Origin of the sequence: Lewinella sp. W8, from assembly GCF_004375085.3 — a bacterium.
GTDB lineage: Bacteria > Bacteroidota > Bacteroidia > Chitinophagales > Saprospiraceae > Neolewinella.
Genome location: NZ_SNAQ03000010.1, coordinates 115,343 through 222,792, shown reverse-complemented (window position 1 = coordinate 222,792; position 107,450 = coordinate 115,343). Strand labels below are relative to the sequence as shown.

At 55.9% G+C, this 107,450-nt stretch carries 72 protein-coding genes and 1 pseudogene (1 of these 73 cut by a window edge); 32 read left to right on the top strand and 41 right to left on the bottom strand.

Features of this window, described 5'->3' with window-relative positions:
• Positions 1 to 3,985, bottom strand: a pseudogene (locus E1J53_RS13110) (hypothetical protein); the annotation flags it as partial.
• A gap of 370 nt (positions 3,986 to 4,355) precedes the next feature.
• On the opposite strand from E1J53_RS13110, the gene E1J53_RS13105 reads away from it, so the two are divergent.
• Positions 4,356 to 5,000, top strand: a complete 645-nt coding sequence (locus E1J53_RS13105) for a hypothetical protein (protein WP_134270728.1) — start codon at positions 4,356 to 4,358, stop codon at positions 4,998 to 5,000.
• A 44-nt stretch (positions 5,001 to 5,044) separates the two neighbouring features.
• On the top strand, positions 5,045 to 5,344 hold the full coding sequence (locus E1J53_RS13100; RefSeq protein ID WP_173021473.1) for a putative quinol monooxygenase: 300 nt from the start codon (positions 5,045 to 5,047) through the stop codon (positions 5,342 to 5,344).
• A gap of 262 nt (positions 5,345 to 5,606) precedes the next feature.
• Here E1J53_RS13100 and E1J53_RS13095 read toward each other — a convergent pair whose 3' ends face one another.
• Positions 5,607 to 6,857, bottom strand: coding sequence for an O-antigen ligase (locus tag E1J53_RS13095; RefSeq protein WP_134270730.1), 1,251 nt, complete (start codon positions 6,855 to 6,857; stop codon positions 5,607 to 5,609).
• 178 nt (positions 6,858 to 7,035) lie between these two features.
• Between E1J53_RS13095 and pheS the strand changes: the two genes are divergently transcribed.
• A complete protein-coding gene (pheS, locus tag E1J53_RS13090; protein WP_134270731.1) occupies positions 7,036 to 8,094 on the top strand; it encodes a phenylalanine--tRNA ligase subunit alpha in 1,059 nt (352 codons plus the stop codon).
• A 28-nt stretch (positions 8,095 to 8,122) separates the two neighbouring features.
• On the opposite strand, the gene E1J53_RS13085 is transcribed toward pheS, so the two are convergent.
• Positions 8,123 to 8,503, bottom strand: a complete 381-nt coding sequence (locus E1J53_RS13085) for a VOC family protein (RefSeq protein ID WP_134270732.1) — start codon at positions 8,501 to 8,503, stop codon at positions 8,123 to 8,125.
• Positions 8,504 to 8,638: 135 nt separating this feature from the next.
• Between E1J53_RS13085 and E1J53_RS13080 the strand changes: the two genes are divergently transcribed.
• Complete coding sequence (locus tag E1J53_RS13080) at positions 8,639 to 9,589, top strand: magnesium transporter CorA family protein (RefSeq protein WP_134270733.1); 951 nt, start codon at positions 8,639 to 8,641, stop codon at positions 9,587 to 9,589.
• A 99-nt stretch (positions 9,590 to 9,688) separates the two neighbouring features.
• Here the strand turns inward: E1J53_RS13080 and E1J53_RS13075 are convergent, their stop codons facing one another.
• From E1J53_RS13075 to E1J53_RS13065, 3 genes are read right to left on the bottom strand one after another with little or no spacing between them, the layout of a single operon-like run.
• Positions 9,689 to 16,834, bottom strand: coding sequence for a gliding motility-associated C-terminal domain-containing protein (locus tag E1J53_RS13075; RefSeq protein WP_134270734.1), 7,146 nt, complete (start codon positions 16,832 to 16,834; stop codon positions 9,689 to 9,691).
• 31 nt (positions 16,835 to 16,865) lie between these two features.
• Positions 16,866 to 19,622: a hypothetical protein gene (locus E1J53_RS13070; RefSeq protein WP_134270735.1), complete on the bottom strand. Its 2,757-nt coding sequence runs from the start codon at positions 19,620 to 19,622 to the stop codon at positions 16,866 to 16,868.
• 23 nt (positions 19,623 to 19,645) lie between these two features.
• Complete coding sequence (locus E1J53_RS13065; RefSeq protein WP_173021472.1) at positions 19,646 to 20,707, bottom strand: PorP/SprF family type IX secretion system membrane protein; 1,062 nt, start codon at positions 20,705 to 20,707, stop codon at positions 19,646 to 19,648.
• Between the two features lie 501 nt (positions 20,708 to 21,208).
• Between E1J53_RS13065 and E1J53_RS24690 the strand changes: the two genes are divergently transcribed.
• Both E1J53_RS24690 and E1J53_RS24465 read left to right on the top strand, forming a co-directional pair.
• Positions 21,209 to 22,210: a hypothetical protein gene (locus E1J53_RS24690; protein WP_134270737.1), complete on the top strand. Its 1,002-nt coding sequence runs from the start codon at positions 21,209 to 21,211 to the stop codon at positions 22,208 to 22,210.
• A 65-nt stretch (positions 22,211 to 22,275) separates the two neighbouring features.
• On the top strand, positions 22,276 to 22,398 hold the full coding sequence (locus E1J53_RS24465; RefSeq protein WP_256366201.1) for a hypothetical protein: 123 nt from the start codon (positions 22,276 to 22,278) through the stop codon (positions 22,396 to 22,398).
• Here E1J53_RS24465 and E1J53_RS13055 read toward each other — a convergent pair.
• Together E1J53_RS13055 and E1J53_RS13050 are read right to left on the bottom strand one after the other, a co-directional pair.
• Positions 22,395 to 24,335: a sensor histidine kinase gene (locus E1J53_RS13055; protein WP_134270738.1), complete on the bottom strand. Its 1,941-nt coding sequence runs from the start codon at positions 24,333 to 24,335 to the stop codon at positions 22,395 to 22,397. The two genes, E1J53_RS24465 and E1J53_RS13055, sit on opposite strands and share 4 nt — an antisense overlap.
• A gap of 330 nt (positions 24,336 to 24,665) precedes the next feature.
• Positions 24,666 to 25,430 (bottom strand): LytTR family DNA-binding domain-containing protein, encoded by a 765-nt coding sequence (locus E1J53_RS13050; RefSeq protein WP_134270739.1) that lies wholly within the window; start codon positions 25,428 to 25,430, stop codon positions 24,666 to 24,668.
• Positions 25,431 to 25,663: 233 nt separating this feature from the next.
• Between E1J53_RS13050 and E1J53_RS13045 the strand changes: the two genes are divergently transcribed.
• Positions 25,664 to 26,497: an ion transporter gene (locus E1J53_RS13045; protein ID WP_134270740.1), complete on the top strand. Its 834-nt coding sequence runs from the start codon at positions 25,664 to 25,666 to the stop codon at positions 26,495 to 26,497.
• Between the two features lie 141 nt (positions 26,498 to 26,638).
• Here the strand turns inward: E1J53_RS13045 and scpA are convergent, their stop codons facing one another.
• The gene (gene scpA, locus E1J53_RS13040) at positions 26,639 to 28,696 is read right to left on the bottom strand and encodes a methylmalonyl-CoA mutase (protein WP_134270741.1); all 2,058 of its coding nucleotides are present in this window, start codon (positions 28,694 to 28,696) and stop codon (positions 26,639 to 26,641) included.
• Between the two features lie 153 nt (positions 28,697 to 28,849).
• Here scpA and E1J53_RS13035 point away from each other — a divergent pair, with 153 nt between their 5' ends.
• Positions 28,850 to 29,758 (top strand): YihY/virulence factor BrkB family protein, encoded by a 909-nt coding sequence (locus E1J53_RS13035; protein ID WP_134270742.1) that lies wholly within the window; start codon positions 28,850 to 28,852, stop codon positions 29,756 to 29,758.
• Here E1J53_RS13035 and E1J53_RS13030 read toward each other — a convergent pair.
• Together E1J53_RS13030 and E1J53_RS13025 are read right to left on the bottom strand one after the other, a co-directional pair.
• A complete protein-coding gene (locus E1J53_RS13030; RefSeq protein WP_368671753.1) occupies positions 29,755 to 31,461 on the bottom strand; it encodes a pseudouridine synthase in 1,707 nt (568 codons plus the stop codon). The genes E1J53_RS13035 and E1J53_RS13030 overlap by 4 nt on opposite strands.
• A 76-nt stretch (positions 31,462 to 31,537) precedes the next feature.
• Positions 31,538 to 32,374 (bottom strand): glutamate--tRNA ligase family protein, encoded by an 837-nt coding sequence (locus E1J53_RS13025; RefSeq protein ID WP_134270743.1) that lies wholly within the window; start codon positions 32,372 to 32,374, stop codon positions 31,538 to 31,540.
• A 174-nt stretch (positions 32,375 to 32,548) separates the two neighbouring features.
• Here E1J53_RS13025 and E1J53_RS13020 point away from each other — a divergent pair, with 174 nt between their 5' ends.
• Positions 32,549 to 33,361: a C1 family peptidase gene (locus E1J53_RS13020; protein WP_173021471.1), complete on the top strand. Its 813-nt coding sequence runs from the start codon at positions 32,549 to 32,551 to the stop codon at positions 33,359 to 33,361.
• A gap of 8 nt (positions 33,362 to 33,369) precedes the next feature.
• On the opposite strand, the gene E1J53_RS13015 is transcribed toward E1J53_RS13020, so the two are convergent.
• The 5 genes from E1J53_RS13015 to E1J53_RS12995 all read right to left on the bottom strand — a co-directional run bounded on the left by E1J53_RS13015 (position 33,370) and on the right by E1J53_RS12995 (position 39,357).
• Positions 33,370 to 33,771 (bottom strand): hypothetical protein, encoded by a 402-nt coding sequence (locus E1J53_RS13015; RefSeq protein WP_134270745.1) that lies wholly within the window; start codon positions 33,769 to 33,771, stop codon positions 33,370 to 33,372.
• A complete protein-coding gene (gene queG, locus E1J53_RS13010; protein WP_134270746.1) occupies positions 33,764 to 34,696 on the bottom strand; it encodes a tRNA epoxyqueuosine(34) reductase QueG in 933 nt (310 codons plus the stop codon). The genes E1J53_RS13015 and queG overlap by 8 nt, the downstream gene beginning before the upstream one ends.
• A gap of 106 nt (positions 34,697 to 34,802) precedes the next feature.
• Positions 34,803 to 36,029 carry an SUMF1/EgtB/PvdO family nonheme iron enzyme gene (locus tag E1J53_RS13005; protein ID WP_134270747.1) on the bottom strand — a complete coding sequence of 409 codons (1,227 nt, stop codon included), beginning with the start codon at positions 36,027 to 36,029 and terminating at the stop codon, positions 34,803 to 34,805.
• A gap of 189 nt (positions 36,030 to 36,218) precedes the next feature.
• A complete protein-coding gene (locus E1J53_RS13000) occupies positions 36,219 to 37,193 on the bottom strand; it encodes a PorP/SprF family type IX secretion system membrane protein (RefSeq protein WP_134270748.1) in 975 nt (324 codons plus the stop codon).
• A gap of 4 nt (positions 37,194 to 37,197) precedes the next feature.
• A complete protein-coding gene (locus E1J53_RS12995) occupies positions 37,198 to 39,357 on the bottom strand; it encodes a thioredoxin domain-containing protein (RefSeq protein WP_134270749.1) in 2,160 nt (719 codons plus the stop codon).
• Between the two features lie 281 nt (positions 39,358 to 39,638).
• On the opposite strand from E1J53_RS12995, the gene E1J53_RS12990 reads away from it, so the two are divergent.
• Positions 39,639 to 40,877, top strand: coding sequence for an ABC transporter permease (locus E1J53_RS12990; protein WP_134270750.1), 1,239 nt, complete (start codon positions 39,639 to 39,641; stop codon positions 40,875 to 40,877).
• A gap of 52 nt (positions 40,878 to 40,929) precedes the next feature.
• Here the strand turns inward: E1J53_RS12990 and E1J53_RS12985 are convergent, their stop codons facing one another.
• Together E1J53_RS12985 and E1J53_RS12980 are read right to left on the bottom strand one after the other, a co-directional pair.
• Positions 40,930 to 47,790 (bottom strand): gliding motility-associated C-terminal domain-containing protein, encoded by a 6,861-nt coding sequence (locus E1J53_RS12985; protein ID WP_154640193.1) that lies wholly within the window; start codon positions 47,788 to 47,790, stop codon positions 40,930 to 40,932.
• A gap of 230 nt (positions 47,791 to 48,020) precedes the next feature.
• Entirely contained in the window at positions 48,021 to 49,436 is a 1,416-nt protein-coding gene (locus E1J53_RS12980; RefSeq protein ID WP_134270752.1) for an exonuclease domain-containing protein, read from the bottom strand.
• A 40-nt stretch (positions 49,437 to 49,476) separates the two neighbouring features.
• On the opposite strand from E1J53_RS12980, the gene E1J53_RS12975 reads away from it, so the two are divergent.
• Together E1J53_RS12975 and E1J53_RS12970 are read left to right on the top strand one after the other, a co-directional pair.
• Positions 49,477 to 50,742, top strand: a complete 1,266-nt coding sequence (locus E1J53_RS12975; RefSeq protein ID WP_134270753.1) for an exo-beta-N-acetylmuramidase NamZ domain-containing protein — start codon at positions 49,477 to 49,479, stop codon at positions 50,740 to 50,742.
• A 217-nt stretch (positions 50,743 to 50,959) separates the two neighbouring features.
• Positions 50,960 to 51,724 (top strand): sterol desaturase family protein, encoded by a 765-nt coding sequence (locus tag E1J53_RS12970; protein ID WP_134270754.1) that lies wholly within the window; start codon positions 50,960 to 50,962, stop codon positions 51,722 to 51,724.
• Positions 51,725 to 53,506: 1,782 nt separating this feature from the next.
• On the opposite strand, the gene E1J53_RS12965 is transcribed toward E1J53_RS12970, so the two are convergent.
• Both E1J53_RS12965 and E1J53_RS12960 read right to left on the bottom strand, forming a co-directional pair.
• Positions 53,507 to 54,136, bottom strand: coding sequence for a transposase (locus tag E1J53_RS12965; protein WP_134270755.1), 630 nt, complete (start codon positions 54,134 to 54,136; stop codon positions 53,507 to 53,509).
• 483 nt (positions 54,137 to 54,619) lie between these two features.
• The gene (locus E1J53_RS12960; protein WP_134270756.1) at positions 54,620 to 55,942 is read right to left on the bottom strand and encodes an FtsX-like permease family protein; all 1,323 of its coding nucleotides are present in this window, start codon (positions 55,940 to 55,942) and stop codon (positions 54,620 to 54,622) included.
• 173 nt (positions 55,943 to 56,115) lie between these two features.
• Between E1J53_RS12960 and tyrS the strand changes: the two genes are divergently transcribed.
• Complete coding sequence (tyrS, locus tag E1J53_RS12955; RefSeq protein ID WP_134270757.1) at positions 56,116 to 57,450, top strand: tyrosine--tRNA ligase; 1,335 nt, start codon at positions 56,116 to 56,118, stop codon at positions 57,448 to 57,450.
• 73 nt (positions 57,451 to 57,523) lie between these two features.
• Here tyrS and E1J53_RS12950 read toward each other — a convergent pair whose 3' ends face one another.
• Positions 57,524 to 58,630: a hypothetical protein gene (locus E1J53_RS12950; protein WP_134270758.1), complete on the bottom strand. Its 1,107-nt coding sequence runs from the start codon at positions 58,628 to 58,630 to the stop codon at positions 57,524 to 57,526.
• 233 nt (positions 58,631 to 58,863) lie between these two features.
• Between E1J53_RS12950 and E1J53_RS12945 the strand changes: the two genes are divergently transcribed.
• Complete coding sequence (locus E1J53_RS12945) at positions 58,864 to 60,858, top strand: FG-GAP-like repeat-containing protein (protein ID WP_134270759.1); 1,995 nt, start codon at positions 58,864 to 58,866, stop codon at positions 60,856 to 60,858.
• Between the two features lie 165 nt (positions 60,859 to 61,023).
• Here E1J53_RS12945 and E1J53_RS12940 read toward each other — a convergent pair whose 3' ends face one another.
• Positions 61,024 to 62,421, bottom strand: coding sequence for an MFS transporter (locus E1J53_RS12940; protein ID WP_253931643.1), 1,398 nt, complete (start codon positions 62,419 to 62,421; stop codon positions 61,024 to 61,026).
• Positions 62,422 to 62,595: 174 nt separating this feature from the next.
• On the opposite strand from E1J53_RS12940, the gene E1J53_RS12935 reads away from it, so the two are divergent.
• A complete protein-coding gene (locus tag E1J53_RS12935; RefSeq protein ID WP_253931640.1) occupies positions 62,596 to 63,165 on the top strand; it encodes an SIS domain-containing protein in 570 nt (189 codons plus the stop codon).
• A 159-nt stretch (positions 63,166 to 63,324) separates the two neighbouring features.
• Here the strand turns inward: E1J53_RS12935 and E1J53_RS12930 are convergent, their stop codons facing one another.
• Positions 63,325 to 64,182, bottom strand: a complete 858-nt coding sequence (locus E1J53_RS12930; protein WP_216650042.1) for a DUF4846 domain-containing protein — start codon at positions 64,180 to 64,182, stop codon at positions 63,325 to 63,327.
• Positions 64,183 to 64,710: 528 nt separating this feature from the next.
• Here E1J53_RS12930 and E1J53_RS12925 point away from each other — a divergent pair.
• Positions 64,711 to 65,577: an RNA polymerase sigma factor RpoD/SigA gene (locus E1J53_RS12925; RefSeq protein WP_134270760.1), complete on the top strand. Its 867-nt coding sequence runs from the start codon at positions 64,711 to 64,713 to the stop codon at positions 65,575 to 65,577.
• Positions 65,578 to 65,591: 14 nt separating this feature from the next.
• On the opposite strand, the gene E1J53_RS12920 is transcribed toward E1J53_RS12925, so the two are convergent.
• From E1J53_RS12920 to E1J53_RS12895, 6 genes are all read right to left on the bottom strand, one after another.
• On the bottom strand, positions 65,592 to 65,780 hold the full coding sequence (locus E1J53_RS12920; protein WP_134270761.1) for a hypothetical protein: 189 nt from the start codon (positions 65,778 to 65,780) through the stop codon (positions 65,592 to 65,594).
• 81 nt (positions 65,781 to 65,861) lie between these two features.
• Complete coding sequence (locus E1J53_RS12915) at positions 65,862 to 66,317, bottom strand: gliding motility lipoprotein GldH (RefSeq protein WP_173021470.1); 456 nt, start codon at positions 66,315 to 66,317, stop codon at positions 65,862 to 65,864.
• A gap of 102 nt (positions 66,318 to 66,419) precedes the next feature.
• A complete protein-coding gene (dnaJ, locus tag E1J53_RS12910; RefSeq protein ID WP_134270763.1) occupies positions 66,420 to 67,580 on the bottom strand; it encodes a molecular chaperone DnaJ in 1,161 nt (386 codons plus the stop codon).
• A gap of 50 nt (positions 67,581 to 67,630) precedes the next feature.
• Complete coding sequence (locus E1J53_RS12905; RefSeq protein WP_134270764.1) at positions 67,631 to 68,212, bottom strand: nucleotide exchange factor GrpE; 582 nt, start codon at positions 68,210 to 68,212, stop codon at positions 67,631 to 67,633.
• 299 nt (positions 68,213 to 68,511) lie between these two features.
• On the bottom strand, positions 68,512 to 69,321 hold the full coding sequence (locus tag E1J53_RS12900; RefSeq protein ID WP_134270765.1) for an ABC transporter ATP-binding protein: 810 nt from the start codon (positions 69,319 to 69,321) through the stop codon (positions 68,512 to 68,514).
• A 3-nt stretch (positions 69,322 to 69,324) separates the two neighbouring features.
• The gene (locus tag E1J53_RS12895) at positions 69,325 to 70,461 is read right to left on the bottom strand and encodes an ABC transporter permease (RefSeq protein WP_134270766.1); all 1,137 of its coding nucleotides are present in this window, start codon (positions 70,459 to 70,461) and stop codon (positions 69,325 to 69,327) included.
• Between the two features lie 85 nt (positions 70,462 to 70,546).
• Between E1J53_RS12895 and E1J53_RS12890 the strand changes: the two genes are divergently transcribed.
• Complete coding sequence (locus tag E1J53_RS12890; RefSeq protein ID WP_134270767.1) at positions 70,547 to 71,380, top strand: O-methyltransferase; 834 nt, start codon at positions 70,547 to 70,549, stop codon at positions 71,378 to 71,380.
• A gap of 2 nt (positions 71,381 to 71,382) precedes the next feature.
• Here E1J53_RS12890 and E1J53_RS24685 read toward each other — a convergent pair whose 3' ends face one another.
• Together E1J53_RS24685 and E1J53_RS12880 are read right to left on the bottom strand one after the other, a co-directional pair.
• Complete coding sequence (locus E1J53_RS24685) at positions 71,383 to 72,102, bottom strand: SprT family zinc-dependent metalloprotease (RefSeq protein ID WP_134270768.1); 720 nt, start codon at positions 72,100 to 72,102, stop codon at positions 71,383 to 71,385.
• Positions 72,095 to 75,163 carry a type I restriction endonuclease subunit R gene (locus E1J53_RS12880; RefSeq protein WP_134270769.1) on the bottom strand — a complete coding sequence of 1,023 codons (3,069 nt, stop codon included), beginning with the start codon at positions 75,161 to 75,163 and terminating at the stop codon, positions 72,095 to 72,097. Before E1J53_RS12880 ends, E1J53_RS24685 begins: the two co-directional genes overlap by 8 nt.
• A gap of 216 nt (positions 75,164 to 75,379) precedes the next feature.
• Here E1J53_RS12880 and E1J53_RS12875 point away from each other — a divergent pair, with 216 nt between their 5' ends.
• Entirely contained in the window at positions 75,380 to 76,426 is a 1,047-nt protein-coding gene (locus E1J53_RS12875; RefSeq protein ID WP_134270770.1) for an ImmA/IrrE family metallo-endopeptidase, read from the top strand.
• A 12-nt stretch (positions 76,427 to 76,438) separates the two neighbouring features.
• Complete coding sequence (locus tag E1J53_RS12870; RefSeq protein WP_134270771.1) at positions 76,439 to 76,939, top strand: hypothetical protein; 501 nt, start codon at positions 76,439 to 76,441, stop codon at positions 76,937 to 76,939.
• Between the two features lie 7 nt (positions 76,940 to 76,946).
• Here E1J53_RS12870 and E1J53_RS12865 read toward each other — a convergent pair whose 3' ends face one another.
• The 5 genes from E1J53_RS12865 to E1J53_RS24680 all read right to left on the bottom strand — a co-directional run bounded on the left by E1J53_RS12865 (position 76,947) and on the right by E1J53_RS24680 (position 85,408).
• On the bottom strand, positions 76,947 to 78,182 hold the full coding sequence (locus E1J53_RS12865) for a hypothetical protein (RefSeq protein ID WP_134270772.1): 1,236 nt from the start codon (positions 78,180 to 78,182) through the stop codon (positions 76,947 to 76,949).
• A complete protein-coding gene (locus E1J53_RS12860; protein WP_134270773.1) occupies positions 78,179 to 80,677 on the bottom strand; it encodes an McrB family protein in 2,499 nt (832 codons plus the stop codon). Before E1J53_RS12860 ends, E1J53_RS12865 begins: the two co-directional genes overlap by 4 nt.
• Positions 80,678 to 80,705: 28 nt before the next feature.
• On the bottom strand, positions 80,706 to 81,884 hold the full coding sequence (locus E1J53_RS23975) for a restriction endonuclease subunit S (protein WP_134270774.1): 1,179 nt from the start codon (positions 81,882 to 81,884) through the stop codon (positions 80,706 to 80,708).
• A gap of 29 nt (positions 81,885 to 81,913) precedes the next feature.
• The gene (locus E1J53_RS12850; RefSeq protein ID WP_134270775.1) at positions 81,914 to 84,460 is read right to left on the bottom strand and encodes a class I SAM-dependent DNA methyltransferase; all 2,547 of its coding nucleotides are present in this window, start codon (positions 84,458 to 84,460) and stop codon (positions 81,914 to 81,916) included.
• Positions 84,461 to 84,691: 231 nt separating this feature from the next.
• Positions 84,692 to 85,408 (bottom strand): NUDIX domain-containing protein, encoded by a 717-nt coding sequence (locus E1J53_RS24680; protein WP_134270776.1) that lies wholly within the window; start codon positions 85,406 to 85,408, stop codon positions 84,692 to 84,694.
• A gap of 184 nt (positions 85,409 to 85,592) precedes the next feature.
• Here E1J53_RS24680 and E1J53_RS12840 point away from each other — a divergent pair, with 184 nt between their 5' ends.
• Together E1J53_RS12840 and E1J53_RS12835 are read left to right on the top strand one after the other, a co-directional pair.
• Entirely contained in the window at positions 85,593 to 86,324 is a 732-nt protein-coding gene (locus E1J53_RS12840) for a hypothetical protein (protein WP_134270777.1), read from the top strand.
• Between the two features lie 330 nt (positions 86,325 to 86,654).
• Positions 86,655 to 89,840 (top strand): hypothetical protein, encoded by a 3,186-nt coding sequence (locus E1J53_RS12835; protein ID WP_134270778.1) that lies wholly within the window; start codon positions 86,655 to 86,657, stop codon positions 89,838 to 89,840.
• A gap of 87 nt (positions 89,841 to 89,927) precedes the next feature.
• Here the strand turns inward: E1J53_RS12835 and E1J53_RS12830 are convergent, their stop codons facing one another.
• Entirely contained in the window at positions 89,928 to 90,338 is a 411-nt protein-coding gene (locus E1J53_RS12830; protein ID WP_134270779.1) for an HPP family protein, read from the bottom strand.
• A gap of 107 nt (positions 90,339 to 90,445) precedes the next feature.
• Between E1J53_RS12830 and E1J53_RS12825 the strand changes: the two genes are divergently transcribed.
• Positions 90,446 to 90,949, top strand: coding sequence for a DUF4112 domain-containing protein (locus tag E1J53_RS12825; RefSeq protein WP_134270780.1), 504 nt, complete (start codon positions 90,446 to 90,448; stop codon positions 90,947 to 90,949).
• 320 nt (positions 90,950 to 91,269) lie between these two features.
• Here E1J53_RS12825 and E1J53_RS12820 read toward each other — a convergent pair whose 3' ends face one another.
• Positions 91,270 to 91,803 carry a helix-turn-helix domain-containing protein gene (locus E1J53_RS12820; protein ID WP_134270781.1) on the bottom strand — a complete coding sequence of 178 codons (534 nt, stop codon included), beginning with the start codon at positions 91,801 to 91,803 and terminating at the stop codon, positions 91,270 to 91,272.
• Between the two features lie 213 nt (positions 91,804 to 92,016).
• Between E1J53_RS12820 and E1J53_RS12815 the strand changes: the two genes are divergently transcribed.
• The 7 genes from E1J53_RS12815 to E1J53_RS12785 all read left to right on the top strand — a co-directional run bounded on the left by E1J53_RS12815 (position 92,017) and on the right by E1J53_RS12785 (position 102,099).
• The gene (locus E1J53_RS12815) at positions 92,017 to 92,553 is read left to right on the top strand and encodes an RNA polymerase sigma factor (protein ID WP_134270782.1); all 537 of its coding nucleotides are present in this window, start codon (positions 92,017 to 92,019) and stop codon (positions 92,551 to 92,553) included.
• Between the two features lie 373 nt (positions 92,554 to 92,926).
• Positions 92,927 to 94,816: a Fe-S protein assembly chaperone HscA gene (hscA, locus tag E1J53_RS12810; protein ID WP_134270783.1), complete on the top strand. Its 1,890-nt coding sequence runs from the start codon at positions 92,927 to 92,929 to the stop codon at positions 94,814 to 94,816.
• A 41-nt stretch (positions 94,817 to 94,857) separates the two neighbouring features.
• Positions 94,858 to 95,913, top strand: a complete 1,056-nt coding sequence (locus tag E1J53_RS12805; protein ID WP_134270784.1) for an SMP-30/gluconolactonase/LRE family protein — start codon at positions 94,858 to 94,860, stop codon at positions 95,911 to 95,913.
• 182 nt (positions 95,914 to 96,095) lie between these two features.
• On the top strand, positions 96,096 to 97,334 hold the full coding sequence (locus tag E1J53_RS12800; protein WP_134270785.1) for a serine hydrolase: 1,239 nt from the start codon (positions 96,096 to 96,098) through the stop codon (positions 97,332 to 97,334).
• A 97-nt stretch (positions 97,335 to 97,431) separates the two neighbouring features.
• Positions 97,432 to 97,863 (top strand): DUF983 domain-containing protein, encoded by a 432-nt coding sequence (locus E1J53_RS12795; RefSeq protein ID WP_134270786.1) that lies wholly within the window; start codon positions 97,432 to 97,434, stop codon positions 97,861 to 97,863.
• Between the two features lie 120 nt (positions 97,864 to 97,983).
• On the top strand, positions 97,984 to 101,475 hold the full coding sequence (locus E1J53_RS12790; RefSeq protein WP_134270787.1) for a reprolysin-like metallopeptidase: 3,492 nt from the start codon (positions 97,984 to 97,986) through the stop codon (positions 101,473 to 101,475).
• Between the two features lie 207 nt (positions 101,476 to 101,682).
• Positions 101,683 to 102,099 carry a translation initiation factor gene (locus E1J53_RS12785; protein ID WP_134270788.1) on the top strand — a complete coding sequence of 139 codons (417 nt, stop codon included), beginning with the start codon at positions 101,683 to 101,685 and terminating at the stop codon, positions 102,097 to 102,099.
• A gap of 71 nt (positions 102,100 to 102,170) precedes the next feature.
• Here E1J53_RS12785 and E1J53_RS12780 read toward each other — a convergent pair whose 3' ends face one another.
• Positions 102,171 to 103,832 carry a glutamine--tRNA ligase/YqeY domain fusion protein gene (locus E1J53_RS12780; protein WP_134270789.1) on the bottom strand — a complete coding sequence of 554 codons (1,662 nt, stop codon included), beginning with the start codon at positions 103,830 to 103,832 and terminating at the stop codon, positions 102,171 to 102,173.
• 136 nt (positions 103,833 to 103,968) lie between these two features.
• Between E1J53_RS12780 and E1J53_RS12775 the strand changes: the two genes are divergently transcribed.
• Positions 103,969 to 104,553: a Maf family nucleotide pyrophosphatase gene (locus E1J53_RS12775; RefSeq protein ID WP_134270790.1), complete on the top strand. Its 585-nt coding sequence runs from the start codon at positions 103,969 to 103,971 to the stop codon at positions 104,551 to 104,553.
• 80 nt (positions 104,554 to 104,633) lie between these two features.
• Here the strand turns inward: E1J53_RS12775 and E1J53_RS12770 are convergent, their stop codons facing one another.
• On the bottom strand, positions 104,634 to 105,494 hold the full coding sequence (locus E1J53_RS12770) for a universal stress protein (protein ID WP_134270791.1): 861 nt from the start codon (positions 105,492 to 105,494) through the stop codon (positions 104,634 to 104,636).
• A 166-nt stretch (positions 105,495 to 105,660) separates the two neighbouring features.
• On the opposite strand from E1J53_RS12770, the gene E1J53_RS12765 reads away from it, so the two are divergent.
• On the top strand, positions 105,661 to 106,539 hold the full coding sequence (locus E1J53_RS12765; RefSeq protein ID WP_134270792.1) for a universal stress protein: 879 nt from the start codon (positions 105,661 to 105,663) through the stop codon (positions 106,537 to 106,539).
• 123 nt (positions 106,540 to 106,662) lie between these two features.
• On the top strand, positions 106,663 to 107,415 hold the full coding sequence (locus tag E1J53_RS12760; RefSeq protein ID WP_134270793.1) for a hypothetical protein: 753 nt from the start codon (positions 106,663 to 106,665) through the stop codon (positions 107,413 to 107,415).
• Positions 107,416 to 107,430: 15 nt separating this feature from the next.
• Here the strand turns inward: E1J53_RS12760 and E1J53_RS12755 are convergent, their stop codons facing one another.
• Positions 107,431 to 107,450: the 3' portion of a response regulator gene (locus E1J53_RS12755; RefSeq protein WP_134270794.1), read on the bottom strand. The gene runs 1,027 nt beyond the window's last position; the window shows 20 of its 1,047 coding nt (coding positions 1,028–1,047); its start codon lies off the right edge, out of view — the gene reads right to left on this strand; it ends in the stop codon at positions 107,431 to 107,433.

Genomic DNA, 107,450 nt, shown 5'->3' with positions numbered 1-107,450 from the left:
ACCAGTTGATGATGTCGTAAGTAACTTCCAGCTTGAAGCACTCCTCGGAAGCAGTACCCGTCGTGCGGAAGGTGTCAACGCTGGGGTTGATCGTGATCAGGTCACAGGCACGCTCGTCGATGCCGATGCCGTCGTAGTCAGGAACTACGGCACAGTCAGCTTCCTCGTCCGTGGGGAAGGTCAGCGTGTAGTCGTGGATGCCGTAGACCGTGATGCGCTGCGTACAAGCAGCAGCGTTGGTCAGGCCCTGGCCGTCAGTAGCCGTGAATACACGGGTGAACTGGCCAACACCACAGCTGTTCACGTCACCGCTGATCGTCTGGGTGATCGTTACTTCACAGTTGTCGAGGCCGGTAGCCGCACCGAAGGCAGCGTCCAGCTCCTCGTCGGTAGCTTCGCTGATGTCAGCGGGAAGCTCAGCATTGTAGGCAATGCAGCTGATGTTGACCGGAGCCGGAGCAAAACAGATAGGACGTGCCTTGTCTTCCACCAGTACTTCGAGCCAGCAGTAGTTGACGTTACCACGCTCGTCCGTGACGCGCAGACCAACCAGGACGTTGCCCAGGTCAGCACAGGTCAGCAGCAGTTCGTCGGTGTAAACAGCGCCGGGAAGCAGTTCGTAGGTGCCGTTAGCCAGCTGGCGTACCCGGCCGATGTGGAGCGTTACGTCGCCACAGTCGTCGTAAGAACCGTTGTCGATCATTTCGGGGGTCAGAACAGCAACACCAGTGCTGGCACCACCGGTAGAAGAACCGGAAGTCAGGCTGATGTTCAGGCCGTCTTCACAGATGGCTACGGGAGCCGTACGGTCGATGACCGTGAAGGGTACGTCGGTGAAGTCAGAGTTACCGCAGTCGTCCGTGTAGGTGTAACGCAGGGTGTGCGTACCAGCGGGGATCGGACCGGCAATCTCAGCGTCGCCGTCGTTCAGGTCCAGGAAGAAGGTGCCGATGGGGGCGCCGTTCAGGTCCTGGAAGGGGTAGATGTCAGCTTTCAGCTCGATGCCGGCGCTACAGTTGTCCGTCAGTACGATGCTCGGATCGTCCAGGCGGATGTAGGCCGCACAGATGTCACCAGCGTTGGTGCTGAACTCGAGCGGACCTTCGTCGATGGTACCGTCGAAGTCGCGGTCTTGCGTGGGAGCAGTGAAGTCAGGAGCGGTGGTGTCACCAACCTTAACTACCTGCGTGTACGTCAGGGGAGCCTGGGGCTCACACCAGTCGATGACGGTGTAAGTACGTACGAACTTGTAAGTGTTGGGGCAGGTCTGAATCCGGGGGCCGTCCTCGTAGGTCAGGGCCAGGTTACAAACCGCACCTTCAAGTACCAGGGGAATGGTACGATCACCGAACTGCAGGAAGGGCAGGTCTTCAGCGCGGGGAACGGGGTTACCGTTGGCCCCCAGCGTCAGGGTCTCGTCACACTCGTACTCGGCTACGTCCAGTTCGTCAGCGAAGGGCTGTACGTTTTCCAGACCGGGGCGCAGGAAGTCGATGTCGAAAGAAGTAACGGCAGGACCGTTTTCTTCGCCAGAAGCGCTTTCACAGTCGCTGATTTCGGTAGCGGTGAAGGTACGCGTGATGGTGATGTCATCACAGGCGGGGTCTTCGCCGAAGGTAGCTACGTCGTTCACACAAACCTGGAGGCGAGGAGCACAGCCGTCGGTGAATTCCGGAACAACAGCGGTACCAGCACCGGGATCGAAGGCGATCAGGTCCAGACGGTCGCGCAGAGCGGTAGCCATGGTGCCGGGAACGGTGCGGAAGACACCGTCGGTGCCACGCGCTACTTCCCAACAGCGGCTGATGTTAACGTCGAGCATGGTGAGCATGATCTCCTCGAAGTCGGTGCAGGGAAGCACGGCATCTTCGGGAGTCTCTACTACTGCGGGAGGCGTCTTGTCTTCAGCGTTAACGGTACCCCAACAGTTGGAGAATTCGAACTCGCCAAGGTCGGCCATGTCAGCTTCGAACTTGAAGTTGGAGATTTCCAGCTGGCTGGTCAGGTTTCCAGCAAATGGCTGGAAGCCGTCGTCAACTACGCTGAATACGATGGAGTAGCCAGCCATTACGGGCTCAGCGGCAGAACCGCTTGCGGGCTGGTCGGTATCGAGGATTTCAACCTGACCACCTTCAAAGTCGATCAGGATGATGGCATCATCAAAGCCAGCATCAACACCGTTGTAGTCGTAATCGAAGCTTACCACACCGTTGGCGCTGAACATGTAAGAAGCCGTTACGCCGAAGGAAGCACCTCCGAAGAACACATCGTTAGAGGTGCTCAGGGTCAGGGTCTCGTCGGTAAAGTCAGCGTCAGCGTTCTGGTCAGCGTTGTTCTCGGTCGTTTCAACGTCCCAGTCTTCTTCGTTGAAGCCTTCGAAGCTGAGGTTTTCCGTAATCACTTCGATGGTGTAGGTGTACTCACCACAGCCGTCGATGATGGGACCGTTAGAAGGATCTTCATCCTGAACTACTACGCGCAGGGCGTCGAGGTCGAGACAGCCAAATTCGCCAGAAAGCACCATTTCGGGGAGAAGGAGCGCTTCACAGTTTTCGTTGAGCGTCAGGTTGATGGACGTCAGACAGGCCAGGTTCGGACGAGGAACGTTGCTGTCGTCTACGGTTACCGTGATTTCACAGGTCTGGAGATCACCGTTGTCGTCGTCATCATCGTCATCATCGTCGTCGCCAACTACCGTGCCAACAACGCTAACTTCTCCGATGTCAGCACAACCGAAGCTGGTCTGAGACAGTACGAGTTCCGTACCCTCACAGAGTTCAGAGTCACCGATGATGTCGTCTACGGTCAGGGTACCGTTGCCCTCAGCGTCGAGGACTACGGTAGCTTCCGTTTCACAAGCCAGGGTTGCCAGACAAGCTTCGGCCTCACCAGATACACAGACCATGAAGCCCATGATGGAGATTTCACCAACGTCAAGGCCAGTACGGTCACCGGCCCACAGGGTCCAGGTTCCGCTCAGACCATCACCCTGAGGGAAGAAGCCAGCAAAATCGGCCACGGCAGCACCGCCACCGGGAACGCCGACACCGTCGCCGTTGGGGAAGAATTCACATTCACCGTCGTCTTCACATACGTTGATGAGGGAAGAGGCGGTATTTACGCCCATGTTTTCAGCGTCAAAAGCAGCACCGTCGAAGAATTCAATCGGGAAGGTTTCCACGAGGTTTTCGCTGCTACCAACGCCCGTAGCGTCAAATCCAGCAGCACCGGGGCCACTCATCAGGGGCAGGAGGGTACCGTCGGGAGACTGTACGTAAAGCGTCAGGTCACCAACCCAGGTGTGGTTGATGGCAACGGTTACTACGATATCGTCGATGGTCGCACCGGCGGGAACGCTAACGTCAGCGGTAACGCTGGCCAGGTCCGCAGCCTGAGGATCAGTGGGTTCGAAGGCGTTATCGGGGATAGCAACGGGATCCATGTTCATGGAGCCACCACAGGCCTCAAACGGGAAGGTTTCACCCATTTCACAGGGCTCCGCGTCATCAGCGTAGGTAAGGGTAAGGTCGAAGGGACCATTGCCGCCACCAAAACCGTGCACGTGGATGTAGAAGAGATCACCACAAACAGCGTCGACGGTAACGGAAGGATCGTTACCACCGCAAACGCCGAAGTCGTCGTCTTCACCAATCTCACAGACCAGGTTGTCACCACAGGAGCCGGTGTAAACGCTGATCTTGGAGTCAAAAATGGCTCCACAAAGATCGAGGGTCAGTAAACCGGTCTGGTCAGCGGTGTGCGTGTACCAAACACCGGGAGAAGTGGAAGCCGTGCCACAGAAGGGAGTAGCATCCGTGTTAGCACCTTCCGTGGTGCCGCTGGTAACGCCTGCACCGATCGCGATCGCGTTGGCGCATTCGTCGTTCGCCGGTTGGGCGAAGAGCATAGTCGAGCCGAGGGCCAGACACAGCAAAGTTAGGAATAGGGAACGGCCTGGTGCCGTCCGGAGTAGAGGTCGTCTCATGTAATCTAATTTTTCTGAGATCATCAAAGATGCCGAAGCATGTTTCTAAACTGATCTGCGGCAGCAGATCGGTCGAGAATCAGCTATACGCAGAACGGATCGTAGGGGGCGTCCCACGATAGTCCACGACGAAGGTAACAAAATTCCTATTTAATGTTAAAAAAAATACGAAGGCTTTTTAGGAAAAAATTCCCGGGGGTGGAGCAAGCCCGAATGGTTGGTTAGCACCCCGGCAGATCGCGAGGATTCCATTTCATTGCACCTGCGCTCCGCGCCCAATCCCGTTGTAGCTGCCGCAAGGAGGAGCGTAAGGCGCCGCAAAACCGACACTGCGGCACAACCCCCCGCTCCCCCGGCTTGTCTTTAGTACATGAACATCATCCCCCTTCAATTACGACGTCTGTTCATATTAGGCTTCCTGTTCGGCTACCTTGCTCCGGCGAACGCCCAGACCCCGATGCTGGCCCTACCGCTGGAAAAGCGTTGGGAACGCCAGGCCGACTGGGTGGAGCTGCAGGATCTTGACGGTCGCTTCCGACTGGAGACTCCGGCCTCCATGCAAACCAAAGTGGACACGCTTGACACCGGACTCGGACAGCAAGTCTTTCATACCTTCTTCCTAAAGGTACCGGATCCCGCCACGGCGGACAACGTCATATACGCACTGAGTTACGTCGATTATCCCCCGGGGGCTTTACACCACGACAGTACCGAACTGGTGCAGGAGTTATTGATGGCCTCCGAGGAAGAAGCCGCTGCGGCGGTCGGTGGCGAGGTGATCTATGCGGCCGATAAAGACATTAACGGATATCCCGGCCGACAGTGGCGCATCGACTACAACGGCGGCAAGGCCAGCGCCCGGACCCTGGCGGGGGTGGCCGGTAGCCGCTATTACGAAATGAAGGTCTTCAGTCTGGAGTCATCGGGCCCCAATAAAAGTGCCGATAAGTTTTTCGATAGCCTCCGCCTTTACCGTCCGCCGGGTGAAGCCGTGACGGCCGAACCCGAGAAATGAACCTTTTGGCCCATGACCTATTATACGGCCATAACTACATAAGGATGTCAAAACAACTCTATCTCGTCGCTAAATTCGACCTTGACGACGCCGACAACTTCGCCCCCATCTTCGCCAAACACGCCAAAGACAGTCGGGCCAAAGTTGGTTGTCTGTTCTTTTACCTGATCCGCGACCGCGAAGACCCCAGCAAATTTGCCACCATGGAATGCTGGGAAGACTACTCCTACTTCGAACGGCACGTGGCCGACGATGAGCATGAAGCCTTCTTCAAACAAATCAAGCCCCTTTTCCGGAAGCCGCCCGAGGTGATGGAAGCGGATTTGTTGATGGGGATGGAGTAGTATTGTAGTACGTTAGTTCTTTAGTATGGTAGCAGGTAGATGGAAATGAGAAACTCAATAAATTTTTACCTGCTAATGCTATGAGCGGTTGTCCGACAAATTCTTTATTTCTGACGCAGTCAACATAAAGTTTGTCGGACGAATCGCGGCATTACCAGTAGAAACTATTGTAGTAAGACTTAGCGGGTAGGAAGAAGTACGGTAGTTCTTTAGTATGGTAGGGGGTAGGAAGGAGCGGGTAGCAGATAGTTGGTAGAGCGACTTATTCGGGGGCGGAGAGATTGAGTGATGGATGATCTGGCCGGGTGAGGAGAAGTAGGAGGCAGAACATACTGACGCCGGCCGAGGTCTCCAGGGTGTTCTCGACCATACAACTAAGGAAAAGGACGGTGAAGGTGGCCAGGTAAATGGGGTCGCGCCACCGCTGGTTGCCGAACCCAAGCAGGAGGAAGCACCCGAGGGTGATGAGTCCCCCCACCGTACCGCTGCCCGCCAGGGCACTGACGAACTGGTTGTGGGGGCGCTTGCCCTTTACTCCGGGGAGTATTTCGGCGTAACGCGCGTCGGTCTCGGCCAGCAGGTTTCCCGGGCCGATACCCACCACGGGATGGTCTCGCCAAATGTCCAGGCCGATGCGAATGCTGGTGAGCCGACCGGTATCGCTGTACTCGCCGGTGTCTTCGGCGGGGTTTCGGTGGAGCAGCTCGTAGCGGACATAGTTCATTTTGGTGCGAAAGCTGGGGACCGCCAGGTAGGCCAACACTGGTAGTAGGCAAAGTCCGGCAAGACCAAAAACCATCCACTGCCAACGGCCCCGCTCCAGGGCCAGACCGGCGATGAGCACCGCGATCGCCCCGTAGGCGCCGGCCAGCCCGGACCGAACGGCCAAAAAATGCTGGCCGATGAAAAGGAAGGCCGCGAGGAATAACCAGGCTCTCCCCCACCCCAGGGTTCGTTGCCGGAAGTTGGCCACCGCCAGGAGGGTCGTGGCGGCCACCATTAAACTGAAGCGAATGTGGTTGCGAGGGACGGGCATGGCCTGTCCCCGACGAATCATATCGTTGATCTCCGAGAAGTTGAACAAGTAGTTGCCGAGTACCAACAGCATCAGCAGCGCAAAGAACAGGACCGCACCCGCCCGGATCCAACCGAATTCCTTTTTGCCAAAATCGGGTAGCCCGGCCCAAACGAAGGGCAGCGACAGTAAGGGCACCTTCACCCGGATGCGCTCTGCGTAATAGCTCCAGTCTTCGGTTTGCCAGATGCCCAGCAGTAAGAGGACGTACAATCCGGCCATGCCCCAGAAAAAGCTGCTGGAGAACGTAGCTCTGGCGTTTTTCAGCCAGCGGGGATTGAGTCCCTTCAGGGGGTCCAGTAACCCGAGAACCACCAGGGAAATCAGCGCAATGGAGAGCACGGGGGGAGAAATGACCAGTCCGAAGATGGCCCCCGCCCACATCAGGAGGGTCAAATAATATCGGGCGATCTCAACTTTTTGACGGGTTAGCCACATAATGAGGGGACACCTTTGGTGGGCGATGCGTTGCTCCGAAGGTAAGGTAGTCTGTTAGTTCTTTAGTCTATTGGTTATTTAGTCTGTTGGATTTTAGTCTGTTGGTATTTTGGTTGTGGTCGACACTTTCAAACAGGAAAGCTTCCAAAGACCAACAGACCAATTATCTTTGCGCGCTATGGCACAAGAGGTATTCGACCGCGTGGCGGCACTACTTGAGGAAATTGAAGGCGCTACTGCTGAAACCGCAGAGCAGGTGGAGGCCTTCCGCATCCGTTATCTGGGAAGCAAGAACGTACTCAAGCCCCTCATGGGAGAGATGCGCAACATCCCCAACGAGCAGAAGCCGGAGTTTGGTCAGCTGGTCAATAAGACCAAGCAAGCCGCCCAGGCGAAGTTTGACGCCCTGCAGGAGTCCATGGCGGCCAGTGCGGGCGCGGACGCAGGTGCCAGGTTCGACCTGACGGCGCCGGGCGAGCCCCTACCCCTCGGAAGCCGCCATCCGATTGCCCTGACGATGCGCCGCATCATCGCCATTTTTGAGCGCATCGGTTTCACCGTGGCCGAAGGCCCCGAAGTAGAGGACGACTGGCATAACTTCTCCGCCATGAATACCCCCGAGGACCACCCGGCCCGGGACATGCAGGACACGTATTACGTCGCCGATGGCCTCCCCGCGGGCGCCAACAATACGGCCATGCTGCTGCGCACGCACACCAGTTCCGTGCAGGCCCGCACCATGGAACATAGCCAGCCTCCGATCCGGATTATTGCTCCGGGAAGAGTGTACCGCAACGAAACCATCAGTGCGCGGAGCCACGCGCAGTTCCACCAGGTAGAAGGATTGTACGTTGCGGAGAAGGTGAGCTTCGCCGACATGAAAGCGACCCTACTCCATTTTGCGCGGGAAATGTACGGGGACAAGACCAAAATCCGTCTCCGGCCCAGTTACTTCCCCTTCACCGAGCCAAGTGCCGAGATGGACATCTGGTGGGGCCTGGAAACCGAGCACGACTACCGCATCACCAAGGGTACCGGATGGCTAGAAATTCTTGGTTGCGGGATGGTGGACCCCAAGGTCCTGGAAAACTGTGGCATCGATCCGGAACGCTACACCGGTTACGCCTTCGGCATGGGTATCGAGCGGCAGGCCATGCTCCTGTACAACATCACGGACATCCGACTGATGTTTGAAAATGACGTTCGCTTCCTGAAGCAGTTTAAGAGCGTACTGTAGTAGTGCGGTAGTTTGGTGCCGGACGCAATTACTGTGGAGACATTAAACCGATGCGATTGCCTTCCGTATCCCGAAAAATGGCCATATAGCCGCGCTCATCACCGATGGCGCGTTTGGGGATGAGTACCTCTCCGCCCGCTTCCGATACCCGGTCCAGGTATTTTGCCAGATCCGCTCCCCCGTCGAAGTACACTACGGGGCCTTGTTCTCCGGGAAAGTAGAATTGTTCGTGGTAGCAAATGGCGCAGGCGTAAGCCTCCTCCGGGAATACCCCCATCTTAAGTGCCCCGAGGTCGTGAACACGAAGCTCTACGGTAAAAACGAATTCATAAAATTGCCGGGCACGGTTAAAGTCAGCGACCGGAATCTCGGTCCAAACCGTTCCGGGAGCGGAAGTAGAACTTTTCATAGCGAGGATACTGTTCCCCCGAAAGATAAACGCATTTCCCAAGAAATACGCCAGCAAGAGAACTAGGCGGGAAAACGGTACCTTCTCTCAGGTATCCGTTCTATCTTTGCCAGCGCTTCACCAAACCACTCCGCCATGATCAGCTACTACGCCTCCCGCAATGGCCGCTTGGACAAGGTGGACGAATTAGAAGACCGCTGCTGGATTCACCTCTGCCCTCCCTTCGCCGCCGATGAACTCGCCGAAGTAGCGCAGGATTTCGAACTTCCGCTGGACTTCCTGACCGACCCCCTGGATACCGACGAACGGTCCCGTTACGAAAGAGAAGAAAGTGCCCGACTGATCGTCGTTAACACTCCCGTGCTCTCCCGTACGGACGGTGACAATGAAGGCATTTACATCACCGTCCCCATCGGTATTATCCTGACTCCGGACCACCTGATCACCGTGACTTCTTCCGAGAATCATCCGGTGCTGCGACTGTTCATCGAAAACAAAATCCGCAACCTCAATCCCTCCGACCGCAGCTACTTCGTACTCCGCATTTTTGAGCATACCGTGTACCGCTTCCTGACCTGCCTGAAGCGACTCAACGTAAAGCGTAACCTGATCGAACAGGAGCTCTACGACAGTAGCCGAAACCGGGAACTCAAGCAGTTGCTCAGCATCGAAAAATCCCTGGTGTATTTCATCAACGCCCTCAACGGTAACGAGCTGCTGAAGATGAAAATGAAGCGGACGGACTTCCTCGGCATTCGCCACGACGAAGACAAGGCCGACCTCTTTGAAGACATCATCATTGACAACGGCCAGGCCCTGGAAATGGCCAATATTTACACCAACATCCTGAACGGGACCATGGACGCCTACGGGTCCATCATTTCCAACAACCTGAACATCACCATCCAACGCCTCACGCTGATCACCATCGTCCTGACGGTGCCCATGGTCATCGCGTCATTTTACGGCATGAACGTCGCCATGCCTTTCCAGGAGGGCAGCTTCACCTACCTGGTCATCATTGCACTTTCCGTGGTACTCAGCCTCATGGTGATTTATTACTTCCGCCAAAAGCGGCTCTTTTAGACAAGGAAAAAAAGAGGCGAGGCCGCAGGTGCAAGGCTGTTTACCAATTAGCCCTGCACCTGCGATCTCGCCCCAATGATCCGCTCGTCGTGGCGGCGTCTATCGCATCAGCGTAACGTTACCCTGCTGGATCAATTCTTCTCCGAAGGGACAACGTACCCGTAACCAGTATCCGTAGACGTCAGGCTCCAGATCATCCCCGGCGGCGGTACCGTCCCAGCCGTCGAAGATGTCATCACTCTTGTACACTTCCTGCCCCCACCGGTTGTAGATGATGAAGGTGAATTCCGTGATTTCTTCGGCGAATTTAGAGCGTACCCGCAGCACATCGTTGCGGTTATCTCCGTTCGGCGTGAAGGCATTGGGGATGAAAATCCGGTCCGTATCACAAATGGGATCCTCTACGATCAGCAGCACCTCCACGATTTCCGTACAACCGTTGCTGGTCACTTCCACTTCGTAAATCCACTCTCCGGCCTCGTCCGGGGTAGCCGTCACGACCCTACCCGTATCGGGCTCCACCGTGCCCGTGGGCGGGAACCAAACGTAGGTGCAATTCTCGCAACCCTCAATGGACAGTTCGGAGCTTTGCCCCGTAAAGATTTCCGGCGGATTGGCCACGCCCGTAAGCGTAAAGAGATTGGTCACGTTGATGGTCACCTGAAGCGTCTCCGAACACCCCGTTACCGGATCGGTAACGGTCACGGTTACTACCGTAGAGTCGTCTCCGGTGAAGGTCGGATTCGCGGGATCGGAATCATCGATGATACCGGCCGGTTCGTAGGTATACTGGAGCGTGGCAATCGGACTATTTTCCGTGAAGATACTCGTAGGCTCACCCGCACAGGCTGCCACCACCTCATCGGGGAAGCCAGCCGTCAATTCGGATACCCGAACCGTGACGGGGATGCTTTGCTCACAATTCGTGTTGGGGTCCACCCCGCGTACGTACACCACGTAGGTTTCTCCGGGCACACCTCCCTCAATGGTGAAATCGGGACCGGATGCGATGGAATCCGTGAGGGCTTCATCACTGTACCAGGTGTAGATTACCGCCTCGTTTACGGAGGAAGCCGTAACGTCCACGGAGCCGGGAGCACAGAGCGTAGTATCCGCCGGCGAAGCCATCAGGCTGATTTCCGGCGTCACCATCACTTCAATGACCTGCTCCAGGCTACAGCCCGTTACGGGATCGGTAATCACCACGGTAAGGGTCACGTCTTCCGTAAATACCCCCATGGGGTTTGCCGGATCACTTAGGTCCAGTCCGTCCGCCGGCGACCATTCGTACACGTAGCCCTCTACCCGTGGTCCGCCCTCAATGGTTACCAGGTCACCGAAACAAGCCTGGTAGGGTGAGGTGTACTGGTTGGGCATGAACGGAATGGTGGCCACGGTCAGGGTCAGGGTAGTATCGCACCCAAACTGATTCGTCACCAGCACGGAAAGCTCCGTGGATCCTTCCTCGGGCGTAGTGATGGAAACCGTCGGTCCGTCGAGCGGACCGTTAATAATGTCGTTCTCAGCCCACTGGTAGGTCAGTTCATCCCGCGGATCGAGGTTAACCACCCCAACGAGGGTATCGCTGGACTCACAGAGGCTAAGGTCCATTCCCTCAACCGTGAGCTCGGCGTTTACCTGCTGATTGATGATGATTACCGTGTCCATCTCAGTACAACCGAACTCATTTTCGGCGGTGATGATCACCGTATCCTGAAGCTCGGGATCTACGGTCAGCGAACTGCCCATCCCCAATACGTTACCGGAGGGGTCCGTAAAGGTGACGGTGATCCCGTCTTCCACCCGTAGTTCGGCGGTCAGGTCAACGGGTTCCCCGCAGGTCGTCAGGCTATCGCCGGTGATGGGTCCGTCGGGGCCATTTACCACCAGGCCGATGGGTTCCAGGGTGGTGACCGTAACGTTTACGGTCGTATCACAGCCGAATTGATTGGTGACCAGTACGGAAAGCACCTCCGAGCCGGGTTCGGTGGTCGTAATGTCCACGGAAGGTCCGTTAAGTGGGCCGGTAATGATGGGATTATCCGTCCAGACGTACGTCAGCGTATCTCCGGCGTTCAGGTTATTAATGGTCACCGAAGTATCCCCGGGTTCACAGAGAATGATCTCGTCGCCCTCGATGTCGATGTCGACGGATATCGGGTTATTTTCCACCACGATGGTGTCCGACAATCCACAATCCAGTTCGCCTCCGGCGATGATGACGATGGTGTCCCTTCCGGAAGGATTAAGGGTAAGGGTGTTCCCCATTCCCAGTACGTTGCCGTCCAAATCCGTGTAGGTGATGTCAACGGCCCCTCCCGCCATGATGTCGACGGTAACTTCGGCCGGTTCTCCGCAGAAGGAAAGGGTCGGCAGTTCGAGACCTCCATCCGGTAGCGGGCCGTTCGGACCCGTAATTTCCAGGACAATCCCTTCCAGGGTAATTACTTCTACCTGAATGGTCGTATCGCAGCCAAACTGATTGGTTACGAGCACCGAAAGGGTTTCGGTACCGGGGGCCGTAGTGGTAATATTTACGGTGGCTTCATTCAGCGCACCGGTGATGATGGCGTTGGGTTCCCATACGTAGGTGAGTACGTCATCGGAAATCAGGTTCGTAATCGTGACGGAAGTATCCCCCGGTTCACAGAGAATGACCCGTCCGCCTTCGGCGTCAATTTCCACCGAAACGGCTTCATTGTTAATGACGATGGTATCGCGGGTGCCACAACCCAATTCTCCGTTGGCAACCACGATGATGGTATCACTACCCATCGGGTTCAGGGTGATGGAGGATCCCGTGCCCAGAACGTTTCCGTTCAGGTCAGTGTAGAACACGTCTACGTTACTTCCCGAAACGATCTCCACCGACAACTCGGCGGGTTCTCCGCAGAACGCCAGGGTGGGCAGTTCCAGACCACCATCCGTCAGGACGCCATTAGGACCACTGATTTCCAGCACAATTTCCTCCAGCGTGATGACCTCTACCTGAATGGTCGTATCACAGCCAAATTGATTGGCTACCAATACGGACAGAGTTTCTACTCCGGCAGTAGTAGTCGTGATGTTTACGGTTGCCGCGTCCAGGGCGCCAGTAATGATGGGGTTGGCCGTCCAGGCGTAGGTGAGTACGTCGTCGGGGTTGAGGTTGCTAACCGTTATCGAGGTATCGCCGGGCTCACACAGAATGATTTGCCCGCCTTCGGCATCTACCTCAACCGAAATGGATTGATTGTCAATGACGATGGTATCGCGGGTACCACAACCCAGTTCTCCGTCGGCAACTACGATGATGGTGTCACTCCCCATTGGGTTCAGGGTGATGGAGGACCCCGTGCCCAAAACGTTTCCGTTCAGATCAAGGTAAGAAACGTCGACGTTGCTGCCCGAAATGATCTCCACCGATAACTCGGCGGGTTCTCCGCAGAACGCAAGGGTGGGCAGTTCCAGGCCGCCGTCCGTCAGGACGCCATTGGGGCCACTGATTTCCAGCACAATTTCCTCCAGCGTAATCACTTCCACCTGAATGGTGGTATCGCAACCAAACTGATTGGTGACCAGCACCGATAAGGTCTCCACTCCGGCGGTGGTCGTGGTAACGTTCACGGTCGCCTGATTCAGGACACTGGTGATGATGGGGTTGGCCGTCCAGGCGTAGGTCAGTACGTCATCGGCGTTCAGGTTGTTGATGGTCACGGAGGTATCTCCGGGCTCACAAAGAATGATTTGCCCGCCTTCGGCGTCCACCTCCACCATCACTGCCTGGTTGAGCAAGACCACCGTGTCTCGTTCAAAACAACCAAACATATTGGTAGCGGTGACCACAATGGTATCATTGATGGCCGGGTTAACCGTCAGTGTGGTCCCGGTACCAAGAATGTTGCCTCCGAGATCGGTGAAGGTTACCTGGACGTCGTCCGTAGTAGAAATGTCCACCGAGATATCGTCGGCTACGCCACAGAAGGTCAGGGTGGGCAGGTCAATGATGCCGCCGCCCACCAGTGGTCCGTTGGGGCCATTGATTTCCAGACCGATGTCGTCTGGTTGGATGACCGTCACCGTATCGACGGTAACACAGCTGAGTTCAGCGGTAGGATCGGTGATGGTGACGAGGTAGGTGCCGGGTACTGCGGTGGTGGGGTTCACCTCATCCGCATTAAAATCCGGTGAGGGAGCCCAGTTGTACGTCAGGGCCGGATCTCCGTCGGGGTTCAGGGCCGCTGAGTCCCCGGGACAAATAATAATTTCTTCGCTCAGATTGCCCAGGGCCAGATTGACCGTGAAGGTCGTATCCTTGGTGGAGGAACAATCATCCACCGTGGTCACCGTAAGGCTAGCGGTCACCATGCCGGAGGTGGGCACGGTTACGCTCGGGTTTTCGTCGGTACTGGTGGAAGGAGTGGCTCCGGTAAAGGACCAGGAGTAGCTAAGGGGGTCCCCCGAATTATTCGTGGAATTGTCGACAAATTCAATCGTCGCACCGGTTTCCAAACAGTCTCCCAGGCTGAAGCTGAAGTCCGCTTCGACCACGGTTTCCACCGTAGTGACCTGCTGGAAGAAGCTCTCAATACAATCCTGATCGTAGATCAGGTCCAGGGTAACGGTGTACGTTCCGGGGACATCGTAAGTATGGGAGGGGTTTTCATCCGTGCTGGTTGTACCATCACCAAAATTGTAAATGAACCCAAAGTCGGCGGTACTGGTGTTGGTGAAGGTTACCAGGCTACCGTTACAATCGACCTCCGAAGTGAAGGACAAGCTGGCGTTGTCATCGATGACAATCAAGCGGCTCGTCTCGGTAGTCGCACAGCCATACTGGTTGGTTGCCGTAACGGAAACCTCGTAGTCGCCCGCGGGACCATTGAAAACCGGGTTGGCGGAGTTTACCGTTTCCGGCACAAAGAGATTGGCGGGGCTCCAGGAGTAGCTGAGGGTGTCGTTAGCGTCCAGATTGGTGACGCTCAGGGTGACGCCATCGGACAAACAGGACAGGACGGTGTCCGGCACCGAAATTTCGGTGGGGCCTCCTTCCAGGTTGAAGGTAACCGTGTCCATACATCCCTGCTGGTCGGTAGCGATCAGTACGTAGTTCGTAGAGCCGCTTACCGGCAGGGTATAATTTAAGCCCGTTCCAACGACCACGTTTCCGGGGCCAAACAGGGTTACTTCCGCCTCCACGTCCGTAAGCACTTCGATGGTGGTAGTAGGATCACAAATTCCTCCGCCACCGATCACCGTCAGGCCAATGTCTTCGGAAACCTGAATGGTGATTTCCTCCTCAATGGTACAGGACTGGCCAAATTCGTTGGTGCGGGTGACCATTACCGTATAGGTAGTAGTGGTGGAAGGGAAGAACGTTGGTTGATTGGAGGTAACGTCATCAATTCCTTCGCTCGGACTCCACAAGTATTCGTATTCCGGGTTACCGGGCGACACCATGGAGGTACTTTCTCCGAAGCAGATGGACAGGGATTCCGGAAACTGATCCGATTCCACTTCGATAACCGCCAGGTCCGTACAGGTGGTGCTGGAGCACCCATTTTCATCCATGATGGTCACGCAATACGTTCCGGTTGCCGTAGCGTCAACTTCCTGGGTAGTCAGACCATCTACTCCGGGTCCGAACCAGGAATAGGAAACCGCGCCCATGACGGTAGCATCCTCGGCGCGGAACTGCGCCGTATCTCCCTGACAGATGATGTCCGGTCCAAGAATCACGGCACTTACCACCGGTACCCGGGCGGTGAAGCTGGATTGGGTATTAGCGAACCACCAGGTATTAAGGGTGTTTTTGTCGCCATATCCCCCCGTTTGCTCATCGTCAAAATTATCGCACTGGTCGCTGTTGAGGGTAAAGTTATTCCAGGTACGGCAGCCGTCTAAACAAGAACAGCCCGTGCGCTGGTCTTTGGGCGCTCCGGTACCGGATTCACCGGGAATGTTTCGATCATCCCAGTAGAGGAATTCTGAACTCTGGGTTTGGGAGCAAACTGGTCGTACCGTCTCCACACAGAATCCATTCTTCATAAATTCTACGTCGTAGGCAGACCAGTGCTGCACTCCCTGAGCATAGGTGATGATCACGTCTACGGTATCCGAAAACGTTACTTCCGAGCTGTCTCCCCGTAATCCGTCCCAGGGGATACACGTTGCCATAATGGAATCCGTGAACTCGTACACGAGGCTCACGTCGATGGTATCGTCAAGAATACCATTACCGTTAAAGTCCAGTAAAACTTCTACCTGACCGGGACGAGTAACGGAGACTTCCAGACAGTAGGGGGCAGAGCCGTCGCAGACAAAGGTTTCGGCAGCGGCAACTTCACCACAAATGCCATCGGGGAATAATTCGATATCCGGCAGGGATAAGAATACACGGTGTTCCGCAGAGTTAAGGATGGCGTTTTCTCCGGGTACGGACATCCGATCCTGGCCAAGGTCTCCCGTCGTGCCCGGCCCTTTGGTATTAAAGGCGACGTTAAAGGAAAGCCCCTGCATACCCGCACCGTTGAAGTCGATCCGGGAGACAAATCCATCCTCCGTGTAACTGTAAAGTTGTCCGTTAAAGGGACGGTCCCAAACGCAATCCGGCGGGTTGGTGCCCAAGATTTCCGGAGTTCTGAACGCCCAGTTCTTTGACCAAACGCGGCCGATGACCGGCAAACCATCGCGGGTAACGGTGATATCCCAGAAGGGGATATTCACCTTGCGGTTGCCGTCATTGGCGAACTCATCGAATTCGATGTAATAGTCACCAACTTCCCCCGGTTCAAAGACATAAATGGACCGGCCGAACTGCGTGGCCGTGGTATCGTATACCCCAAAAGCTGCTTCCCCATAAGAATTGACGTTGGCGTTATCGTTACCGATTACAAAGGGGCCGTGAACGATGGGGTCCACACCACTTTCGGTTGCCCGCCGAACTCTGAAACGATACTGGGAGAAACTGAATCGGGTGAAGGGTGTTCCGTTGTCCTGGTATTCAGGAGCCAGTCCAAAATAAACCTTTTCGTCCGCCCGACCAATGGAGACATACAGTCGACCGGTCTCCGGCCCATCATAGTCTGCAAAAGAACCGAAGTCCGGACGACCGGTCTCCAGCATTACGGGGGCATCGGCGGCAGTTGGTGCTACCTGCAAAATTCCTTCCGCGGGGAGCATATTGGTGAGCCCGAGCAGCACCATGAGGGTTAGTAACCATCCACCGTTAAGGCTGTTGAAGCGATATATCAGAAAATTCTTCACGAGTATGATACTTTAAAACGCGGGTGAACGATTATTTTTTCTTTGGAGAAATCCCCTTACTCAGTTCCACCCGGCGCTGGAGCGAAGCGAAGTAGCTGTAGATGGACTCCCGTGGTCGGTCAAGTCTTTCGTACACTGCATCCAGATTAGCCTCGCTTTCACCGAGGGCAGCTTCAGTAAAGGTCAGCTGCTTCCCGATGTAGGGGGCGAGAGCGCCATTTTTATAACTGGCAAAAAAGTTCTTGAGGGACATGTTTCTTCTTGCGCTCAATCGGCGGTTATATTCCGTAGGAGCACGCGGGCTGGCAAAACCCTGTAGTTGAACCGTAAAGCTGTTGCCCGTTTCCATGTAGAGTATCAGGGCATCCGCAAAACGGGTAAGCTGTTTCCACCCGGCACGCACTTCCTGGTCAAAGAGTTGCTGAATGTCTCCGCGCACGACGAAGGCTTCTTCGTTGCTGAGTCCTTCAGAGGCGGCCTTTTTGAAGATTTCCTCCATTATCTCATAGGGCAGATAGGTTTCATCGTAGGTCAAATCCGTTTGCGTGGTATAGTTATCCGGATTGGGATGGTCGTTATCGAAGTAAACATCAAAAGGGAGGAAACTCTCGATATCATTGGTATACAGAGGTACTTCGTAGACGAGCTTTCCGCCGCCTTCGATGAGGTCCTCCTGGGAGAACCGCAGGGTATCCACCCGGGGGAAATAGCCCTGACGCGTAGTCGAAAGGACAAAGGGTTGATCCAGATTTACGGTGTAGTAAAAATCATTTCCGTCCGGATTGGTTTTTTCGCCCACCAGCGTACCATCGGCCTTGACCAGACGAAGGGTAGCATTATTGAGTGGCTCGTCCGTCCGACCATCGACTACGTAAACCTCCAGAAGTTGTCCGAGATACAGGTCCCGACGAATGGAGGTACCCTCTGCGGGGTCGTAGTTCCGCAGATCCACTTCGCTGGAAGCTTTACCGAATCCGGGCTTGTCGGCTTCGACCAGGTACTTCTTGCCAACCAGTAGAGGAAAGTGGCTGTCGTTGCCTTCTTCGTTAGTGAATTCCTCGATCAGGATTCGGGTTCCGTCTTCCCCTACCTCATACAGGCGCACCGTGGCACCGGGGAGATCACTTCCGTCAACGTTATTGAAGGTAAAAACATCCAGGTTGACCTTGGGACTGAGGTAAAGTTTGCGTTCAATGAAGGCTTTATCGGCAAATTCTGGGTCCGCAAGATCAAATTCATCCAAATCCTCGGTATAGCCCTCCTTGGTTGCCTTCAACTGATACTTGGCCTCCGGGTCCACCAGGAAATTAAACTCATTGCCTTCCAGATTGGTGATGGTCTCCACTAATTCTGGCCCGTTGGGCCCTACCTTATACAGCTCGACGGTGGCCCCGATTAGGTTCTCGTCGGTCAGTTCGTTAAAGGTCAGCGCCTGTAGGGAGATTCGGGGGTCCGGGGTAAAGGAGTAGATGTCGTAGCAACATACGTCCTGCTCGTTCTGATCGTAAAAGATCACGTCTGGTCCCGGACGACGACTGGAGACATAAGCAATATCCGCGGGATCATTGAAGCGCGTGTAGTGTCCTTCGTCCGCCGCGGAATTTACGGGTGCCCCGAGGTTAACCGGGCGCCGGAAGCTTCCGTCCACCCAGTAGGACTTGTAGATATCCAGCCCACCAAAAGTGAACCTACCATCCGTACTGAAAAACAGGGTCTGCCGCGGAGAATACCAAAAGGGGGTGGCATCATTCCCCTCAGTATTAAGGTATTCAATGTTTTCTGGTTCTCCGACAGATCCGTCGGCTGAAATGCTTGAACGGTACAGGTCCAGGCCTCCCTTTCCTCCCGGTCGATCCGAGGCAAAAAAGAGATATTCCTGGCCATTATCTGCGTTGAGGCCCACGGAAGGTGTAGTAGTATTAAACCCTTCAACGTTGAGATCCAGCATCTTTGGGTTCACCCAATCGCCACCATCCGTAACCTCGGCGGTGTAAATGTCGCAACGCGTTTCGTCGTAGCCCTTGAAGTCACAGACGCAGTAAAACACCTTGTCCTGTTCGCGATTAAAGGTTACGTGAGCAACGTTTTTGCCGGGGATATTGATGGTAGAGGGAAGCGCCTGGGCGGTCGTTTCGCCGGTTCTCTTCATGATCCGGCTAAGATCTCTTTTGGGCCGGATGGTGTCATTTTTGTACACGAATCGGTTGGAGCTGAAAAATCTCGTACCACTTGGGCCATGCACATACCCCAGATCCATATAACTGGTATTCACTCCTTCGGGGAGGTGATTCATCACGATGTCCTCCGTCCGGGACATGGCATCGATGGCCCAGTCGGCGTCGTTTATCTGGGCGAGGGCGGCCGAGCGGTAGGCTTCCGGGGCATTAGGCTGCTGGTCCAGGAACTGCTGAAAATAGGCGGCCGCTAAATCGTACTTGCCCTGGCGGAAAGTCGCCTGTCCAAGGAAATATTGGGTGAGGGCATACTTACCAATGCCCTCTTCATTGGCCAGAAGGAGCAGAAATTTTTCAGCCTCGGTATAGGCGCTGGCGCGGTAGGCGCTGATCCCGGTTTTATAGTAAGCTTCCGCCACCCGTTCGCCGTAGTCCCGGTCCGCATCTTCCAGGAACTGTAAGGCTGCTTCGTAATTTCGGTAGGCATTATAGTGATTATCCTGGGCGGCCTGAGCATCACCGGCTTTCATGAATCCTTCAAATCCCTGTTGTTGCGCGGCCAAAGGAGACAAAATTCCAACCAGGAAGAAAAAGATGAGGACTTTCTGTTGCATAGTATCAGGTAGTTCCGGGATTATTATATGAGGGGGCAAATCTTAAATTCGGGAAGTGGCTTCACCTTACGGATAATGTACTGTACAGAAAGCTCCATACCCCCCCGGTTTTCCGTTGCGATATCAAATTCACTGGTGTTGAAGTCATAGTTAAGGCCCACCTTCCAGTTGTTGTAGGAAATCTCAAAGGTTGGCCAGTAGGCATCCTGGTTGGAATCTCTTCGTAAACCCATGCCGGCCATCAGACTCACCTGCTTGGCCACTGAGTTCTTGATCCAGACCCGTCCACCGAGGGTCCCGACGAACTCATCGTAAAAGGCTCCCTGGTTTTGGTAGGTAATGGCTCCCACCACGTCTACCCGGGGAAGGACCTGTAAGACGCCAATGGCGTAGGGACTCAACCTTCTTTCGAGGGGCACAGACTCCAGGTCAAAGAAGGCCTGATCGGGCGCGAAAATATGATGCAGCGCGACCCCCAGATCCAGGCGGGTCCGGCGGTCATTTTTGTAAACGATGTCGCTGGTTTGCTTGGCCTGTAACCGCAAATTTATTCCCACACTGAAGTCCGGGAAGAGATTACTGTCGTTGCCCAAATCTTCAAGATTCGACCGGGTAGGATCAAAAATACCGGCGTCGGGGTCGAACTGGGCGTCGAAGCGCAGGTTGTCATCGGCAAAAGACCGCTGAATCAAGGCAGCTTTTGCCCCCACCGAAACCGCGATCTGCGAGGAGAGAATCCTGGTGTAGGAACCGTTAAGATCCAGGTTGGCCCAGGTAAACCGGCTGTCGCCCGCCCGGTCGTAATTAAAGGCTCCCCCCGCAGAGAAGAAGCCATTGTCCTTCGTGACGTTAAGGAACTTCCGGTCGTACGCTAAAGTTACCGTCTTATAGTCTACGGGGACGTCCGCCCACTGAGACTTGTAGTTGCCCATCATCCTGACGTCACCACCAAAGATCCCGGTAAGTGCGGGGTTCAGGTGAAGGGGATTATTGTAGAATTGGGAGTAGTGAAAATCCTGACCACTTAACCCAGACAGCATAAAAGTGGTCACACATGCCACGAGGGCAAGCCGGGGAAAAAGCATATTCAATAGTTGACGAGGGATATTGAGAAAGTGCATGCTGGGATTCCTGGGAGGGTTTGTGATTTCAGATAAATATTAATCTACCTGCCGCACGTGGCCGCAGGTTTTACTTCAGTGAAAGACCGCTCTAATCCCAATTCATATAATCGAACTCGCCGCTAATCTACAACGGTTTAAAGAATTTTCCATACTACCGCTTCTTTTATTTTTCCTACCGTTTTCTAAGCAGAAAAGCTTTTTAATAGATGAAAGGTGCTGAACCGAGGACAAAAACCTATTTTAGTGCCGCAACCCGATAAGGTTGTACCGTTTGACAATTTTCGGATAAGCATCTACACCTCCTATTTTATTTTTTGACGTAGGCTTTTTGACAAGGTCACGTTGCGTTTCGGGGCTCCCTTCGGGGTTCACCGTACGATCTGTGTATTTCCATTTTGCTTTCACTTGACGGCAGTCGATAACCGGCTGACTCTACTGTGCTATTGCTTAATGGATTGAAACGTGAAAAATACTCTTCTGCTAATTTTGGTTTGCCTTTCCTCAGCCCTCGCGGCTGGCCGGATTTACGTGTCCCCGATGGGAGGCAACAACGCTGTTGGTGACAGCTGGGCAACCGCTACCGCTCTCCACACCGCCCTGTCAAATGCGCAGGCCGGAGACGAAATTTTTGTCCTGCAGGGTACCTACCTGACCTCCGCCACCAATGACCGGAACGAAAGCTTCACGGTGCCAGCAGGGGTACATCTCTACGGTGGCTTCCAGGGGCATGAATACAGCATGGATGATCGCGACCCGGCCATTCGCAGTGTTCTCTCCGGAGACCTTGGTCAGCCCGGACAGCCTGCCGATAACGCCTATACGGTAGTACGCCTTAACTCCAGAGGGGATTACGGCAGCACCCTGGACGGATTTGTCGTTAGTGGTGGTACTGCCCGGAATTTCCTGGAAGGCTTTTCGGCCAACAGTGCCGGTGGCGGACTCTACATCGCCTCCGACGGAACGAGTGCCAGCACCCACATGATCTACAATTGCACCTTTCAAAATAATCTTGCCCACAACGGCGGCGCCATCTACGTGGACGGTGGGCGACCCTCCTTCGTGTCCTGCATCTTTACGGAAAACAAGGCCGACTTTAACGGTGGTGCAGTATACAACCAGGGAGTGGAAGGAGACGCCAGCCCGATCTTCCGCAACTGCCACTTCGAAGACAACACCAGCAATTCCGGAGCTGGCATGACCAACAACGGCGCCAACGGAAGTGCCCGCCCACTGATCATTTCCTGCGCCTTCGTCAATAATTTCTCCACACTCAACGGCGCGGCCATCTATAACCTGGACAATGATAACGGCGAATGTGAGCCCGTGCTAGAGGGATGCTCCTTCGTCGGTAACCTGTCCGTCATCGGTAACGACGTTTCTGATCTGGGTATCAGTGTGTCTATTTCAAGACAAGCCAAAGAAAATGGTGGAGGCAACCTTTCTCCCACCAAGCGCAGAAAGTAATCTCAAGATTCATAAAGTCGATCAAATCGAGAGGACTGCCAATCCAGGTAGTCCTTTCTTATTTTATGCTCCTCCGTTCTGCCATTCTCTGCTCCTTCGGCAAGCAGCTGGCACCCGCACTGCGTGCCCAAATGGAATTTAACCCGAAGCAAATCCTCACCGTTGAGCACGGAAAAAGTCTCCCCTAATTTCTACGCGGTAATACGTCCGTGACCGGAATTCTGATGGTCACTCTGGTGCCTAATGGCGTTCCCTCCTCATCCTTGAGGTCATCCACAATGACGAGATCCTCCTCTTCGGAAGACAGCATGGCCAACCGGCTTTGGGTAATTTCAGTTCCCCGTGACTGGTGATAAGGGCGGGTGATGTCTTCGGCCTGCATCACCTTCACCCGTTCGCGGCCGATGCCATCATCCGTAATGATGCCCAGGATGCTTTCATCGTCGTCTTTGATGGTAAGGAACTGAACGTAAATATGCCCCCGGTCCCTGGTCCGCAAACCGTGCTCGATGGCATTTTCCACGTAGGGTTGGAGAATCATCGTAGGCACCCCAATGATGTCTTCCTCCAGTTCGGGGTCAACGTCGATCTTGAAGGTCAATTTACCCTCAAAACGCAGGTGGCAATTAATGTCCAGGTAATCCCGGAGAAACTGGATTTCATCTTCCAGCGTAATGTATTCCCTGTTGGTATACTCCAGGCTCCGGCGCATCAGCATCGCAAACTTCGCCAGGTACTTCGAGGCCGTGCTGGCGTCATTCGTGGAAATGAAGGACTGAATACTGTTGAGAGCGTTGTAGAGAAAATGAGGGTTCATCTGGGCCCGCAGCGCCCGCAACTGCAGTTGACTGGCCTTCAGTTTGAGTCGCTCCGTCTCCTTTTCCCGGGCTTCGGCATCGAACTGCGCCTCAAATTGCGCCTGCCGTTCGGCGTCCAGTAAAATTTGATAGATTTCCAGACAAGCATCATAGTTCAGGCGGTGAAAGTAGGCCGATTCATAGTCGCCAATCGTAGCGAAACATTCCGCCAGGAACTGATAGATATCAACCGTCAGGCCGATGAGATTCGGGTTGTTTTTATCTCGCTCGAGGTCGATGGGCCCCAGCGTATCCATCAATTGATTGATCGCCGCGGGAATGTCGTCGTCTTTGAAGTGAAGTTGTGCCCGCAGAAAGTCAATGTTGGCCAATTCAAAACGGTCCGGGGATTCCTCACTCCGGAAGATTTTCTCGGCGTGCAGAAAAAAACGGTTGACCGTCTCGGACGGCTCCCCCATATTGAGGTAACACACCCCCAGGTTGGCGTTGGCGGCCGCGAGGGCCACCTGGCTACCGTTGGCACTACTGTCAATGATGGATTGGAAGTAGCCCGCGGCTTTTTCGTAGTCCTGAATTCCCACCAGCACATTGCCGAGATTCAGCTGATGCCAGGGCAACCTGGCCCCCAGCCCCTTTTCTTCGCAGCGGTTAATCGCCCGGCGGAAGGCCGTAACGGCCTTCTCCTGATCGGTCTTCGCCCAGACGGTTCCCAGCCCACTATGGACAAGGGTATAGAAATAATGATCCTTCAGGTTGAGGTCGAAGGTGCCACCGGATAACAGCTGATCGGCTTCCAGGAATTTCTTGGTTGCCTTCGCGTAACTGAAAAAATGCAGGTACAGAAATCCGTGGCGGCACAGGGCTCTTGCCTTTAGCTGATCCGAAGGGTAGGATTCCATGAGGCGTTCACAGCGATCAAAGTAGTCACCCGCGCGCTCCATCTGATGGAGATTAACCAGGGTGCCCACGCAGTCCAGATACACTTCGATTTTATCGGAAATATCGCCATGGGAGGCCACGACCTCCAGCGCTTGCTCCAGTGCTTCGAGGGCAAGCTCGAACTGATATTCCTGGCTTTCCAGGCTGGCCAGGTGAAGGTAGTAGCGGAGTTGAAAGTCCTGGTGGGTGACCTGGGGAAGCAGACTATGCTGTTCGCGAAGCAACCGTCGGGCCCTCGCCGGTTGGGTATAGACGTATTGGTTGAGTAACTGATCGATGATGTCCGCCCGCTGCTCAACATCATTAGTGCGGACGAGTACTTCTTCCAGAGAGGCTACCTCTGCGGGAGAAGAATATGGGTAAGACATGAATTCGGTGCGCTAGGCGCGGGAATCAAACGAACATTTAGGGTACGAAAGGCAAATAATAAGCAAAGTCTACTGAGGCATAATGCCCCCACAAACACGACGCAGCCAACTGCTGCGACGCTTACCACCAGTTACCTGGTCCATGCTCTTACGATCCAAAATTTTGTCCTTTTGGTCTCGCTTTAGTTCTTCGATGGTTTTCTTCCCGTTCTGAGTCATAGAGAGATCCTTATATCACGTTAAAATTTGATTCAACCGCCAACAGCATGAAAATTACCGCTGGGTGTTCTGACAATACCGCTCCAAAAATAAGATTATTTCTGGAACTATTTACATAACCTCTTGTAACATCCTTAGTTGCGTCATAAAAGCAGGGCGGCGGCGGCGGCTCACTTCGATGCGCATATCATCGTCCATGATCAGGTACCCCCCGTCTCCCTTGACAAATTTTTTCATGTAGTTCATGTTGATCACGTGCCGTTTATGAACCCGATAGAAGTTAAACGGCGTCAGCATGTCTTCGTAGGCTTTGATGGTCTTTGAAGCCGTGATTCGCTGACCGTTTTCCATGAAAATATGGGTGTAATTATCTTCCGCTTCAAAGCGTACGATCTCCCGGATTTTCACGAAATGAATACCGTCCAGGGCCGCGATGGACATTTTCTCGAACGAATTCGGATGGCTGGTGTACTGCTGCATCACCTGCAGCCGCTCCTCCGTCCTGGCCTGCCGCTGGGGACGAACCCTGGCCACGGCCTCCACCAGTTTATCCGGATCGATGGGCTTGAGAATGTAGCCGATACTGGAGTATTCGCAGGCCTTCATCGCGAACTGATCGTAGGCCGTAACAAAAATGATGTCAAACTCAATTTTGCCCAGGCGGTTCAGCAGCTGAAAAACCTTCCCGTCCTGCAGATTGATGTCCAGAAAAGCCACATCAGGAGAAATACGATCTTCCTGTAAAAGTTTAAGTCCGCTTTCTACGCCGTCCGCTTCTCCGATGACTTCCACGTCTTCGCAGTGCTTGGCGAGCAGGTGCTTGAGATTAATCAACCCCTTGCGTTCATCTTCAATTATAACGGCGTTAAGCAGCATATCTAGCATTTTATCTTGTGGGCGGTAACGAAAGACCAAAATGGAAAGCACGATCCGAAAAACGGGCCTTGAACGTTGACCGTGAAGTGTTTGCGTGGCAAAGGTAAGGCTTTACCCGCAAGCGCTTCCGCAACCTATTGACAAAGATATCATTTTTATTCTAATAGGTTAGCACCTTAACGCTTCCGTGATTTCCCACAATGGCGTTACATTTAACCCCCAAGTCTGAATTTATGGCCAATCGCCAAATCCGGAACCGACTACACGAAATCATTTTTGAGGCCGACACGCCCGAAGGGAAGTTTTTCGACGTTGCCCTACTCGTCATGATCCTCCTTTCGGTCCTGGTCGTCTCACTCGAGAGTGTGGAGGAATGGGAGATGAAATACGGACGTATTTTCACCATTCTGGAGTGGGTCTTTACCGGAATCTTTACCATTGAATACCTGCTGCGGCTCATCATTACGGTGCGCCCCATCCGGTACGCTACGAGTTTTTACGGCATCATCGACCTGCTGGCCATCATCCCCACTTACCTGAGTCTGATACTGGCGGGAACCCAGTACCTCATCATCATCCGCATCCTCCGGCTGCTGCGGGTATTCCGAATCTTCAAACTGGGTAAATACCTGGTGGAAGGGGATCAGCTCCGCCGGGCCATGATCGCGAGCAGGAATAAAATCACGGTCTTTTTGTTTGCGGTCAGCCTGCTGGTTGTCCTGATTGGGTCCATTATGTACCTGATTGAAGGGGGAACAAACGATGGGTTCAGCTCCATTCCCCGGTCGATTTACTGGGCCATCGTTACCCTCACTACCGTCGGTTACGGAGACATTACGCCCCAGACGGATATCGGCCAGCTCCTGTCCGCCATCGTCATGATTCTTGGTTACGCCATCATTGCCGTACCCACCGGCATCGTTACCAACGAAATGATCTCCGTCAATCTGAAGCGGCGCACCAACACCCAGGTTTGTCGGTACTGCACCAAAGAGGGCCACGACGATGACGCCATCCACTGCAAGTATTGTGGTGAGCGGCTCAATCCGGAACCCCAATCGGCTTAGCCCCCTTTCCCTGGTCGTTCAGCTCGTCGGGATCGTTGATTTCTAAGGAAATGCAACGGCGTGTTTATGCGACTAGCCCTTGGGCAACGGCGTGCAGGTGCCGAGTGCACCCCAACGGCAAAGTTTTCCGGTTGCCCTCCCCTATCCGGCGTTCATCACCTTGAGGATTTCCTCGGCGGCGGAGGTGATGTTGGTTCCCGGACCAAAAATGCCGGCTACGCCCGCTTCGTAGAGAAACTCGTAATCGTTGCGGGGGATTACGCCCCCGACGATGACCAGCACGTGCCCCGCTCCGCTGGCCTCAAGGGCCCTGATCACTTCGGGAACCAGCGTTTTGTGGCCGGCGGCCAGACTGGAGATGCCCAGCAGGTGGACATCATTCTCAATGGCCTGCCGGACGGCTTCTTCCGGCGTCTGGAACAGCGGTCCGACGTCGACGTCAAACCCCAGATCGGCAAAGCCGGAAGCGATGACCTTAGCGCCCCGGTCATGGCCGTCCTGTCCCAGTTTTGCGATCAGGATACGTGGGCGACGACCGTCTTTTTCGGCAAATGCATCCGCCATTTCGCGGACTCTCTGCAGCCGGGCACCTTCCCCCAGATGACCGGCATACACGCCGCTGATGAGCTGATGACGCGCCCGGTAGCGACCGAAGACTTCCTCCATAGCCGCGCTGATTTCTCCCAGGGTGGCTCCCGCCCGCGCGGCCTCCACCGAGGCCGCCAGCAGGTTTCCTTCCTCCCGGGCGGCAACGGTCAGTGCCTTGAGGGCGGCCTGGCAGGCTGCTTCGTTACGGGCCTCTCGGGCCCGGTTGATGCGCTCAACCTGTGACTGACGAACCTTCTCGTTGTCGACTTCCAGCAATTCAAAGTCAGCGCCTCCCGTATTCCGGTACACGTTGACGCCCACCAGTTGCTCCCGGCCGGCATCAATCGCGGCCTGCTTCCTGGCCGCCGCTTCTTCAATTCGCATCTTGGGCAGGCCACTTTCAATGGCGGCCACCATCCCCCCCGCAGCTTCTACTTCCTCCATCAGCGCGCGGGTCTCCCGCACCAGGCGTTCCGTCTCGGCTTCCACCGCAGCACTTCCCGCCCAGGGGTCAATGGCCCGTAGAACATCAATTTCCCGCTGAAGGTACAACTGCGTCTCCCGGGCGATCCGGGCGCTGTAGTCCGTAGGTAAAGCGATGGCCTCGTCCAGAGCATTGGTGTGCAAGCTCTGGGTGCCACCAAAAGCCGCCGCGGCCGCCTCAATGGTGGTCCGTCCCACGTTGTTGTAGGGGTCCTGCTCCGTGAGGGAGTAGCCGCTCGTTTGGCAGTGCGTTCGCAGCATCAGGCTCTTCGGGTTCTCGGGTGCAAACTGCTGCATCAGTTCCGCCCACAACAGGCGTCCCGCCCGGAGTTTGGCTACCTCCGTAAAAAACTTCATGCCAATGCCCCAGAAAAAGGAAAGACGGGGCGCGAAATCGTCGATGGACAGCCCGGCCCGCAGGCCCGCCCGAACGTAGGCCAGGCCGTCGGCCAGGGTGTAAGCCAACTCTACCTCGGCCGGAGCACCGGCCTCGTGCATGTGGTAACCACTGATGCTGATGCTGTTGAACCGGGGCATATTGGCGGCCGTGTACTCAAAAATATCCGAAACGATGCGCATACTCGGAGCCGGAGGATAGATGTAGGTGTTCCGCACCATGAACTCCTTCAGAATGTCGTTCTGGATCGTGCCGCTGAGTTGCTTCGGGCTGACCCCCTGTCGTTCGGCGGCCACGATGTAAAAGGCCATAATGGGCAATACCGCTCCGTTCATGGTCATCGAAACGGACATCTTGTCCAGCGGGATTCCGGCGAAGAGCAACTCCATGTCCTCGACCGTATCGATGGCCACCCCGGCTTTGCCCACGTCCCCCTTCACCCGGGGGTGATCGGAATCATAGCCGCGGTGGGTAGCCAGGTCGAAGGCGACACTCAGTCCCTTCTGCCCCGCCGCCAGGTTACGACGGTAGAAGGCATTGCTTTCTTCCGCCGTGGAAAAGCCCGCATACTGCCGAATCGTCCAGGGCCGACCGGTATACATACTTCCGTAAGGGCCCCGTAAAAAGGGCGGTTTTCCGGGTACGGACGTAAGATAATCCGGACGGGGAACCGGGTCTCCGTTCCGTCCTAACGACAAATCTGGCTGCTGACTAAAACTAGGTCTTGGCATGGGGGAAAGATAGGAATTAACCCGGAGCTGAAGGAAGAATGGAAAGAGGATTTTCTTTCCCCGGCCTTACTTCTAACTCCATAAAATTCTCGGGCATTTTACCGAACATCAACTTGACTAAAACGGGTTTCAACTTCTAAAGTTAGTAGTGTAATGCGTAAGGTAATTCCGTTTTTTCGTCGGCTGTTCGACAACTACCTGAAGGACGATGCCTTCAACCTCGGAGCTGCCTTAGCCTACTACACCACCTTCAGTTTCGCTCCGATGTTGGTGATCGTGGTGGCCATCGCCAGCACCTTCCTTGGTGAAGAGGCCGTTTCCGGAAGTCTGAGCCGCCAACTAGCGGAATTACTGGGTCAGGACGCCGCTGAATCCCTGACGGTCATCATCAAAAATGCTTACTCCAGCGGAGAAACCTTCTGGGCCACCGCCCTAAGTACCGCCACTCTGATCTTCGCCTCGACGGGCGTTTTCAGCAACCTGAAGATCAGCCTCAACCGCATCTGGAACATCGAAACCCGACCATCAAACGGAATACTGGCGTTCTTCTTCACCCGCGTCCTCAGCCTTTCTTTCGTGATCGGCCTGGGGTTCCTCCTCATGGTAACCCTGGTGATCAGTGCTCTGATCATCGGCTTTATGGACCAGATCGCGGCCCAGCTGCCCGGCTTGGGCCCCGTGGTGCTCGGCATTACCAGCTGGGTGCTCGCTACCCTCTTCACTTCCATCATTTTCGCCATGCTTTTCCGTTTCCTCCCCGATGCCGTAATCGATTGGAGAGACGTTTGGGCGGGCGCCATCTTTACCGCCATCCTGTTCGGGTTGGGGCGTTGGCTGATCGGTTTTTACATCGGGAACAGTAACTTCAGCAGCACCTACGGTGCGGCCGGTGCCCTGGTCACCCTACTGGTCTGGACGTACTACAACAGTCAAATCCTGTTCCTCGGAGCCGAGTTCAGTTACGTTTGGGCGGAGTTTCATGACCGCCCGGTCGTGCCGAAGCCCCACGCGGTAGTGGTAGAGAAAAAAGTAATCGTCCAGTCCGAAGGCTCCGAAGTCTAGCCGGGCTTTCCGTCGTAAAAGGGCGCTGGATAGTGGAACTTCATCTGCACTTTAGTCACGGGATGGAGAAAACTCATTTCGGCGGCGTGGAGGTGCAGACGATCGGCCCGCGTGCCGTACAGGGCATCTCCGTAGATGGGAGCATTCAGCCCCTCCGGGTGGGCGGCGTGCACCCGAAGCTGATGGGTTCTTCCGGTGATGGGCTCCAGTCGTACCACCACACTCTTCTCCTCTCTTTCCAGCACTTCCCATACCGTGCGGGACACCTTTCCCTCGTCCCAACACACCATCTGCCGGGGGCGCTCCAGGTAATCCTGCCGCAGCGGCAGGTCGATCACCCCCCGGTCCCCCCGCACGTCTTGCGACAGGCGGGCGACGTACCGCTTAGAAATCGTGCGCTTCAGGAATAGCTTTTGTAGCTCCTTGTGGACCTCCGCCCGTTTGGCGGCGAGTAGCAATCCGCTGGTGGCCATGTCCAGACGGTGCACCAGTAAGGGGCCGGACGCTTCGGGATAACGCTTCCGTAGCCGGGTGAGCACGGAGTCGTCAATCTGTTTACCGGGTACGGAAAGCAATCCCGCCGGCTTATTCAGCACCACCAGGTCATCGTCTTCGTAGACAATATCCATTTCCAGGTTGCCCGCCATCGGTTCTTGTAAGGGATCCGGGGCAACGGATAGGCCTTCGAGCATGTGCCCGAGAATGGGGCCGCACTTCCCCCGACAGGCCGGGTAGTAATTCAGGTGCCTCCGCAGGGCGTTTCGGGGGGGCTTACCCCACCAAAATTCTGCCATCCCCAGAGGAGTCAGTCCATGACGGTAGGCAAAATGCAGCAGCTTGGGGGCCGCACAGTCCCCCGCCCCCGCCGGGGGCGTGACGAGGGGCGTTTCCCGGAAAATCTGACTTAAGTCCCGAAATTCTCCCCGGGCATTCAGAAACCGGTACTCGGAGAAAATGCGATTCTGCAGGTTCGCCGATTTCGCTTTCCGGGCCGCTTTCAGGGCATTTATTTCTTCCAGAATGGTCGCGTGCGCTTCCTCGGCCTGTTTGATTTTCTCCTTCCAGCGGCGCTTGAGGTCCTTAACCGCGAAGTGCCCCGCAACACTCTCCCGACTCAGTTCCTTTTCGAGTAGACTGCGCTCCGCTTCGGAAAGCTGCGCCGCCGCCGCACGCCGTTCCTTCCTGACTTTCTTGCGCTCCCGGTTAATGGTACGCTGCTCGGCCAGTGCATCCTCGAAGTACTTCTGCAGCTGCCTGATTCGTCTGCGGGATTCCGCAATCTCCGGCCGGGCTTCCAGGCTGGCAATTCTGGCATTCATGTCATTAAGGGCCCGTTCCCCGGAGGGGTAAAAACTATCCGGTCCGTAGAGATCAAAGATGGGCGGAACGAACCCCGGCTGGTGGTACTCCCCACCGATTTTCCCCGAAAAGGCTCGCAGGTAGGCTAGCTGCCCGTCCGACGTACGCACCACCAACACCCCGAACATCTTACCAATAGCCCCCGAAGCCTCCGGGTTCCGCAATCCGAAATCGTGCCGCAAATCCAGACCCTTTTCCAGTTCCCTGACGAGTTCACCGGCAGCGTATTTAGCCACTGGATGCGGTTCGTAATGGAAGGGGTAGGGAAAAACCTCCGGTAGCCCCGCAGCTTCCAGGGAAGGCGGCAGGATAAAGAGGAAGTCCTGAAGGGAATCAGAAGCCACTAGGTACACGAGTTACTTTGGGCCCGCAAAGGTAAGCGTGGCGTTTCACATACTTCTCCCCTTATCAATAATCACCTTATCCTTTCCCCTCAATGAGTCGGTCAACCCAGTGCTGGATCGGTCCCAGGTCAAATCCTGCGTCCTCCAGTAAGGATTCCCCCCTGGCTCCGGCGCTCTTACTGAGCTTTTCGCCGTCGGCTCCCCGGAGCAGCGGATGGTGGACGAAGTAAATTTGGGAAAAGGCCGTGGAGACGCCCAACAACTCCGCCAATACGGACTGGGCGGCGGTGCTGGGCAGCAGGTCCTCTCCCCGGGCAACGTGGGTCACCCCGAAGTGGAGGTCATCAACGAGGCTACCTACCTGGTAGCTTGGTCGCCCGTCTTTTTTGCGGATGACAAAATCGGCGGCTTCTTGGTGCAGGTCGATCACGAAGGGCGTTTCACCGAAGCGGTTGGGTAAGGTCTGCGGCGGCAATGCCCGGGTATTGATCCGCCAGGCCACCCCCTCTGACTCCAGGGGTATTTTCCCCGACAGGCAATGGTGAGCGTGCTCCCCGTGCTGCAGCTCCCGGCGGCTGCACGGACAGGCAAATACCAGTGGATGATGTCGCAATTCCGCCAGGGCACTGTGGTACTCCGCCATGCGGAATCGCTGACTCCAGTGGGCGTGGAAGTCTTCCGGATTTCGGGGGCCCTGTGTCCAGTGAATGCCAACATGATCGAGCACCCGAAAAATATCTTCCAGGTAGACCTCCCGGAAGCGGGACCGGTCCATATCGTCGATCCGTAGTAATAAACCACCCTCCTCCCCGGCCAGGCGGGCGTTCAGCAGAAAGTTGGCCACGTTACCCTCGTGGAGGTATCCGGAGGGCGTCGGGGCGATTCTTGCCAGTCGCTGTTTTGTAGTACTCACCGCCGAAATTTATCAATTTGCTTCGATTTACGGAGAAAAGCTCACCCGTGATCCACGTAATTCGTCCGGAAAGCCTCCTTTCGTGAACAAACAGCCACCGTTCCGGCAATGAGTGGAGTGCCGGTGAACGAAACATCCGCCGGGAAACGTTTTTCCTATGCCAAATTCATCTTCATGTCGCGTTTCCTTTTCAGCTTGCTCCTGACCACTTTTCTGTGCACCTGCGTCCTCGCCCAAAACAATCCACCGGCTAGTTATACCCCACGCAGTCAGGCGGCCGTCCTGGGCCTGCAGGACGCGCAGGTACTGGACCAAATGATGTTCTACATTCCCGGCATCGGCAGCGCTTCGCGGGAAGACCTTCTGCGCCAGAACATCAAAAGCTACATGATGCCCATCCGGCAGGTGCCCGACCTCAACATGGAATGGGCCTACGCCCTGACCGGTGCCCTGGAGTACTACCTCAACCTGAACAACAACTTCAAGGATAACCTCAGCCCCGACTACATCAGCCTCAACCTGGCGGCCCTCGGCCGCCGCCCCACCGTGGAGGACGGCCTCCGGTTTCTGGTTCAAAACGGAACCGTTTCCGCCGCCATCGTCCCCTACGGCAGCCCCACCATTCCGCCCGCCGTTTATTCCGTCCCCCGCCATGACATTACCAATTTCGGTTACCTCTTCCGCCCCGAGACCCGTCCCCGAAATCGGGTCTTCGAAGTGCGCAAGGCCCTCAGCCGGGGGAATCCGGTCGTGGTGGAACTGAAAACGGACCCGGGTTTTGTCAACCTCCGCGGAGGGGAATACAAACCGGCGGCCAATACCACCGAGACCCACTACCTGACGGTGGTCGGCTACGATGGAGAAGCCGAAATGTTTGAGCTGCGGGGGTCCTTCGGGCGCCTCTGGGCGGATGCCGGTTACGTACGCCTGAGTTACGACGACTTCGGCACCCTCGCCCAGAATGGTTTCGTCCTGATCCCCAAGTAGCGAGTCGGCTAACGGACCAGGGATGTAACCTTTATTTGCGGCTGCCCGCGCTCCGCCAGAAATGTCTTTAGCGAGTCCACCCCAGCGGGGGAAAGGAAATCCGGATCAACCAGCATAAGGTCGATACCGGGCTGCAGCAGCCAGGGTAACCGGGCCAGGAGCTCGTCGGTGCGCTCGCCGGGATATCCACTGACCACGACCCGAAAATTTTCGTCCTGCAGGCTGTCCTTCAGGGCGGCCAGGCGACCCTCCGGCCACCGTGCGGCGTCGGTGAGCAATACCAAATGTTCCGAACGCTCCTCCGACTGCGTATTGTTTTCTTTTGGCGTGCACGCAGGTGCCAGCAACAGCAGGACGAGCAGTGTCCATCCGGACCACCTCAGTAAACGATCGAACCGTCGCTTATTCATCGCTCAGGAAGTTGAGGTTCCGGCGCAAGCCGGAAAACTTGGTCCGCTTTACGGCCGATTTTCGAAACACCCGACGAAAGACTTCCTCCGTCAACTCCCGCCAGTCGCCTTCCTGCATCCCGGGTAGGTCCGGATGGGGCTCAAAGGCGGGCTCGTGGTGCGGAGTACTGAAACGGTTCCAGGGGCAAACCTCCTGACAAATGTCGCAGCCGAAGGCCCAGCCCTCCATTTGCCCCCGAAAGGATTCGGGAATGGCCTCCTTCAGTTCGATGGTCAGGTAACTGATGCACTTGCTGCCGTCGACGACGTACCCTCCCGGACTAATCGCTTCGGTGGGACAGGCCTCGATGCAGCGGGTGCAGGTGCCGCAATGATCCCGGATGGCCGTGTCGGCCGGAAGGTCGAGGTCAGAAATGATTTCGGCCAGAAAATAGTAACTCCCCGACCGGGGATTAATCAACAGGGTGTTCTTACCCACCCAGCCGACTCCGGCGCGCCGGGCCCAGTCCCTTTCCAGCACGGGGGCACTATCCACAAACACCCTGCCCTCCAGGGTGGCGCCAAGTTTTTCCTCGACCCGATGTACCAGTTCCCGCAATTTCGCGCGGATTACCCGGTGGTAGTCTTCGCCGTAGGCGTACCGACTAATCTTGGGGGCCGTTTCGCTGGGGCTTTCGTCTTTGGGGAAGTAATTGTAGAGGAGTGAGACTACCGTTTTGGCTCCGGGAACCAATTTGGTGGGGTCGGTGCGCTTATCGAAATGGTTTTCCATCCAGCGCATGGTCCCGTGATGCCCACGGTTAAGCCATTCTTCCAGCCGCCGCGCCTCCTCCTCCATCGGCTCGGCGCGGGCAATGCCCACGTGCGTGAACCCGAGATCGTAAGCGAGCTGCTTCAGATTTTGGGCGGTGAACTGTGGGGACATTACGTAACGATTAGCGGGACCGTAAAGGTAAGCTGACGGCTAAAAACAAAAGCGGTCGTGCCGGAATGTTCGGCACGACCGCTCAGGATCATTTTGATGATGTGTCTTAGAAGTCGCTCAGCGAACGCCCCATGAAGGACATTACGTTCCGGAAACCAACGTAAGATTTGGTGGTATCCTGGTATTCGTAAGTCCGGGTACCGTTCTGGAGGTAGAAGCTGATGTCCTTCCAGCTACCGCCACGGATCACTTTACGCTTCATGGCGATCGGGTCATCGTCCTTGGCGTTGTAGCGAATATCGGGGTTGAAGTCGTGAACGAAGCTGTTGGCGTTTTCGTAGAAGGCGGTGATGGTCCACTCGGCAACGTTACCGGCCATGTTGTAGAGGCCGTAATCGTTGGGGTAGTAGGCGTCAGCGGCTACGGTGTAGGCACCGCCATCATCGGGGTAGTTTCCGCGACCGGGCTTGAAGTTGGCCAGCAAACAACCTTTGGAGTTTCTTACGTAAGGGCCACCCCAGGGGAAGGGAGCGTGCTCCTTACCGCCACGGGAGGCGTATTCAAATTCGTACTCGGTGGGGAGACGGAATTCCTCGATGAGGGTCTCGTTGTACTTGTTCCAGAGGGAGGTTCTCCAGTAGCTGAAGGCGCGGGCCATGTGCCAGTCAACGCCAACCACGGGGTAGTCGTCGTAGGCGGGGTGAGAGAAGTAACTCCGGGCCATGGGCTCATTGTAGCTGTAGGCGAAGTCGCGCACCCACACCAGGGTATCGGGGTAGATGTTCACCGTTTCTTCGGTGATGTACTGATCCATACCCTGTCCGCTCTGTCCGTTAGGACGGGCCATGGCGGCTGCACCCCAGTCTGCTTCTTTGTAGGTATACTCGTAAAGGCTGGTGTTGATCTGACGACGGCCGGCAAAACGCTCTTCGAGCCAAAGGTCAGCGAGGGCTTCATCGTCGTAGTAGAGATCTACCTCCCAGTCGATGTTCCCGTTTTCGTCAAAGTCTCCCAACATGTCGTGGGCGATGGAGTCGCGCACCCAGTTGACAAACTGACGGTATTCGTTATTGGTGATTTCCGTATCGTCCATGAAGAATCCATTGATGGTAATGGATTTCGGACGTTGGATAAATGTTCCGGTGATGTCCTGGTCACTGTTACCGACGTGGGCGGTTCCGGAAGGAACGTATACCATGCCGTAGGGCTGTACGCCTTTCCAGTCAGGACGATCAAGTGCTCCAACCAACTCGCCGGTTTCACGGCTTCCACAGCTAGTGAGCAAAACGGCCAGAAGGACGGTGGCCAGGATGGGGTTAAAATAGTTCTTCATTAAAAGACCCGAGTTTACCTCTGAATTTCAAAAAGCGGTACAAAGATATACGAGATGCCGGGTGTTGCCAACTTTCAACGCAAGTCAAAAAGTTTTTAACACCCTGCTTGGCAGCTTCCCGACGGAAACGCAATACCGGAAGCGCTTATTATTAAAGTGGCGGGATAAACCAACTTTTAACACAAAGATTTACTCTTTGGCCCGCGGATAGTAAATAATCGGCGGCGGGACACCCGCTCCGATCCTGGTTCTCAAGTTGTACTTGATGGTGATTTCGTGGCTTCCATCCTGAACGCTCCTCAACTCCGAAAGCGTAAGGTCGTAGGCGTAGGCCAGCGAAATTTTGTCGCTGAGGTTCAATCCTCCGATGAGGGCGATGGCGTCCGAAGTATTGGCGTTGTACCCCCGGTAGGTGGCTCCCACGAAAATGTTTTGGTTGTACTGCATCGTGGCTCCCAGACTGAGCTGGGTTTGCACCCCGTCGCTGGCCGCAAAAAATACCGGAGCCAACTGCCAGTTCCGGACCACGTCAAACTTCAGGCGCAGGTAAGCGTGGTACTGTTGTCCGAGTTGGTAATCAAGCCCCGAGAATCCCAGGACGGGCTGATTGAGGTTACGGACGGACACCCCGCCCTCCAATTTCTCCGCCTGATAGAAAATTCCGGCCGACAGGCTCAGGGTACTGTTGTCAACGGCCGTGGTCGGCAGCAAATCATCGTTATGGATGATGGCGTTGGGATCCTCGTAAATGCCGTCCGCCGTCCGCAGCAGACTACCGTCGAGACTCAGCTGCGTCATCCGGGCGGACACGCCCACCGACCATACGGCCGAGGAGGTGACCAGTTGGTAATTGTAGGATGCACCAAAGCGACTGAGTCTTCTGGCGCCAATTTCATCGCGTTCTACCTCCACGCCAAACCCGCTACTGAGGTAGTAGATCGGTAGGTGCGCACTAAGCCGCTGGCCGGAGGGCTGGCCCTCCAGGCCGGTCCACTGGGTGCGAAATGTCCCGGTAATGCTCAGGCTGTTGTCCAGGCCGGCGTAGGCGGGGTTAAACTGTACGGGGTCCAACCAGGGCATACTGTATTGCGCCAGCTGTTGACCGTGAAGAACGCACCCCAGGGTCAGTGCGAAAACAGCAGACAAGAGTAGTCGTTTCATCATCGGTTCAAGAATTTAGGATTTGGGCCCGGGCAGCTTCCGCAGTCGTAACGGGCAAGAGGCATTGCTGGTTCTGGCAGAAATAATACCGCAGCTCGCCATCAAGGTAACGGTCTTTTAGGACTGGTACGTCTTCCCGCTCCGTTTCGGTGGCGACAATTAGCATTCCTGGTCGGTAGAGCGACAGGAACTCCCGGGCCGCGGCCCGGGCCTCCCGGCCCGTAACGACCAGCTCTTCGTCCGCTCCGGCGTGCACGAGGGCCGTTTGTACCCATCCGCCGAAACTGGAGGGGTAGCGTTCCATGCCGCCGGCCATGGCCGCCAGCATTTCTTCTCCCCGCTTCAGGTACTGACCCTCTCCGGTAATCCGGTGGAGCCGCAGCAGGTTGCTGCACATCTGGGAATTACCGCTGGGCAGGGCGTTGTCGAACAGCTCCAGGGTGTCTACCGGAAGCTCATTGTCCTGAGTGGCCTGCAGGAAAAACATGGGCCCCCGGGGCGTAGAAAAGCGCGACAAAACGTAATCGACCATGCTTCTGGCCGAAGTCCCGGCACCTGCCGTCCCCGGCCCATCTTTGTCCGCCACTTCTTCGGCTCCCAGGATCAGGGACAGATCAAAATTCACGGCACTCAGCTCCAGCAGGGCCTCCGCCAGGGCGGCGTAATCGTCCAGGAAAGCCGGTGCCCCCAACTGGCCGTTGGTCCGGTTCCGGTACCACTGTCCGTCGACGTAAAGTTTTTTCTTCACCCCGTACCAAAGCTCTTCGGCCAGGCGGAGGTAATTTTTTTCCTGCGTGGCCCGGTAGCACCAGCACCAACCGGATATCAGCAGCGCGTTCCACTGCAGGATCATTTTGTCGTCCGCTCCGGGAGGCACCCGCTCCACCCGGTGAGTGTGCAGGATTTTACGGGCGCTGGCGATCCGTTCCGTGGCTTCTTCCAGCGGAACCTCCGCGGCGGCGGCTGCCGCCGCCAGGGTGTCCGGCCGGTAGGGGATATTGGTGTGCTCTTCCTCCCAGTTCCCCGTTTCGGTCAAGCCGTAAAATGCCGCCACCAGGGGGAGGTCTTCCTCGGGGATCAAGTCCGCCACTTCGTCGAGTTGCCAGACGTAATATTTGCCCTCCACGCCTTCGCTGTCCGCATCAAGGGCGGCGCGGTAGCCGCCGGCGGGAAGCAACATTTCCCGCAGCAGCCATTCCGTAGTTTCTTCCATGGCCGTAACGAAACGGGCGTTCGGAACCGCCATTTGCAACTTAGCCAGTAGCCGGAGCAGCAGCGCATTGTCGTAGAGCATTTTCTCGAAGTGCGGCACCCGCCACTGTGCGTCCACCGTATAGCGAGAAAAGCCCCCGCCGAGGTGGTCATAAATCCCCCCGTCCAGCATTGCCAGCATACCGTGGGCGGCCAGGTGCAGGTCGTTGTACTCTTCCCGTTGCATTCCGTGCACCAACAGGGCTTCCAGCGACTGGCTCATCGGAAACTTGGGGGCACCACCGAAGCCGCCGTGCTTGAGGTCGTATTGCCCCCTGAGTTTGGTCATCAGCGCCTCCCGCCAGGAATCATGATCTTCGGTTTGGGGCTCTAAGGACATCAGCCGATTTCCCCCGCCCCGGATGTTGTCCGTCAATCGGTCGGCCTGCTCCTCCACCGTTTTGCGATCCTGCTCGAAGAGGTTGCTGAGGTGCTCCAGCAGTTCTCTCCAGCTCGGCCGGTTGTATTTGCGCTCGGGTGGATAGTAGGTACCGGCGTAAAAGGGCCGACCGTCGGGCAGCAGGAAGGCATTCAGGGGCCACCCGCCACCACCGGAAATGGCCTGACAGGCTTCCATGTAGACGCGGTCCACGTCGGGACGCTCTTCGCGATCTACCTTGATACAGATAAATTTTTCGTTCATCAGGGCCGCTGTCTCCTCGTCTTCAAAGCTCTCCCGCTCCATGACGTGGCACCAGTGACAGGTACTGTAGCCGATGGATACGATGATCGGACGGTCCAGGCGCTGGGCTTCGGCCAGCACTTCCGGCTTCCAGGGGTGCCAATCCACCGGATTGTGGGCGTGCTGCAACAGATAGGGACTCGACTCGTGAATCAACGCATTGGTGTGGGCAGGCTGGGCGATGGCAGTGATGTTTAGGTTGAACGGAAAGGTAGAAGATTCTTTGCATAGCAATACGGTCGGAGGGTGGTATTGGTTTTGCGGCCAAACGACAAATGTGTGGCTACCCCTTACCCGGCACCCGGCTGGCCGGGGAAGTCAGCCTCCTTGAATAGATGCTGTCGAAAGCCGACTTACACAAAGCAGTGGATTATTTTCTCTCCTCTTGATACGGTTCCCTGGTCGATCAGCCGCACTCATCCGCCAGCGGTAGCCATCCATCTAATAAAGTGGTTCATCCGGATGCGAATGGGCACCTTGCCCCATCATCTAGTCAAGATTCTAATCTCTCCGGCATGTTAACCTCCATCCGCCGGGCTTTTTCCGAAGCCTTTCGCAACCTGCGCAATAACTTTTTCCAAACCTTCCTTTCCGTTCTCGGCGTAATCATTGGGGTAGGTGCCCTGGTGGCCATGCTGGCCCTGATCGATGGCCTGGACCGCTGGGCGCAGGAGCGCATTGCCGACAAGAGTTCTCTAGAGATGATCACCGTGACCAGCCAGACGGGCACCCGAATCGACGGCGTGTATACGCCAAGAGATACGATCGCCGAAATCGATGAGGCCATCATGACGGAATTGCTCGACTCCCTCCCCTACGACGCCGTCGGTCAACTGGCCCATCAGGGTTCCACCATCGGACGACGGATGGACAGCACCAAACTGGGCATCCGTTACCAGGCGTTTACGATGCCCTTCCTCGAACCGATTCCCGACAGCCTCGTCCTGCACGGAAGGATGATTACCGAAGCGGAGTCACGGCAGGGTGCCAAGGTGGCCGCCGTCAACCAGGCCTTTGCGCGCAAAATGGTCGCCGAGACGGATTCGGTGGACGTAGCCCTGAACCGGCAATTCCTTCTTTTCGGCGACACGCTGACGATTGTGGGCATCATGAAAAACGGAGACCAGCAGGGCCTCACGGCCGGCTTTCCGCTCAATACCCTGGCCAAATTCCCGGACAAGCCACGGATCACGCCCAACCTGATGATCGCCATGGATAATGTGCACAACGTACTCGAGGCCCAGGACTACATCGACGGCTGGATGGAAAGACACTTTCCGGACATCCCCGAAGCCACCCAGAGCTTCACCCAAACGGGCTACCTGGAAGAACTGGGCAAGGGCATGCTGGTCTTCCGGCTGGTGATGGGCTTTCTGGTAGGCATTGCCGTCGTCGTGGGCGGTGTCGGCGTCATGAACGTCCTGCTCATGGCCATCTCCGAGCGGACGCCGGAGATCGGCATCCGCAAGGCCGTGGGCGCCAATCGGAGCAAGATCATCGTACAATTCCTGTCGGAAAGCATCGCCATTTCCATCATCGGATGTTTCTTCGGCGTGATCCTCGGGATGCTGGTGGCCAGCATTGCGGCCCCCATCCTGACCTACCTGATTCCCGAAACGGAATTCAGTGCCGTGTTCACCCTCAATACGCTCATCGTCGTGGTGATCGTGGCCATTCTCGTGGGCGTAATCTTCGGGACATATCCCGCCAGAAAGGCCGCGGGACTTGACCCGGTAGAAGCCATCCGGCGATAGGGATATTCCCCACCGCTACCTGCCAAAAGATTTGTAGCGGTGGGGAACAAGCTTATCGCATGAGCACGAAGTCCCCCTTCAGGGTAATTTCCCGGCCGTCCAGCAGGGTAACCTTAACGCTGAAGACGTAGGTGCCCTGTTCGTAGAGGCGGCCATCGGCCGCCGTACCGTCCCATCCCCAGTTGACGTCATTGGGCCCGACCGGACCGGGGAAAGTGAATACGTTCTCCCCCCAACGGTCGAAGATGAAAAAGTCGGAGATCTCCCGCACCTGGTCGTTGGCAAAGACCCGGTAAAGGTCATTGGTGCCATCGAGGTTCGGACTAAAGGCCGTCGGAGCGTAGATCGGCACGAATCGATCCACGATGACCTTCGCCGTGGCGGTGGCCGAACACCCTTCCGGATCAATGGCCGTAAACGTGTAGGTCGTGGACGTCTGGGGAGCCACGAAGACCTCCGCACCCGAAATCAGTTCTTCCGGACCGGGACTGATCAGGAAACCGTCGGTATTCAGGTCGGTCAGCACCGAAAGCGCCACGCTATCCCCAAGCCGAATGATGGACTGAGCGGGCGTAACCACCAGCTCTCCCCGGGGAGCGGGGTCGAAGGTGAAGTTTTGCGACAGCACGCAGCCGTTGACGTCTTCCAATACAAAGGTGCTTTCCCCGACCGGGAGTCGGAGCGAATCCGGGAAGCCACCCGCCGGCGACAGGGCCCCAGCGGCCGTACCAAACACGTAGGGGGCCACACCTCCCTGAATATCCTGGACTACCAGCACCGGCAGTGTATCCACGCAGTTAGCCGGGACCTCATTGATGGAGACGGCAAGAATTTCGGGGCTGTTCAACGTAATGGAGGCCTCCCGTTGGCAACCGCGGCTGCTGGTAACCATCAGAGAGTAATCCCCCGCCGGCAGTCCCTCTACCATGACCTCCTGGCTTCCGGTGCTCCAGGTGTATTCGTAGGGTGCACTACCCCCGGAAACGACGGCCTGCACCACGCCGTCACTGCCTTCGGCACAACTGACGGCAAAGATGCCGTCGCCGCTCATGATGTCAATGCCCACCGCCAGATCGGTTTCCGTAACGAGCAGGTCACCCGTGAAGTTGGGCGGACAGCCCGAAGCGGTGGTCGCACTGAGGATACTTACGGCGGTGCCCGCAGCAATCGTGCGCTGAATAGTAGTTCCTCCCACGGGGACCGTAATGGCCTCTCCGGGGTCAGAACTCAGGAATACGGTGGCCGGAACGCTTCCGTCGTACTCCAGGGTAATGCTCACGTCTCCGTCCGGACAAATGATCCCGTCACCACTCAGGCTGATGTTCGGGAGTTGTTCCACTGTCACGGAAACGGCCACTACACTATCGCAGCCATTGCTACTGGGTTGTGGCAGCGTGACAAAAAATTGATCCACCGCCTCGTCAAATACCTGTCCACCGTACGTGAAGGAGCCTCCCGCACAAATGGTGGTATCAAACGAGCCTACCGCCTGGGGGAAAAAGTCAATCGTGACGGCGACCGTGGAGTCACAGCCGTTAATGGAAGCATCGGGGAAGATTACGTCACCGCTGGTCCGGTTCGCATCAAAGATTTCTCCGTTTAACCGGAAAGTATCGCTAAGACATATGGTGGTATTGAAGGCGCTCACCGCAGGTGCAAAGAAATCAATGGAAACCGTGACCGTGGAGTCACAGCCGTTGACCGAGGCATCCGGGAGAACGACGTCGCCAATGGTCCGCATGGCGTGGAAGATTTCTCCCTGGTACGTCAGGGTATCCCCTTCGCAAATCGTTTCGGCGTAGGTGCCCGTGGCCGGAGCGAAAAAGTCGATCGTGACCGTGACCGTAGAGTCACAGCCGTTGGTCGAGGCGTCCGGAATCACCACGTCGCCCGTCGTCCGCATAGCGTGGAAGATCTCGCCCTGGTACGTCAGGGTATCCCCCGCGCAGATCGTTTCGGCGTAGGTGCCCGTAGCGGGCGCGAAGAAGTCGACCATTACCGTGACCGTCGAGTCACAGCCGTTGGCTGAGGCGTCCGGAATCACCACGTCGCCCGTCGTGCGCAACGCGTGGAAAATCTCTCCCTGGTACGTCAGGGTATCCCCCGCGCAGATCGTTTCGGCGTAGGTGCCCGTAGCGGGCGCGAAGAAGTCGACCATTACCGTGACCGTCGAGTCACAGCCGTTGGCTGAGGCATCTGGGAGAACCACGTCGCCCGTCGTGCGCATAGCGTGGAAGATCTCGCCCTGGAAGGTCAGGGTGTCTCCTTCGCAGATCGTTTCGGCGTAGGTGCCCGTAGCCGGAGCGAAAAAGTCAACCGTCACCGTGACCGTGGAGTCACAGCCGTTGGCCGAGGCGTCCGGAATCACCACGTCGCTCGTCGTGCGCAGCGCGTGGAAAATCTCTCCCTGGTACGTCAGGGTATCCCCCGTGCAGATCGTTTCGGCGTAGGTGCCCGTGGCCGGAGCGAAGAAGTCGACCGTCACCGTGACCGTTGAGTCACAGCCGTTGGCCGAGGCGTCCGGGATCACGACGTCGCCCGTAGTCCGCATGGCGTGGAAGATTTCGCCCTGGTACGTCAGGGTGTCCCCTTCGCAGATCGTTTCGGCGTAAGTGCCCGTGGCCGGAGCGAAAAAGTCGACCGTCACCGTAACCGTTGAGTCACAGCCATTGGCCGAGGCATCCGGGAGAACGACGTCGCCCGTCGTGCGCAGCGCGTGGAAAATCTCTCCCTGGTACGTCAGGGTGTCCCCCGCGCAGATCGTTTCGGCGTAAGTGCCCGTGGCCGGAGCGAAAAAGTCGACCGTCACCGTGACCGTCGAATCACAGCCGTTGGCCGAGGCGTCCGGGAGCACCACGTCGCCCGTCGTGCGCAGCGCGTGGAAAATCTCTCCCTGGTACGTCAAGGTGTCTCCTTCGCAGATCGTTTCGGCGTAGGTACCCGTGGCCGGCGCGAAGAAATCAATCGTAACCGTGACCGTGGAATCACAGCCATTGGCCGAGGCGTCCGGGAGCACCACGTCGCCCGTCGTGCGCAGCGCGTGGAAAATCTCTCCCCGGTACGTCAGGGTATCTCCTTCGCAGATCGTTTCGGCGTAGGTGCCCGTGGCCGGTGCGAAGAAGTCGACCGTCACCGTGACCGTAGAGTCACAGCCGTTGGCCGAGGCGTCCGGGAGCACCACGTCGCCCGTCGTGCGCATGGCGTGGAAGATTTCGCCCTGGAAGGTCAGGGTATCTCCTTCGCAGATCGTTTCGGCGTAGGTGCCCGTGGCCGGTGCGAAAAAGTCGACCGTCACCGTAACCGTCGAGTCACAGCCGTTAGCCGAGGCATCCGGGATCACCACGTCGCCCGTAGTCCGCAGGGCGTGGAAGATTTCGCCCTGGTACGTCAGGGTATCCCCTTCGCAAATCGTTTCGGCGTAGGTGCCCGTGGCCGGAGCGAAGAAATTCAGGGTGACGGTGACGACGCTATCGCAGCCGTTGGCTGCGGGGAAGGGCAGGGTAACGTCTCCCGTGGTACGGGCGGCAAAAAACTCTTCGCCAAAGTACCGCAGGGTATCCCCCTCGCACCGGGTCTCCGAGTAGGTTCCCGTTTGGGTTTGCTGTGCCGGGATCGCTTCCAGCTGATCGACCGGACGACTACAGCCATTTCCGTCCGTAACCGTTGCGAAACCTACTACACTATTATTTCCCAGATCGGGGAAACCAAAATCGGCGGGACAGAAAGTGAAGGTGGTGTCGCCAACACTGCTCGTCGTCAACTGGCCCGGCACCTGCGTTCCGCCGCGATCTATTTCATAGTCCACCGTAAAGGGCGGCGTGCCCGCAAAAGTGAGGGTGATTTCGGAGCATGCATCGTCACAGACGGTGCTGAAGCTGCCCACCGCCACCGAAGGGATGTCCGTGAAGGCGACAATGGTTACCTGATCGACGGCCGTACAGCCGGCGGCGTCCGTGGCCAGCACTTCGTAGGTTCCCGGAACGAGGTTCGTGACGGTAGCCGTCGTGGCTCCGTTGTCCCACTGGTAGGTTATCATCCCGTTGCCCATCATTCCCGTGGCGGTGGCACTCCCGGTGGCACTGTTGCAGTCGGGCTGGGTTTCCGTGATGGCTACCGTGAAGTCTCCACAACCTCCCGCATTCACCACGGCGGTACAGCTCGCCGTACATCCGTTGGCGTCCACGACGTCGATGATGTACTGCCCGGGCATTAGCATCCGGAAGGTATCGTCCGCCGGGGGCGTGACGGTGGTGCCATTAAGCTGCATGACGTAGGGCATGGTTCCCCCGGACAGATCAAATCCTACCCGTCCGTCGTCGGCCCCAATGGTGGATTCCGCCACACTTCCGCAGCTCAGCATTAAGGCCGGCGGTTCCGTCAGGGAGGTATCAGCGATGACCGTACAGCCATTGGCGTCGGTAACGGTTACGGAGTAGGTCCCGATAATCAGTCCCCCAACCGCCGGAGCATCTGGCAGGCTATCCACGGACCAGGCGTAGGACAGCGGAGGGGTGGCGTTCACCACGGAAACGGAAATTCCGCCGGTGCTGTCTCCCGCGCAGCTGATTTCGGTATCAATACTCATCGTCGCCCGCAGGCTATCGGGGTCCACCAGCGTGAAATCAAGGGGTGCCAAAACACAACCCGTGGCGTCGCTGACGATCACCGAGTAGGTCCCGGCCTCCAGGCCGCGGAGGGTGTCTTGTCCGTCGTAAATATCATCATCCCAGTCAATGGTCAGGCCGGCACCCTGTCCGGAAATATCCAGGAAGATGGCGCCGTCATCTCCTCCCGGACAGGAGGGGTTCATGAAGTCCGTCCCCACCATAATGCCACAGCTGGGGCCGGCAATGGTGAAATTGCAGACGCCGACGCATCCGGCGTCATTGTATACGTCCAGGTCATAATCACCCTGAGGCAAATCATTGATGACTTCCGTGGTATTGGAGGTAACGAAGGAGGTGTCCACCGGCCCGGTGATGGTTACCGTCCAGTCCGGCGTCCCGTCAAAGGTCAGCTCCACGGAACCGGTTCCGCCGATGACGGACGCATCGGTGGGCACACAATCCGGGAAGAGGTCACAGTTGGGCTGGGTGATCGTGGTGGTACAATCGATCGTACAGCCAGCATCGTCGGTGATGGTGATCTGGTAAGTTCCGGCCACCAGATTCCGCAGCGTATCGATGGCCGTAATGGCCTGGTTGGTCACCGGCGGAAGCGGCATCCCCATATCGTCCGTAGCGGTATAGCTGAGGCGGTAACCGGGCGTTCCTCCGCCCACGTCGAGGGCGATCATCCCGTCGTCCAGTGCGTCGCGGGTTTCGTTAATCCCGTCGCAGCTCAGGGTGAGGGCGGGCGGTGCCGTCAGGGTGTAGCTGCCGTCGAGGAAACATCCTTCGTCGTCAATGATCTGGTAGCTGTAGGTCCCCGCCCCGAGGCCCGAAATGGTGGTGGCGTTGGACCCGGTTACGCCCGGGCCGTTCCAGCTGATGACGGGATTGTCCAGCCCCGTAAATTCAACGGTGATGGTGCCGTCATCCACGTCGCTACAACTCGGGTTGGTGGAGTCTTCGTTGGTGAGCATCAGATCCGTACAGTCCGGTCCGGCGATGGTAAAAAACTCTACGTCCTGACAGTCGGTGCGGCCCGCTTCGAAGACCGTGAATATATAGTCGCCCGGCACAAATTCGGACCCGGGAATCGTGTAACCTTCGTTACCGAAGGGACCGTAATCGGAAGGCGAAAAGGTGTCTCCTGTATAATTCACATAAAAGTCCGGCGTACCGTTGAGGATACGGATGAAGATATCCCCGAACATGGTGTACTCCACCACGAAGTCTACCTCACAGGGTGGGTCGGGAATGGTCACCGTACACATGTCCGTACAGCCGGACCCATTATCGGTTACGGTGAAGGTGTAGGTTCCGGCCGGCAGGTTGGGGACAGTATTGGAGCCGTCGAATCCGGTGCGGCTGCCCGAGGTCTCGCCGGTCCAGGAGATGGTGTAGTCGCCGGAGCCGGCGTTGATCGTTACCCGGGCGGCGCCGTCGGAGCCGCCGAATACCGTCGGGCTGCGGATGACCGAACAGGAGATGGCCACCGGCGGGGCGGAGGTGACCGTTGCCGATACGGTTGTCGGGCAGCCGTAGGCATCCGATATGGTGGCCGTGTAGGTCCCGGCCGCCAGGCCGGAGATCGAGGTGCCGCTGCCGGTGTAGCCCCCGGGGCCGGTCCAGGTAACCGTTGCGCCGGCGCCGTTGGATTCCACACAGTAAAGGCTACTGGTTACGAAGTTTTCCAGGGTGATGCTTCCGGTTGGACTAACACAGCCAATATTGGTTACGTTGGCCGTGGCGGTGACCGTGGTGGGGGACGGGCAGGAGGGATTGAAGGTAAATACTCCCCGCACGTAGCATCCCAGCGTGTCTCCGGTGACCCCGTCAATGTCCGGCAGGTTGTCCGAATTGTTATCCTCGACTTCCCATACCTGCAGTACGTAATCTCCCGCGGGGAGGCAGTCGCCCGAGCCGGCGCCCGGGGCGCCGACCGTAAGGTTCGTCGATAAATTACCGCTGCCATCGGCGGGAAAAACGCTGTTGCTGGTCCCCCCCTGCACGATGGTCCATACCATGCCGTTAGGATCAATAATGATGGAGTAGTAAAGCCCCGTACTGCTTCCCGAGGCCGTCCAGCTCATGAAGGCTCCATTAGCGGGATTATTATCTCCGTTGCCACCGTTTTCTACATTAATTCCGGTGATCATCAACGTCCCCCCCGAACAAGGTACCTTTTCGGGGACCGTGTTTCCGGACGTGACAATTTTTGCGGTGGGGATTAATTCAGCAGGAGCTTCCTGTCCACAGAGGTAAAATCCACAAAGCGCCAGGGTAAAGACAAAAAACAAAGATTTCATAAGGGAGCAATCTCACATAAAAAAGAAGGGCGAAACAGCGTGTTGCCCGCCAAAGATACCCCGGTCAACGTAAAGGCCGGAATAATCCGTGGCCAACCTATGTGAGAAACGGTAATATTAACTGGATGAAAGGTAGCTTACGGGGCGGCTCCGCCAAGCCAGGTAGTTAAATCTCAGCATGATGAAACCCTGGACAGGGTCGGCTGCCAGAAATCGTTAAAGTGGGGAGATCACACCAAACTCACCCGTTTGCCCGTTTCCAGATCCACCATGCGTCCGCCCCGTTCGCTGACGAAGCGCTGGATGATGCGGCTGGTGTCCGGGTGGGTCTGGAAGGTTTTGATGCAGCGCAGGACGCTCTCGACGTCGTGGGCTTCCTCGCAGGAGACGAAGCCAAAACCCTGGTAGCGGCCGTTGCGGACCAGCACCGCCGCTTCCTCATTGTGGGTGCGACCGCGGTCGAAGAGGAGAAAATCGTAATCGAATACGTTGCGCAGGTGCAGCCGGGCTTCTTCGGCCCGGGCGTTGTAGTCTTCCGGCGCCTCCGCGCCGGCGCAGGCTCCCCGACACTGCTTCAGGTGATAGTAAAAACAGGCGGAGCTGCTCGGCGCCGTCTGGGTCAGCTCCCCGCACAACTCCAGGTGCTTACGGACGAAGTTCAGCCGGCCCTTGGCCCGGCTGAGGGAGGGGTACTCACTCACGATATCCTTTTCCTTACGCAACTGGGCGGTATTGCGTTCCACCTCGAAGCGTAGGTAGCCATTTTTGTCCAGGTAGGAAATGATGGCGTAGCGGAAGCGCGTGGCCCGCTGGGCCCGATTGATGCTGGGCTGCAGGCGTTTGATCTCTTCACTCTCCAGCAGCAGGGCCACCAACTCCGAGCCCGTGACTTCGTAGGTGATGTCCGCCACCTGGCGGGCAATGGACTTCCCCTTGGTGGTGCGGTCATTGAAGTGCTGCGCCACCCGCGAACGGATATTTTTGCTCTTGCCCACGTAGATCACCCGGCCGGTGTCGTCGTGGAAATAGTAGACGCCGCAGTCTTCGGGAATATCCTCGATCTGCTGCAGGCTCATGTTCTGCGGCAGCTTGGTGGAAGCGATGCCGCGATTGACCAGTTGTTTCACCTCCTGATCCGAGTCCGGGGTGGCCAGGCACAGTTTAAGCAGTTCGGTGGTGGCCCGGGCGTCCGCCAGGGCGCGGTGGTGATTGTTCAGCTCGATTCCGAAGTGCCTGGTCAGGTTCCCCAGACTGTAGGACCGCAGCCCCGGAAAGGTCTTGCGCGTCAAACGGACGGTACACAGCTGCTTACGGCTGAAGGTGTAGCCCAACCGCCGGAATTCCTCCCGGATGAAGTCATAATCGAACCGGCTGTTGTGGGCCACGAAAATACGGTCCTGGGTCATCTCCACGATCCGGCGGGCCACTTCGTGGAATTTTGGGGCATCCTTGACCATGTCCATCGTAATGCCCGTCAATTCGGTGATGCCGGCCGGAATGCGCATTTCCGGATTTACCAGGGTTTCGTAAGTTTCGGTAATTTGCTCGCCATTAAAGAGAACGATCCCGATTTCGGTGATCCGGTGGCGGTTGGCCCGCCCACCGGTCGTTTCGACGTCGATGATCGCGTAATCCTTTTTCTTCATGGTTGCGTTTCCGAGTGAGGCGGACCGTCAAAGTGTCCGAATGGCCAAGGTAACTATATTTTTTTGTTTTCTCGTCGCGTTTACCGCAAATTGTGTCAATAGCGGTGCGGGCGACGGCGCGCAGGATGCCGTGTCATCGGTTGAGGAGCCGACCAGCAACCAGCCAACCAGCAACCAGCAACCAGTAACCAGTAAACCCTTCCACCCCGCGGCCAATGACCTGGACCGGTGGAGCCCCCAGTTGGCCGGACAACGCATCGCCCTGCTCGTCAACCAAACCTCCACGCTGGAAAACGGTACCCATCTCGTGGATACTCTCCAGGCCCGCGGACTCAACCTGGTCAAGATTTTCGCCCCCGAGCACGGCTTCCGGGGGGACGCCGACGCCGGTGCCCTCGTGGCCGATGGCCGCGACCTCAAGACCGGCCTGCCGATCAAATCACTCTACGGCAAAAACAAAAAGCCGAGCCGGGCGGATCTGGCCGACGTGGACGTGGTCATCTTCGACATTCAGGACGTGGGGGCCCGCTTTTATACCTACATCAGTACCCTTTACTATCTCATGGAATCCGCCGCCCGGTACGGAACCCGGGTCATGGTTCTGGATCGCCCCAACCCCAACGGGCACTACGTGGACGGGCCGATGCTGGAACCGGAGTTCCAGAGCTTCGTCGGCATTGTTTCCATTCCCGTGGTGCATGGCCTGACCGTTGGTGAATTCGCCCGCATGGTGAACGGCGAGGGCTGGCTGCCCGACGACCTCACGGCGGACCTCACCGTGATCGACATGCCAAACTATCGGCACGACGCCGAATACGTTCTCCCCATTCCACCTTCGCCAAACTTACCCAACCAACGGGCCATATACCTCTACCCCAGCCTTTGCTTTTTTGAAGGCACCGTCGTTTCGGTGGGCCGTGGTACCGACCGACAATTTCAGGTGTACGGCCACCCGGAGTTTCCCTTTGGCGACATCTACTTCACCCCCACCCCCGGTCCGGGCAGCCAATACCCCAAACTGGAGGGCCAGCGTTGCCGGGGCGAAGACGGGGAAAAAATTGACCTCCAACTCATGCGGCAACGGGGGCAAATCGATCTCGCCCCGCTGTTCAAAGCGCATCTGGCCCTGAAGGCCAAGAACATTGAGCTCTTTTCTCGTCCGGATTTTTTCGACCTCCTGGCGGGTTCCTCCTCGCTGCGGGAATCCATTCAGGCCGGCCTGCGGCCGGAAGAAATCCGGGAGAGCTGGCAGCCGGGACTGGAAGCCTATCGGAAGCAGAGACAAGCCTATCTCCTCTACCCATAACTATGCCGCTTTAGCAAAATATCTTTATCGACCGGAAGTATCTTTGCCCACCAAAACTGTGAATTTCTCTACACTGCTAGACAAATGTGTTTCTCCCTCTCCTAACCCCGTCCGACTGGCAGTCAGGCCGGGCGGGCTCTCCATTTCGCTACGCTGGAGAGGAACCGAAACAATCCTTTGTCTAGCAGTGTAGGAATTCCTCCCCTTCGTTGATATCATGACCACCGCTGATTTCATTCTCTGGAGTTGTTTGCTGTTCGCGATCATTTTTGTTCGCTACCTGCTCTTCAGCGGCGCTTATCATTACCTGTTCCGGCGGCACTGGAAAGACCGACTGCAACAACGCATTTTTCACGACCGTCCCGCCGGGCAGACGATCATGCGGAAAGAGATTATTCGCGCCGCCGGAGTTTCGGTGGTTTTTGCCGTGGCGGGTATCGCCACGCTCTGGTTGTGGCAGCGTGGCCACACCCGCCTTTACCTCGATCCCGGGGAACATCACTGGATTTGGCTCCCGCTTTCCCCCCTGCTCTTTCTTGCCCTACAGGAAACCTACTACTACTGGACACACCGGTGGATGCACCTGCCCGGCATCTACGAGCGAGTGCACGCCTGGCACCACGAAAGCATTGAAACGACCGCCTTCACGGCCTTTAGTTTTCACCCCCTGGAAGCCATCATTCAGGCCATCTACATCCCCCTCATTATTCTGGTGCTACCGATCCAGACGTTCATTTTTCTATTTCTCCTGGCTCTGATGACCCTGTCGGCCACCATCAATCACGCCGGCGTCGAAGTCTTCCCGGCCTCCTGGAGCAAAATCCCGCTGCTCCGCCGTCTGATCGGAGCGACCCACCACGACCTGCACCATAAACAGGCCCGCACCAACTTCGGGCTCTACTTCACCTACTGGGACGAGTGGATGGGCACCGAAAGCAAAAAGTATAAAGATCGGTTTGAGCGGGTTACGGAGAAGCGGTAACGGAACTGGTGTTTTCTTTCAGCGTCTCGCCTCATACATTTCCCGGTCGCCTTTTGGCAAAAGGCGACACCAGCTGGTGTTTCCTTTCGCCGAAAGGAAACCACGCCCGCATCAGGAGTAATTCAAAGACCTCGAAATTCAGGCCCAGGCACACCTAGCCAAAATCTCCCTCAAAAGAATACATCACCCGGTCGCCTTTTGGGAAAAGGCGACTCCACCCTGGTGTTTCCTTTCGCCGAAAGGAAACCATGCCCGCACACAATTAAAGATTCAAATATCCCCAGCACCCAGAGTCTTCGGGCCAGGCGCAATAACCGCATCTCGCCTCATACTTTTCCCGGTCGCCTTTTGGGAAAAGACGACACCACCCTGGTGTTTCCTTTCCCCCGAAAGGAAACCACACCCGCATCAGGAGTAATTCAAAGACCTCGAAATTCAGGCCTAGGCACACCTAGCCAAAATCTCCCTCAAAAGAATACATCACCCGGTCGCCTTTTGGGAAAAGGCGACACCACCCTGGTGTTTCCTTTCCCCGAAAGGAAACCACGCCCGCACACAACTAAAGATTCAAGTATCCCCAGCACCCAGAGTCTTCGGGCCAGGCGCAATAACCGCATCTCGCCTCATACATTTCCCGGTCGCCTTTTGGGAAAAGGCGACACCAACTGGTGTTTTCTTCCCCGAAAGGAAACCACACCCGCACACAACTAAAGATTCAAACATCCCAGCATCCAGAGTCTTCGGGCCGGGCGCAATAACCGCATCTAGCCTCATACATTTCCTGGTCGCCTTTTGGGAAAAGGCGACACCACCCTGGTGTTTCCTTTCCCCGAAAGGAAACCACGCCAGCACACAACTAAAGATTCAAATATCCCCAGCACCCAGAGTCTTCGGGCCAGGCGCAATAACCGCATCTAGCCTCATACATTCCCCGGTCGCCTTTTGGGAAAAGACGACACCAACTGGTGTTTTCTTTCGCCAAAAGGAAACCACGCCAGCACACAACTAAAGATTCAAATATTCCCAGCATCCAGAGTCTTCGGGCCGGGCGCAATAACCGCATCTAGCCTCATATATTTCCCGGACGCCTTTGGGCGAAAGGCGACACCACCCTGGTGTTTCCTTTCGCCAAAAGGAAACCACGCCAGCACACAACTAAAGATTCAAATATTCCCAGCATCCAGAGTCTTCGGGCCGGGCGCAATAACCGCATCTAGCCTCATACTTTTCCCGGTCGCCTTTGGGGAAAAGACGACACCACCCTGGTGTTTCCTTTCCCCCGAAAGGAAACCACACCCGCATCAGGAGTAATTCAAAGACCTCGAAATTCAGGCCCAGGCACACCTAGCCAAAATCTCCCTCAAAAGAATACATCACCCGGTCGCCTTTGGGCGAAAGGCGACACCACCCTGGTGTTTCCTTTCCCCGTCTCGCCAGTCGGGCAAGCCCGAAAGGAAACCACGCCAGCACACAACTAAAGATTCAAATATCCCCAGCACCCAGAGTCTTTGGGCCAGGCGCAATAACCGCATCTCGCCTCATACTTTTCCCGGTCGCCTTTTGGGAAAAGACGACACCACCCTGGTGTTTCCTTTCCCCCGAAAGGAAACCACACCCGCATCAGGAGTAATTCAAAGACCTCGAAATTCAGGCCCAGGCACACCTAGCCAAAATCTCCCTCAAAAGAATACATCACCTGGTCGCCTTTCGGCGAAAGGCGACTCCACCCTGGTGTTTCCTTTCCCCGAAAGGAAACCACGCCCGCACTGAGCATGGGAAAACCTATAAGAAATTCGGATTTATATAATTTCCTTTCCAAGAGATAGGGTCATTAGTAAGTCCAGCCTTCAAGGGGTTATTGATAACATAGTTAAACACTGTCCCAAATTGATTTTTTCTACAAGTACGGTCAAAAGAGGTCCTTGCCCAAAGTTTCCCCCTCCGCTTAAGAACCTGGTTTATTTTCCTTGCCGTAAACCTCTTTCTAGACGCCATAAATTTTTTGAAATCGATTCTTTCCCAAGGATTACAACTAGCTAAGAGAACATGGACGTGATTAGACATTACGGAGATAGCATAAATTTCCAAAACCCCCTTTGATTGAAAATGAATCCAATCGTCAATAATGATTCTTTTGATCTCTAAATTCGCTAATAAATGCGGCCCTTGATTAATGGTGTGCAATTCCTGATCGTACCTTAATTGAAATTCTTCTTGCAACCTAGACTCCTTGTCCATTGGAGGTTGAGAATATTGGTCTTGAAAAGAATTATCACCTATTTCCAATTGAAGTAAGTTTTGTTGGTATGCTTCCCTAAGCCTAATCAAATTTTGTCGTGGAATGCTATTCTCCAATCGATAAATCACGTGTACTGGATCACGGGTGATGTCATGGTTTTTAAACTGTCTCATAATTAGGGTCCGATAGGTGAATAAAAAGTAAGCCTCACAAATTATTGATTTCCAACGGCCTAAAGAAATGCCCGTAAACAAATACCTAGCTCTGAACCTAAATTATTAAATTTTAAGCGACACCAACTGGTGTTTTCTTTCCCCGGAAGGAAACCACATCCGCATCAGGAGAAATTCAAAGACCTCGAAATTCAGGCCCAGGTACACTTAGCCAAAATCTGCCAACAGAAGGAACATCACCCGGTCGCCTTTTGGGAAAAGGCGACACCAGCTGGTGTTTCCTTTCGCCGAAAGGAAACCATACCCGCACACAACTAAAGATTCAAATATCCCCAGCACCCAGAGTCTTCGGGCCAGGCGCAATAACCGCATCTCGCCTCATACATTTCCCGGTCGCCTTTCGGCAAAAGGCGACACCAGAATACTTTGCTCTTCTCAAAAAAGCCGTGCACCTGCCCGCCGGGCCCAAAGGCTGATCCGGAATTATTTGAACCTGATGGCCCGGACCGGCTCGATGCGGGTCACCAGATAGCTCGGAATGACGAGAAAGAGGAGGGTGATGAGGAAGGTGCCGAGGTTGATGGCCAGTACCGTCCACCAGTTGATGGCAATCGGCGCGACGGATAAATAATAGGAGGCTTCGTCGAGGCGGACGACGCCAAAGGTGTCCTGTACCCAACACAGCAACAGGCCGATGCCGTTGCCCAGCAGCAGGCCGAAGCCAATGATGAAGGCCGCGTAATACAGAAAGATTCGACGGATGCTCCAGTTGCTCTGCCCCAGCGCCTTCAGGGTACCAATCATGTTGGTGCGCTCGAGGATGAGGATGAGGAGCGCCGTCATCATGTTGATGATGGCCACGATGACCATCAGGGCGAGGATGATCGCAAAGTTGTAGTCCTGGATATCGAGCCAGTTGAACAACTCACTGACCTTTTTCCGTAGGCTCTCACCGTACAGGTCCTGGGGCAACACCTCGTAGTGGATGTACTCGGAAAAGAGTTCCAGGTCCGCAATATCATCCAGTACTACCTCGAACCCACCGATCTGATCGTCACGCCAGCCCAGCAGTGCCCGGGGTTGTTTGATGTCCACGAGGGCAAACTGCCGGTCATATTCTTCCAGTCCCGTTTTATAGATTCCCGTCACCTGAAATGCCCGTACCCGGCTTTCACCCCGCTGGTTCAGCCAGGCGAAGTCCATGCGGTCACCGAGGGCCAGCTGTAGGCGGTCGGCGGTGATGCTGCTGATGACGATCCCCCGGCTGGTGGAGTCGGGGTCCACGCGCAGAATCTCTCCGTCCACCAGGTAGCGGCCGAAGCTGTCCCAGTCGTAGTCTTCGGCGATGCCCTTGAGAATCAGGGCTTCCTGGGTGGGCAGGCGTTCACCGGGTTGGTAAACGGACACGACTCCCGGCATGACGATGAACTGCTGGATGTGTTTGATCCCCGCCTTACTGGTTTGGGGCTCGGCGGCATCCAGCCCCAGGCTGGAGCCAAAACCCTCCAGTGTCACCCGGCCCGTCGTATCCAGGCTGGGGTAAAAATCCTGGTCCTTAGAAATGGGAAAATTGTAGGTATCCAGGATGCCGTAGCTCGCCGCATCCGCCGTAATGTGGATGTGGCCCCAGAAGCCAAAAATCTTGGTGGAGATTTCTGATTTGAACCCATTCACCAGGGCGCTGGCCAGGACCATCGTAGCCATGGAAATAGTAACCGCCGCTACGGCGATGCCGATGATCGTACGGGAGATGGACTGGGTGCCGCCCCGGGCAACTCCGCGGGCCAGATAAAGGGGTAGGTTCATGTCGGAGGCGAAGATAATGGACAGGGAGGGAAGCGGTGAACTCCGGACAACAGGAATAGGACTCCCGTCTGGTAAACGAAGTCAAATCTGGAATACTATATTTGCGCAAATTTTTTGTTTCCGTCGGAACCCAGGACACCCCAGGTCCGTTATCCGCCCTAAACGTAGCCCCCATGGATTTTATCGAAGAACTGGAATGGCGTGGAATGCTCCACCAGCTCACCCCGGGAATCGAAGATCACCTCGCAGAATCTCCGCGCAAGGCCTATATCGGCTTTGACCCTACCGCTCCTTCCATGACCATCGGTAACTACGTCCAGATCATGCTGCTCACCCTGTGGGCCAAGGCTGGTCACCATCCGGTGGTACTCTTCGGCGGCGCCACGGGCCGCATCGGCGACCCCAGCGGGAAAAGCGAAGAGCGTCAGCTGAAATCCTACGAGGAACTGGACAACAACCTGTCCTTTCAGGCCCAGCAGATGCACCGGCTGCTGACCAATAATTTGGGCGCGATCGCGGGTGCCGAGTTCTCCAGTATGGCCGTGGAGGAAGGAAAAGACTACTCAGTAGTCAACAACCTGGACTTCTACCGGGACATGAACGTGCTGGATTTCCTGCGCAACGTCGGGAAAACCCTCACGGTGTCCTACATGATGGCCAAGGACAGCGTCCAGAATCGTCTGGAGTCCGGACTGTCCTTCACCGAGTTCAGCTACCAGTTGTTGCAGGGCTACGACTTTCAGTGCCTGCTCAAGGAGCAGGACGTGACCGTGCAAATGGGGGGCTCCGATCAGTGGGGCAACATCACCAGCGGCACCGAATTCATCCGGCGCAACCTGGGGGAAAAGGCCTACGCCGTAACCACGCCACTGCTGACCAAGGCCGATGGCTCCAAATTTGGCAAATCCGCCCAGGGAAACATCTGGCTCGATCCCGACCTGACCAGCCCCTACGACTTCTACCAGTTCTGGGTGCGCTCCGACGATGCAGACATCCCCAAGTACCTGAAGTACTTCAGCCTCCGGTCCAAAGAGGAGGTGCTGGCGGACGCCGCCACCGTAGAGGCCGGTGAAGACTACGGGGCCATCATTGCCATCAAGCAGGCGCTCGCCGCGGAAATCACCCTGCGGGTGCACGGTCCGGAAGGCCTGGCCACCGCCGAACGGGTCACCAACCTGCTCTACGGGCGTAGTGCCACCGCCGAAGATCTCCGGGCCCTCGACGCCAAGACGCTGGGCTCCCTGGGGGGTAACATCCCCACCTTTGAAGTCAGTCCCGAAGCGCTGGCGGCAGCCCCGAGTCTGATCGATTTCTTGTCCGAATTGACCAGCATCGTGAACAGCAAAAGCGAAGCCAAACGCGCCATTCAGGGCAACGCCATCTCGGTAAACAAGGAGAAAGTGACCGACGAAGCCGCCACCCTTACTTCCTCAGACCTGCTGCACGATCGGTACCTTATGATCGAAAACGGCAAGAAGCGCCGCTACCTGATCGTGGTAAAGGATTAAGCTTTACCCAAAAAAAAGCCGGGGCCTCCGTCGATGGTGACGGAGGCCCCGGACTCATTTAACCCCGGCTGGTTTATTTCTTGCGGGCGGCGCGGGTACCCGGGCGCTGCGCCCGGTAGCGCTTGTCCACGAAGTAAGTCCGCCAGTAGCAGTGGGGCTTTTCCTTGATGCGGTAACAGCGGCGTGCGGGGTCCGGCACCAGGGTCAGCCGTTGGTTCGGGTAGTTAGGGTCGTAGATATAGATTTCCACGTCCGTTTTGTGGGCGCCCAGGTCTCCCTGGTAGCGGCCAAGTTTGTAGCCGACGGCCACTACCTGGTGGCTGAACGGACCACTTCCGGTGGTTTGCAGTCCCAGCGGCACGGGGCGTCCCCGGTCAATGGCGCTCATTAATTCGCCCAGGCGGCCGGAACCGGCCTGTAGTCCCCAGTTGAAGAATTCCTGGTCCCGGTTGCCGGCAAAGTTGGTGCCGATCAGCTCCGACCACTTGTCGGCGTTGTCCGTAAGGGATTTAACCTGCCGGTCGAGTAAATAATTGCGGAGCGCCGTACCCACGGCGGGTTGACTCGACTGGCGGGGAATCGCCATGCCGGAATAGTAATAATCGAGCGCGGCGTAGCTCATCCCCCCGCACAGGCCCTTGGTTTCGATGTCGCCAACGATCTTGTTGGTAAACGAGTTCACGAACTTGAAGCCGTGACGCGCCGGAACGAAGTTGGTAAATTTTGCCGGGGCCGCTACCGGAGCACTACTTCCCCAAATGAATTCCTCCACCCGGTTATCGCCGGTAAAGCGCACCAGATGGTTACCCCTTCGGTCCAGCAGGACCCGCGAACGCTCGGACCCGGTGGCCCACACCTTGATGCCGTTGACGTTCCAGTTATCTCCGCTGAAGCCCCCCGAAGCGGTGGTTTCCAGGCGGATTCCCCGGATGGCCGAAGCGGGCCGGCGCACGGTGTAGCGTACGGTGTAGGGCGTATGATCCTTCCAGCGCTGGCTGCCGTTGATGTTGCGGAAGTACTGCTGTTGGCCATCGCTGAACAGCACGACCAGATTGGCATTATCCTTGCCACCGCGCAGGTCGTCACCACCGGTAGTGATCGTGACGTTGAGGGTGGTGCTCTGCGCCAGCAGGATGCCGGAGCAAATCAGGAGCGTAAGTAAGGAGAACAATTTTTTCATGATAAGGGATATTGAGTGATGCATTTGGGGCCGTGGAAAACGGTCCGTTTGACTGCCCCTTTATGTCTGACCAGGTAGTTTCGTTACGGGAAAGGATTTGGCGGGTGCTGTCGTCTATCCGTTTCCGGGGATTTGTCCGCCAGCGACCGGTTGAATACTGAGCAATAGTTTACCTTTAGAGTTGGTGCCCTGTGTGCCCCCCATTTACACACTCACTATCTGAAATCACGCTCTTGTTACGTACATTCTTATGCCTGCTGTTCAGCACCAGCCTGCTGTCCGCCCAGCCCTATTTCTCCGACCAGACGACAAGTTATTTGAGCAACACCAACGTTTCCAGTGGGGTGGCCATGGGGGTGGTGGACATGAATGGCGACGGCCTTGATGACCTCGTCCGACTCGATAATGCCCGGACCCTCACCATTGACTATCAAACGACCACCCTACCCTTTGCGAGCCTGCCCTACGGGCAATTGGCGGGGTCCGGCAAGTGGGGGCTGGCCGTGGCGGACGTGAATGAAGACGGCTTCAACGACCTCATTACCGGTGGATTTAATGATCTGGCCCTGCTCCGGAGCGTGGGTTCCGCCCCCGGATACCAGTCCGCTGACGTCATCGAAACGGTAAGCTTCCTGCAGGGCGTCAATTTCGCGGACATTGACAACGACGGCCATACGGATCTGTTTGCCTGCGACGACGTCAATCTCTCCCGCGCCTACCGGGGCGACGGCACCGGCGCTCTCACCTATACCCCCGAACTCATCGAGCCCTACTCCACCAATGGTACCAACCACGCCGGGAATTACGCTTCCGTCTGGACCGACTACGACGACGATGGGGACCTCGACATGTACCTGAGCAAATGCCGCCTGGGGGAAAGCAACCCCATGGCCGGAACCCGCATGAACCAGATGTGGCAAAACGACGGCAACAACAATTACCAGAACGTTGCGGGCAGTATCGGATTACTGCCCCTGGCCCAGAGCTGGTCCGCCGATTTCGGCGACTACGACAACGACGGCGACCTCGATTGCTTCATCGTTAACCACGACAAACTCAGCCAGCTTCACCGCAACAATGGCGACGGCACCTTCACCGACGTAACGGCGGCCATGCAGCTGACGGACATCCTCGTGCCCGGCGCCACCGGAATCCAGTGCAACTTCGAAGATTTTGATAACGACGGTTGGGTAGACCTATTACTTACTCATTATGGGGGCGTGGGCAGTCGCATCTACTACAACCAGCAAGGAACCTCCTTCACCCTCCTCCCCGGCGGCGCAACCTCTTTCCCGACCTTCAACCTCAGCAAGTTCCAGAGTGCCGCTTCCGGAGACCTGAACAACGACGGGTATATGGATCTCTACGTGGGCTACGCCGGCGGGTACAATTCTCCGAGTAGCGGAAACCCCGACCGGGTTTTCATCAACGAACGGACGGGCAACAATTACTTGAAGCTCCTCCTCACCGGTACGAACTGTAACGTGAACGGCATTGGGGCGAAGATTAAAATCTTCGGTCCCTGGGGCGTTCAGGTGCGGGAAGTCCGCTCCGGAGAAGGCTACGGCATCATGAACAGCATGACGGCCCATTTCGGATTGGGTGCCGAAGTAAGTGTGGACAGTCTGGTCATCCGGTGGCCAAACGGCTTCACGGAATCCGCTACGGACGTGGCTGCCAATCAGTTTCTGCGCGTAACGGAGGGCGAACTGACCGCAGCCCTACCGTTGGAATTACTGTCCTTCCGGGGGGAAAACATGGACGACAAATGGGCCAAACTCTCCTGGATAACCGCCGAGGAGGTTGCGACCAGTCACTTCGTGCTGGAACGCAGTGGGGCCGATGAAGACTGGACCGCCATCAGCCGGGTAACGGCCATGAACCGCCCCGGGCAGCACGCCTACACTGCTCCGGATCACACCCCCTTAGCGGGAGAAAACTACTACCGACTGCGGCAGGAAGATCTGGACGGAAGCTTCACCTACAGCGAGGTGGTGGGCCTTGAATTCGGCCCGAGCAGCTTCCGGGTATTTCCCAATCCAAGCCGCGGGGACCTGCGGGTGATCTGGCAAGATGATCCCTCCCCCATCACCCTACTGGACCTGAGCGGCAAGCAACTACTCTCGTGGCCCGCCGACTACGGAGATCGCCTCTCCGTAGAAGGTTTACCACCGGGCGTGTACCTGCTCCGGGCGGGTTTCGAAACCCGTAAACTGGTTATTCGGTAATCAGCGTCTGTTGACGTGCAACGGGCGATGGTTTGCGGTTTATTGAAGACCGTAGGCGTAGCGACGAAAGAATCTGCTTTCGATGAATGCTATTCGTTGAACTAGCTTCTCGACACCTTGGAGCAGCTCGTTTCACTCGGCGGCTACGAGGAGCACTACCGACCATCAATGCCCCCCACCGGCGGACACGGCACCTGCGCGCTTGCGCCCTCGTGCTCTGCCGGGGGTCACGCCCCTAGATTGCTCCTTGACCAGTAACCACAGCAGGGCACTGACGCCAAGGGTAATGGTGCTGATCCAGAAAATGCTGGTCTTATCGGCGGACCCCTCGATGAATCCCCCCAGGTTTGAGGCGACAATTTGCGGGAGGACGACGGAGAGGTTGAACAGTCCCATCATCAACCCCATTTTCCGTTGGTCCACGACTTCGGACATAATGGCGAACGGCAAGCTCACGATGGCGGCCCACCCCACCCCGACGACGGCCATCAGGATAAAGAAGGACGTGACGCTGGTGCCCAGGTAAACGATGAGCAGATAGCCCAGCGCGCTTACCGCAATGGCGATGGTGTGGGTGCGCACCCGGCCGATCCGTTCGGCGACGGGTTCCAGAACGAGGGCGGGCAGCAGGAAACCCACCGTATTCAGAATGGCGAAGGCAATGCCGATGCTGAAACCAATTTCATTGTTTTGGGCCTCAGTCAGCTCCGCGGTGGTTTCGTAGCCCATGATCACTTCCTTGATGTAGGCGAAAGTGTAGATGAACATCGTCTGCACCCCCACCCAGGTGAAGGCGTGGGCCAGGCAAATTTTCAGGAAGGCCGTCCAGTCGGTATTGTTGGGCGCCAGGCGATCGTTGCCCTCCCCGGAACGGTTTTCGGCCCCGGGATTTTCCCCGACGTCCGTCACCAGGGCTTCAAGCACCTCCGGACTTTCGGGCGGTGCCTCACCTTCCAGCTCCCGGGGTTCCCGGATGAAGAAGGGCGGGATGACGGCAAAGACAAACACGATTACCGCCCCGGTATAAATCAGGAAATAATTACTGACGAAAGCCCCGATCAGGTAAGCCAGCACCCCAAAAAAGCCGGAGATGGTCTGCATCCAGGTGTAGCCCTTGGTGCGGGGATCGCCCGCGGGCGTCACGTCGGCGATGATGGAACGGGCGGGGTTGAAGCTGACGTTGATGGCCAGGTCAAGGGTAAGGGCCACGGTGATCGCCACGCCGATGATGCTCCCGATGCCCAACGTTTCGTTGATCACGTCCAGGTAGGGCAGGGCCAGGATCATGAGGGCCGCCAGGGTACCGCCGATGATGATGAAGGGACGGCGACGCCCTCCCCAGAGCCAGACGTTATCACTGATCGCGCCGATGATCACCTGACCAAGGATGCCGGCCACCGGGCCGGCCAGCCACACGTAGCCAATCTCCTCAATGTTGAGGCCATACTTCGTGTTGAGAATCCAACTCAGGGCGGCAATCTGAACGCAGAGGGCAAACCCCATGGCCGTGGCCGGCAGACTCAGGGTGGCATAAAAACCCCGGGAGATTGATGTGTTTGACAAGGTGGTCTGAATTTATCACATGAACGATGCCGGAAGATAGGCCATTTCAGCGTTCCGTACCCTACGCCTCCAGTCCGTAACTTTGGCGCTTCGGTCGCCGCACCGCCCGGGCGAAGAGGGCGATTCACATCCTTCCCCACCCGTGATTTTCCAACCGTTTTAAGTCTTTTACCATTGCAAGACCGCATTCAAGCCGCCATTGACGTTAAGCAGGCCATGCTGGCCGATCAGGAGCTCCAGAACCGGGTCAGGGCGGCCATTGACGCCTGCGTCAGCAGCTTTCGGGCCGACGGAAAAGTACTCTTCTGCGGCAATGGTGGTTCGGCCGCCGATGCGCAGCATCTCGCCGCCGAATTGAGCGGCCGCTTTTACCTGGACCGACCGCCCCTGTTCGCCGAGGCCATGCACGTCAACACCAGCTTCGTGACCGCGGTGGCCAATGATTACGGCTACGATCACGCCTTTTCGCGCCTGACAACGGCAATGGCCCGACCGGGAGACGTGCTGTTCCTCTTGTCCACCAGCGGAAACAGCAAAAATGTGCTGGCCGCCGCGGCTGCGGGACACAAGGCCGGGGCCACCATCATCGGGATGACGGGGGCCAGTGGCGGCCAACTCGGCCGGTTCGTGGACATCCTGATCAATATCCCGAGCACGGACACGCCCCGCATTCAGGAGGGTCATATGCTCCTCGGGCACATCATTTGCGAAGAGGTGGAACGGGAAATTTTTGGAAAAGGATAGGTCGGTTCCAGCGGGCAATCTGACGACTGGTTCACGTCAAACCTGCCGCATAGCTCGTCGGGATCGTTGATTTTTGAGAAAATGCAACGGCGTACTTATGCGGCTTGCCTTAGGGCAACGGTGTGCAGGTGCAAAGTAATCTTGAGGGAGCCGTGCCGGCTACTCTTCCGCGAAGCGTTTAAGCTCGTCCCGCGTAAACGTCCACTCGGGCGTCACCAGCGGTGATTGTGAGGGGTCGTACCAGGGACTACCATTTTCTCCGTTGGGGTTTTTCAACACGTGCACTTGCTGGGCGGGCATATAGCTTTGGGCCAGCAGCACGCGCACCGCTCCCGTTTCCGGGTTTTGGACCCGGTCCATGACCACCACCGCATGTCCGGGGCTTCCGCCCCGGATAAAGACATCACCCACCCTGATGTCCTCAACGGGAACTGCCTTCATTTCCCGGGCCAGCGACGCCGTTCCGGCGTAGCTGAACACCATCGTCAGGTAACGCCGGAATTCCTCATAGCTGGTTTTGGGTCCGGAGGGGGCCGTCCAGTTCACCTGGTTTCCGGATACGCTGATCCGTTGCCCCCGTCGCCAGCGGGCGTAGTCCGCCCGGAAACCGCTAACAAAATTGAAGTGAATATCGGCGAACCGCTCCTCCTGCCACAAGTATTCGGCCCGTAGCCGCATGATGGCGTCCGCGCATTGCTGCAGGTCGCGGTTACCCACGTCCAGCTTCAAAACGGCAGCATGTACGTCTTGCCGTCCCTTAAGTTGCCCGTTGAACAATCGCACGGGTGTTCCGTCCGGCAGCAGCGGTTGGTTCCTCAGAAAGCTCCCGTAGCCATCGGCGGGCAATGGTGCCCGTACAAATCCGGGTGGAGGAGGGAAGCGGGTGGCAACGGTGTGCCCCGCAGTATCGATCACGACCACTGGGAGCGAAGATGTCATTTGGGGAAGTTCTTCGGTAATCCCGGGCTCCGTGGAGGAGCAGGCCAGAAATACGAGTACGGGCCAGAAAAATTTCAAGGTCTGAGGGTTTAGTTGAAGGCAAAACGTCCTGATTATCCCCACTCGTGCAAAGAAACACTAAAACCTTCCGCCCCATCTGCCGCTCCGGAAGAGTCGCGCGAGCAACAAAAAATCCCTTCATCCATGAAACGTCGTGCTTTTCTCACCACCGTTCCCGGTCTATTGGGAAGTCTAAGCCTTTCGTGAGAACCGGTCGGATTCTCGTACCCAGCGGACCGGGAGCGGGGGTGACCATTGGCCCTTCCTTCCTCGCAAAACATCAGGTCCTCACGGCCTGAGTCTGGAAATCATTCGTCGAAAAACCGGAAGCAACCCGGGAAGAAACCCACCGTCATTACTGTTGGCGGGGCGGCAATTAAAATTGGAAAATTCGCCCTGGTCGATTTGTCCCTGCGATTCCTTGAAACTTTTTCTATATTAGGACATATTTTAAGAAATGTATTTTTCGGGGATCAGGAACCAAACGGGAGTATGCTCCCATTCTCCGGATGACAAAAAAACACAAGCTTTGAAAAGGCTCCAGGAATGCGGCAACTAAAGATCAGTAATAAAATCACTTCGCGCGAGAGCATCGCGTTAGAGAAGTATTTATCCGACATCGGAAAGATCGACCTGCTAACCCCCGAAGAGGAGGCTCAGCTAGCCGCCCGCATTCGTGAAGGGGACGAACTGGCCCTGGAAAAACTGACTAAAGCCAACCTCCGTTTCGTCGTTTCGGTAGCCAAGCAGTACCAAAACCAGGGATTGAGTCTGGCCGACCTGATCAACGAAGGAAACGTCGGTCTGATTAAGGCCGCCAAGCGATTTGACGAAACCCGCGGTTTCAAGTTTATCTCCTACGCCGTCTGGTGGATTCGCCAGAGCATCATGCAGGCCATCGTGGAATACAGTCGTCTGGTGAGAATGCCCAACAACAAGGCAGCCGGCTACACCAAAGTGTCTCAGGCCATCGCCAGTTTCCAACAGGAATTTGAGCGGGACCCGGAGCCGGAAGAACTGGCCGATTTGCTGAACGTTTCCCTGGCCGACGTCGAACGCGCCCTGCGCGGCCGGCAACGCCACCTTTCCTTTGACGCCCCGGTTGCCGGCGATGATTCGGACATTACCATGCTGGACACCATGGCCACCGACGGAGAATCCAACCCGGACGTGAAAATCATGGGGGAGTCGCTGTCTAAGGAAGTAATTTCCAATCTCAATATGCTCGCCCCCCGCGAACGCACCGTCCTGGCCTGTTACTTTGGTCTTGACGGTGAAGAACAACTCAATCTCGAAGAAATCGGAGAGCGTTTCGACCTGACGCGCGAGCGGGTCCGCCAGATCAAGGAGCGGGCCATTCGCCGCTTACGGCGGAGCCGTAATAAGCATCTCCTCAAAAGTTATTTGGGGTAATTGTTCGGCGCCGGTTACTCGGTGTTACGTCGCTTTAACCACAACAGTATTTCTACGGCCGGCATGTAGACGAAGATCAACAGGCCCACCACCCATTTACGGGTTTGCTCCGACAGGTCAAAAGCGAATATCGTGGAACCAAGAACAAGTAGGGCTACGCCAAAGGCCAGGAGCCAGTACTTGTCGCGAAATTTATTGAGCATCCGTTTTGGCGGGTTGGTGAATCTGGCAAAATGTAGCCATTTCACCGGGACTTGTCAAATCTCGCCTTCGGGTACGGGAGCTTACTGTTCTTCGGCCACCTCTACCCGCAGCCCCAGTTCCCGGACGCCCACCAGGGGTTCATCACGAGAGTATTGTTCTACCACAACGCCAAACGTTCCGGACTGAGCGAATCGGGCGTTGGAGAGCACGGGAATTTGTAAATCACAGCTTGTACCTCCACAGTCGCCCAGCCACGCGCCAAAATCACCCGCTAGTTGCAGCGATACGCGTTGGGTTGTTCGCCGCCCGTTGGGGAAGTCCGTGTGAATATTGACGTAGAAATTCTGGTAGGGAAAGCTTTGGTCGTGGGTTACGTTCAGCAAAAGGTCGTATTTCCGAACGGTATCGGGCACACTGAATTCGAAGGCCACGGAATCCTGATAGGCCCACCCTCCGGTGGGCAACTCTTGCGTTCGCTCAAAGAGGATTTCCGGACCACAGCCCGTCAGCAGCAGACACAGGGGCAAAAAAGCCATTAACCAACGTCCGCTTCCTTTGGGAGTAGGGATTGAAAAAATAATTTGCGCCAGTTGTCTCATAGTAGGATTTGGGGCTTTCTGGCCTTGAAGACGCAAAGATCAGCTGAAATATTCTTTCATCCGCTCAAAGAATCCCTTGTCGCCCTTTTCGAGTTTGGGCTTGAAGTTTTCCATGTCACGCATCTTTTCCAGCAGCGCGGTTTCCTCCTTGGTGAGGTTCTTTGGGGTCCAAAGGTTCACGTGAATCAACTGATCACCTTTGCCGTGCCCCTGCAGGGCCGGTAACCCCTTGCCCCGTAAGCGGAAAATCTTACCGGATTGGGTACCGGCGGGAACCTTGATTTTCACCCGCCCGTCAATGGTGGGCACTTCAACCGAGGTGCCGAGGGCCGCATCCGCGAAATTGAGGTAGAGGTCAAAAATCAGTTTTTGCCCATCCCGCTGAAGCGTTTCGTGGGGTTTTTCCTGAATGTTGATCAACAGGTCTCCGGCCGGGCCGCCCCGGCGGCCGGCGTTGCCCTTCCCGCGCATACTCAGCTGCATGCCTTCCTCTACTCCGGCGGGAATTTTGACCTCAATGGTATCTTCCCCGTAGGTACGTCCCTCGCCCTTGCAGTTGCTACAACTGGCCTTCACCACCGTTCCCGCTCCGGAACAGGTTGGGCAGGTCGTGGTCGTGGCCATCTGCCCCAGGAAAGTGGACCGAACCTGCCGCACCACCCCCGCACCACCACAGGTGCCACAAGTAGATACATTACTGGCGTCTTTGGCGCCGCTACCGTCACAAACCTCACAGGTTTTCTGGCGCTTGACCTTGATTCTTTTGGTTACGCCATTGGCGATTTCTTCCAGCGAAAGGGCAACTTTAATCCGCAGATTAGACCCCCGCTCCCCGCGTGGCCGACGTCCGGCGCCACCGGCACTGCCGCCAAAGAAAGAGCCGAAGGGACCTCCACCATCGCCAAACATGTCACCAAACTGAGACATGATGTCTTCCATCGTCATACCGCCGGCGCCGGAGAATCCTCCCCCCTGCCCCATACCGGCATGGCCAAAACGGTCGTAGCGTGCCCGCTTTTCGGAATCACTGAGCACATCGTAAGCTTCGGCGGCTTCCTTGAATTTCTCTTCGGCTTCCGCATCCCCGGGGTTACGGTCCGGGTGATACTTCATGGCCAGCTTCCGGTAGGCTTTCTTCAAAGTATTTTCGTCGGCACCTTTATCAACGCCGAGGACATCATAATAATCACGCTTTGCCATAGACGGGCTTGTCAATTAATTGGGGAAGGGAAGACTTCCGAAAAGGGGGGTTATTTTCCGACGACGACCTTGGCGTGCCGGATGATTTTTCCGTTCAGGGTGTATCCCCGCTCGATGGTATCCACCACTTTGCCCGACATTTCAGGATTGGGAATTTCGGTTACGGCCTCGTGGAAATCAGCGTCAAAGTCTTTCCCCGTACTATCCATGGGGCGGAGTCCCTGGGCCTCCAGGCTGGTCAGCAACTTCTTGACGATGAGTCCGATGCCGCTTTCCCAAACTTTCGCCGTTCCCTCATCGCTGAGGGCCTGCTGTTTGGCCCGGTCAAAATCATCCAGCACCGGCAGGAGCGCGAGCATAGTTTTTTTTCCGGCAGTTTCGATGAGATCAAGCTTCTCCCGGTTGCTGCGTCTTTTGAAATTTTCAAATTCAGCCCGAAGTCTCAGGTTGCGGTCTTCGAGATCAGCAATTTTTTGGGTAAAAGCTGATTCGTTCTCCGGCTCTCCCTGTTCCTGTTGTTCAATCAGCTCTTCCTCGACGGGGTCAGCTACCGTATTCTCTTCCGGTTCGGCACCTGATTGCTCCAGAAGCTCGTCATCCACGATGGGTTCGTTGGAATTCTTTTTTGCCATGTTAAATACTCGTTTAAGCATCTTGCGTGCGGTGTGCAAATGACGGACCATCTCCACGAAGGGCCAATCTGTCAGGACAGGAAGGCAAAAACTGCCAAATGGTTCGGCATTTTGACCTAAAATCCCGGGAAAAGTAACGATCCTACACGCTGTTGTTCACGTAGGGCGACGGAGCGCAGGTGCAATAATTACAGGCTTAAGGATCAAGGATTCAGGATTTAGGATTTAGGCACACACTCTTCCTGAATCCTCAATCCTCAATCCTAAATCCTCACTCCTGAATCCTAAGTCCTCACTCCTCACTCCCCCTGTCCACTCGTAATCTGGATCATTTTATCCTCCACCAGTCGCACCAGTTCCACGTAGCGATCCGTGCGCTTCGTCGAGCGGTCGCGCTTCAGGGGAAGATCCACTTTGACGTGTTCCGTAAAACGGCTGGGGGCGGGTTTCATCATGTAGATGTCGTCCGCCAGGTACACGGCCTCCGAAATGTCGTGGGTCACGAAGACGATGGTGGGATGGATCCGGTGCCACACCTCCGTAAGCAAATCCTGCATCTGTAGGCGGGTATTGATGTCCAGGGCGCCGAAGGGCTCGTCCATCAGCAGGATATCGGGGTTGGCGATCAGGCTTCGGGCAATGGCCACCCGCTGAAGCTGCCCGCCCGACAAGGTCGGATACTGGGCGTATTTCTGTTCGTGCCCGGCCAGCCCCACCAGCTCGATCATCTCTTCGGCCCGGGCCAGTCGCTCGGATTTGGCCACTCCCTGATACTGGAGCGGAAGCGCCACGTTCTCCAGCACGGTGAGCCACGGAAGACTACTGTACTGCTGGAAAACCATGCCCACCCGGGGGGCTTCCCGGATCGGTTTTCCCTTGACCAGTACGGTACCCTCCGTCGGCTGTTGCAGGCCGGCAATGTACCGCAGAACGGTACTCTTACCCGCCCCCGAAGCCCCGAGTATGGCCACGAACTGCCCCTGAGCGGGTTTGTCCTCGACCAGAAAATCCAGGCCCTGAATGATGTAGTTCTTTCCGCCGTCGTAGCTCTGGGAGATATTCCGGAGCTCGATGATGTTCTCGAGATTACTGTCCTGAAAGTCTGGCATGGATTAAGCAGTTTGGACGCCTCCGCGCAGTTTGATTTCGCCAAAAATGATGAGGAGAGCGGCAGCCGCCACGATGATCGCGACGATGAAGCCCAGAATGGCCACTTTGCCAACCAGGGCACTGATGAGTAAGTAAGTCATCACTACTCCGAGAATGATCATGAATCCACTCCGGGTTTCCTTCAGACCCGGGCGGACGGATTTCACGTCCCGGTGGGGGAACAGCCTGCGGTTCATGTAGGCAAAAAGCTGATCCTGCAGGTAACCGATCAGCACAATGACGATGAGGACGCCAAATACGCCCGCTACGTTGCCCTGGCGTCCCAGGATGTAACTCAATGAGCCCAGTCCATCATCCCGGTAGTACACCTCCGCGATGATGATGTAGGTCCAGCTGATGGCCGTAAGTACCCGGATATCGTCAATCAGCTTGCTGAGTACCGCCGGAATGTATACGCTCTTGACCAGTTGCCAGTCGCTGGCTCCCAGGGTGTAGGCCGTTTTCAGGTAGACGTCTTCGGTTTCCCAGAGTCGCTGCATCACCACGGGCAGCAGGTACACCAGAATACCGAAGGCCAGAAAACTCACCTTCATCGCCTCGGCGGCCTCCGGTCGGAAGATGATCAAAAAGATGGGGGTCAGTGCCGTAAGCGGAACGTACCGCAGGGTATCAATTTGCCGGCTGAACATGGCCTTGGCAACCGGACTGATCGCAATCGGAATGCCGATCAGCAAACTGATGAACACCGCCCAAAAATACCCCTGGAGATTGCGCCAGATGGAGATTGCGGTGTGGATGACCAGGCTCTTGTTCACTGACCCTTCCGGCGGACTAATCAGCTCCGGTAAGGACTTAAACACCAGATGGGGTGGTGGCAGCAGGGGGTATACCTTCTTGAATTCGGTGGCGTTGGCGTAGGCGATGCTGTCCGCCCGCAGAATGGAATCCCGGTACGCGATTTCCGCCGGATCGGTCGTGAGGCTGGATGGCGGTCGGGTATTGAAGGTACCAACGGGTTGCTGTACCGACATTCTTTCGGCCAGGAACCACCAGGCCGCCAGGAAAAGAACCAGGCCCGCCAAAAACAGGAGACCCTTTTGCAGTCGGGTAAATCGATAAGGTGCGTCCAGCAGGGACATGGGCGTTGATTAGGTAGGTAATGGAAGGGGTTCCCCTCCGATGCTGCGCTAAAGTAATAAGCAGGATACTAACTTGCGGCCCACAATGATGAGCTTTCTCAAATACTGGCTCTTCCGCATTAAAACCACCCTCCGCTGGTACTTCGCGGCAAAATCTCCCCGCGCCGTGCGGGGGGAATACCTGCAAGAATTCCTCCGGGAGGTCTACCTGGATGACCGCCACTACCACGCCTTTGACCTGGTGAACAGCATTCGCCGCCACTGGCGGCGGCAACCGGGCACGGTCTCCACCGCAACCCTGGGGGCCGCCAGTCGCACTACCCGGGCGCCGCGGCGCCCGGTGGCCCGGCTCGTCCGGCAAAACGCCATCGACGCCTCCACCGGTAAACTTCTTTTCCGACTGGCGCTGTGGCTCCGCGCCGAAACTATCCTGGAACTGGGCACCAACGTCGGCATCTCCGGACTTTACCTGCACGCCGCCAACACCAGGGCAGCGCTGCACACCGTAGAGGGGAATTCGGAAATCGCCCAACTCGCCCAACAAACCTTCCAAATAGCCGGCGCAGGCCCCGGGCTTCACCAGTACCGGGCCAGCTTTGCGGAGTGGCTGGAGGAGCATCTCCCCAACGATCAGCAAGCCGGGACCATTGAGTCCCTTGACCTGCTCTTTCTCGACGGCGACCACCGCTACGAGCCAACCCTGAACTACGTAAAAACCTTACTGCCCCACCGATCAGCGGACGCCGTCTTTGTGGTGGCAGACATTCACTGGTCTCCCGGGATGGAACGGGCGTGGGAGGAGCTGAAGGGGCTGCCGGAGGTATCCGCCTCGCTGGATTTGTACCACCTGGGGGTATTGTTTTTCCGGCCGGGGGTGGAGGAGGAACATCTTGCATTGAGGAAGGGCTGGTGGTGGTAAACTCATTCCCGTATTGGCAGCCCCGGAAAATCATTGTTCAGCTCGTCCCTAATTGACCGCCAGGTCGGAAGATATTTAGTCAAAAGTGCCTTAAAATCACTTGTATGTTGCCGAATTTGAAGGTGTAACAGCTCATGAAGGATCAAGTAACTTAGACAAGCCCGATTATGCTTTGCCAATTCTAAGTTGAGCCAGATTCTACCAGCGTCTGGGTTACAACTTCCCCACTTCGTATACATCAATTTCACCTTGTATTCCGAAGCCCTTAATCCTGTCCTTTTTTCCCACTTTTGTGCCAAATGAGGAGTCTCTCGCATGAGTTCCTCCCTATAATACCTCCGCAACGTTCTTTGCCTTCCTCGCCGGTCAGTCCCGGGACGAACCCAAATCTCCAACCATCCACCCTTAGTTTTTACGTGGTGTCGACCAGCCGTCGATTGAAGGCGGATTCGATACTGCTTCCCCCACAAAAAGGCACTTTCCCCATCAGTGAACTGGGGAGGTAATTTTCGTGGTTGGTCAGCGATGGCACGTTGTCTGCGTTTGATCCAAGCTAGCCTAGAGACGATAAACAGGCGAGCTTTCTCTGAATCCGTATTGATGGGTACTACTGCTTTTACCGTCCCCTCTGGCGGATGGACACTAAGGTGTAAGTGTTTGACTGCCTTATACTCCACCTGAACACTTACGTCGCCTACCTTTTCGGTAGTTTTTCTACCCATTCTCGTGTTTTTTCAAGATCGCCATGATTTCATCTACCGAAAAGGAAGTACCTTCCAATTGCTTCTCAACTGCCTTCTCGACTGCCCTTTCTTTCATAGGATGGCCATTCCATCCATCCCGAGCACTTAGCCGCAGCGTATCTTCTACCATCATGGCCAGCACTTCGTCTTTTCCAAGATTGTCGTACAGTGCTACTTGCCTTGGAGTTGAGATATTCTCTGGGTACCGGGAGCTCTGGCCCTTTCCTCTCAATTCCCTGGTAAATTCAACTATTCTTTTCAGGTATTCTTCGTACTCAATGGCTTTAGCTTCCCGCAGTCGAATAATTTCCTCCAAAAGCGATGACATCCGCTCGAAGAATTCTGGATTAGTAGCCCGTTTTTCAACGATCTCATCTCTGATGTTGGCATTGATCGTTTCCGCGATGTTGTCTTCGCTTGCTCGGATGTTTTCGGGCAGGGATGCTATCGCCGCCTTCCCTTTTTCTACGATCAATTCAATGAGCGAAAAATCCTCCAACTCGGAGATTTTTCGGCTGTGCTCGGCGATGATATACATATCGATGAGGCGACGCATTTTTGCCTCGTACATCTTCATATCAATGCGGTCATTACTACGCAGTTGTACGTTTTGGCGTAACTTTTCAAAGTGTACTACCCGGCTTTTGATGGCACTGGTTTGCCCATCAGTATACCCTGCTTTAGCCATGTCATTCGCCAGAGCAGCATAGGCCCGGGAAAGCTCAGCGGTGAGCTTGTACAAGACTTTTCTTCGTTGCTGTAACTCTTGATCGTCACGGCTTGGACCACCTTCCTGTCCACAAAAATAGACCATCTGAGGTTCCATGAAATGGCTACCGATGGGCTCAATTAAGGCTTCACAGGCATCAAGTGCATCGTCCAGGCGTTCCCGCCCAGCGGCAATACGGTCCACGATCAGACCAGCAACGTCCTCCGCGTCGTAATTATCGAAAGCTTCGCTGGTATAGTCCGTAATGGACTTCTCGAGACTTTTAAACAAATCTTTGTAGTCAATGATGTATCCGTAATCCTTTCCCTCTCCGTCCAAGCGGTTGACCCGGCAGATGGCCTGGAACAGACCGTGGTCCCGCATGCTTTTGTCGATGTAGAGATAGGTGGCCGATGGAGCATCAAAGCCCGTCAGGAGTTTATCCACTACGATCAGGAGTTTCATTCTCCCCGGTTCGTTGATGAAAGTATGTTTTGCTTCACGCTCAAAAGCCTCCGGATCTTTGTCACCCAACATCTTACGGTATACCTCATACTTGAGCAGTTCTTCGGTGGTGCCCTCACCGCTATCTTCCTTACTCACCTTACCGGCGGACGGTGAATAGGACGTCACAATGGCGCAGTGGGCGGCCAAATCCGTTTCTTGGAACAGTTGATAATAACGACAGGCCTCGTACACTGACCCCGCCACCAGCATGGCGTTCCCCTGGCCCTCCTTCAGTCTTGGCTTGCTGATAAAGTCAAGGTTGATGTCCATGACAATTTGGTCCAGGCGGCTCTTACTGCTCAAGACTTTTTGTAAGGTTCCCCACTTCTGTTTGAGTTGGTGTCGGGCAATGTCGTTCAATCCCTGGGTGTTGGCATCAAACCATTCGTCCACCCTGGTCTGGTTGCTGATTCGCTGGTTGATGTCGCGGGCTTCGTAGCGTAGGTCAAGCACCACCCCGTCGGCTACCGCCTGATCAAATTTGTAGGGCGTACCGATATAAGAGCCGAAGACCTCGATGCTACGCTTCTTGTCCCTGGCCATAAGTGGAGTTCCCGTAAAGCCGATGAAGACGGCCTCCGGCAGCACGACCTCCTTCATGGCCTCGTTTAGTTTGCCTGATTGCGTTCGGTGGCACTCATCCACGAAGACAAAAACGTTGCCCTTAGCCCTGAAACCCCGGGGCAAGGCCGCCCGCAGTTCTTTGGCGTAGTCTTCTTCGGAGACTTCCTTACCGCCGGAAAGCTGGGTACCGAACTTGTGAACCAAAGAGCAAATCAGGGCTGGTTGGTGTTCGTTCAGCAGTTTGAGTAAATCTGCCCCACTTTTTGCCCTCCGAATATCGTCTCCCGCCTGGTCGAATACCCGCACGATCTGCTTATCCAGTTCATCCCGATCGGTAATCACCACCACCCGGGAATCGGTAACATTTTCAATGATCCAGCGGGCTAACCAAACCATCGTCAGACTTTTGCCGCTTCCCTGGGTATGCCAAATAATGCCCCCACGCGCTGCGCCTTCGCCATCGCTTTGCACCCGCGCCCGCGCCGCCTGAATCCCAAAAAACTGGTGGGGACGACAAACCTTTTTCACCCCTCCATCGAAAAGAATATAGTTCTTGACAATTTCGTGAAAACGTTGTCGATTCAGGAGTTGTGCAATTTCTCGGCGAAGCAAACCTGACTCCCTAGTTGGCGTTTCCTCCTTCCACTGCAGATAGTATTTCTCGGGAGTAAGGGTAGTCCCGTAGCGGAGTCCCTGACTCTCGTTGGCCGCTACCAACAGCTGACTGGTGTGAAAAAATGGCCGGATGTACATTTCCTTCTGGTTCCCGTACAATTGGCGGATGCCTTCCGCCACGCTCACCGAACTCCGCTTGAGCTCCATAACCCCCAGCGCAATACCGTTGATGTACAAAACAATATCCGGCCGCTTGTTATTTACTCCGGCTACGCTCACCTCCTCGGCGCAATAGTAATCGTTGCGGCCAAAATTATCCCAGTCAATGAAGTTCACGTCTACCTCATTTTCTCCCACTCCGGGTTTTACCTGAATCCCGTAACGGAGCATTCGGTAAACGTCCATGTTGATGGGATACAAATCACGACTCTGATCTTCTACCAACCACATCAACTCATCGATGGCTTGCTGAATGACGTTGGCGGCGTACCCCCGTTTTTGTAGATACTGTTCCAGGTATTTCCGTTCCACGCAGCGGCTGTTCTCCCGGTACTGCCAATTCCCTAAATACTGCCACCCCAGCTCTAAATTCAGCTGGTTCAAAACGCGTTCCTGGGTGGCTCTTTCGCGGTCAGAGACTTGCATGGGTAATAGGTTTGTCGGGACGGGAAATATAGGAAATATTTCTATTTGCCGACGACACAACAGGCCACATCGGTGCCCCCCGAATTGGGTAATGAAGAGAAGTCCTGGTGAAAGATCACAGATTGGCCTTCATGAGAAAAAAGATATTTTTCTTGCAATTTTTTCTCATTTACCTTAGTTTTATTACTGCCCTTCACTAAGTCCTTTACCCACATCATGTCCCTATCCACTCGCCTAAAGTCAGCGCGGCTCATGCGCGGTTACTCCCTGAAGGAGCTGGCCGGTCTTACCAGTGGGGCAGTATCCTCCGCGACCCTAAGCCGATTCGAACGAGGAGAAATAGCCCCGTCTCCCGACAAACTGCGGTGGCTGGCCCGGGCAATGGAGCTTCCCTATAGTTACTTCTTCCGTACCCCAAAAGTTATCAATCAGGTTGCTTTTCGCAAGCGCAGTAAACTAGGCAAAAAGGTAGAACAGCAAATCCTCGAACAAACCCGCGACTTCCTGGAGCGCTACACCGAGGCGGAGCACCTCATGAATATCCCCTCCCAAAAATTGCCGGAATTTTCCGGAGTGATCAAATCCCTGGAAGACGCCGAATCTGCCGCCGACCAATTGCGAAAAGATTGGCGACTGGGCGAAAACCCTATCCATAGTGTAGTAGAAGAGATGGAGGCGGAAGGTATCCGTATTTTAGCCGTAGACGCTCATTCCGCCTTCGATGGATTATCCTCTACCCCGGATAGCGAGGAGGACTTCATTGTTTTTAACCGAAACCAACCGCTGGACCGGCAGCGCTTCACCCTGTTGCACGAACTCGGTCATCACTACCTTAAAATTGCTCCGAAGCTAGACCAGGAACGCGCCGTTAATCGATTCTCCGGTGCCTTTGCCGTGCCCGCCAGCATGATGCGCGAACGGATCGGCAGTCACCGAAAGCAGCTGCATCCAGTGGAACTCATTGGCCTGAAAAAGGACTTTGGGCTTTCGATCGCTGCCCTACTCTACCGCGCCAAAGACCTTGGCATCATTACCGAATACGCCCACCGAAACGCCATGGTCACTATTTCCCAGATCGGCTGGCGAAAGAACGAACCGGAAGTATTCATTGGTGAAGAAAAACCTTCCCGCCTCCTGGAGTTACTGGGGCGGGGCATCGCCGAAGAATGCATTTCTCAGTCCAAGGCCGCAGAGCTGTACGGCATGAAACTGGGCGACTTTAGAGACGTTTTGTTGCAAGGAGAAAAATATTCCTCAAATTAGTATTTTTGGGCTATGCCCGAAATCCTGGTGACTGACGCCAACATCCTAATCGATCTAGCGATCGTACTGGAACACGAGCTCCTGCTCTTGCCCGATCACGATGTTTATACCACCTACGACGTTTTTTACGAATTGAGGGCCGAGCAGCGAAATTCCTGGCAGCCCTACGTTGACGCTGAACGCATCAGGTTGGAAGAAGTGGAGCAGTCGGCGGTCGACGAACTACGGGAGGAAGTATCCCGCCGGCTTTCTGACCCGGACTGCACCGTAGTAGTGCTGGCGGAAACCAGGCAAGCCATCATCGTTTCCGGGGACCGACTGCTCGTCAAAGCTTACCGAAAACGTGGCCGGGAAGCGCACGGCATTTTGTGGCTGTTAGACGAAAACGAGCGCATCAATCGATACACCGCCAGCCAGCTCCATCACCTGCTCACCGAAATTCGAAAAGTCAATCAGTGGTTACCGGCTAAACTCTGTGAGGAGCGACTGTCGCGCTGGCGGGAGGAAGAATAAACCTAACTCAGTTCCCCAACCACTCCCCGACTTCCCCCGCGATTTGGGCCATCCAGGCCCGGGTCGTGGTCTCCCCCACCGGTAACCAAAGCAGATCGGCCACCGCTCCAGTGCGTACAAAGGCCCCCGGTACCTGCGTCCGCGTCGCGGAAGCCGACGGATACACCAGCGCCACCCGGTCGGCTCCAAAATGCCCCGCGTAGGTAAACAATTGCTGCAGGTCCGCCGGAGAAGGCCGGTCCCGCTTAGGTACTTTCCACTTCGCGTCCAGCAGGGCGACCAGGGATTCCTCACGATAAATTGCAAGGTCCGGTTCGAGGCCAGCGTGAATACCTCGTCCCTGCCAGTACTTTGCGCGTGTACGGCCGCTGACACGAAAGGCGGGCAAAAACCGCCGCAAACTCTGCAGCAAAAAGCCCTCCCACAACTTGTTCATGTCGAAAAGCAGCGCCAGCACGTCCCGGCGCCCCGAACGTAGGTCTGGATGGTAGTTAAGGAGAAGTAGGCGGGCGATCTGCACCGCCGGACGGTAAGCTTCCGTGCGCCGGTCGTAGCGTAGTCGCGAAAAGGTTTCCTCCGTGATCGGCCACTGGTCGGGAAGATCCGGGAAACGTAGCGATAGCGCTCCCAACCGATTGCGTAAAGATGCCGTGGTAGCCAACCGCCCCGCCAGCCGCAGTGCCTGTCCCAGGATTCGGTTTAGCGGGTGGTCGTAATCGTACACCGTGTCCTCCACAAAAAAACGCTCTTTGTGCACCAGGTTTTCGGTGAGGTGACGCGACATTACCAGCCGCCCCCGCAGGGCAGTACGGTTCCCGGTGCGGCCGTGGTAGGCTTTGGCCAGTCCTCCCCGTAGCAGTACCTCCAATTCGTTGGCGTACAGCAGCAGGTAATGTTCCAAAATAGAATTTGGGCGAGTCCGCAGGTGCGAGCTCGTTGGGTGAAGAGCCGTGACGGAAGGCACTACCGCTAACATATCGAGGAGCCGGTTTCGCCAAAAATCCGGACCGCCATGGTTATCCAGTTTCGGCAACACCTCGATGGTTAGTTTACCCACGCGGAGTACCCCAACGTAGCTTTTAAACTTCACGCCCCGGTGGATGAGATCGTAGTAGCGATGACCGCCACAGGCGTGGAAAGCCGTGAGCGCCTCCAGCTCAGGTTTGCTGAGGAGCGCTTTGTTGGTCCCCTTCAAGTCCACCTTCAACTTCTGGTGCTCGTAAGTAACAATCGGCGGCCTCACGACAAACCAAGTTGCCGTAGCGCATCCGCCAGTTCCCCCTCCGTATTCGGTGCGGGAAAATGGTAACTCCGGTAATCGCGCCCGTAGTCCTCCACTTCATCGTCGGCTATGGCGAAGTCCGTCGTTTCGGTAGCTTCTACGGCGCAAAAGCCTTTGCCCACCACCAGTTGCAACTGCCCGTAGTTGGCGAAGAAGTACTCCCGCAGCAGCGGAATAATCCGGTCGTTGAAGGCGGTGGCAAGCCCCCGCCAGTCACGTACCCGCAGGAAGTAGCTGTGCCCGATTTGGTGGTCGGCGTCCTTCAATACTTTGATGCGCCGATTGATCAGCTGGAGCAGCTCCCCTAGGTCCACGTCGAGATCACTCACCTGAACCTGGCCACTGGTGGCGTGTTCACGCGTAATCACTTGCGGATCCGGCGCCACCTCCCGGAAGGTAAACCGCCGCCGCAGGGCGGCGTCCAGTGCCTCCACGCTCCGGTCGGCCGTGTTCATCGTGCCGATGACGTAGAGGTTGGGCGGCACCCCAAATTCTTCGCGGCTGTAGGGCAGGGTTACCCGCAACTCCTCACGGGCACCCAGGCGCTTATCGGGTTCCAGCAGCGTGATGAGCTCACCCAGAATGGCGGAGACGTTACCCCGGTTGATCTCGTCGATGATAAGGACGTGGGCCGGGGCAACGTCAAAATTGAGCTCACTAAGGTCAAGCCCACTAATGATATCTGCCTTTTCATCGACGGATGAATATTCATCTTTCTGGGCGGTTTCGATCGATGGAACAAAGTCTTGCACGGCTTTCCATGCGGCATAATATGCGGAGTAATTTGCCCCGCCGATTGCTTCGGGTATAAACTTGTTGATGTTATTTATTTCCCCTTTTTCCTTAATCTTATTATTCAATTTTATTAACCGCTGCCGTGAAACGGTATGCTTAGTTTCTCCGTCTGTGCCATGATAAATCCACATACTTTTCTTCTCCGACAACTCACGGATGTATACTTTTTTCCCTGTCCAGGTTTTCAATTCAACCGGCTCCTCCGCCGCCAGGTTCATCTGAACCATTTTGACAAAAGCATCGTACTTCTCCGCAAAATTCAGGGCCGTTCTTTCCTCGTCTGCCTCTGATACTTCAACCGCAGAATAGATTGCAGTAGTAGTAGCATCCCTAAAGATGCCCTGCTTTATTTCGTACTCGACTTCGCCAGCTTCTTCCTCCGAGTCCTTATTTATTCTCGGCTTCAAACCCTCAACAAAATCCTCGTAACTGAGGCTCTGGTGGAAGGTAGTAAAGGCAATACGTCTTTCCTGTTGGTACCGCCGGTAGCGGCGCAGTACTTCCGATCGCTCTTCCTCTTCTACGGTAGCTACCGCCACGTTTTCCACAATGGCTACGGCATGGGTAATCGTCGCGTACGTCTTTCCCGTGCCCGGCGGACCGTAAAAAATTTGGTTGAGGGGAGATGCATTGGCCAACCTCCTGATTTGCCGAGAAAAATCGAGGACACTTTCCATGGCCGCCACCAGCTCGGGCCGAAGTTTCCAGAAGAATAGCCCATCACGGGTTCTTCCAGTGAAGAATAATGGCCAGTAGACATCTCTACCTTCATTATTCTCTGGAAAAACAAGGTCATGTTCTTCCCTTAAAGCTTTGCCAATCCGCTTCCCCAATCTAGAAACGGCGCCGTTCACCCGCACATTTTCACCTTCGTTAAATGGCAGCCCTTTAATCAAGGCATCAATGGCCTTGGCGTTGTTCTCCCGGTCTGGCGATTGATAGATGACCTTAAGTAAAACCACGTCATCGGGCTCAAAAACTTCCTGATCCCTCAGTAGTCTCTCCCAGGTTTTTCTTCCTAAAGGGACAAAAGATTTGGAACCGTTATCTCCCGGCAGCCTGGTTCTTCCGTGCTTTGCCAATCGCTCTTCGTACTTATTTTCGAACAGCTTGCTGTCTTCCGCCGTCAACCTAGCGGCCTCAAATTCTGGATATTCCGTGCAAAAGTCTTCTAGTACTGCGTCCACCAGGGGAATGAACCCTGCTAAATCCTGCCGTAAATCTTCAAAGAAAGTTTCCCATTCTGAATATTTTCTTTGGGGGCTCCTGATTACATCAACCAGGTGCTTGCGGTCTGACGGGGTCCGCTGTATCCGATCAAAAGGTGGTCCCTCACTTTCTGACAGTCGTTCCAAAAATCGCAGCACCAACTGATTTTGGTGGTCTTCTGGTGACCGGGTGTGTCTAAGTTCAAATTTATAATCGTATTCACCACCCTCGAGCGTACACATCAGATTGATGGTATCGGAGGAGCTTCCCGGATACCCCGCTTTAATTTTCCAGAAAGTAGTGCCCGCGTAACTATTCTTATACGTCCCAATGAACCGATCTCGCTCAGAGCCCGTACTGGCATTTTTGCGCATAGAAAAGTGCCAGCCGTAAGCCGTTCTCCATTGCTTTAACTGTTCGTAAATGGTGTCTTCAAACTCTCGATAATTCATGATCTAGGTGTTAATTCCCTAAAAGTACTCAAACCAACCGCACCGCCCCCGTCAACAACGCCTCCATCATCCCCGCCTTCACCCGCGCCAGCTTCGCCCGCCGCGCCCGCACGGCCGCTAACTCCGCGTCTAGATCGGACAGGACGGTGGCGATGGCGCGTTGTTCAGGGAGGGAGGGAATAGTAATTTCAACATTCTCTACATCAGAGTGAGATAAATGCTTAACGGTTGTTGCCGCAGTAGCATGTTCAATCTCTTTTAGCTTTCCCTTTAAAGAATAATAAAGATACCCAGGGTAGATTGTTGAGTCAATAAATCGTAGCCGGCCAATTCGCTGGTTTAATAAGGCCATCCCTCCAGCCCACCAACAGAGGATGAAGTCACCATCCATTCCAACTAAGATATCTCCACTTTCAACGACGAATTCTTCAGAAAAACTTCCAGAGTAGTAAGTGATTGAATCACTAGATTTTAGGTCACGGTTTTTCACAAGCCTAAGACCAATAGCCTTTTTATTAAAGTACGCTGAAGAAAATGGAGCACCAACTTGCATTTTTAGATGGTCACCCAACGTCACCTCCTCCCACGCCCCATTAAACCCATCCAACCTCAGCTCCCCGCTCAGTAAGGCCTCCATCATGCCGCGCTTGAAGTCCTCCTTTTTGGCGATCAGCGCGTCCTGGGCCGCCAGGGCCGCGTCCGCGTCGGAGAGGGCCGTGGCGATGGCGCGCTGCTCTGTACGAGTGGGAGGGAGAGGAATTTTGTACCCTTTGATGTCAGCTGGGCTAATATGAGGAATTGCGGTAACAGTTTTAACCTCATCACAATGCTTTGTGAAGATTGGACAACATATCAATTCCTTGAGGTATCCAAGATCAATATTTAATGTACGAAGTCTGGCTACTCGTTGAAGTAATAAAAGTGGCAAATCTGCACTGCTAATTTGAGCAAAGCTTTTACCAACCAAAGATCCATCCATTGCGATCACTATGTCGCCATCCTCTAATATGTATTGCTGAATATCAGGAGTAAGCTCAGGCCAATACTTGGTTATTTGAACTGACCAATCAAGAATGTTTCGCTTTACATTCGAGCCGCGTAATAATTTTATTCCTGAGTTAGAATACTTAGAACTAGGAAAAGGGAATCCAGTCAAAACGTTCGCAACATCATCAACTGTCACCACCTCCCAATCCTCCGGAATCATTCCCACCTCCGTCCTTTTGTACCCTTCCCTTACCACGTCAGTCCCATTTTTGCCAGGTGAGCGTTTACGCGTTCGCCGAGGCGGGCGGCTTCCGCCTCCAGTTCCGGCAGGGGCCGGTCGTAGCGGGTGGCCAGCTCGCGCAGGCGGCGGCCCAGGGCCTGGCCCACGGCGGTGGTTTCGCCCCCGATACGCTGCCGCAGGGCGGCCCGCCACTTGTGCTGTACCACCAGCTCTTGGACCAGTTCGGGGGTGAGGCTTTCGTACTGGTCGTAGGTGCGTTCCCGCAGGGCCTTCTCGTGGGCCTTGTGACTCCGTTTAGCGCCCAGCACTTGATTTTCGAAGTAAAGGTATTCCCGCAGGTAATTAAGCTCTTCCCGTTCTTCGGGGTCCTGGGTGCCCTTGAGTTCCTTGATCCTCGCTTTGGCGGCGGATTTGTTCACCTTGCCATTGTCACCGAGCGCTTCGGCCAGTAAGCCCTCTTCGTGGCCCTCGGCTTCCAGCATAGCGGTGATTTCGCCCTCATTTTCGGCGATTTTGTTTTCCAGATCCCGCAGTCGTGCCACGTCGTCGCTCAGAAAGTGGTCGCGTACGATCTCCGGTGGCAGCAGGTCGCAGCTGAAGTAGCCCTTGCGGACCTTGCGTTTGTCGCCCTTACCGGTCATTTCGGGCTGCAGTTCGGCCGTCCAGCCGCCGGCGACGATGGTGTACACGTCGTCCTGCATCGTCGTTTCCCAGTAGTCCATCAGGTGCTGGTAAACGGCGTAGGCCTCCACCAGGGGTTGGGCGAGGTAGTGGGCGCGGACGCGGGTGCCGAGCTCTTGGATGAGGCTACGGGGGTGGGTGGTATCGTCGATGCCCCGCAGCGTCTCCTCCACGCCGGTGAACCAGTCGTCGAAGGCCGCGTCCAGCCGGGCGGTGAAGGCCCGAAACTCGGGCTGCTCCTCCACGGCGGGTCGTTCCTCCGTTAGCCGCAGGTAGCCGGGGCGCAGGTCGGTGAAGAGCCGCCGCCGAATTTCCGGGAACACGGCCCAGTAGTCGGCCAGGGCGTCAATGTCGGCCACCGGGATGCCGCCCCGCAGGTGCCCTTCCAGGTCCTGACGGTCGGCGGCCTCGCGGCCGTCGATGTAGCGGGGCAGGTTGAGGTTGTAGTCGTTGTCGGCAATTTCGGTCAGGGGCACGCGGCGGCTGTAGCCGGGCTCCTCCCGCCCGGCGCGAAAGACCTCCACAATGCGGTGGATGTCGCGCTCCCGCAGGCGGTTTTTCGGTCCGTCCTTGCGGAAGCCCCTGCTGGCGTCCAGGAGGAAGACGGCACCTGCGTCCTCGCCCGGGTTTGTACCACGGTCGGCGGACGCGTCAGGGCTACTGCCCGCCTCGGCCGACGACCGTTTTTGGAGGACGATCAGGCAGGCCGGAATACCGGTGCCGTAGAAGAGGTTGGCCGGCAGCCCGATGATCCCCCTGATCACCCCGGCCTGCAGTAGCCGCCGGCGGATGTCTGCTTCGGCGTTGCCCCGGAAGAGCACGCCGTGGGGCAGGACCACCGCCGCCGTGCCGCCCACCTTCAGGCTGGCCAGGATGTGCAGCAGAAAGGCAAAGTCTCCGTTTTTCTGTGGGGGGATGCCGTAGTGCGCAAAGCGCTCGTAGTCGTCGTTTTCCGGGCTGAAGCCGTTGCTCCATTCCTTTACGCTGAAGGGCGGATTCGCCACGATGACGTCGAAGCGTTTGAGCATTTCCTTACCGCCTCGCATTTCCGTGAAGGAGGGGGTTGAAAGCGTATTGCCCTGCTTGATGGTGGCGGTGGGGCGGTCGTGGAGCCACATATTCATCACGGCCAGGCCGGTGGTGGCGATGTCCCGCTCCTGCCCGTAGATGGTGATGTCCACCGGCGCCCGGTCGGCCACCTTCAGCAGCAGGGAGCCCGAGCCGCAGGTGGGGTCGTAGGCGGAGAAGTTCGCGCTGCTGGCGCGCTCCACGTCGACGATGGCCGCCATCACCCGGCTCACCTCGGCCGGGGTGTAGAACTGCCCCTTACTTTTTCCGCTCTGGGTGGCAAAGTTGCGCATCAGGTATTCGTAGGCGTCGCCCAGGAGGTCGTCGTCGCCGGCGCGGTTACCGCTGAAGTTGAGTTCCTCGTCCTGGAAAATACCGATCAGCTTACTGAGTCGATCAATCATTTCCTTGTCTTTACCGAGTTTCTCCGGGTCATTGAAGTTCGCCGTGGTGATGCTTCCGCTCAGGCCGTTGTGGAGGGCAAAGCGGGCCACAATCTGGTTCAGGGCCTGACCGATGCCGGGTTTCCCTTTCCAGTAAACCATGTCGTGAAAACTCCCCCCGTAACCTATCTCGGGTGGTGGCGGACCGGGGATGATGTTCCCATCCTCGTCCTTCTTAGGCTCCGGTGGCTGCTGGGGCGGTAATTCGATGAGGCTGTCGGGCCGCCCGGCCCGGTCCGTGACGTACTTCATGAACAGCAGGGTCAGTACGTAGTCCTTGTACTGGCTGGCGTCCATCCCGCCCCGCAGCACGTCGGCGGCGGACCAGATTGAGGAATAAAGGTCAGATTTTTTTAGGGCCATGGGTGGTTCACTTGGCTTTACTCAGTGCGTGGAAAATACGTTGTGGCGAATGTAAGAAAAAGGCGGTATACCACTCGCCCGCTCATAAGATGCGTCTTACCCCGGAGGCAGTCAGCGGGAAGCTCATCCGCTGTGTCGGACGTAGCACCAGCACGGCACCGATACGACGCGCAACGTCGCTACCAACGGACCTTCACAAAATCCTAAATCCTAAATCCTTGATCCTTAATCCTACTTCCGCTTCCCCTCCCGCAGCTCGAAGTTAAAGCCCTCGTCCATGAGCGCCTGGTAGCGGTCTTCGTCGAAGCTGTAGAGTTTTGCCGGACGGTGAGCAACGCCCTCCTGGGAACGACCAAGGTCTTTGAGCAGGTCCATGGACAGAATCTTCTTACGGAAGTTCCGTTTCTCCAGGTCCGTTTCCCAGATCGCTTCGTAGAGATGTTGCAGATCGGTGAGGGTGAAGGCCGGCGGCAGTAGTTCAAAGCCGATGGGGCGGGTCCGGATACTGCGCTTGAGGCGATTCAGGGCGACCGACACGATTTCGCCGTGATCGAAGGCCAGTTCCCCGAGGTCCTGGACGGGGTGCCACATAACTTCCTGAGCCACGCCGGAGGCCTTTGGAGAGACGTCGGCGATCTTCACCAGACTGTAATAGGCTACCGTGATGACCCGACCAAAGTCGTGGCGGCCGGGAGCACCAAAGGTGTGAACCTGCTCCAGATATACGTTTTCCAGGCCGACCATTTCCCGCAGGACGCGCTGGGCGGCGGCGTCCAGATCCTCATCCTGCATCACAAAATATCCGGGAAGGGCCCAATAATTGTCGTAGGGTTCTTCGTTACGCCGAATGAGCAGGATCTTCAGCTTGCCTTCATCAAACCCGAAGATGACGTTGTCTACCGTGAAGGCAGATTTAAAGTAAGCGTTAAAACTTTCTCTTGGCGGCACGGGGAAAATTTTGGTATCGCAAAGATAGTGTTAATTGTACAATAAGCCCACTTCAGCCAGTAATCGAAAATTTACGGGCATTCATCCAAACTTCTGTGCCTATTTTCATACACTGGGATACATTTGGGCAAACGAATAACCTTTTCGGCTCCCTAACAATGCCGGAAAACCAACCAATTGAGACATGAAGAAGATTTTCCTCCTACTATCCCTATGCTTTATTTTCGTCGGACAGGCCATCGCCCAGGACGCTCCCTCGCCCCGGGAAATCGGGGATGCCTACATCGAAAACACCGGTGGCGTTGACGCCTGGAAGGCCATCGAAGCCACCAAAGTAAAGGGGACCGCCGCCATGCAGGGCATGGAATTCCCCATGACCATGACCAACGCCAAGGGCGATAAGTCCTACCTCGAAGTGGACGTCCAGGGCCAGAAGATCATCCAGGCCTTCGACGGTGAAGTCGCCTGGCAGGTGATGCCCTTCCAGGGGATTACCAAGCCCACCGAAATGTCTCCCGAGGAAACCGAACAGGCCAAGGATCAGAAATTCCTTTCTGAATTCATCGACACCGAAGCCCGGGGCTTCAAACTCGAAGCCGTGGAAGGCAAGGAGATCGAAGGCACCGAGACCTACGGCGTGCGGGTAACCAACGAAGAGGGGTATGACCACACCTACTACTTCGACACTGAATACATGATTCCCATCATGGTCGCTACGCCCATCAAGAGTGGCCCCCAGAAGGGAGCCATGATGGAAACCTACATGAGCGATTACCAGGAAGTGGAAAACATCATGATGCCCTTCTTTATGGAGGTTAAGTTTAACGGTCAGAGCATTCAGAAGATCACCTTCACGGAGGTAACCCTCAACCCGGAGGTTAAAGCCGAGATGTTCTCCATGCCCAAGGACAACTAATCAATTTCCGATTATCCCTGAGGCCGGTGTTTCACCGGATTCAGGGGTAAAAATTCTTCCCGGGGAGAACGAATCAGCAGCAGGTGCATCACCACCGGATGCCTTTCGTTCTCCCCATTTTCATCCTACTGGTTTCTGATGAATACGGCAACGATGGTACAGAATTCAGTGATTCATCGGAGCCGTCCAATCAGAACAATTGCGACGGCGCGCAGGTGCTATGTTTTAACGATATGGCATTGCTGAGACAAGGCATGCCTTGTCTCTACGGTGCCCCGCCAAACAACATGGCACCCGCGCCCCGTCGCCCTTCCTACCTAACTCACCGTTATGAGATATATCCTTACCACACTTTTTTTAAGTTGCCTGAGCGTCCTTGGCGCGCAGAAAGAATTCAAAACCACCACGGCCCTGTTTGGTGATCTGCGGGCCCGGCAAATCGGTCCGGCGGTCATGAGCGGGCGGGTCAGCTGCCTGGCCGTCAACCCCCAGGACCCCACCAATATTTTCGTCGGTGCGGCCGGCGGCGGGGTTTGGCGGACCACCTCGGCGGGCGGCGCCTTCACCCCCGTCTTCGACGATCATACCCAGAGCATCGGCGATATTGCCGTCGCCGCTTCCGACCCTCAGGTCGTCTACGTCGGCACCGGTGAACCCTGGCCCCGGAACAGCGTCAGCGTCGGCACCGGCGTCTACAAGTCCACTAACGGTGGCATCGACTGGACTTCCGTCGGACTGGAAAACACCGAGCGCATCGCCGACGTCCTCGTGCATCCCGAAGACGCCAACGTCGTCTACGTAGCCGCGCTGGGCCACTTATGGGACAGCAACGAAGAGCGCGGGGTGTATAAATCCACCGACGGCGGAAGCAGCTGGGAACGCATCCTTTACCTCGATGAAGATACCGGGGCGGCCAGCCTCAGCATGGACCCCAATAATCCGGACGTCCTCTTTGCGGCCATGTGGAGCCACCGCCGCCAACCCTGGACCTTCGATTCCGGACTCCACGGAAAATCCGGCCTCTACAAAACTACCGACGGTGGCGCCAACTGGAAGCAGGTCACCAATGGATTACCCAACGAGACCCTAGGCCGCATCGGCGTAACCGTTGCCCCCGGCAACGGGCAGGTGGTCTACGCCAGCGTGGAAACGGGCACCGACGAGACCAAGGGCATGTACCGGAGTACGGACGGCGGCGAGAGCTGGACCATGACCGGTCCTAACCGAAACACCTCCATTCGTCCCTTCTACTTCAGCAAGGTGGCCATCGACCCCTCCAACGACAGCATCGTGGCCAAATGCGGCCTCAACGGCATCATCAGTGAAAATGCCGGTAAAACCTGGCGCTCCTTTGACGGTGCCGTCCATTCCGACTTTCATGACATCTGGTTCGACCCCAGTAACGGCAAGCACATCCTCGTCGCCACCGACGGTGGCGTCTACGAAAGCTTCGACCGCGGATACACCTTCAAGATGTGGATGAACCTACCCCTCTCGCAGTTCTACCACGTTAGCGTGGACAACGCGAAGCCCTACCGGGTCTACGGCGGCCTTCAGGACAACGGTTCCTGGTTTGGACCGAGCCGGTCCGGCGGCGGCATCACCAACTCGGACTGGAAGAAAACCTTCGGCGGAGACGGCTTCTACAGCTTCCGTCACCCGAACAAGGAGCACATTGTCTTTAGTGAATACCAGGGCGGTAAACTGGTCCGCTTCGACGAACGGACCGGCCAGGCCAAGGCCATTCCCCCCTACGCTACGGCGGGCGAAGACCCCCTGCGCTTTAACTGGAATGCTCCCTTACTGATCAGCAAAGACGGTAAGCGGCTCTACTTCGCCTCCCAGTACCTCTACCGCAGTACCGACGACGGCGACAGCTGGGAACGGATCAGCCCGGACCTGACCACCAATGATCCCGAAAAGCAGAAGCAGGCCCAAAGTGGAGGACTGAGCATTGACAACTCCACGGCCGAAAACCATACGACGATCTATGCCGTGGCCGAAAGCCCGCTCGATAACAACGTCATTTGGGTCGGCACCGACGACGGCAACCTGCAGGTGACCCGCGACGGCGGTAAGAGCTGGACGCTGTTGAACGCCAACATTCCCGACCTACCCGCCAATACCTGGGTGACTTTCGTGGAGCCCAGCCCCCACGACGTCAATACCGCCTTCGTCACCTTTGACGGTCACCGGACGGGAGACATGACGCCTTACCTGTACGTCACCCGTGACGGCGGTAAGAGCTGGACCAGCCTCATTACCGAAGACATCAGCGGCTACGCGCTGAGCGTACGCCAGGATCTCGAAAACCAGAATTTGGTTTTCCTGGGTACCGAGTTCGGCCTCTACCTCAGTCTTGACGGAGGCAAAAGTTGGGCACCCTTCCGGAATAACGTGCCCATGGTGGGTATCCGGGACATGGTAATTCAGGAGCGGGAGGCCGATCTGGTGATGGCCACCCACGGCCGCGGCATCATCATTCTGGACGATATCGAAGCCCTGCGTCAGCTGACGCCCGAAGTCACCGCCCAAAAGTTTGCCTTCCTCCATACCCGGCCCGCCTACCTCGGTAGCGGCATTGGTCTTGGCAACGGAGATTTTGGCGGCAGCGGCACCTTCGTTGGGCCGAATCCCAGTCGGGCGGCACGAATCATGTACTACAATCAGCGCCGACACATGTTCGGAAAAATGTACGTGGAGATCTGGAAGGACGGGAAACTCCTGCGCACCCTCCCGGCCGGCAAGGGCGCGGGCCTAAACGTGGTGAGCCTGCCGACCACCATCGAAAAGCCCAAGGCGGCCCCCAGTGACAACCGGATGGCCCTGTTTGGCACCCTTTCGGGTCCTAGTCTGCCCGCCGGAACCTATCAGGTGAAGCTCATTAAGGGTAAGGAAACGTACGAGACCGAATTTGAGCTGACTACCGAAGAGGATGACATCTATACCGTTGAAAAGCGGGAAGCTCAGCGCAAACTGCTCATGCAGGTCTACGATGACACGGAAGATTTGGCCTACGTCTACCACGTACTCGGCAAGATCAAAACCGCCACCGAAGGGATGGATTTGCGCAAGAAAAAGCTGCAGGAGATGGCTAACGCCCTCCACCAGGCGGCCAAAGCAGAAATGAATCGTCTGGTCTTTCTGGGGGGTGATGGGTACGTTAACGAAGGAAGCCGTCTACGCGAAGAGATGGGTAATCTTTACTTCGACATCAGTTCCTTCCCCGGAGAACCTTCCGAGAGCCAGCGGAAAGAAGCCGAACGCATTCACGGAGAAATGGCCAAGACCCTGGCCACGTTCGAGGCCATGATCAACGGACCGGTCGCCGCACTGAACGAAAAGCTTGCGGAAGGTCAGCGTATCAGCTGGGAAAGCAAAGAAGATTTTCTGACCCAGGAGAACGAAGGTTCGGATGCCGGCCCTCAGCGGCAACGCTGGAAGGGCAACACCCTGTGGAAAGATGCTCTACTCAATCCGCTCGGAGAATTGTGGGTACGCACCCTGATGAATTAAGCGTACCGTAGTCGCCAAAAAAAGTAGCGCGGAGAAACTTCCTGTTTCTCCGCGCTTTCTGTTTCCGGTGATGGATTGGCGAACTCCCTAGGGATTCTTGTAATCCGCCAGGTCAATTTTCTCGTTGTCCAGCAACTTGATCAGATCGAGGGTGGTCAGCATGCCCACCAGTTTTTCGTTTTCTACCACGGGCAGGGCGTGGAAACGATTCAACGCAAAGACGTTGGCCGCCGTGCGGACAGTTTCGTAGGACTCCAGTTTAGCCAGGCCACGGGTCATTATTTCGCCCACGGTGGTCGGATTGGCCCCCTTCTCGGCGAGGCGGTAGAAGTCAGAGGTAGACAACATACCCTCGATTTTTCCTTCGGGGGTCACCACGGGGAGGTGGTGGATGCCGTGCTTGTCAAAGAGAGCTTTGGCGTCAGCCAGAGAGGTAGACGACATTACGACCACCAGGTCGGTCGTCATGAGGGTGGAAATTTTAGTCAGTGGATTCATGCAATTGGCGGTTTAATTACGTTTGCAAGTTAGGCGCAGCCGATAAACACCTCCCCACGAATTGGTCATTTTAATCGATGATTAAACGCACCCGCTATCTTTAGGCCATGAATAATCCTTCTTCCAATGCTCCCATCTTCACCGAAGAGCAGCGGTCCGTCCCCCAATTAGCCTGGGTAGACGGCTTTAGTCGATTACTGGACACCAGATTCCGCATTCCCGGCACCGACATTCGCTTTGGGGCTGACTTCATTCTGGGCCTCATTCCCGGCGCGGGAGATCTTATTTCGCTTGCCATGTCGGGTGTACTGGTGGCCACCATGGCCAAGCATGGTGCCAGTCCGCGCCTGGTGGCGCGGATGCTCTTTAACGTAGGGCTCGACGCTCTGGTCGGCACCATCCCGGTGCTCGGAAACATTTTTGACCTGGTGTACAAAGCCAACTACCGGAACGCCCTGCTCATGCGAGAGTATTATGAAGTCGGGAAGCACCGGGGAAGCGTCTGGCCGGTGATTCTGGCGGTGGTCATTATGATCCTCGTGCTGATCGGAATTATCCTTTGGGGATTCTTCAGCGCGGTGAATTGGCTACTGGATGTAATGCAAGGCTGAGGCGGAGGCGGAGGAAACCTGATAAAGGTCTTCCGTATTAACCAAACCCCGCCAAGATTCATCACTGCCTCGCAGGCGGAAGGCTAAGGAACTAATGCTAAGCATACCTCCTTCGACCTGGAAGGCCGTTCCTGGTCGCGGAGCGGGGTTGGCCGACCGTTCGCAGAACGAGCAAGGGCACCGCGCTAAGACCTAATTATCTTGAGGATACGTAAGGCCCGGGACTCAGCTAAATATTTGGGCTAAATCGAATAAGCAATTCGTCCGGAAGCTGCCAGGGCCGGAGAAGAAGCTGCCAAAAAGTCAGCAAAATGCAATAATTACTGCTTGCATTGACAGCCGAGGCTGCCAAGGAGTTCCTGGTGCTCCTTCATGAGCTGTTGGGTCACCTCGTAGAGTTGCTGGTACTGAACCGCGAAAATTTCGGCTTCCTTACAGGGATTCTCGAGGTGGCTTCGCTTGTAATCGAACAGCTTGCGGCTGCTGCTGACCAATTCCCCCAGTTCATCGGCGCGATCCCGAAAGGCCAGAAAACGCTCGTTTTCCTTCCGTGCCTCGGCCGCGTGGGTTCGTTTCGCCAACAGTAGTTGATCTTTATCCCGCAAGTCCAGGCGGGTAATATCCCGGGTAGTTACGTGAAACACGTTACTGATTCTCAGCAATTTACAAATACTTGGCTCCGCGGAGCCGCTCTCGTAACTGGCGATATTCCCCCGGTTAAGGTTTACCCGGTCGGCAAGTTCGGATTGAGACCACCCCAACCGCTTGCGAAGCAAACGGATATTGGAGGCAATGAAGTTCGGCAAAGCCGTTGGCGTCCGAACCTCAGACGGAGTAACTTCCTCGATTTCCATATAGTCTCGTAAACTGTTGTATCGAATTTACACTTAAATGACCCTAATGGTTGATAAATGTAAAATTTTTTTACCCGAACGATCATTTATGGCAGGGTTCTTGTAACAATATAGTACAAATAGTGGCATGCAGGCCCGATCTTATTTGCAAAAGGTCTAAATAACCCCTATTTTTGTCAAAGATTTTTACAACTCCAGAAAAGTAATTCCCAAATGACAGCGACTAAGAAACAACAGAAAGATATTCAAGACCTTTTGGCTTCCATTACGAACAGCCTCCGCGCCTTCAGTCTGAAGCTGACGGGTAATATGAATGACGCCGAAGATCTTTATCAGGATACGGCCCTCCGCATCATGACCAACGCTGAAAAGTATAACCCCGGCACCAACTTTAAGGCCTGGGCGGTGACCATTATGCGTAACATCTTTATTAATAACTACCGTAAGAAAGTCCGTCGGAATCTGATTATCGACCAAACGCCGAATAACTACTACATCAACAGTGGTAACAAAACGGTCCTGAATGACGGTGAAAGCGAAGTAACCTTTAATGAGTTACAGCAGCTGGTAGATCGTCTGCCCGATGATTTCCGCGTGCCCTTCCTGATGGCCTACCAGGGCTACAAGTATGATGAGATCGCCGAGCAACTCGGCAGCCCACTGGGTACCATCAAGAGCCGTATCTTCTTTGCGCGTAAGAAGCTTCAGAAGATGTACGAAGAGATTATGAAGGAACGCAGCGTAGCGTAAACCTCTTGCGGAGCGATAAGCTCCAATCCACTAAGCAGGGCGATGTCGGGCAATCCGACATCGCCCTTTGCTTTAGAGCTTGTTTGGACTTTAATAATCGACCTCCATTTGGCCTTTTTTGGCGCTAGCTTCGTTGGGAAAATCCTCATTTAGCGCTGCTATATTCCGATTTTCCCGCCTTGCTGCCACCAAAAAATTCTCAAATTCGGCCAGACGACCAAAATCCAAACAAGCTCTTAGCGGAGCGTGATAAAACATCCGCGCTCTCCGGAGTCACCTTCCCCGATTCACCAGGATTATTCCTTTTCCACCAGCGTGGTCAACCAGGTATCCCCTTCCCGCGTTGCCTTCCCCGAACCCCAAACCGCAGACTATGGCTAAATTCAGTATCGACTTACAGGCCGGAAACGTAAAGGAGGACGAAGCCGTCAGCTCCCGAGGTCAACTCATCGTCGGTATTGACCTGGGCACCACCAATTCCCTGGTTGCTCACGTAGCGGATGGCCGGGCGATTGCGGTTGCGGGAGAAGACGGCAAAAACGTGCTGGTGCCCAGCATCGTACACTTCACCGAGGACGGAGACATTCTGGTGGGAGACGAAGCCCGCGAAAAACTACTCACGGCCCCCGAGCGAACAATCTACTCCGTCAAGCGCCTGCTGGGCAAGAGTTACGGGGACCTGAAAAAATTCAGTGAGCGCTTCGGCTACCGCATCATCGACGAAGATGAAGACCGGCTGGTGAAAATTGCCGTCCCCGGAGCCGACGGTAAGGACCGCTACTACAGTCCCATCGAATTGTCGGGCCACATCCTTCGCCACCTCAAGCAGCGCATCGAAGCTGAGCTGGGGCAGGAAGTCAGTCGGGCCGTCATCACCGTCCCGGCCTACTTCAACGACGCTCAGCGTCAGGCAACCCGGGACGCCGGCAAGCTGGCCGGCCTCGACGTCCTCCGGATCGTCAACGAGCCCACCGCCAGTTCCCTGGCCTACGGCATCGGGCTCAAGGAAACGGACGAAGGACGGACCATCGCCGTATACGACCTCGGTGGGGGCACCTTCGACGTATCCATTCTGCGGATCGAACAGGGCATCTTTGAAGTACTGTCCACCAACGGGGATACCTTCCTGGGCGGCGATGATCTTGACCAGGCCATCGTTGACCACTGGACCAAAGAGCAGCAGCTAGAACTCAACAGCGCCGAAGAGCGTGGAGCCATCCGCCTGGAAGCGGAACGCGCCAAAAAGGCCCTTTCCACGGAAGAGGTCTACCGTTCGGAAGACGGAAAATTCTCGCTCGACCGCACTACGGCAGAAAACCTGTTTGCACCGCTCGTGGAGCGTACCCTGGCATCCTGCGCTCGCGCCATGAAAGATGCGGACCTCACGCCCGAAGACATCGATCACGTCATCATGGTGGGCGGCTCCACCCGGGTCCCCCTGATCAAGCAACGGGTGGGTGATTTCTTCGGCAAGGCGGTAAACGACAGCCTGGACCCCGATCAGGTGGTGGCGCTCGGCGCGGCCATTCAGGCGGACGTACTGGCCGGCAATCAGAAAGACGTGTTGCTGTTGGACATTACCCCGCTTTCGCTGGGTATTGAAACGGTGGGCGGCCTGATGGACCCCATCATTGCCCGGAACAGTAAGGTTCCTACCCGGGTCGGGCGTAAATACACCACCAGTATGGACGGGCAGAAGAATCTGAAGGTTGCCGTCTACCAGGGGGAACGCGACATGGTGGCCGACAACCGTAAACTCGGTGAGTTTATCCTCAGCGACATCCCCCCGATGCCCGCCGGGATACCCCAAATCGAAATACAATTCTACCTTGACGCCGACGGCATCCTGCGCGTCAAAGCCATGGAGCACCGCAGCGGGCAGTCCCAAAGCGTAACGATCAAAAGTCAGTACGGCATCACCGAAGAGGAAATGGCCGAGATGCTGCTCGACAGCCTGGCCAACGCCGAAGGTGACATGGCCGCCCGGGCCCTGGTGGAAGCGCGTAACGAAGCCAACAATGTCTTGCTGAGTACCAAAAAGTTCCTCGAACAAAACCAATCCTGGCTCTCCGAAGACCAGGTGCAAGCCATCGAGCGGGAAGCCCTGAAATTGGCAAAAGCTGTAGCGGGAACCGACAAGGACGCCATCAACCAGGCCCTGCAGGAACTCAATGATTTTACCACTCCGCTGGCTCACGAGGCCCTTGATCGCAACGTCGCCGCGGCCATGAAGGGCTCCTCGGCGACGGAGCTCGACGAGTAAGTTCTTCCAGACGAACCTTCCGCCAGCCATTATCTTTCGGCATGCGGAAAATTGTACTTACCCTTCTGGGCCTTTTGGTGGTCCTGTTCCTCTATTTGTTGCTCACGCCCGCTCCAATTGACCCCGTGGCCCTGGAGTTTCCCCGCGAGGAGTTGGGGGATAATGGCGCATTATCAACGCTTACGGTCAGCTTTACGGAATACTGTTCCGGGTGCGAAGACATTGACCTTTCCGCGAATAAACGCTGGCTGTACACGGGCCACGAAGACGGGCGTATCCTGCGGTTTGACCTGAAGGATTCCGGTCCTACGGTCGTCATCGATAGCTTTCCGAGCCGCCCCATCGGCATGGACCTGGTGGGAGACACCCTCCTGTACGTTTGCGTGGAACGGGATGGCTTGGCGGTGATTGATTTGCGGAACGGCGGTCATCGGATACTGGTCAGTGAATACGATGGGAAAGCCTTTCAACTGACCGATGACGTGGACCTTGCCCCGGACGGTCGCATTTATTTTACCGATGCCTCCGACAAATACGGAGACGAGGACCTTCAGCTGGACCTACTGGAAGGACGGGGCAACGGAGCTTTCTACCGCTACGAGCCCAGGACCGGAAAAACGGAGCGGCTCATCGACGACCTGCATTTTGCCAACGGGGTGGCGGTCAGTCCGGACGGCAGCTTTGCGTTGGTCAACGAGACCGGAGCGTTTCGTACCCTGCGTTACTGGATTTCCGGCCCCAAGGCCGGGAGTCATGACATTTTCATCGAGGGGTTGTCCGGATGGCCGGATGGCATCAGCCTGGGGTCCGACGGTAATTTCTACCTGACCCTCATCAGTCCGCGCACCGGGCTGCACGACTTCATTTTACCCCGGCCGTGGACGCGGAGGCTCACCACGAAACTGCCCCGGAGTTGGTGGCCGAAGCCCGTCAAGGGTAACCAGATCCTGGCCCTCTCCGACGGCGGAGAGATGCTGCAGTTCTGGACGGACCTCTCCCCCGAATTTTCGGGCATTTCCAGCGTTGAAAGGAAAGGAGATTCTCTGCTTTTGGGGACGCTGAATGATGTGGGGGTTGGATTTCACGTCCTGGATTGATGATTTTAGTCACTCCTCTACCGGGCTAAGGAGTAGTTCGTGGGCCAAGCAAAATTAGTTGTGGGCGACGGGACGCAGGTGCCAAGTCGTTCGGATAGTGGCCAAAACTTCTGGATAACGTAATTTGCCGATCCTCGGCTAATTAAGCCCGCTAAGCCCCGATTTGAAGATTACTGGAAATCATGAAAAAACTCTTTCTCCCTACCCTATTGCTGTCCGTGATTTTTTCGGCCTGCCACGTCCCCCGATTTTTCACCCGGAACAAGGCCAACATTACCGACTACAAAATTTTTCCTTACACCCCCGTAGGTACTAATCCCGATAACACCTTTGAATTCCCCCCGGCGAAAAAGCGGCCGCTGGCCAATTTTCGGGACAATTATCACGGCGAGGCTCAGGACCTTACTACCCTGCTGGACAAGACCTCAACCACGGCCTTTTTGGTCGTGCACCGGGACAGTATCGTGTACGAGAATTACTTTGAGGGGCGGGAGCCGGATGACATTTCCACCTTTTTCTCCGTTTCCAAATCGGTGACCAGTCTTCTGGTGGGCATTGCGGTTGATGAGGGGCTCATCGAAGACATCAATGACCCCATCACCAAATACATTCCCGAGCTGCCACAGGATGACCCCGACTGGCAAAAGCTCACCATCAAGCACCTGCTCAATATGCGATCCGGACTGAATTTCCGGGAGGCCTACGGATCGCCCTTTGCGCACGTGGCCAAACTGTACTATGGCACCAATCAGCTCAAGCAGATCAGCAAGTACCAATTCAATTTTGAGCCCGGGAGTGTCCACCAGTACCAAAGTGTGTCAACGGCCCTGCTGGGCATCGCGGTGGAGAAGGTAACCGGCCTGGAAATCGGGCAATACCTCGAAGAGAAGGTCTGGAAGCCGATGGGAATGGAGTTCGACGCCACCTGGAGTGTTGACGACAAGAAGAACCGATCCGGAAAGACCTTTTGCTGCCTTAACGCTACGGCACGGGACCTGGCCAAAATTGGCCGGTTATACCTGAACGACGGGAACTGGAATGGTCAGCAGATCATCTCCCGGGAGTGGGTGGAAGCCTCCACCACTCCGAATATGGAAAATGACAATTACCAGTACCAGTGGTACGGCCGGGGAGGAATCGCCCGCAAGGATGGGCAGCAATACACCTATCCCGACTCCCTGGCGGCCGTCGAGGGCGCTCGATCACTCGGAATCCCCCACTTCTACGTTGACCCGCTGGAGGCGGGCGCCAACGAGTGGCACATTCACTACGCCTCCAATGACTTTTATGCCCTGGGCATCATGAATCAGTATTTGTTTGTTGATCCCGACCGGGAGGTCATCATCGTCCGCCTGGGCAGGAAATACGACGATGGCTACCTGGGGCTGTTCACCAGGATTAGTCGGCATCTCGGCGGGTAGGTGAATCAGAAAATGATGATTCTCATCTTTTTTGTGATCAATATCGCAGATCACCCTTTTTGCGCTAGGTAACTTTGCGGTAATCAATCAAGCCCCCATGCCCTCACGCCCATCACTGCTCTCCGGATTATTTGGCTTACGCTGCCCCCGATGCCGACGCGGAGACTTGTTTCCTACCGGTTCCTTTTCGTTTAAGCAGCCCTTCGAACAGTACGAACACTGTCCGAAATGCGCCAAGGATTATTTTCCGGAGCCCGGATTTTACTGGGGAGCGATGTTCTTATCCTACATTGGTTCGGGTTTCTTCTGCCTCGGGTTTGTGATGTTACTGCACTGGGTTTTTGACCTTTCGCTGGCGACATCCTTTGTCGCCCTGATCACCGTAGGAGCATTGCTGTTCGTATGGTGGTTTCGCTTCTCCCGGGCCCTGTATTTTTACATGGTCACGCCTTACCAGAAAGAATTTACGGAGGGAGTAGATGCGGGCACCATCACGGCACCCACCCCCAAAGCTACCAGTTCTCACTGATCGGCAACCAATTGATTAATGCCCCGTCTGGTTGGATTTTATTGAACTAACTTAGCGCTCCTTTTGATTGGGGTGTAATCTCATGATCGTCTTTTTTGCACTGAGTTAGATTCATTTACGATGCGTTATTTATGTGTGTTGGTGTCCCTGGTATTGACGACTACTTTCCTGCAGGGTCAGACCTGGAAAACAATTAATCCCGAAGGGCTGAGCGGTGACCGTCGAATAGTGCCCAAGCAGGCACGGATACTTCAGGTTGATCCGGAATCTCTTCGATCAAGTCTCTTCCTGGCCCCGCACGAAGCAGAAACATCTCCCGAGGCCGGGGGTATGCCCCTCATCCTTCCCGCTCCTGGCCGCGGCACGGTCGAGTTCCGCATCGTCGCTTATGACCTGATGGCCGCCGAGGATCGGGAGCGCTTTCCGAATATTCGGACCTGGTACGGCTACAATACGGATAATCCGGCGCAAACCATTTTTCTGGACTGGACCGAGCGAGGTTTCCACGCGTCCGTCCGGGGAGGAGATGGTCCGTCCTACTACATTGACCCTCTTTTCCGGGGAGAGCTTGCCTACTATCAACTCTACCGTCGGGAAGATTTGCCCGAGCCGGCGGTTCCCTTTCACTGCGAAACGCCGGGGGAAGAAGCCAACGACGTGGAGGTAGGAGAAAGAAGTAATCTGGCGGGTGACTGCGTTCTGAGGCAGTATACGGTAGCCGTCAGTGCCACCGTGGAGTACAGTAATTACCACGGCGCAATTGTTCCGGCGGACGCCGCTTTTGTCCAAAGTGCCGTAGTGACCAGTCTGAACCGGGTAAACCAGGTGTTCACCCAGGAAATCTCCCTGAGACTGGAGTTGATCGCCGGAAACGATGCCGTGTATTTTTACAGTCAGGCCGACAATCCGTTTTCGGATAACGGAGTCGGAACCCTGCTGAGTGAAAACACGGACATCCAAAATGATCGGCTGGGACCAGGGTCTTTTGATCTTGGACACGTATACACCCGTGCCGGCAACAACGGGGTGGCCCGGTTACGGTCCGGTTGTGATGCCGGCTCGGCCGGGGCGGGAGCCACGAGTGGGAGCGCTCCCGAGGGCGATTTCTTCAACATTGACTACGTAGCGCACGAAATGGGCCATCAACTGGGGGCTAATCACACCCAAAACAACAGCTGTAATTACAGTAGTTCTGCCGGTATGGAGCCCGGAAGTGCCAGTACCATTATGGGGTATGCGGGGATTTGCTCGCCCAACGTTCAAAACCGGAGTGACGATTATTTCCATGGCCGTAGTATTGAGGAGATTACTGATTTTATCGAATTCGGCAGTGGGGGAAGTTGCGCGACCGTCGTCAACAGTAGCCTGAATAACCCGACGGTTTCCGGTCCGGCCGATCAGTTGATCCCCCGCCAAACCCCCTTCCGGCTCACGGGGGTCGCCTCCGGCAATGGTAACCTGACCTACGGCTGGGACCAGTACGACGTGGAACAAGGCACCATGCCTCCCCAGAGTACCAATACCCAGGGCCCCATGTTTCGCAGTATTCGGCCAACCGATGACCCGGTGAGGTATTTCCCCAACCTGCCGGACCTCACCAACGGAATCGACCCGCAGTGGGAAGAACTCCCGGAAGTGGCCCGGGACATGAATTTCCGGCTGACCACCCGCAACGCCAACTCCACCTACGGCTGCGCGGGAGAGCACGAAGTGATACTTTCCGTGGACGGTCAACAGGGTCCCTTCCGGGTAGTTGACCCCATCGGGTCTACGCAGTGGAGTGCCGGACAGATCGCTCAAATCCAGTGGGAGGTCGCAGGCACGGATGCTCCGGCCTTCAACTCCCCGGAGGTCGACATCCTTTTATCTCTCGACGGGGGGCAGACCTACCAAACCGTTCTGGCCGGCACCCCCAACGACGGATTTGCCGAGATTCCGGTTCCTTCCACCCTCAGTAATGAGGTACGGGTACTGGTGCAGAGTACCGGCAACGTGTTTTTCAACCTCAGCGAGCAAAATCACGTCATCGTTACGGATGCCGGGCAACCCACCGTCACCCTTTCCCCCGTCGGTGCCACGGCCATTTCGGACTGTTTTTCTGCCAACGATGAGGTGAGCTTCACCTTCCAAACGACCAGTGCCGGTGGCGCATCGGCTCCCCTCTCCCTTTCGGTTACCGGGCTGCCCGCCGGAGCATCGGTGGTTTTTGTGCCCGATGCTCCGCGTCCCGGAGGCAGCTTTACGGCCACCATTTCGGGCCTGTCTTCCGTCCCGGCGGGGACTTACCCATTCTCGGTAAACGCCCTGAGTGGTGAAGCCAACCTCATCGCAGACGTAGAAATTACCAAGCAGAGCGGAGGTGGTGGTTCTGGCCCGGTAGTCTTTGGTCCATCAGGGGCGGGGATTGACCTGCGCCCAACCCTGAGCGGACAGAATACGGGGGCCGACACCTATACCATCCAATTGTCCGAAATGCCAAACTTTTCGGACCTGCTCCTGGACATTACCACCACGGAGCCAGAGTATACCCTCTCTGAGTATCTGGTTGGGAATAAGACTTACTATTGGAGAATTCGCTCCGCCAACGGAACGAGTGGTTGTGGCGTCAGCAACTGGACGGAAGCCAGTTTTTCCACCGGAGATTGCCTGGTGTTTTCCAGCAGTGATGCTCCCGTGCCCATCAGCACCGGCCCGCCTACGCAGATCGCAGAAATGTCCGTCAACGTTCCCGTAAACGGTAGTATCCTCGATCTGGACGTATACCAGTTGGAAGTAGACCACACCTACCTGAATGACCTAGAAATTCGGCTGATCAGTCCCCAGGGAAATCCGACCCTGCTCTTTGATCGTTCCTGTGGGGCCAATGACAACCTGTTGATGAGCTTTGATGACGAAGCCTCCACCAACTCTTTCAATTGTCCGCCAACGGCTCCCGGAATATTCGTTCGTCCGCCTAGTGCTCCCCTCAGTGGCTACGACGGAAATTCCATTACGGGCAAATGGATTCTGGAAGTCAGGGACCTGGCCAACCTAGATGGTGGAAGCCTGAATACGTTTAGTCTTAAGGCCTGTTTGGAAAATCGGTCGTTGCCGGTCAGCTACGTATTTTTCACCGCTCAGGCACGGGAGAAGGACATCCTATTGTCCTGGGAGACCTCCGAAGAGGAAGATAACAAGGGCTTTTACGTTGAACGGAGTAACTCCATCAATGCCCCCCAATGGCAGACCCTGGGATTCGTACCCGCGGGTGCTGATTATCAGTACGCTGACCGGGAGGCCCTCCCCAACCGGGACTATTTCTACCGACTGCGACAAACGGACCTCGACGGCACCGTGCATTACTCGGACATCCGACGGGCCCGCCTGGGCGGCGGGGCGACGGACTTCCTCGCCGTGTTCCCCAATCCGGGAGATGGGATGTACTCCTACCAGCACGGGCTGGGAGAGGCGCTTCCGTACTCCCTCTTTGACGGCAGAGGCCAGCTACTCGAATCCGGGGAATTGGCTCCTGAGAGCGGAACCTTGCACCTGCGCTCGCGCCCAAACGGTGTATATTACCTGAGGGTGCGGCACGCGAGCTTTGAAAAGAGCATCCGCCTGCTTAAACTGTAAGAGCTTATTTGGACTTTAGTAATCGACCTCCATTTGGCCTTTTTTTGGCGCTAGCTTCGTTGGGAAAATCCTCATTTAGCGCTGCTATACTCTAATTTCGCTTCGCGGCTACTTCGTGGTTCCCACCTTGCTACCACCAAAAAATGCTCAAATTCGGCCAGACGACCAAAATTCAAACAAGCTCTAAGCGTCCAAAAAGACAGCAGTATGGCCAAAAAGAAAAAAAACAGGGGATCTGGTTTCGACTTCTCCACGGGGAATGATGGGGGAAGTGACAACCCCTTTGCGGCCCTCAGTGGTCTGAGTGGGCAGCTTCCCGGAGGCCCGGACCTGCCCCCGGCAGAAGAGGAGCCCACAGAAAAAGATGATGATGACCGTAGCCGCCAGGTGTTACGCGTTTTTCTCGATCGGAAACAACGGGGTGGCAAAGAAGCTACCATTGTGCGCGGGTTCGAGGGGGACGAAGAGGTGCTCAAGCAACTGGGTAAAACCCTGAAAACCCGTTGCGGCGTGGGGGGCTCGGTGAAGGATGGGGAAATCATCATCCAAGGTAACAAGCGGGATAAGGTCGTGAACCTACTGCAGGAAATGGGTTACCGAAACACCAAGAAGTCCGGGGGATAAGGAGACCGGAAAAGAAAAAAGGCCTGAGAAATTTACTCCTCAGGCCCTTTTTGTTTCTGGATGTCAGGCAGCTACCCCTTCCAGCTGGACTTGAGTCCTACGGTAGAGTTGAAAACCATTTTTTCTTCCGTGGAGTCGGGGTCTACGGTAAAGTATCCCTTTCTCAGAAACTGGAAGGTCTGGCCCGCTTCGGCTTTTGCCAGCGCCGGTTCGCCCTTGGCCTCGATGACCGTCAGGCTGTTGGGGTTAATGAACTCCAGGAAATCCTTTCCCTCGTGGTCCATGGGCGTGGGATCCGTAAACAGGTTTTCGTACTGGCGAACTTCCACATCGATCGCAGTATCCACGGATACCCAGTGAATGGTCCCCTTGGCTTTGACGCCGGAGGTATCCTCGCCGGAGCGACTGTTTGGGTAGTAAGTACAGTTGATCTGCGTGACGTTCCCGTCTTCATCTTCTTCGTGCCCGTCTACGTGAATGATGTAGGCCGACTTCAGCCGTACGTCCTTTCCCGGAGCCAACCGAAAGTACTTTCGGTTCTGGGGTTCTTTGCGGAAGTCTTCCCGCTCCACCCAGATTTCCCGACTGAAGGGAAGCTCGCGCGTTCCCTGACTTTCGTCCTCGGGGTTATTGTCCGTGACGAAGGTTTCGGTCTGTCCTTCGGGGTAATTGGTAATGACCAGTTTCACGGGATTCAGGACCGCCATGTATCGGTTGGCGGACTCGTTGAGTACTTCCCGCACGCAATGTTCGAGGAACCCGAACTCCTGCTGGTTTTCCCGTTTCGTCACCCCCGTACGCATACAGAAGTTCCGGATGGCCAGCGATGGGTATCCGCGGCGACGCATACCGGCCAGGGTTCCCATGCGGGGGTCGTCCCAACCACTGACGATGCCTTCCTCCACCAGCTTCTTGAGGCGCCGCTTCGAAGTAATGAGGTAATCGACGTTCATGCGCGCAAACTCGATCTGGCGGCTGGGAAATATTTCCAGTGCTTCGATCAGCCAGTTGTACAGGTCACGGTGGTGACGGAACTCCAGGGAGCAGAGCGAATGTGTGATGCCTTCGACGGAATCAGACTGTCCGTGGGCGAAGTCGTATAGTGGGTAAATGCACCACTGATCACCCGTGCGGTGGTGATCCTCGTGCTTGATGCGGTAGAGCACGGGATCACGCAGCAGCAGGTTAGGGTGGGCCATGTCGATTTTGGCCCGCAGCACCTTACTGCCGTCCGGGAATTCTCCGTCCTTCATCCGGGTAAAGAGGTCCCGGTTTTCTTCAATACTCCGGTCCCGGTAGGGGCTGTTGGTCCCCGGAATCCCGATGTCTCCCTTTTGGGCTTCAATTTCGTCGGGGGTCGAGTCATCCACGTAGGCGAGTCCCTTATCAATTAGGCGAAGCCCGTACTCGTATAGGGTTGCGAAATAATCGGAAGCGTAAAGCGTATCCCCTTCCCATTCATAGCCCAACCAACGAATATCGTTTTCGATGTTGGTGACGAAGTGGGTTTCTTCGGTGGTGGGATTGGTATCATCCATCCGGAGGTTGGTCTTCCCTCCGTATTTTTTGGCGATCTCAAAGTTAATCACAATGGCCTTGGCGTGGCCGATGTGCAAATAGCCATTAGGTTCCGGGGGGAAGCGGGTGTGGATTCTTCCGTTATGTTTACCGTTCTTCAGGTCTTCGACGATAAACTCTTCGATAAAGTTGTCCGCTTCGGGGATATTGGGCATCAGTATATCGATCCTTTAGTTAACGTGGGGGGGTGGTGCAAGCACCAATGCGCGTAAAGGTACAAACACTCGACAAGGTGGAAACGTTGCGGATAGGAGGAAAGCTATTCTTTCTTTAGCGTCTTACTTTTGCGGCATGATTATCCCCCCTACCCTTTCCCTGATTCTGGCCAGCAAGTCTCCCCGTCGCAGCTACCTCCTGGAGCAGGCTGGCATCCCGTTTACCGTTCGCACCACCGAGGTTGAAGAGGTCTATCCGGAAGACCTGCCGGCCCTGGAGGTAGCCCCCTACCTGGCCCGGCTGAAAGCCCGGGCCGCCCAACACCTACTACACTCTTCCGAAGAGGTTTTACTGACGGCCGACAGCGTGGTGATTGTGGACGGTGAAATTTATGGCAAACCCCGGGATCGGGCCCATGCACTGGAGACCCTGCATACAATTGCCGGGCGCATGCATACGGTCGTCACCGGATGCTGCCTGAAAAATGGCGAAAAAGAACGGGTTTTCTCCGGCCGGAGTGATGTATACATGCGGGCGGCGACAACGGAAGAACTGGAGTGGTACGTTGACCACTGCCAACCGTATGACAAAGCGGGTGCCTACGGCATCCAGGAATGGATTGGCCTGGCCAAAATTCACCGCATTGACGGCACCTACCCGAACGTGATGGGGCTACCCGTTGATCTGGTCTACGAGGAGCTGGTGAAGTGGCGACAATAGATTTCCCCGGTGAAATAGTTAATGGCCACAAGCATTTCTACCCTGGCCATCAACCAATGAACAACACATTATTCTTTACCCTATTCCAGGTCTCCGCTTCCGAGGATCAGCAGCGGTCGGGTAGCGGCCATGGCAGCCTCGCGGGTATGACTCTTGTGGAACAACTCGTCAAAGAAGGAGTAGTCCGGCCGGGTCATGACGATCATCTGGCAGTCCTCTTCGTCGGCATATTCCAGGACCGCCTCGGTGACCTTTTCCCGTTTGAGTTCCGTAAAGGTGGCCGAGAATCCGGATTCGGGTTTGTCGAAAATTTCCCGTACCAGTTCCAGGTCGTACTTGCCGGGTTTTTCCTCCACCGCATCCACGTGGACAAAATGCAGGTGTGGCTTGAAGGGGAACAGCGAGCGAATTAGGCGGCCAGCCTCAAAGGCATCCATTTGCCGCAGGTCGGTGGCGTAGCAGACCCGTTCGATGGTTGCGAAGGTGGCCGATTTGGGAATAATCAGGAGCGGACAGGGAGCGTTGCGCAGCAGGCTCGTGGTATTCGTCCCGAGTAATTCATCCCAGAAGCCGTGGCCTCCGTGGGTACCGATCACGATCAGGTCGTAGTTATTTTCCTCGACGGTGTCGCGCAGGATGGCGTTCAGGTCTCCCACCTTCACGTCGTGGTCTACCGGGGGCATCAACTCCAGCTGACTGGCGACTGCGGTAAGCCCCATTTTGGCAAACTGCTCCATATTTTTCTGAGAAGTATCGATCAGATCACTCAGAAAAGTGGGCTGGAAGGAAAAGGCTTCTACGGAAGCCGTTGCCGGGGGCACGCAGTGCAGTAAATCGATGCCCGCCCCCAGTTTATCGGCCAGGCGCAGCGCAAAGGTGTAGGCATTGGAAGCCACATCGGTAAAGTCCGTAGGAACGAGGATGGATTTAATATTTCGCATGATTTGGTTGGCTTGGTGATTACCCCCTTACGGATTGCTGGGGTACAACAAACTTCGTTCCTGGCGCCTCCCACTGAATTGATTACGATCATGGATGAGATTGATTTTTCGCAACTGCCTACTTCTTCAATACCAGGAACTTAGCCATCAATCAAAAGCGTAGGTCATGTCCAAAATATTAGTCCCCGTAGATTTCTCCTACTCCTCAAAGAATGCATACGTTTATGCCCTGCACCTGGCGGACCAGTTGGGACTGGACGTAGACCTGGTCCATTATTACGGAGGCTCCATCACCCCCGGCAAACCGCTGATCATTACCGGCGATGGGTCCATTCAGGGGAGTGTTCACCGCCGCCTGCAGGAGTTTTCTCAGCCCAACCCACTGGCGCCCGCCTACGATTGGTTTGAAATACCGGAAGACGTCACCGTATCCTACACGACGGGGATTTCGCTTACCCCTTCGGCGGCCATTAACAAAATGGCGGCAAGTAAGGAATATGACCTGGTAGTGATGGCCACCCACAGCCACAATGGCCCCGTAGCCAAGTGGCTGGGGTCGACGGCAGCGACCGTGTCTGAATCCTGTATCAAACCGGTGTTGCTCATTCCGCCCAGGGTTCAGTACACTCCGTATAACCGCATGGTGGTGGCCAATAACTTCGAAACGGCCCAGCCGTTGGTCCTCGATCAGTTATCGTCATGGGCCGAGCTCTTCGGAGCCTCCATGCACTTCGTGCACATCGTCACCCCAACGGAGGCCAAGACCATCAATTTTGTTCCCTGGCGATTGATGGAGCAGCTCATCGACGGCAAACCCGCACCAAAGTTTGCCTACGAAATTGCTAACGTAGAGGACAACAATATTGCCTCGGGGCTGGAGGATTACGCCGAAGAACGGGAGGCGGATTTGTTGATCATCGTGAACCGCCGCAGATCCCGCTGGGGAGCGCTCGTACACCGGAGCCTGACGCAGGATCTTGCCCTTACGACCAAACGACCGTTACTCGTACTACACACGGAGGCCGATGCCTGGGTAGATTATTAACCCGGGAAATTTCCCGGTCTCCCTGGCCGTACGGAATATCGTTGCACCTGCACCGTGGTGCCAAATAATCTATTTCATCATCCGCTCCTTTGCCCCATTCCTCATCCGATAAATTAATTGGCCATGCATCCACTGAAAAAATTATTGCTGCCCTGCCTGCTGCTCACCCTACCCTTTACTCACTGTACGCAGGAGCAACTGGTACAGGGGCGCGTCGCGGAGCAATTGTACGTTGACCTGATGAGCGATCTTCATGCCGGCGACACGGCCGCCGCCAAGGTATCGATGGCCAATTTTGACAAACAACTTGAGCACCTCCGCGGGCAGTGGTATCGCCCGATGGGAGAAAGGGCCCGGGAAGAGTTGCGCTATCACCTGGACAAGGCGGAAGTTGCCTACGGAGACGTGCGCTCCAGTATCCTGAATGGCGACCTCGAGGGGGCGAAGGTGCTGCTGGACCGGGCTACTTATGAGCTCTACGCTGCGGACCCCGCAGCTTTTCAGGAGCTCCACGTCGGACGGCTCTACGACTTCATCAGTACCTGGCAGGAAGTGGAGACCATCGTGAACGACCAGATGCTCTGCCTGATGGAATGGGGAGAATTTACCTGGTGGGCCAAAAAGGCCCGCATTGAGTGGCGTGCCGTCAAAAAATACTCTCCCGACCCACTGCTCTACAATTCCTCCAACTTTGACCACGACGCCTTTGCTACGGCCCACGCCGAGCTGGAGCGACAGATAAATTTCTTCGTCGGCAAGCTGGAGGAAGGAGACCAGTGTAGCGCCCAGGAGGCCTCCAGCGAGGTCAGTACCGCTCTCTGGGAACTACTGGCCCTGTTCGGCAGTCCGGAGGTAGTGGAGGAGTTACCCAATTAAGGGCTAGTCCGGCACCTACACCAATAATTCGCGCA

Coding starts and splice junctions, on each gene's coding strand:
- E1J53_RS13105 (WP_134270728.1), top strand. CDS start 4,356: ATGAACATCATCCCCCTTCAATTACGACGTCTGTTCATATTAGGCTTC.
- E1J53_RS13100 (WP_173021473.1), top strand. CDS start 5,045: ATGTCAAAACAACTCTATCTCGTCGCTAAATTCGACCTTGACGACGCC.
- E1J53_RS13095 (WP_134270730.1), bottom strand. CDS start 6,857: ATGTGGCTAACCCGTCAAAAAGTTGAGATCGCCCGATATTATTTGACC.
- pheS (WP_134270731.1), top strand. CDS start 7,036: ATGGCACAAGAGGTATTCGACCGCGTGGCGGCACTACTTGAGGAAATT.
- E1J53_RS13085 (WP_134270732.1), bottom strand. CDS start 8,503: ATGAAAAGTTCTACTTCCGCTCCCGGAACGGTTTGGACCGAGATTCCG.
- E1J53_RS13080 (WP_134270733.1), top strand. CDS start 8,639: ATGATCAGCTACTACGCCTCCCGCAATGGCCGCTTGGACAAGGTGGAC.
- E1J53_RS13070 (WP_134270735.1), bottom strand. CDS start 19,622: ATGCAACAGAAAGTCCTCATCTTTTTCTTCCTGGTTGGAATTTTGTCT.
- E1J53_RS13065 (WP_173021472.1), bottom strand. CDS start 20,707: ATGCTTTTTCCCCGGCTTGCCCTCGTGGCATGTGTGACCACTTTTATG.
- E1J53_RS24465 (WP_256366201.1), top strand. CDS start 22,276: ATGCTCCTCCGTTCTGCCATTCTCTGCTCCTTCGGCAAGCAGCTGGCA.
- E1J53_RS13055 (WP_134270738.1), bottom strand. CDS start 24,335: ATGTCTTACCCATATTCTTCTCCCGCAGAGGTAGCCTCTCTGGAAGAA.
- E1J53_RS13050 (WP_134270739.1), bottom strand. CDS start 25,430: ATGCTGCTTAACGCCGTTATAATTGAAGATGAACGCAAGGGGTTGATT.
- E1J53_RS13045 (WP_134270740.1), top strand. CDS start 25,664: ATGGCCAATCGCCAAATCCGGAACCGACTACACGAAATCATTTTTGAG.
- scpA (WP_134270741.1), bottom strand. CDS start 28,696: ATGCCAAGACCTAGTTTTAGTCAGCAGCCAGATTTGTCGTTAGGACGG.
- E1J53_RS13035 (WP_134270742.1), top strand. CDS start 28,850: ATGCGTAAGGTAATTCCGTTTTTTCGTCGGCTGTTCGACAACTACCTG.
- E1J53_RS13020 (WP_173021471.1), top strand. CDS start 32,549: ATGTCGCGTTTCCTTTTCAGCTTGCTCCTGACCACTTTTCTGTGCACC.
- E1J53_RS13015 (WP_134270745.1), bottom strand. CDS start 33,771: ATGAATAAGCGACGGTTCGATCGTTTACTGAGGTGGTCCGGATGGACA.
- queG (WP_134270746.1), bottom strand. CDS start 34,696: ATGTCCCCACAGTTCACCGCCCAAAATCTGAAGCAGCTCGCTTACGAT.
- E1J53_RS13005 (WP_134270747.1), bottom strand. CDS start 36,029: ATGAAGAACTATTTTAACCCCATCCTGGCCACCGTCCTTCTGGCCGTT.
- E1J53_RS13000 (WP_134270748.1), bottom strand. CDS start 37,193: ATGATGAAACGACTACTCTTGTCTGCTGTTTTCGCACTGACCCTGGGG.
- E1J53_RS12990 (WP_134270750.1), top strand. CDS start 39,639: ATGTTAACCTCCATCCGCCGGGCTTTTTCCGAAGCCTTTCGCAACCTG.
- E1J53_RS12985 (WP_154640193.1), bottom strand. CDS start 47,790: ATGAAATCTTTGTTTTTTGTCTTTACCCTGGCGCTTTGTGGATTTTAC.
- E1J53_RS12980 (WP_134270752.1), bottom strand. CDS start 49,436: ATGAAGAAAAAGGATTACGCGATCATCGACGTCGAAACGACCGGTGGG.
- E1J53_RS12975 (WP_134270753.1), top strand. CDS start 49,477: ATGGCCAAGGTAACTATATTTTTTTGTTTTCTCGTCGCGTTTACCGCA.
- E1J53_RS12970 (WP_134270754.1), top strand. CDS start 50,960: ATGACCACCGCTGATTTCATTCTCTGGAGTTGTTTGCTGTTCGCGATC.
- E1J53_RS12965 (WP_134270755.1), bottom strand. CDS start 54,136: ATGAGACAGTTTAAAAACCATGACATCACCCGTGATCCAGTACACGTG.
- E1J53_RS12960 (WP_134270756.1), bottom strand. CDS start 55,942: ATGAACCTACCCCTTTATCTGGCCCGCGGAGTTGCCCGGGGCGGCACC.
- tyrS (WP_134270757.1), top strand. CDS start 56,116: ATGGATTTTATCGAAGAACTGGAATGGCGTGGAATGCTCCACCAGCTC.
- E1J53_RS12950 (WP_134270758.1), bottom strand. CDS start 58,630: ATGAAAAAATTGTTCTCCTTACTTACGCTCCTGATTTGCTCCGGCATC.
- E1J53_RS12925 (WP_134270760.1), top strand. CDS start 64,711: ATGCGGCAACTAAAGATCAGTAATAAAATCACTTCGCGCGAGAGCATC.
- E1J53_RS12920 (WP_134270761.1), bottom strand. CDS start 65,780: ATGCTCAATAAATTTCGCGACAAGTACTGGCTCCTGGCCTTTGGCGTA.
- E1J53_RS12915 (WP_173021470.1), bottom strand. CDS start 66,317: ATGGCTTTTTTGCCCCTGTGTCTGCTGCTGACGGGCTGTGGTCCGGAA.
- dnaJ (WP_134270763.1), bottom strand. CDS start 67,580: ATGGCAAAGCGTGATTATTATGATGTCCTCGGCGTTGATAAAGGTGCC.
- E1J53_RS12905 (WP_134270764.1), bottom strand. CDS start 68,212: ATGGCAAAAAAGAATTCCAACGAACCCATCGTGGATGACGAGCTTCTG.
- E1J53_RS12900 (WP_134270765.1), bottom strand. CDS start 69,321: ATGCCAGACTTTCAGGACAGTAATCTCGAGAACATCATCGAGCTCCGG.
- E1J53_RS12895 (WP_134270766.1), bottom strand. CDS start 70,461: ATGTCCCTGCTGGACGCACCTTATCGATTTACCCGACTGCAAAAGGGT.
- E1J53_RS12890 (WP_134270767.1), top strand. CDS start 70,547: ATGATGAGCTTTCTCAAATACTGGCTCTTCCGCATTAAAACCACCCTC.
- E1J53_RS24685 (WP_134270768.1), bottom strand. CDS start 72,102: ATGGGTAGAAAAACTACCGAAAAGGTAGGCGACGTAAGTGTTCAGGTG.
- E1J53_RS12880 (WP_134270769.1), bottom strand. CDS start 75,163: ATGCAAGTCTCTGACCGCGAAAGAGCCACCCAGGAACGCGTTTTGAAC.
- E1J53_RS12875 (WP_134270770.1), top strand. CDS start 75,380: ATGTCCCTATCCACTCGCCTAAAGTCAGCGCGGCTCATGCGCGGTTAC.
- E1J53_RS12870 (WP_134270771.1), top strand. CDS start 76,439: ATGCCCGAAATCCTGGTGACTGACGCCAACATCCTAATCGATCTAGCG.
- E1J53_RS12860 (WP_134270773.1), bottom strand. CDS start 80,677: ATGAATTATCGAGAGTTTGAAGACACCATTTACGAACAGTTAAAGCAA.
- E1J53_RS23975 (WP_134270774.1), bottom strand. CDS start 81,884: ATGATTCCGGAGGATTGGGAGGTGGTGACAGTTGATGATGTTGCGAAC.
- E1J53_RS12850 (WP_134270775.1), bottom strand. CDS start 84,460: ATGGCCCTAAAAAAATCTGACCTTTATTCCTCAATCTGGTCCGCCGCC.
- E1J53_RS12840 (WP_134270777.1), top strand. CDS start 85,593: ATGAAGAAGATTTTCCTCCTACTATCCCTATGCTTTATTTTCGTCGGA.
- E1J53_RS12835 (WP_134270778.1), top strand. CDS start 86,655: ATGAGATATATCCTTACCACACTTTTTTTAAGTTGCCTGAGCGTCCTT.
- E1J53_RS12830 (WP_134270779.1), bottom strand. CDS start 90,338: ATGAATCCACTGACTAAAATTTCCACCCTCATGACGACCGACCTGGTG.
- E1J53_RS12825 (WP_134270780.1), top strand. CDS start 90,446: ATGAATAATCCTTCTTCCAATGCTCCCATCTTCACCGAAGAGCAGCGG.
- E1J53_RS12820 (WP_134270781.1), bottom strand. CDS start 91,803: ATGGAAATCGAGGAAGTTACTCCGTCTGAGGTTCGGACGCCAACGGCT.
- E1J53_RS12815 (WP_134270782.1), top strand. CDS start 92,017: ATGACAGCGACTAAGAAACAACAGAAAGATATTCAAGACCTTTTGGCT.
- hscA (WP_134270783.1), top strand. CDS start 92,927: ATGGCTAAATTCAGTATCGACTTACAGGCCGGAAACGTAAAGGAGGAC.
- E1J53_RS12805 (WP_134270784.1), top strand. CDS start 94,858: ATGCGGAAAATTGTACTTACCCTTCTGGGCCTTTTGGTGGTCCTGTTC.
- E1J53_RS12800 (WP_134270785.1), top strand. CDS start 96,096: ATGAAAAAACTCTTTCTCCCTACCCTATTGCTGTCCGTGATTTTTTCG.
- E1J53_RS12795 (WP_134270786.1), top strand. CDS start 97,432: ATGCCCTCACGCCCATCACTGCTCTCCGGATTATTTGGCTTACGCTGC.
- E1J53_RS12790 (WP_134270787.1), top strand. CDS start 97,984: ATGCGTTATTTATGTGTGTTGGTGTCCCTGGTATTGACGACTACTTTC.
- E1J53_RS12785 (WP_134270788.1), top strand. CDS start 101,683: ATGGCCAAAAAGAAAAAAAACAGGGGATCTGGTTTCGACTTCTCCACG.
- E1J53_RS12780 (WP_134270789.1), bottom strand. CDS start 103,832: ATGCCCAATATCCCCGAAGCGGACAACTTTATCGAAGAGTTTATCGTC.
- E1J53_RS12775 (WP_134270790.1), top strand. CDS start 103,969: ATGATTATCCCCCCTACCCTTTCCCTGATTCTGGCCAGCAAGTCTCCC.
- E1J53_RS12770 (WP_134270791.1), bottom strand. CDS start 105,494: ATGCGAAATATTAAATCCATCCTCGTTCCTACGGACTTTACCGATGTG.
- E1J53_RS12765 (WP_134270792.1), top strand. CDS start 105,661: ATGTCCAAAATATTAGTCCCCGTAGATTTCTCCTACTCCTCAAAGAAT.
- E1J53_RS12760 (WP_134270793.1), top strand. CDS start 106,663: ATGCATCCACTGAAAAAATTATTGCTGCCCTGCCTGCTGCTCACCCTA.